91 protein-coding genes, 11 tRNA genes and 2 pseudogenes (2 of these 104 running past the window's edge) are annotated in these 115343 nt (G+C 61.3%); 81 read left to right on the top strand and 23 right to left on the bottom strand.

What is annotated here, in order from left to right; translation table 11 throughout:
• Both ACE4QZ_RS19180 and ACE4QZ_RS19175 read right to left on the bottom strand, forming a co-directional pair.
• A protein-coding gene (locus ACE4QZ_RS19180; RefSeq protein WP_410480123.1) for an RHS repeat domain-containing protein crosses the window boundary here: on the bottom strand, nt 1–3326 show its 5' portion. Its footprint begins 1846 nt before the window's first position; the window shows 3326 of its 5172 coding nt (coding positions 1–3326); the start codon lies at nt 3324–3326; the stop codon falls past the left edge of the window.
• Between the two features lie 4 nt (nt 3327–3330).
• On the bottom strand, nt 3331–3738 hold the full coding sequence (locus tag ACE4QZ_RS19175; RefSeq protein ID WP_028696973.1) for a hypothetical protein: 408 nt from the start codon (nt 3736–3738) through the stop codon (nt 3331–3333).
• Nucleotides 3739–4095: 357 nt separating this feature from the next.
• Between ACE4QZ_RS19175 and ACE4QZ_RS19170 the strand changes: the two genes are divergently transcribed.
• The 7 genes and pseudogenes from ACE4QZ_RS19170 to ACE4QZ_RS19140 all read left to right on the top strand — a co-directional run bounded on the left by ACE4QZ_RS19170 (nt 4096) and on the right by ACE4QZ_RS19140 (nt 21451).
• Nucleotides 4096–5904, top strand: a complete 1809-nt coding sequence (locus tag ACE4QZ_RS19170; protein WP_028696972.1) for a hypothetical protein — start codon at nt 4096–4098, stop codon at nt 5902–5904.
• Between the two features lie 275 nt (nt 5905–6179).
• The gene (locus ACE4QZ_RS19165; RefSeq protein ID WP_223271148.1) at nt 6180–8522 is read left to right on the top strand and encodes a hypothetical protein; all 2343 of its coding nucleotides are present in this window, start codon (nt 6180–6182) and stop codon (nt 8520–8522) included.
• A gap of 2 nt (nt 8523–8524) precedes the next feature.
• Nucleotides 8525–11356, top strand: coding sequence for a hypothetical protein (locus ACE4QZ_RS19160; RefSeq protein WP_392504541.1), 2832 nt, complete (start codon nt 8525–8527; stop codon nt 11354–11356).
• 54 nt (nt 11357–11410) lie between these two features.
• Entirely contained in the window at nt 11411–15256 is a 3846-nt protein-coding gene (locus ACE4QZ_RS19155; RefSeq protein WP_410480122.1) for an RHS repeat domain-containing protein, read from the top strand.
• Between the two features lie 301 nt (nt 15257–15557).
• Nucleotides 15558–17567: a hypothetical protein gene (locus tag ACE4QZ_RS19150; RefSeq protein ID WP_410480121.1), complete on the top strand. Its 2010-nt coding sequence runs from the start codon at nt 15558–15560 to the stop codon at nt 17565–17567.
• 160 nt (nt 17568–17727) lie between these two features.
• Nucleotides 17728–19922, top strand: a pseudogene (locus ACE4QZ_RS19145) (autotransporter outer membrane beta-barrel domain-containing protein).
• 71 nt (nt 19923–19993) lie between these two features.
• A complete protein-coding gene (locus ACE4QZ_RS19140; RefSeq protein WP_410480120.1) occupies nt 19994–21451 on the top strand; it encodes a hypothetical protein in 1458 nt (485 codons plus the stop codon).
• 14 nt (nt 21452–21465) lie between these two features.
• Here the strand turns inward: ACE4QZ_RS19140 and ACE4QZ_RS19135 are convergent, their stop codons facing one another.
• The 4 genes from ACE4QZ_RS19135 to ACE4QZ_RS19120 all read right to left on the bottom strand — a co-directional run bounded on the left by ACE4QZ_RS19135 (nt 21466) and on the right by ACE4QZ_RS19120 (nt 25895).
• The gene (locus tag ACE4QZ_RS19135) at nt 21466–22203 is read right to left on the bottom strand and encodes a molecular chaperone (protein WP_021784799.1); all 738 of its coding nucleotides are present in this window, start codon (nt 22201–22203) and stop codon (nt 21466–21468) included.
• A 55-nt stretch (nt 22204–22258) separates the two neighbouring features.
• On the bottom strand, nt 22259–22801 hold the full coding sequence (locus ACE4QZ_RS19130) for a fimbrial protein (protein ID WP_021784800.1): 543 nt from the start codon (nt 22799–22801) through the stop codon (nt 22259–22261).
• A 162-nt stretch (nt 22802–22963) separates the two neighbouring features.
• Nucleotides 22964–23368, bottom strand: a complete 405-nt coding sequence (locus ACE4QZ_RS19125) for a PA2817 family protein (protein WP_021784801.1) — start codon at nt 23366–23368, stop codon at nt 22964–22966.
• Between the two features lie 79 nt (nt 23369–23447).
• Entirely contained in the window at nt 23448–25895 is a 2448-nt protein-coding gene (locus ACE4QZ_RS19120; RefSeq protein ID WP_084852366.1) for an acyl-CoA dehydrogenase, read from the bottom strand.
• A 379-nt stretch (nt 25896–26274) separates the two neighbouring features.
• Here ACE4QZ_RS19120 and ACE4QZ_RS19115 point away from each other — a divergent pair, with 379 nt between their 5' ends.
• The 3 genes from ACE4QZ_RS19115 (at nt 26275) to ACE4QZ_RS19105 (ending at nt 28740) form a co-directional block, all read left to right on the top strand.
• Entirely contained in the window at nt 26275–26898 is a 624-nt protein-coding gene (locus tag ACE4QZ_RS19115) for a glutathione S-transferase (protein WP_021784803.1), read from the top strand.
• A 133-nt stretch (nt 26899–27031) separates the two neighbouring features.
• Nucleotides 27032–27964 (top strand): ABC transporter ATP-binding protein, encoded by a 933-nt coding sequence (locus tag ACE4QZ_RS19110; protein ID WP_019752231.1) that lies wholly within the window; start codon nt 27032–27034, stop codon nt 27962–27964.
• Complete coding sequence (locus ACE4QZ_RS19105) at nt 27961–28740, top strand: ABC transporter permease (protein ID WP_003247128.1); 780 nt, start codon at nt 27961–27963, stop codon at nt 28738–28740. The genes ACE4QZ_RS19110 and ACE4QZ_RS19105 overlap by 4 nt, the downstream gene beginning before the upstream one ends.
• Here ACE4QZ_RS19105 and ACE4QZ_RS19100 read toward each other — a convergent pair.
• Nucleotides 28624–29256 carry a DUF2062 domain-containing protein gene (locus ACE4QZ_RS19100; RefSeq protein WP_143514802.1) on the bottom strand — a complete coding sequence of 211 codons (633 nt, stop codon included), beginning with the start codon at nt 29254–29256 and terminating at the stop codon, nt 28624–28626. The two genes, ACE4QZ_RS19105 and ACE4QZ_RS19100, sit on opposite strands and share 117 nt — an antisense overlap.
• A 142-nt stretch (nt 29257–29398) precedes the next feature.
• On the opposite strand from ACE4QZ_RS19100, the gene ACE4QZ_RS19095 reads away from it, so the two are divergent.
• The 9 genes from ACE4QZ_RS19095 to murB all read left to right on the top strand — a co-directional run bounded on the left by ACE4QZ_RS19095 (nt 29399) and on the right by murB (nt 38366).
• Complete coding sequence (locus ACE4QZ_RS19095; protein WP_331245272.1) at nt 29399–31612, top strand: DNA internalization-related competence protein ComEC/Rec2; 2214 nt, start codon at nt 29399–29401, stop codon at nt 31610–31612.
• Between the two features lie 676 nt (nt 31613–32288).
• Nucleotides 32289–33284, top strand: a complete 996-nt coding sequence (locus tag ACE4QZ_RS19090) for an IS110 family transposase (RefSeq protein ID WP_410480109.1) — start codon at nt 32289–32291, stop codon at nt 33282–33284.
• 543 nt (nt 33285–33827) lie between these two features.
• A complete protein-coding gene (locus ACE4QZ_RS19085) occupies nt 33828–34463 on the top strand; it encodes a MotA/TolQ/ExbB proton channel family protein (RefSeq protein ID WP_031322710.1) in 636 nt (211 codons plus the stop codon).
• Nucleotides 34460–34894, top strand: a complete 435-nt coding sequence (locus ACE4QZ_RS19080; RefSeq protein WP_021784971.1) for an ExbD/TolR family protein — start codon at nt 34460–34462, stop codon at nt 34892–34894. Before ACE4QZ_RS19085 ends, ACE4QZ_RS19080 begins: the two co-directional genes overlap by 4 nt.
• Nucleotides 34894–35895, top strand: a complete 1002-nt coding sequence (lpxK, locus tag ACE4QZ_RS19075; RefSeq protein ID WP_021784972.1) for a tetraacyldisaccharide 4'-kinase — start codon at nt 34894–34896, stop codon at nt 35893–35895. Before ACE4QZ_RS19080 ends, lpxK begins: the two co-directional genes overlap by 1 nt.
• A 44-nt stretch (nt 35896–35939) precedes the next feature.
• On the top strand, nt 35940–36125 hold the full coding sequence (locus ACE4QZ_RS19070) for a Trm112 family protein (RefSeq protein ID WP_003247142.1): 186 nt from the start codon (nt 35940–35942) through the stop codon (nt 36123–36125).
• On the top strand, nt 36122–36886 hold the full coding sequence (gene kdsB / locus ACE4QZ_RS19065; RefSeq protein ID WP_021784973.1) for a 3-deoxy-manno-octulosonate cytidylyltransferase: 765 nt from the start codon (nt 36122–36124) through the stop codon (nt 36884–36886). Before ACE4QZ_RS19070 ends, kdsB begins: the two co-directional genes overlap by 4 nt.
• Nucleotides 36886–37350: a low molecular weight protein-tyrosine-phosphatase gene (locus ACE4QZ_RS19060; RefSeq protein ID WP_019752229.1), complete on the top strand. Its 465-nt coding sequence runs from the start codon at nt 36886–36888 to the stop codon at nt 37348–37350. Before kdsB ends, ACE4QZ_RS19060 begins: the two co-directional genes overlap by 1 nt.
• Nucleotides 37347–38366: a UDP-N-acetylmuramate dehydrogenase gene (murB, locus tag ACE4QZ_RS19055; protein WP_021784974.1), complete on the top strand. Its 1020-nt coding sequence runs from the start codon at nt 37347–37349 to the stop codon at nt 38364–38366. Before ACE4QZ_RS19060 ends, murB begins: the two co-directional genes overlap by 4 nt.
• A 117-nt stretch (nt 38367–38483) precedes the next feature.
• Here murB and rne read toward each other — a convergent pair whose 3' ends face one another.
• The gene (gene rne, locus ACE4QZ_RS19050) at nt 38484–41774 is read right to left on the bottom strand and encodes a ribonuclease E (protein WP_410480119.1); all 3291 of its coding nucleotides are present in this window, start codon (nt 41772–41774) and stop codon (nt 38484–38486) included.
• A gap of 797 nt (nt 41775–42571) precedes the next feature.
• On the opposite strand from rne, the gene rluC reads away from it, so the two are divergent.
• Genes rluC through ACE4QZ_RS19035 form a run of 3 tightly spaced genes read left to right on the top strand, consistent with a single transcriptional unit; the run spans nt 42572 to nt 45202 of the window.
• Nucleotides 42572–43528, top strand: a complete 957-nt coding sequence (gene rluC / locus ACE4QZ_RS19045) for a 23S rRNA pseudouridine(955/2504/2580) synthase RluC (protein ID WP_031322712.1) — start codon at nt 42572–42574, stop codon at nt 43526–43528.
• A 3-nt stretch (nt 43529–43531) separates the two neighbouring features.
• Nucleotides 43532–44206 (top strand): HAD family hydrolase, encoded by a 675-nt coding sequence (locus ACE4QZ_RS19040; protein WP_021784977.1) that lies wholly within the window; start codon nt 43532–43534, stop codon nt 44204–44206.
• Nucleotides 44207–44212: 6 nt separating this feature from the next.
• On the top strand, nt 44213–45202 hold the full coding sequence (locus ACE4QZ_RS19035; RefSeq protein WP_021784978.1) for a S49 family peptidase: 990 nt from the start codon (nt 44213–44215) through the stop codon (nt 45200–45202).
• A 711-nt stretch (nt 45203–45913) separates the two neighbouring features.
• Here the strand turns inward: ACE4QZ_RS19035 and ACE4QZ_RS19030 are convergent.
• Nucleotides 45914–46492, bottom strand: coding sequence for a Maf family protein (locus tag ACE4QZ_RS19030; RefSeq protein WP_101195962.1), 579 nt, complete (start codon nt 46490–46492; stop codon nt 45914–45916).
• Between the two features lie 96 nt (nt 46493–46588).
• On the opposite strand from ACE4QZ_RS19030, the gene ACE4QZ_RS19025 reads away from it, so the two are divergent.
• From ACE4QZ_RS19025 to ACE4QZ_RS18950, 16 genes are all read left to right on the top strand, one after another.
• A complete protein-coding gene (locus tag ACE4QZ_RS19025) occupies nt 46589–47116 on the top strand; it encodes a YceD family protein (RefSeq protein WP_010952934.1) in 528 nt (175 codons plus the stop codon).
• A 13-nt stretch (nt 47117–47129) separates the two neighbouring features.
• A complete protein-coding gene (rpmF, locus tag ACE4QZ_RS19020; protein ID WP_003247154.1) occupies nt 47130–47312 on the top strand; it encodes a 50S ribosomal protein L32 in 183 nt (60 codons plus the stop codon).
• 3 nt (nt 47313–47315) lie between these two features.
• The gene (gene plsX, locus ACE4QZ_RS19015) at nt 47316–48326 is read left to right on the top strand and encodes a phosphate acyltransferase PlsX (RefSeq protein WP_021784981.1); all 1011 of its coding nucleotides are present in this window, start codon (nt 47316–47318) and stop codon (nt 48324–48326) included.
• A 127-nt stretch (nt 48327–48453) separates the two neighbouring features.
• Nucleotides 48454–49392: an ACP S-malonyltransferase gene (fabD, locus tag ACE4QZ_RS19010; protein WP_021784982.1), complete on the top strand. Its 939-nt coding sequence runs from the start codon at nt 48454–48456 to the stop codon at nt 49390–49392.
• Between the two features lie 15 nt (nt 49393–49407).
• Complete coding sequence (fabG, locus tag ACE4QZ_RS19005) at nt 49408–50148, top strand: 3-oxoacyl-ACP reductase FabG (RefSeq protein WP_003247160.1); 741 nt, start codon at nt 49408–49410, stop codon at nt 50146–50148.
• A gap of 203 nt (nt 50149–50351) precedes the next feature.
• Nucleotides 50352–50588 carry an acyl carrier protein gene (gene acpP / locus ACE4QZ_RS19000; protein ID WP_021784983.1) on the top strand — a complete coding sequence of 79 codons (237 nt, stop codon included), beginning with the start codon at nt 50352–50354 and terminating at the stop codon, nt 50586–50588.
• A gap of 186 nt (nt 50589–50774) precedes the next feature.
• A complete protein-coding gene (fabF, locus tag ACE4QZ_RS18995) occupies nt 50775–52019 on the top strand; it encodes a beta-ketoacyl-ACP synthase II (RefSeq protein WP_410480118.1) in 1245 nt (414 codons plus the stop codon).
• Nucleotides 52019–52834 (top strand): aminodeoxychorismate lyase, encoded by an 816-nt coding sequence (pabC, locus tag ACE4QZ_RS18990; protein WP_021784985.1) that lies wholly within the window; start codon nt 52019–52021, stop codon nt 52832–52834. The genes fabF and pabC overlap by 1 nt, the downstream gene beginning before the upstream one ends.
• Nucleotides 52835–52838: 4 nt before the next feature.
• On the top strand, nt 52839–54059 hold the full coding sequence (gene mltG / locus ACE4QZ_RS18985; RefSeq protein WP_021784986.1) for an endolytic transglycosylase MltG: 1221 nt from the start codon (nt 52839–52841) through the stop codon (nt 54057–54059).
• 9 nt (nt 54060–54068) lie between these two features.
• On the top strand, nt 54069–54701 hold the full coding sequence (tmk, locus tag ACE4QZ_RS18980; protein WP_021784987.1) for a dTMP kinase: 633 nt from the start codon (nt 54069–54071) through the stop codon (nt 54699–54701).
• Nucleotides 54694–55680 (top strand): DNA polymerase III subunit delta', encoded by a 987-nt coding sequence (locus ACE4QZ_RS18975; protein WP_021784988.1) that lies wholly within the window; start codon nt 54694–54696, stop codon nt 55678–55680. The genes tmk and ACE4QZ_RS18975 overlap by 8 nt, the downstream gene beginning before the upstream one ends.
• Nucleotides 55681–55710: 30 nt before the next feature.
• On the top strand, nt 55711–56493 hold the full coding sequence (locus ACE4QZ_RS18970) for a TatD family hydrolase (RefSeq protein WP_021784989.1): 783 nt from the start codon (nt 55711–55713) through the stop codon (nt 56491–56493).
• Nucleotides 56494–56975: 482 nt separating this feature from the next.
• Nucleotides 56976–57611: a TetR/AcrR family transcriptional regulator gene (locus tag ACE4QZ_RS18965; protein ID WP_021784990.1), complete on the top strand. Its 636-nt coding sequence runs from the start codon at nt 56976–56978 to the stop codon at nt 57609–57611.
• Nucleotides 57612–57868: 257 nt separating this feature from the next.
• Complete coding sequence (locus ACE4QZ_RS18960; RefSeq protein WP_021784991.1) at nt 57869–58837, top strand: GTP 3',8-cyclase MoaA; 969 nt, start codon at nt 57869–57871, stop codon at nt 58835–58837.
• Between the two features lie 66 nt (nt 58838–58903).
• Nucleotides 58904–59509, top strand: a complete 606-nt coding sequence (locus tag ACE4QZ_RS18955) for a DUF4823 domain-containing protein (RefSeq protein ID WP_021784992.1) — start codon at nt 58904–58906, stop codon at nt 59507–59509.
• 10 nt (nt 59510–59519) lie between these two features.
• Entirely contained in the window at nt 59520–60080 is a 561-nt protein-coding gene (locus ACE4QZ_RS18950; protein ID WP_021784993.1) for a DUF1285 domain-containing protein, read from the top strand.
• Nucleotides 60081–60430: 350 nt separating this feature from the next.
• Here the strand turns inward: ACE4QZ_RS18950 and ACE4QZ_RS18945 are convergent.
• Both ACE4QZ_RS18945 and ACE4QZ_RS18940 read right to left on the bottom strand, forming a co-directional pair.
• A tRNA-Asn gene (locus ACE4QZ_RS18945) sits at nt 60431–60506 on the bottom strand.
• 62 nt (nt 60507–60568) lie between these two features.
• Nucleotides 60569–61765, bottom strand: a complete 1197-nt coding sequence (locus ACE4QZ_RS18940; protein ID WP_021784994.1) for an amino acid aminotransferase — start codon at nt 61763–61765, stop codon at nt 60569–60571.
• A 284-nt stretch (nt 61766–62049) separates the two neighbouring features.
• Between ACE4QZ_RS18940 and uvrB the strand changes: the two genes are divergently transcribed.
• A complete protein-coding gene (gene uvrB / locus ACE4QZ_RS18935; protein WP_021784995.1) occupies nt 62050–64065 on the top strand; it encodes an excinuclease ABC subunit UvrB in 2016 nt (671 codons plus the stop codon).
• 127 nt (nt 64066–64192) lie between these two features.
• Here the strand turns inward: uvrB and ACE4QZ_RS18930 are convergent, their stop codons facing one another.
• Together ACE4QZ_RS18930 and ACE4QZ_RS18925 are read right to left on the bottom strand one after the other, a co-directional pair.
• A complete protein-coding gene (locus ACE4QZ_RS18930) occupies nt 64193–65683 on the bottom strand; it encodes an MDR family MFS transporter (RefSeq protein ID WP_172402858.1) in 1491 nt (496 codons plus the stop codon).
• 49 nt (nt 65684–65732) lie between these two features.
• Nucleotides 65733–66788 (bottom strand): HlyD family secretion protein, encoded by a 1056-nt coding sequence (locus ACE4QZ_RS18925; protein WP_021784996.1) that lies wholly within the window; start codon nt 66786–66788, stop codon nt 65733–65735.
• Between the two features lie 143 nt (nt 66789–66931).
• Here ACE4QZ_RS18925 and gltX point away from each other — a divergent pair, with 143 nt between their 5' ends.
• The 8 genes and pseudogenes from gltX to ACE4QZ_RS18885 all read left to right on the top strand — a co-directional run.
• Complete coding sequence (gene gltX, locus ACE4QZ_RS18920) at nt 66932–68413, top strand: glutamate--tRNA ligase (protein ID WP_010952995.1); 1482 nt, start codon at nt 66932–66934, stop codon at nt 68411–68413.
• 280 nt (nt 68414–68693) lie between these two features.
• Nucleotides 68694–68769, top strand: a tRNA-Ala gene (locus tag ACE4QZ_RS18915).
• Between the two features lie 72 nt (nt 68770–68841).
• Nucleotides 68842–68917, top strand: a tRNA-Glu gene (locus ACE4QZ_RS18910).
• A 51-nt stretch (nt 68918–68968) separates the two neighbouring features.
• Nucleotides 68969–69044: transfer RNA gene (locus ACE4QZ_RS18905), tRNA-Ala, on the top strand.
• A 42-nt stretch (nt 69045–69086) separates the two neighbouring features.
• Nucleotides 69087–69162 (top strand) — tRNA-Glu (locus ACE4QZ_RS18900).
• A 61-nt stretch (nt 69163–69223) separates the two neighbouring features.
• Nucleotides 69224–69299: transfer RNA gene (locus ACE4QZ_RS18895), tRNA-Ala, on the top strand.
• Nucleotides 69300–69341: 42 nt separating this feature from the next.
• Nucleotides 69342–69417: transfer RNA gene (locus tag ACE4QZ_RS18890), tRNA-Glu, on the top strand.
• A 92-nt stretch (nt 69418–69509) separates the two neighbouring features.
• Nucleotides 69510–69722 (top strand): annotated as a pseudogene (locus ACE4QZ_RS18885) (transposase domain-containing protein); the annotation flags it as partial.
• 23 nt (nt 69723–69745) lie between these two features.
• Here the strand turns inward: ACE4QZ_RS18885 and ACE4QZ_RS18880 are convergent.
• Together ACE4QZ_RS18880 and ACE4QZ_RS18875 are read right to left on the bottom strand one after the other, a co-directional pair.
• Nucleotides 69746–70354 (bottom strand): GAD-like domain-containing protein, encoded by a 609-nt coding sequence (locus tag ACE4QZ_RS18880; RefSeq protein WP_021784999.1) that lies wholly within the window; start codon nt 70352–70354, stop codon nt 69746–69748.
• Nucleotides 70355–70365: 11 nt separating this feature from the next.
• Nucleotides 70366–71706 (bottom strand): DUF6861 domain-containing protein, encoded by a 1341-nt coding sequence (locus tag ACE4QZ_RS18875; RefSeq protein WP_031322717.1) that lies wholly within the window; start codon nt 71704–71706, stop codon nt 70366–70368.
• Between the two features lie 288 nt (nt 71707–71994).
• On the opposite strand from ACE4QZ_RS18875, the gene ACE4QZ_RS18870 reads away from it, so the two are divergent.
• The 5 genes from ACE4QZ_RS18870 to ACE4QZ_RS18850 all read left to right on the top strand — a co-directional run bounded on the left by ACE4QZ_RS18870 (nt 71995) and on the right by ACE4QZ_RS18850 (nt 75619).
• Complete coding sequence (locus tag ACE4QZ_RS18870; RefSeq protein ID WP_021784933.1) at nt 71995–72534, top strand: TetR/AcrR family transcriptional regulator; 540 nt, start codon at nt 71995–71997, stop codon at nt 72532–72534.
• A gap of 15 nt (nt 72535–72549) precedes the next feature.
• Nucleotides 72550–73428: an alpha/beta fold hydrolase gene (locus ACE4QZ_RS18865; protein ID WP_101195968.1), complete on the top strand. Its 879-nt coding sequence runs from the start codon at nt 72550–72552 to the stop codon at nt 73426–73428.
• A gap of 101 nt (nt 73429–73529) precedes the next feature.
• Nucleotides 73530–73964, top strand: coding sequence for an acyl-CoA thioesterase (locus tag ACE4QZ_RS18860; RefSeq protein WP_003247186.1), 435 nt, complete (start codon nt 73530–73532; stop codon nt 73962–73964).
• 51 nt (nt 73965–74015) lie between these two features.
• Nucleotides 74016–74987, top strand: a complete 972-nt coding sequence (locus ACE4QZ_RS18855) for a tRNA dihydrouridine synthase (RefSeq protein WP_101195969.1) — start codon at nt 74016–74018, stop codon at nt 74985–74987.
• Nucleotides 74988–75175: 188 nt separating this feature from the next.
• Entirely contained in the window at nt 75176–75619 is a 444-nt protein-coding gene (locus tag ACE4QZ_RS18850; protein ID WP_019437397.1) for an Hsp20 family protein, read from the top strand.
• 89 nt (nt 75620–75708) lie between these two features.
• Here ACE4QZ_RS18850 and ACE4QZ_RS18845 read toward each other — a convergent pair whose 3' ends face one another.
• Together ACE4QZ_RS18845 and ACE4QZ_RS18840 are read right to left on the bottom strand one after the other, a co-directional pair.
• Nucleotides 75709–79005 (bottom strand): bifunctional diguanylate cyclase/phosphodiesterase, encoded by a 3297-nt coding sequence (locus tag ACE4QZ_RS18845; protein WP_103443904.1) that lies wholly within the window; start codon nt 79003–79005, stop codon nt 75709–75711.
• Nucleotides 79006–79066: 61 nt separating this feature from the next.
• Nucleotides 79067–79945, bottom strand: coding sequence for a LysR family transcriptional regulator (locus ACE4QZ_RS18840; RefSeq protein ID WP_021784929.1), 879 nt, complete (start codon nt 79943–79945; stop codon nt 79067–79069).
• 131 nt (nt 79946–80076) lie between these two features.
• Between ACE4QZ_RS18840 and leuC the strand changes: the two genes are divergently transcribed.
• The 21 genes from leuC to ACE4QZ_RS18735 all read left to right on the top strand — a co-directional run bounded on the left by leuC (nt 80077) and on the right by ACE4QZ_RS18735 (nt 100598).
• A complete protein-coding gene (gene leuC, locus ACE4QZ_RS18835) occupies nt 80077–81510 on the top strand; it encodes a 3-isopropylmalate dehydratase large subunit (RefSeq protein ID WP_103443905.1) in 1434 nt (477 codons plus the stop codon).
• Nucleotides 81507–82151, top strand: a complete 645-nt coding sequence (gene leuD, locus ACE4QZ_RS18830) for a 3-isopropylmalate dehydratase small subunit (RefSeq protein WP_003247192.1) — start codon at nt 81507–81509, stop codon at nt 82149–82151. Before leuC ends, leuD begins: the two co-directional genes overlap by 4 nt.
• 147 nt (nt 82152–82298) lie before the next feature.
• The gene (locus ACE4QZ_RS18825; protein WP_103462821.1) at nt 82299–83063 is read left to right on the top strand and encodes a class I SAM-dependent methyltransferase; all 765 of its coding nucleotides are present in this window, start codon (nt 82299–82301) and stop codon (nt 83061–83063) included.
• Nucleotides 83064–83117: 54 nt separating this feature from the next.
• Nucleotides 83118–84200 carry a 3-isopropylmalate dehydrogenase gene (gene leuB, locus ACE4QZ_RS18820; protein ID WP_003247194.1) on the top strand — a complete coding sequence of 361 codons (1083 nt, stop codon included), beginning with the start codon at nt 83118–83120 and terminating at the stop codon, nt 84198–84200.
• Nucleotides 84201–84263: 63 nt separating this feature from the next.
• Complete coding sequence (gene asd, locus ACE4QZ_RS18815; protein WP_021784927.1) at nt 84264–85376, top strand: aspartate-semialdehyde dehydrogenase; 1113 nt, start codon at nt 84264–84266, stop codon at nt 85374–85376.
• A gap of 497 nt (nt 85377–85873) precedes the next feature.
• Nucleotides 85874–86878 (top strand): aspartate-semialdehyde dehydrogenase, encoded by a 1005-nt coding sequence (locus ACE4QZ_RS18810; protein WP_021784485.1) that lies wholly within the window; start codon nt 85874–85876, stop codon nt 86876–86878.
• 71 nt (nt 86879–86949) lie between these two features.
• Nucleotides 86950–89670 (top strand): FimV/HubP family polar landmark protein, encoded by a 2721-nt coding sequence (locus ACE4QZ_RS18805; protein ID WP_338443844.1) that lies wholly within the window; start codon nt 86950–86952, stop codon nt 89668–89670.
• Between the two features lie 194 nt (nt 89671–89864).
• The gene (gene truA / locus ACE4QZ_RS18800; protein ID WP_021784487.1) at nt 89865–90725 is read left to right on the top strand and encodes a tRNA pseudouridine(38-40) synthase TruA; all 861 of its coding nucleotides are present in this window, start codon (nt 89865–89867) and stop codon (nt 90723–90725) included.
• Between the two features lie 61 nt (nt 90726–90786).
• On the top strand, nt 90787–91407 hold the full coding sequence (locus ACE4QZ_RS18795; protein WP_021784488.1) for a phosphoribosylanthranilate isomerase: 621 nt from the start codon (nt 90787–90789) through the stop codon (nt 91405–91407).
• 223 nt (nt 91408–91630) lie between these two features.
• Nucleotides 91631–92524, top strand: a complete 894-nt coding sequence (gene accD / locus ACE4QZ_RS18790; protein WP_021784489.1) for an acetyl-CoA carboxylase, carboxyltransferase subunit beta — start codon at nt 91631–91633, stop codon at nt 92522–92524.
• Complete coding sequence (gene folC, locus ACE4QZ_RS18785; protein ID WP_410480117.1) at nt 92524–93831, top strand: bifunctional tetrahydrofolate synthase/dihydrofolate synthase; 1308 nt, start codon at nt 92524–92526, stop codon at nt 93829–93831. Before accD ends, folC begins: the two co-directional genes overlap by 1 nt.
• A complete protein-coding gene (locus ACE4QZ_RS18780) occupies nt 93815–94459 on the top strand; it encodes an SPOR domain-containing protein (RefSeq protein ID WP_103443909.1) in 645 nt (214 codons plus the stop codon). The genes folC and ACE4QZ_RS18780 overlap by 17 nt, the downstream gene beginning before the upstream one ends.
• A gap of 196 nt (nt 94460–94655) precedes the next feature.
• Nucleotides 94656–95213 (top strand): CvpA family protein, encoded by a 558-nt coding sequence (locus ACE4QZ_RS18775; protein ID WP_021784492.1) that lies wholly within the window; start codon nt 94656–94658, stop codon nt 95211–95213.
• A 42-nt stretch (nt 95214–95255) separates the two neighbouring features.
• Complete coding sequence (gene purF, locus ACE4QZ_RS18770; RefSeq protein ID WP_004574897.1) at nt 95256–96761, top strand: amidophosphoribosyltransferase; 1506 nt, start codon at nt 95256–95258, stop codon at nt 96759–96761.
• Nucleotides 96762–96777: 16 nt separating this feature from the next.
• Complete coding sequence (locus ACE4QZ_RS18765; RefSeq protein WP_021784493.1) at nt 96778–97989, top strand: O-succinylhomoserine sulfhydrylase; 1212 nt, start codon at nt 96778–96780, stop codon at nt 97987–97989.
• On the top strand, nt 97986–98759 hold the full coding sequence (locus ACE4QZ_RS18760) for an SDR family oxidoreductase (protein ID WP_410480116.1): 774 nt from the start codon (nt 97986–97988) through the stop codon (nt 98757–98759). The genes ACE4QZ_RS18765 and ACE4QZ_RS18760 overlap by 4 nt, the downstream gene beginning before the upstream one ends.
• Nucleotides 98760–98978: 219 nt before the next feature.
• A tRNA-Val gene (locus tag ACE4QZ_RS18755) sits at nt 98979–99054 on the top strand.
• 65 nt (nt 99055–99119) lie between these two features.
• A tRNA-Asp gene (locus ACE4QZ_RS18750) sits at nt 99120–99196 on the top strand.
• Nucleotides 99197–99295: 99 nt separating this feature from the next.
• Nucleotides 99296–99372: transfer RNA gene (locus ACE4QZ_RS18745), tRNA-Asp, on the top strand.
• Nucleotides 99373–99514: 142 nt separating this feature from the next.
• A tRNA-Asp gene (locus ACE4QZ_RS18740) sits at nt 99515–99591 on the top strand.
• 200 nt (nt 99592–99791) lie between these two features.
• Complete coding sequence (locus ACE4QZ_RS18735) at nt 99792–100598, top strand: DUF2242 domain-containing protein (protein WP_021784494.1); 807 nt, start codon at nt 99792–99794, stop codon at nt 100596–100598.
• 290 nt (nt 100599–100888) lie between these two features.
• Here the strand turns inward: ACE4QZ_RS18735 and ACE4QZ_RS18730 are convergent, their stop codons facing one another.
• From ACE4QZ_RS18730 to ACE4QZ_RS18715, 4 genes are all read right to left on the bottom strand, one after another.
• Nucleotides 100889–101929 carry an AraC family transcriptional regulator gene (locus ACE4QZ_RS18730; protein WP_028698028.1) on the bottom strand — a complete coding sequence of 347 codons (1041 nt, stop codon included), beginning with the start codon at nt 101927–101929 and terminating at the stop codon, nt 100889–100891.
• Between the two features lie 4 nt (nt 101930–101933).
• A complete protein-coding gene (locus ACE4QZ_RS18725) occupies nt 101934–103052 on the bottom strand; it encodes a nitrilase-related carbon-nitrogen hydrolase (RefSeq protein ID WP_021784076.1) in 1119 nt (372 codons plus the stop codon).
• A 189-nt stretch (nt 103053–103241) separates the two neighbouring features.
• Nucleotides 103242–104885 carry a TULIP family P47-like protein gene (locus tag ACE4QZ_RS18720; RefSeq protein WP_021784075.1) on the bottom strand — a complete coding sequence of 548 codons (1644 nt, stop codon included), beginning with the start codon at nt 104883–104885 and terminating at the stop codon, nt 103242–103244.
• Nucleotides 104886–104910: 25 nt separating this feature from the next.
• Entirely contained in the window at nt 104911–106143 is a 1233-nt protein-coding gene (locus ACE4QZ_RS18715; RefSeq protein WP_021784074.1) for a TULIP family P47-like protein, read from the bottom strand.
• A 325-nt stretch (nt 106144–106468) separates the two neighbouring features.
• Between ACE4QZ_RS18715 and ACE4QZ_RS18710 the strand changes: the two genes are divergently transcribed.
• Nucleotides 106469–108505, top strand: coding sequence for an NADPH-dependent 2,4-dienoyl-CoA reductase (locus tag ACE4QZ_RS18710; protein ID WP_103443913.1), 2037 nt, complete (start codon nt 106469–106471; stop codon nt 108503–108505).
• A gap of 154 nt (nt 108506–108659) precedes the next feature.
• Nucleotides 108660–109553: a 1-aminocyclopropane-1-carboxylate deaminase/D-cysteine desulfhydrase gene (locus tag ACE4QZ_RS18705; protein WP_410480115.1), complete on the top strand. Its 894-nt coding sequence runs from the start codon at nt 108660–108662 to the stop codon at nt 109551–109553.
• Here the strand turns inward: ACE4QZ_RS18705 and ACE4QZ_RS18700 are convergent.
• Together ACE4QZ_RS18700 and ACE4QZ_RS18695 are read right to left on the bottom strand one after the other, a co-directional pair.
• Nucleotides 109544–110089 (bottom strand): cytochrome b, encoded by a 546-nt coding sequence (locus ACE4QZ_RS18700; protein ID WP_010953021.1) that lies wholly within the window; start codon nt 110087–110089, stop codon nt 109544–109546. The genes ACE4QZ_RS18705 and ACE4QZ_RS18700 overlap by 10 nt on opposite strands.
• Before the next feature lie 223 nt (nt 110090–110312).
• The gene (locus ACE4QZ_RS18695) at nt 110313–111335 is read right to left on the bottom strand and encodes a DUF1853 family protein (RefSeq protein ID WP_021784070.1); all 1023 of its coding nucleotides are present in this window, start codon (nt 111333–111335) and stop codon (nt 110313–110315) included.
• Between ACE4QZ_RS18695 and ACE4QZ_RS18690 the strand changes: the two genes are divergently transcribed.
• The 6 genes in view from ACE4QZ_RS18690 to pepN are tightly spaced (at most 13 nt apart) and all read left to right on the top strand, a layout consistent with a single transcriptional unit that may run on beyond the window.
• Nucleotides 111334–112224, top strand: coding sequence for an NAD(+) kinase (locus tag ACE4QZ_RS18690; protein ID WP_003247220.1), 891 nt, complete (start codon nt 111334–111336; stop codon nt 112222–112224). The genes ACE4QZ_RS18695 and ACE4QZ_RS18690 overlap by 2 nt on opposite strands.
• The gene (locus ACE4QZ_RS18685) at nt 112224–113195 is read left to right on the top strand and encodes a metallophosphoesterase (protein ID WP_021784069.1); all 972 of its coding nucleotides are present in this window, start codon (nt 112224–112226) and stop codon (nt 113193–113195) included. The genes ACE4QZ_RS18690 and ACE4QZ_RS18685 overlap by 1 nt, the downstream gene beginning before the upstream one ends.
• Nucleotides 113192–114079 (top strand): rhomboid family intramembrane serine protease, encoded by an 888-nt coding sequence (locus tag ACE4QZ_RS18680; RefSeq protein ID WP_021784068.1) that lies wholly within the window; start codon nt 113192–113194, stop codon nt 114077–114079. Before ACE4QZ_RS18685 ends, ACE4QZ_RS18680 begins: the two co-directional genes overlap by 4 nt.
• 13 nt (nt 114080–114092) lie before the next feature.
• Nucleotides 114093–114353 (top strand): YeaC family protein, encoded by a 261-nt coding sequence (locus tag ACE4QZ_RS18675; RefSeq protein ID WP_003247224.1) that lies wholly within the window; start codon nt 114093–114095, stop codon nt 114351–114353.
• Nucleotides 114350–115180, top strand: coding sequence for a DUF2797 domain-containing protein (locus ACE4QZ_RS18670; protein WP_410480114.1), 831 nt, complete (start codon nt 114350–114352; stop codon nt 115178–115180). Before ACE4QZ_RS18675 ends, ACE4QZ_RS18670 begins: the two co-directional genes overlap by 4 nt.
• 13 nt (nt 115181–115193) lie before the next feature.
• On the top strand, nt 115194–115343 hold the 5' end (the start) of the coding sequence (pepN, locus tag ACE4QZ_RS18665; protein ID WP_021784066.1) for an aminopeptidase N. Its footprint extends 2508 nt past the window's final position; the window shows 150 of its 2658 coding nt (coding positions 1–150); the start codon lies at nt 115194–115196; its stop codon lies beyond the right edge, outside the window.

Raw genomic sequence — 115343 nt, 5'->3', positions numbered from 1 at the left:
GTCAGCGTGCGTGTTTTCTCACGGCCCAGGGCATCGTATGTCTGGGTGCACAGCACGCAGCGATCGGCATTCCCGCCGTCACGGGTTTCGGTGCTGCACAGCAAACCCTGGCTGTTGTACTTGAGAACACTGTGCAGCGCCCCTTGGCTGATGCTGTTTACGCGGCCCTCGGCGTCATAACCGTATTCGCACTCGTGGCCATCGGAGTGCTTGCGAGTGCGTATCCTGCCTTGAAGGGAGTGTTTGTAGTCACTGTGGTGTTGCTCTTTGCCCCCGACCATCCAGGTGTCTTTAGCCAGGTAGCCCTCCTGGGTGTATTCATACCCGTGTCGGCCATTGCCGTTGTCGGCGCTCGATATCTGCGCGGTGGTCTTGTCGTAGCCGAAGATGGCCTGCGTAGTGGAATGCCGTTGCCCTGACACTTCGATACTGGCATCCAGCATGGTGGGTTGTTCAGTCAGCTGCGGCAGGTAATTGTATTGGATGACGCGCTTGCGGTTCTTGTCTTGTGCGTAAGCCGTACGCTTGTCGATCAGCAAGGTCTGCGTCACGTAGTCGTAGTCCTCGATCCGTGGGCCGATCTTCACCTGTTTCAGCCTGCCCAGGCCATCGTAGCTGCGGCTGAATACCGTTTCGGCGGTGTCGCTGCCCGCTTTTTGCACTTCCAGCCTGGTGGTGAGTTCCTCCACGCTGTACCCGACGAAGCTACGCAGCAGCGCGCTACCGTTCGGGCGCACGGTTTTGTACATGCGTCCCCAGACGTCATAGCTGAATTTGCGGATGCGGGGTACTGCCTTGCTGCCCGGTGTGGTGGAGCTGAAAGTGTCCTGGGTGCAGCGGCCAAACCCATCGTAGACGTAGTCCGTGCGGCCGACTTGCACCGGTGGTTGACCTGGCTCTTCGATCTGGCGGTACTCGTAGGATGGTTTGTTGAAGGCATTCAGCTGGCTGACCCGCACATTCTGCCTGACGCCCGGTTGGTCCCGGGTTTCAATCCACTCGGTGACCAGATCGCCGCCTACGCCGAACGGTGTGGAGTCCGTGAACTCCGTGACGCCATCCGAGCGGAATACCTGGCTGCGTGCACCCCAGCCGTCGTAGCCATAGTCATAGGTCGTGGTGACGTCGGGCTGTTGCGGGGCCTGCGCACCTGCATCGACAGGTGGGTAGTCGTAGAGCGTCTCGCGGATGAGGCGGCCTGCCGAGTCATAGCGTGACGTCGATAGCGTGCGCGTCAGGCGCGTTGCTGGGTCGCCAGCAACGATGACCTCGCGCTCTTCCCTGATCGGCCGGTTCAGGCCGTCGTAGACCACCCGTGTGATCACCCCTTTGGCGTCAGTGACTTGGTCATAGGAGCGTTTTCGTCCCTCATCGATGAAGAATCGGTAGGCGTAGCTACGGGTGGCCTGGTAAACGCTGTCGGGCGCCGTAGTGTGCTCTATCAGGCGGTTCAGCATGTCGTAGCGGAAGCGGCTCACCACGCCATTGAGATCTTCATCTTCGACCAACTGGCCACTAATGATCGACTGCGCGGCGCGGGTCGTCGTTTCGAGCGTGCCGCCGGGTGCTTTGTAGGTTTCTTTGGTCTGCAGCCAGGTAGGATTACCGTCGAGATCATTGGTGATCTCATAGCGCCAGGCGGTACTGGCCGAGAAACCGTTCATGCTGAACTCATGCTTGTCGGTGCGGCCATGCAAGAGTGGATTTTCAGGCATGTTCAGGTAGTAGCGGTGATTACTGTGCAGCAGGTGTTCTGTTTCTGCTTTCTGCCCGCCAGCGCGTGCCTCGATCTTGACCTCGAAGGTGTCCTCGTTCTCCAGTGCCAGCCAGTGGTTGGGCAGTTGCTGGGATGTGGCCTGGGCCAGAGCGGGTAGTTTGACGTACCGATAGCGGTTGCGCTTGATCGGAGCAGCATCCAGTGAGCTGTCGGCCACGGGCGCCGGGTAGACCGTTTCACATTTCAGGTTGCGCACAAAGCCTTCTGGGTCTTCCGGGCAGCCTTCGCATCCATTGGAGTAGTACTCGCGTACCGTGCGTATGCCGTTGGCCTGGATCTCCTCGGTCAGGTTGCCAAAGGTGTCGTACAGGGTCACCAGGGTTTCATCGCGGCGCTTGTTGGAGTTGCCGTCCAGCGTCCAGGACTTGGTCACTTGGTGGGGCAACTGGAAATGGTTGGGCTGAGCCTTGAAGTTCAGATTGTCTACTTCGTGGTACTTGGTCGTGACGGTTTCGATGCAACCCTGTTGTTGGGTGACCTGTTCGGTCAGGAGATGAAAGCGGTTGAAGGTGCGTGTGACCGTTCGCAGCACTTGGTCGCCCAGGTAGTGGTGTGATGTGGACTGGTAGCGGAAGGTGGGATCAGAGGAGTCGTAGAGAATGTCTAGACCCGTGTCGGACCAGCTGACACCGGCACCATTGCCCAGGAAGTTGTTGTTGCTGAACTCGTAGGTGTTTTTCAGGTAAGTGGTATCGTCCAGTGGGTCGGGCTGAAGGATGTGTTCGGTGGCGTAGGGCAGGTATTTGTCTTTCACACCTGGAAACGCATGGCCGTCCACCTTGTACTTAACCGTTTCGATGCCACCGACGGGGCTTTCCAGGCGGGTCAGGTAGTACAGGCTATCGTTATCATAGGGGACGTAGTCAAACTGCCAGGCTGCTTTGTCCGGGCCCGGCAGGGACACACTTGTCAGGTGACCACCTTGCAGCCCCAAGGTAAACCGGGCATGAGCCTCGGTGCCCGGGTTTATATCTATAAGTACCTCGGCGTTGCCGGTGTAATCAATGCGCAGTAACACGCGCTTGCTGTCATCGCTGATCGATGTCAGGTGCGGCGTGGTCTTGTCTGGTGCGTAGTGCAGGTTGATGCCATGCCCTGACGGCGCCAGTACCCGTACCGGCACTGCCCAATCATAGTTGGCGTCGCGTGGTTCGAGGATTTCGGTCAGGCCCGACTTGTGCGCAATGCGAAAGCGTTTCTGTTCGCCCTCGCTGATATCGCTGAAGTGAAAACTTTCCAGCTTACGCTCCGCGATGACGGCAGCCTCCCCAGGACCATTGTTGTCGACCTTGAATCTTTCACCGCTGTGCAGGTTGAGCATGCCGCAGGAGACGGTAAAGCGTGTCAGTTTCAGGCTCCAGCCAGTACCGAACCCCGTCTTCTCGTTGTTCATCGGGTTGAAATTAAGCTGCAACGGCAGGTCGGGACCGCACAGGTTATTGGCGTTAAGTGTTGGCAGGTCGATGCTTAACGCATATTGGCCGGTGCGCGGGTCGACACTGCCTTGAACGAAACTTGAAAAGTTGAAGGCGTTGGAATGCACGGACATGACATTATTCTCGCGAAGTGGATGGGAGGCCAGGTTTTTTCGAAAGGGTGACCTCAATTTTTTTTAGTGTGTCGTTGCTCGCTGTACCGGTTTTTCCCATGACCACCACGCCCATCCCTTCCTTGATGAAGGCGTTGTTATCGTAAGTTCTCGCGTAATAGTAAATATCGTTCGGCTCCAGGCCGGCCGGGTGGTGAGTGGTCTTGAGTTTTAGTGACCAGTCATTGCCAGTCAATGTAATGACCGAGGCGGAAGGTATATCGGCGAATTGGATTTTGCGTGGCTTGGAAAGCGTTATGTTGAGTGTGAATGTTTCGCCATACTTTTCTGGGATGATTAATTCGTTAAAGGCTTGGTCCGGGTCGGTAACCATTATAACGCCCGACTGGAGGGGGGCACTTTCAGTGTTCATGCTGGTCGTCTCATGTCAGCGTGTGGATCGGGTGTGCCGCAGCTGGAGTGCCCGCGACATCCATGAGCGAAAGTGATGCGCATAGGCCTCACGTATTCGCATACAGGCTAGGGGGGCTTTCTCTGGCGCGCACCTAGCAGTTTTACCAGTTGTTCGACCGATCCGAGCAGGGCTATAACTTTGCTGAAATATGTTGCTGGCAGACGAGGCCCAAGTGTTCCAGGGCGTAGCGTTCAGCTGGCACTCCTACAGTCGCCCATGCGATGGCGTCGACGTATTCGTCCTGTTCAAATTGGCAGGTTGATCAGCGATTGCGACGTTTCAGCGTAAAGGGTAATTAACCTGAGGTCGCTTGACATGAGTGGGCTGAAAGCTGCACCCGAGAAGCCGCATATCCCTGATTTGAATGAACGTGATGAGATAGATCTGGATAAATTGGGTGCCGATGCATTGGTCGTGCGTATTAAGTACACGGGTATGGATGACGCAGATACTGTAAGCCCACGCTGGATAGGGGCTAACCCGGGCGGTGATGCCTTCGATGATACAGGCGCGGGGTACCCGGTCGACCCGATAGATGGGGTCGAGGTAAAGATCGATAACGCAACTATCCGAGGCGCCGCTGGCGGATGGGCATTTCTGTCCTACACCGTATTCCCATCCGGCGGCAACCCGCTGGAGTCACTTCGGCAGTTTTGCTATGTGGGGGTGCGCCCGCAAGAGGGAGGCGAGACGCTAGCGGTGCTACAGGCGCTGCCCTCGCACGGCTTGGTCATTCAGCCCCGCAAGCTCCCCGTCGGTGGTGTGGTGACCGTGCTTGTCGCTCCCTACCAGGCCATGCAGCCGGGAGACAAAGTCCATCTCAAGGTGGTCGGCTACGACGAAGATGGGGATAAAGATGATGATTGGTCCAGGACGCTGGTAGTCGATGAAGACCATTTCGGCAAGAAAGCCCTCTCGGCCACCGTTCCCAAAAACTTTTTCAGCTTACTGGAAAAGGGCCATGCAGAGGGCTCTTACAGCATTGAATTGGTGAACGGCAGCAAGCTCGATTCGCCTGTCCAACGCTGGGAAATCGACTCGGGCGCGACTTTGCCCCAGCCCCTCGAAAAACCTGCCATCGATGGGCATGCGGAGGGCGAACCGCTGGAGCCGGCGAAGCTCCGCTCGGGCGTGACGATCCGGGTTCCGGTGTACCCTTCGATGGCGCCGTCTGACCGCGTTGTCATGCATTGGCGCAGCCCGGTGGGGGACCTGATCCAGTCGGTGCGTGTCGATCCCAGCACCATGGAGGCGGCCTCGATCCCTTTTCAGGTTTCTGGCGAAACCTTGGCGTCCAATGGGGGCACGACGGTGTGGTTGAGCTACCAATATGGCCGACCGGGCGAGAGCCTGAGTTCGAGCGAGTTGCAGGTAGAGATACTGCCAATGCGAGAGGCGCTGGTGGCGCCTGATATCAGGGGTGCCAACCCGGATGCAACGCCAGATTGGGGAACGATGGAGGCGCTGTCTGGTATTGACGGCGTATATGTTGTAGTGCCCACCGGCGTTGTCGCGCCTGGAGAACGCGTGCAGGTGCATTGGATGGGGCATTCCGAATGGGGCCAATACGTGGCCAAGGAGCCTGCGAGCACAGCCGACCCGCTGCGTTTTCTCATCCCGGCGCAGTATGTTGTGGCGAATATGGCGCGGGGTAACAAGGACGAATCCAGGCGTTTCAAGGTGTTTTACCGGGTGATCAACGAAGCCGATGAAGCTGATTATTTCGACTCGGTGGCCTACCACCTGCGAGTAGCGCCACTGCCACATGAACAGTTGCCGCAGATTATCTGCAAGGGTGTCGTTGGTAAAGAGCTGCCGCTCTCGAAAGTGCCTGAAGACGGTGCCGAGCTAGAGCTGGGAACTTGGCACTTCATTGCTGAAAAGCAACTACTGACCTTGTCGATCGTCGGCGTGACGGCAGAGGGCGAGCAGGAATACGTGTTTCACGATGCTATCGAAGTCTCCTCAGGGGAAGTCGAGGCCGGGGTGAAGGCGAAGTTACCCAAGGACATATTGAAGCGGCTCATCGTGGATCAGGGATTCACGTTGTATCCACGGCTCAGCTATGACGGTGGAATTTACTATACGCCCTTTCGTGTTAATAGCTTGACGTTAGTCGACTAGTTCCAGGTTGTCGCGCATCAAGTGCTGGCGTTTTGTTTCCAGCGATGACGGGCGCTGAGTGATTTTAAGTGAAGTGCTGTCAGCAGGTTGTTTTGTTGTAACGCTGTGCGGGCACACTGCTGTGCAGTCTGTGATGCACCTTTCTTGTTTCTAGAGTTCAGAGGGTTAAATAAATGCCTAGGCCTACACTTGCTCAATATTTGAAATTCCTTGGAGAAAAGCCCCAGACGAAAGATTGGGGGGCTATACTGGTTTATGATCGTTTTAAGACCAACATGCTGTTGACCCAGGAGCACATTGAACGTTTCGACGGTAGCCATTGGCTAAAACCTATCAACCTGCGTGATCTAACTGAGACGGGTAGTTATATTGATCTGGCGGAGCTTACCTTCAGCAAACCCAGCTTGACCTTCGTCAACTCGAGCATTAGTAGCTCTGATGCGCGGTTGAGCATGCGTATGGTTGGCGGCACCATCAAGCATCTGCGCGAAAAGTCAGGCAGTGATACCTTGGAAGTGGTAAGCATCGCTCGGGTCGACCCACTGACCGCCCCGTCCGTGCGTATGAACATCTCTCTCAAAGAGAGCAACGGGGGCAACATTAATGACAAGGGCCGGGTAACACTGAACCTGGCCGAGGGTACAGCCTATACGTTCGAAGTTTCTGCATGGAAGGACTTGAACGATAAGGTGGGTAGCGCTATTCGGAAAGAGTTTCAAGGGAGGGAGGTGGAAGAGCAAGTATGGGAACTGAACACGCTCGCGCCAGTGGAAGGTGAATTGAAGCCGACTTCTTTCTCGGTTCGAACGCACTCACTGGCCAAGGCCGGCCAGGCGCTCGCGAGTACTGATCCGGCCGAACTTGAAGAGGGCGCGGTACTGGTTGGCGTGGCCTTCCATGGTGAGGCGGTCGGTGATTGGCCTGCGGGCGATGAAGGTTTTCCGTATTTACTGCCATTGCCAGCGCCGGGCAGTGAACACGACTCTTACACGTTAAACTTGATCATAAGTAATGACAGCTGGGTCAAGCATGTGCTCTCCAAGCTGTGGAGAAGTGTGCCCGAGATCACGGACCCGGAACCGGTGTTCGTACAAGAGGGTGCTTTCTGTGTAGGAATTGACTTTAGTTCCACGGTCAATTTCAGTTACCCAGGTGATCGCGAGGATTTTGACGAAGATAGCTGGGTGCGCTGGCAGCGTTATGACGCATTTGCTTTGACAGAGAATGACAAAAGTTTAAGGTTTCGCTTGGTCGCAAACAACAAAATTATTTTTCAGTGGGCTCCGGTTGCAGACGTTACATTCGAGGCTTATTTCCTTTGGACCGAGGTTTGGTGGACCGCTGAGCGGCGTGCGCGGTACAAGCTTTTGTGCACGAAAGAGTTTGATATTGACCTTGCAAATGATGGTAGAGTGATTTTCAAAGCCGGTTCTGAGACGTCGAAGGTCGTTGATATCGAGAATCTGGATGGTTATAACTGGGGGATCGGTCCATTTGAAAAATATATCATACAGGACACCGCCCCAGTCGTGTTGGAAAGCGTAGTTGCGAGTTTCAAGACGATCTGGACGGCTGTGAATAACGCATCGGTTTCGCTGGACGTTTTGCGTTTGAATGGGTTGTTGTTCCGTAGCAATCAGGTCGCTGAACCCCAGCTTGTGCGAACCCCGGGCGACCTGTCGTTGCTGGGTACCCTGGCACCGAAGTTCACCGCCTTTGCCATTGAACCTCTAGAGGCATCGATTGGGGCCGGTACAAGTCAGGACTTCGCCCTGACGACACCACCCAACGGCCCAGTTACCTGGACTGTCAAGCCCGTGCCAGGCTCAGAGGGTGAAATAGGCTCTATCAAGGATGGCACCTATACCGCGCCGACGCGGGACAAGATCACAGGTGCCTCGAAGCAGGTCATCGTCGAGGCCCAATCAGGCGACAGTATCAGTCGGGCATTGGTGACAGTCGTCGCTAGAAAAGTCTCGGCCTATCCGCTTCTACAGGTCGCCCATTATTCGCCGGAGCCTCCGACGAAACCCCGCACTTACCTGCTGATAGGTGGCAGCTTGGATGAACAGTTGCAGTGGAGCATGGGGGGCGGTGCCAAAGGCGCCTTGCGTGAGCCAAACGCCGACGACGATAACCTTGAGATTCCCCCGGGTGCGAACGCGCGCATTTATGAGGCACCGACCCATCAACCGGGTGCTGCGAACACGATTGGGCGCGTGTTGCAACTGGACACTGTGCGGGTATCCGCTGGGGGGGAGACGGACGTCTTCGATATCCTCATAGCGTGGTTCCCTGTCACTGGCGTGCTCAAGGCTACGCAGCCGGAAGAAGGAAAGCTGGCGCTGGAGCTTTGGACTCCAGGGGGAATGATGGACCCTGAGCTAATCCCGCCTGATGCGGTCGATTGGTACACGGTAAGGGGGGCGGGCAATATTGATGAAAAAACGGGTGTTTATACAATCAACGAAAAGGACAGCGATTACGTCATTCTTGCAGCGATTGAAAAGACTAGGCCCAATACCTGGGATTACGTCGTGCTTCCATTACCCTACGACCCGGATTACATCGAGAAGCTGAAGCAAGTCAAGCAAAACACCGGTGCGAAGGGGGCTTGATCATGGCTAGCAATTCAAAGGATGACCTGCTCGCAGAACTGAGCAAGGGTGACGCCATGCACGGCTGGGGTGCGATGCTCTCGATCGGCCGCGACCGTTTCAACCAACTGTTGCAGGATCGCTTTGTCGAGGCATTCGCGACCCAGGACTTTATCGTGCCGTTCAGCGGCGAATATTACGCGGATAACAACACCGAGAAGGTTGTTTTCGCGAACATCATGTTCGGCCCGCCCCAGGTGTCGTTCAGAGCGGCCAGTGGTCGGTCGGCACGGGTCAAGCTGAGCATGGAACTGATCGCCGGCAGGTGTAGCATGATTGCCGAGTACCCAGGCGAGCCTGGCTTCTTGAGGCGCAGCCATGTGCTGCAGCCGGGCATGGGCTTTCGATTCGAAGTGACCGTCGATTTGCAGGTAGTGCGGTCACGTAATGCCGACAAGGGCCAATTGGTCATCGATTGGAGTACGGTCTCCGACCCGGTCTGTAACCTGGCGCCAACCCCAAACGCCGAAAGCACCATGGGCGCATATTTGCTGCGGCAGCTGGGGCCGCAGTTGCGCAACTGGGCATTGCCGGTGGTAACGATCGAATTCCACTTTGGCTATAACGCAATGTCCGTGGTGGATTTCACTGTCGTGGCGCAAAAGGCCCCTGAAGGGGGGGGCAGCGGCTCATCGCCTGCGGACGATGGGGCCGTGGTGTTGCTCATGCAGTTAAGGGGTGCGCTGAAGTGGGGCTATGCGCCTGCCGGGTGGCTCTACCTACTGCCGGCGAGCGGTGCCGGCAAGGACAACTACGGTGCTTCGCTGCTGGTAAGCAAGGCTTGGGCCCCCCTGATGGCCAAGTTCGCCACCGACGTGTTGTCGCAGGTGGTCTTGCCGCAGAAACATGAGATTGCGATGTCCGAAGAGTACAAGAAGCATGACACCATCCTGTTTGGCGATATTACGCCTAGCAAGGACGCGCGTATTCTGCAGCCGGCGCTAAGTAGTCTAGGGGCTTCCAGGGACAAGCAATTCACCCTGACGGGCACGGCGCCCAGTGAATGGTCGGTGCGTAATCTCACTTATCCGCGTGCGTGCGGTGACATGGTGGCCGGGCGTTATACCGCTTCGGCCATCGACAAATTTGCCAGTGACTCGCAAGTTGTCGTAGTGACGGCCAAGCTGACCAACTCGCCCGACAGTGAAGTACGTACGGCATTAGTGGTCGAGTCCAGCGAGGCCTTGGCGATTTCACCCAAGGTAGTGCTCTGGAACAAAGGCGATCCTGCGCTCACGCTGACGGCGTCACATGGCGAGGGCATATCCTGGGCGCTCGAGGATGGCACCACTGACGGCTTTGAAGCGATTCCGGGAGACCCCCGCAGTGTCAGGTATACGCCGAGCGCCAAAGACGAAAAGGAGCCAGTGGAGCTGTTGCGTATAAAGGTGTCGCGCGGCGCCGACAGCGGCTATGCAACGGTGGTGATGATCAAATACTCCATGATGCTCCAGCTCGAGCCGTTCCATGTCACCCAAATGCCACCCAGCGGGACCCAGGACTTCGCTCTTCTCGATTATAAGGCGGACTCATGGTTGCTCTTCGGTAAAGGTACGCTTAAGGACGGTGTCTACACCGCGCCGGGGGCTGAGCCAGGCGGGCCGGGTGAAGTCAGCGTCGTTGTCGGCGTTGCCTACGGGCTTGGGGGGCTTGCCGTGATCGAGCACGGGCGTAACAGTGTGCAACAAATGGCCACACTGCAGGAGCGTTGGAAAGCGCTCAACAGATTTGAAGTTTTGCGTAATAACAGCAATCGTAACAAGGTCTGGGCCAATGGTTTGCAGCAGGTTGGCATCGACGTCGTTATCGAAACCAAAAGTTTCGAGGGGGCTGACGGGACTGTATGGGACCCGGTGAGCGATCAGGAATTATCGACGCTGGAGCTGCTATACGAGGACGGCAGCCCAGTCTACGTCTTGCCGGCTGGTGCTGATGGGTTGGACCCTGATGAGCTGCCTGAGGAGGCAGCTGACCAGAAATGGGCAGTTACCAAGCGTCGCAATGTTCGCTACGACTACTTTCCAGTTAGCGCGGTTCAGGCTGAGCAAGACTCATTGCTAGCGCCTATCGACGCACGGCGTACCGTGACCTTCTTTGTGAACGCCCTGGAGGCTGAGGTCAGGAAGTTCAAGGCCAAATTCCAGGATCATAACAACGGCTGGCATTACTCTGACCTCGTGGAGGAGGGCCCGGGGGTGCTCGAGCTGCAAGGGGTGCAAGTTTCCCCGCCCAATATTGATGATTACAAATTTGAGCCAAAGCGGGTGTATACCCACGATGGTAGTAATCACTCAAACGGCGACTTCTTCAACTATTGGCATTACACCACCGATTACTGGGTACTCAGAGCTCCCGGGCTCGAGTTTGTCAGGGCCCGTCTGGCGCATGCTTCGATGATGAAGTGGGAAAGCGAACTGATCGACGAAACCTACTGCAGCTACACAGGGTTTGCGTTCATTCCCCGTCGTGATACGGATTCCGTATCGCCACTGAGCGGCATCACGTATGGGGCTGAACTCGAGTTGCTGGTGCATGAGGAAAAGGTGAAGTTTGAGGGCCTGGATTATGAGTTCAAAGGCCATGAATCCGTCAGTGCTGGCACCCTGCTGTTGAGCCTGGACCGGGTACCGAACTTGAAATACTGGGTTGACACCGAACATACCGAGTATCGCAAGGTATTGGACAGACCACTGGTCGTAACGCTCACCGACAACTACGGCAATGCCCACCGCTTGAGAATTACCTTCAAGGGCGGTGTGGACAGCCGCAATCAGTTTGTCCTTGAGGGGCAGTAAAGCCAAGTCGCCCGTTCGCGGGCGACGCACCCCATTATCGAGTGAGTATTTACCATGACGACCCAATCCATCGTCCATTCCAATGCTTTCAACTTCCTCAGCTTCGTGCAGGGTGGCGTTGACCCGCGAACCGGGCAATACACACTGGCGATCCAGTTACCCGAACTGCCCGCCAACGACCTTAACGGCCCCAGCCTGCCGCTGCGGCTGTCCTACAACCCGATGAGCAAAGGGGATCCGGGGTTCGGAGGCGGTTGGAGCTTGAACCTGAGCCAATTCACGAACCGTGGGATGCTCAACCTGCATTCCGGTGAAAGCTTCAAAGTGGACGACAACGGTCCGGGTGAGCAGGCCGTGGTGCTAGAGCGCAAAATCGACAGCTTTCATTTTGAAAATGTCAGCGAAGGCGAGCAAAAGCGCTATCGCGTGGCGCACAAGACCGGTTTGATCGAGCTGCTTGAGCCACAGGCTCCCGATTACACCGTGTCCTTGCCCGTGCGGGTGCTGGCAGAGACAGGTCACGGCATCACCCTGGGCTACACGCCTGTGGACGGTGCGCCCTGCCTGGAATGGATCGTTGACGACACCAACAGGACCTTGCTGAAAATCGACTATTCCACCAGCGATGTGCTGATCGACTTGAACCCCGGGACCAAAGCCTTCGCACGTTACACCTTGGTACGCGACGGCGATGAACTGAAACAAGTCGTGTTACCCACCCCGGACAAGGCACGCTGGGAATTCGACTATCATCCGTTGCAAACTGAGTCGTGGGGCATTTTGCGTTTGTTGACCCATGTGCGGACCCCGCTCGGTGGCAGCGAAGCCATCGAATACAAGTACGATGGTCATGACTTGCCTGGCGGGAGGACGCTACCGTACGTAACGCGCCATGTCGTGAGCCCAGGCTTTGAACAGGACGATGTCGAAACACGCTATGCCTTCAGCAGCAACAATTATCTAGGTAATGGCGCCGGCGTCAGTTGGGAGGACAATGGCTTCGACAACTTGTACAAGTTCACCGGGAACGATTTTCTCTATACCTCGACGACAAGCCACTATATGAACAAGGTTGCGGTGCGCGTGGTCGAGCGCAGTTTCAACCGCTTCCATTTAATAACCAAACAGGTCACTACCCAGGAAGCCTGTGTCAATACCGTTACCACCACCTATCATGAGCTCGATAATTTAGAGTTCTCGGCACAACCGAATAATTTCCAGTTACCCAAGACCGTGACAACCGCCTGGCGGCTGGCAGGAAACTCAAACGCTTACCGGGAGCAGACAGTCACCACTGGCTATGACCCATACGGCAACCTGATACTGGAGCAGCAACCCAATGGTGTGACAACGCACAGCACCTATTACCCAGCGGCCGCCGAGGAAGGCTACCCCGGTGATCCAGAAGGCTTTGTCCGGTGGCTGAGATCGCGCACGGTGGAGCCCGCCGCCGAAGGCGATGCCGGAGCAGAAACACTGCGTAGCGACTATACCTACGTCAAATTGTCCGCCCTCGACGCTGATGCCAGGGGCAAGTTGCTTCAGCATACTGAAGCACTGGTGCGAGTGCAGGGCGCCAAGCTGTTGCGCCATACCCAGAATGAATATGCAGACAGCGTTGGCGGTACGTGGCATCGTGGCCTGGTGCGAGGGCGCCAGATCAAGGCATTGCGTCATGGCCAGTCCAGGCTCGCGACCCCACGCGACGATAAGTTGCAACATGGCCGGCCTGTCAGTGAAACGCTGAAGCTGAACGGCAAGGTTACCCATACAACCTATAACTACACCCGGGTTGAGGTAGACCAGCATCCCGCTGTGCAAACCGTGGCGACTCTGAACGGCTTCGACCATGGGCATTATCTGCCAGGTACGGGCAAGCGTCACGCGCAAAAAGTCACCACTTTGCGGCATTCGGTGTTGATCGGTGAACCGCTGCTCCATTATGACGAAAACTATGAGAGCAACGATGTGCAGATCGCTTATACCTATGACGAGCTGCGACGCGTAACAAGCGAAACCGTTGCGCCGGGTACCGAGTACACGGCGAAACGCGAGTACAGCTACCACCTGTCGTCCAATGGCAGCCAGGCTCTGCAGGTCATGGTAGACGTCAAGGGTGTTACGACCTGGAGCTATGTCGATGGCCTGAACCGCGAAGTTCGGCGGATGCGCCAGGATCCCGACTATGCGCTTACGCCAGCAGCCCAGGAAGCGCAGCGTCAGACCTATAGTGCAACGTACGATGCCCTGGGCAACCTGGTTGAAGAGGTTGAGCATGAGTGGCTGGCGCTGGAAGACCTGCCGCTGACCACCCGTTACGAGTACGACGCCTGGGGGCAGCGTTGCTGTGAGGTTGGGCCGGATGGTGTGCGCAACCATGAACAAACCGACCCGATCGGCACGCAAGAATCAGCAGGGCCGATCATCACGCAGTGGCGTGAATCGGGGGATGGTAAGGTGCGCACTGGCAAGACCGTGACATGGCAGAATCTGTTCGACAAGCCGGTGCGTGTCGAGCGCTTGCGCCTTGATGGCAAACGGGAAAGCTTGCACCAGTATTTTTATGACGGCCTGGGCCGGACCTCTCGGGAAATCGATGGCCGTCAAGCGCAAACTGCCTTTGCCTACGATGAATTCGATCGACTGCTCGTGCATACCTTGGCCGATAACTCGCAGGTGGTGCGTGAGTATGCGCCGCATAGCCACGAAGACCTGCCGGTGCTGATCAAAGTGTTGGAAACCGTTGGTGGGGTAGTGGAGGAGCATGTATTGGGCGAACAGGCCTTTGACGGCCTGAACCGTATGGTGGCGTCTGTTACCGGTGGTCGTCGGCGCTTGATGGAATATGCCCCGGGCATGCGCCAGCCGGAGTCAGTGATTTCCCCCCGTGGCGAGCATATTGTTTACAAGTATGTGCCACAGGTAGGTGAAGAGCCTTGGCAAAGGACCCTGGTTAACACCGAGGTGAATGCGGAATACGACTACGACACAAAAAATGCTCGGCTGCTCGGATGCAAGGAAAATGGTGATGAGCTTTCGCGAGACTATTACAGTACCGGTCACCTGCGTTCGGAAACGCGTAGCCAGGGGGGTGGGGAACCGCTTCGCATGCAGTACGTCCACAGCCTTGGCGGTCGCCTGTTGAGTTACACGGATGTATTAGGAGGTGTTCAATCACACCGTTACAACGCATTGGGCCAGCTCGAGGAAACCAGCCTGGGTACACTGGTCAGCCGCTTCTACTATGACGCACTGGGCCGTATCGAGTCCTACATGACGGAAACGAAGGAACCCGACGGTACTGTGCGTAGCCTGACAACTACCTTGGGCTACGATGAGTTCGAGCGCGAGACATCCCGCATTTTTGATTTTGGCGACACGCAGCAGACGTTGACCCAAACCTACGATGCAGTTGATGCAATCGTGACTAAAACGCTTAGTGAGGGCGAGGGCACGCCGGTGCTGCGCGAAGAAAGCTACGTCTATGACGAGCGAGGCCGGTTGACCGACTACGAGTGTCAGGGTGAAGACGCCTATGTACCCGTAGACCCATATGGCAACAAGATCCAGCTGCAGCGCTTCGATATGGACGCACTGGATAACATCACCCGAGTGCGCACCCTGTTCGAGGAAGGCATGATCGATGCCCGTTATCATTTCGACAACCCTTGGGACCCCGCGCAACTGACGGGCATCACCATCAATGGGCTTGAAGATGAGCCGCGAATCATTGAGTTGGAATACGATGCCGATGGCAACCTGATACTGGATGAGGAGGGGCGTCAACTTGAATATGATGGGTTAGGGCGTTTGCAGCGTGTCAAGCTGGCGTCCGGTTCGGGTGGGGCTACCTATGGTTACGATGCGCTGGATCGGTTGGCGATGCAGGATGTACTGTGACCCTTTATCGAGGGGCTACCTGGCTTTGCAGGGGTAATGTCAAGTGGGCCCACCCCGTGGGTGAAAGGTCTTGCGCCTGCGCATAATGCTGCTTGCTTAAGCAGTTGAACCCAATCTGGGCTTTATGGAAAATCCGATACCAGCCCTCTGGTATCGGATTTTCACGTTTGAAAAAAGCATCTTTATAGAGGCGTCAACTGACATTTTTGTCAGTTGCCGATGGGGGATTTACGCTTTTTAATGGGTTCACCTGAGTTTGGTTGGTTTGTCGTTTTTCAACTTCTATCCAGCGGGTGAGGCTATGAACAAGCAAGTAAGCAAGTGGGCGGCGGCAGAACAAGCCCGTCAAAGCGTTCGCGGGGCCAGGGCCCGGGCAGTCGAGGTCGCGCCGCTCGATCCGCCAACTATCAAGGAATCGCTGTTGGCGGACCCAGCAGATAATACTGTGAAGAACAGCGTCTTGCTGAATCCAGCTGAAAACCTGATTATCGATCTGCAAGCTTGGGATACGTTTGCGCCGCCGGATTCTGGCCTGTTTGACACATTATATGTTTATCATACTGCGGCTACGGGTGGGCCAGAGGAAATGTTCAACCGGGAATTCAATGCCGATGATAAGCCTGGTTTTCCTTTTGCATTCACAGTTCCCAAAGCGAAGATAGAGTTGTGGGGGGAGGGTGAACACAAATTCAGTTGTGAAGTTCAGCCGTACAATGGTGGAGACAGGATAAAATCTGATGGTGAACTCAGCCTGATATTTGACCGTGTGCCTCCCTATGGCCAGGCACTGCCAGCACCCTTTACGCCAATTGCGGATGTGACGGATGCCAATATCGATAGCGTGGATTTGGCCTTCCCAGAATATGACGATTATAAGGCAGGCGATACCGTACATGTGTATTGGCTGAAAAGCGTGCCTGACGATCTATCCGAATTTAAACCTGTTGTGAGTGTGCCTGTGCAAGCGCCACCACAAGCGTTGCGAGTGCCTAAGAAGGCCATCGAAGACATGGGTGACGGCGGCGTCTATGCACTCTACCTGTTGGTGGACAAGGCAGGGAACATCAGCAAGCTCTCGCAGTATCTCCCGGTAGGGGTGGCTATCGGGCCCTTGCCCACCGGGTTGCAGGACCCTGTAGTGCCGTTAGCGCCTTCTGGTGATGGTTTGATTGACCAAGAGGATGTTTTCACCGGTGTTAGCGTGCAGATCCCTGAATTTTCAAACTTCAAGCCCACGGATGAGCTTGAAGTGACATGGGGGACGCTCAAGCTCGGCTGGCAACCGATCGGCAACGCTCCCCGCTTCCCCTTGGTCGTCAACCTGACGTCGCTGCAAGTGTGGGAGCAGTATGGTAGTTCAAGCAGCGGCGATGTGCAGACGCCCGTCAGCTATGAGCTGCGACGAGGGGCGGTCTCGGCAGGTAGCAAATCCATTGATGTGAACGTCAACCTCGAACGCATTGGGCCGGTTGACCCAAATCCGGACCCAGAATGGCCAGGGCCCGTCAACCCGAAGCTGGGGCCGGTCACGGTAACTGGTGCAATCTCAGGTAAAGCCAACGAACTGACCCCGGCCGATGAAACGCATCCTGCATCGTTGACGTTTTTGCTTGATGCTGCATTCAAAGAGGGCGACAACATTACCTTCTATTGGGGGGGGCAACATATTGCTGATGCGGATTATCCTGTAGAAAATGGAGACCCCGGCTCGAATATTACGTGTGAAATTCCCTGGGAATATATCGAGGCAGGCAAGAACGGTACCGTACCGGTTCATTATGAGATCACGCGCACTGGCATTCCTAATAAAACGGCTTCACCCTCTACGGATGTGTTAGTCAATGCCATCGTTTTGCGCCCCGAAGCACCTGCTTTCTTAGGCGGAAATACCGAAGCGCCAGTAGGCTGGCTGGGGTGTAAGTCGTTGTTCGATCCAAACGACCCCACTGACACCGTCCCATCTATTCGGGTTCAAGTGCCTGATCTTGCTCAGTATGGCTTGACAGAGAGTGATACGGTGACAATGCACTGGACGGCGGTGCATGGGTACTCTGGCGACACAAAAATCCCGGGTATCGACAAGACAGAAGATATAGCCCTGACTGGCGGTAAGTTGAATGGATTCGTATGGCGGATCGAGCCATATGATAAGCACATTTTACCCATTCCTAACTACAGCACAACCATCAGGGAAGGGCGTGGTCGTGTAACGTATAGCTTCACCTTGGAGGGTAAGCCGTACACCTCACTTACCTTGGAACAAATTGTCTCCATGCACCAGCTTGGGGCTGCCTGCCCACTTAGGCAATGAGCAGTAAAAGGGCGGCGATAGAGCGCGCCATCGCCGTCCTTTCTGAAGTTGACGAAAGGGTTGTAGGGTTTTCCTACAGAATTTTCGGACTGTGTTTAGTAACTTTTCTGCCATAGCCGTTTGGCAGAAACATTAACTGACACAACTGAGGTCATTGCTGATGGGGATTGTGCAAAAACAACGCGGGGGGCCGTTGGTGCCGGCCAAGGTGGTCATGTCTGCGCTTATGATGCTAAGCCCAATTGCCCAAGCGTTGACGACCGTGGATGGCGACCTGACCATCGATGCGAATACACCACTCGATAACTATCAACTAAACCCAGGGGCCAGGCTTGACGCCAACGGTGCATCCACCCAGCACATCGATATTTTTGGCGGTGCGCACCTGGAGATGAGCGGCAGCACGGTGGATGCGCAACTGGACGATGGCATCGCCCTGCGGGGCGGTTCGAGCGCAAACGTAACTGCCAATTCGCGGGTGGTCAGCGCCCGCTACGGCCTGCGCTTGCAGCGCGACAACAGCCTGGGTGGCTCAACGGCCACCGTCAGTGACAGTTATGTCGAAGGCGCCAGGGGGGGGCGCTGATATCGGCCGAGTCGACCCTTGTACTGCACAACAGCACACTGGTCGGTACCGGTACGGCCGCAGCTGCGGACATGTTTGACAACGCAACGCTCAGCGCGGAAGGCAGCCGTTTGCAGGGTGCACGGAATGGCTTGCGGATATTGTCTGCGCAGGCACAGCCTGGCACTGCGACGGTGAGCCTGGTGGGGTCGCACGTAGAGGGGCAGGACGGCTCTGCGATTGTGGTCGGCAACCCCGCGCTTGGCCCGGCTGAGGCCGATATCCTCGTAGCCGGAGGAAGCACCTTGCAAGGCAGCAACGGCGCGCTGCTGGAAGTTACGGGCAGTTCCACGGCACGCATGACGGTGGACAACAGCCAACTGGTGGGTGACGTGCGTGTCGAAGAGGGCTCCAGTGCCTCGCTGACGCTGGACAACCACGCCAGCCTGACAGGCCGACTGGAGAACGTCGCAGGCCTGACCCTGAGCAACCAGGCGCGCTGGAACATGGTCGAGGACAGCAAGGTCGGCAGCTTGGCCCTTGAGGGTGGCAGTGTCAGGTTTGGTGAGCCGGGCCAGTATCAGCGCTTGAGCGTGGGGACGCTGGCTGGCAGTGGCAACTTCATCATGGACGCCGACTTCAGTACCGGCGATAGCGATTACCTTGAAATCACCGGTACCGCCACCGGCAGCCATACCTTGCTGGTTGGCAGCAGTGGTGCCGACCCTGTGTCTGAGAACCAACTGCACCTGGTGCATGCCGCTGCAGGCGATGCGCAGTTTTCCTTGCTCAACGGCCCAGTCGACGTGGGCACGTTCTCCTACGAACTGGTGCAGCGTGGCAACGACTGGTTCCTCGACGGTGCGAGCAAGGTCATCAGCCCCGGTACCGCTTCGGTGCTGGCCCTGTTCAACACCGCGCCGACCGTATGGTATGGCGAGCTCACCACCTTGCGGAGCCGCATGGGCGAACTGCGCCTGGACCAAGGCAAGGCGGGTGGCTGGGTCAGGGCATATGGCAACAAGTACAACGTTTCCGATGCAGCGGGCAGTGCATACCAGCAGGTACAGCAGGGCTTCTCGTTAGGTGCTGATATGCCGCTGCCGCTTGGGGATGGCCAGTGGCTTCTGGGTGTGATGGCAGGGCATAGCAATTCGGACTTGAACCTGACGCGTGGCGCGTCTGCCGACGTCAAGAGTTATTACCTGGGGCTGTATGCCACCTGGCTCGATGCCCAGAGCGGTTACTATCTGGATGGGGTGGTCAAGCTCAACCGCTTTGACAACTCGTCGGATATCACATTGAGCGATGGCAAGCGCAGCAAAGGTGATTACGACAACTTCGGTGTGGGTGCATCCCTGGAGTTCGGTCGCCATCTGGAGCTGGGCAATGACTACTTCATCGAGCCCTATACGCAATGGTCAATGGTCACCATCCAAGGCAAGCACTATGACCTGGATAACGGAATGCAGGCGCGCGGCGACGTCACCCGCTCGCTGCTCGGCAAGGCCGGGGCCACCGTTGGGCGTACCTTCGACCTAGGTGCCGGGCGCAAGGTGCAACCCTACCTGCGCGCTGCCTACGCACATGAGTTCGTCGACGACAACCAGGTCAACGTCAACGACAACCGGTTTGACAATGATCTGTCGGGCTCGCGCGGCGAGCTGGGGCTGGGGGTTGCCGTTAGCATGACCGATCGCCTGCAACTGCACGCCGACTTCGATTACGCCAACGGTGAAAAGATCGAGCAGCCCTGGGGTGCCAACGTCGGGCTTCACTACAGCTGGTAGGGCTATTGCAACCGGGGAGGTATCGAACCTCCCCTTTTTGTGCCCGCCTGCACTGGATGGAGATGCAGAGTATGCAACGGTCTACACAGGGTACTTACGTTCCGGTTCCGGTCCCGCTCGATCCGCCGACGGCGCCGGATGCGCTACCCGACATTCCCGGCGGGCAGCACAATTTGCTGCCGGTTGCGGTGTTGGGTCGCCCACTGCGCATCGACATCCCGATTTGGGAATACTCGCGTCCAACTCCCGAACGCCCGGAATGGATCATCCTGTACTGGAACGGTTCAGAGGTCGAGAAAAAGACCTGGTACGACGACATACCGCCAGATGAGCTCTATGTGGATGTCCCGGTGCAGTTCCTCGAGCACGGGGTGGCGGCCGTCACCTATTTGGCCCACGGCTTCAATGGGGAGGAGGTCGGATCCATGCCTCTGTCTCTGACCATCGACGAGGTGGCGCCAGTGCTGGGTGACAACCAAGGGAGCCTGGTGTTCGATGAGGAAGTGCTCAGGGACGGCGTGACCGCGCGCTACCTCGAGAACAACGTCCTGCAGGCGCTGGTGCCGAGATATCAAACCCCCGCAGTGGCTGACACGCTGATCGTTTACTGGGATCGTGAGCCGTTTGCCAATGAAGAGGTCGATCGGTATGAACTGATGGACCCTAGCCGGCCGATAAGCATCGTATTTTCCAAGGAAATGATACTGGCGCGCGGTGATGGCAAGCGCTATGTCCATTACAAGGTCTGTGACCGTGCCGGTAACCTGAGCGCTGGTTCACAGCCAGTCACGCTGGAGGTGGCTGCCACGCCGATACCGCGAAGTTTGCCGCCGGTGTTGATCGACCAGGCAGAGGGCTGGGGGGCACAACAGACGCTGACGCTCAATGACTTTTACCCGCCGTTACTGGTTGAGGTCCCGGCGAGTGCGGTTATCTACCCGGATGAAACCCTCACGGTGGTGTGGGGAGCGCCGGGCACAGCGGGGTACTTTACGACCAGCACGCCGTACAACGGGCAAGAGCGTTTCTTCGAAATACCCACCCAGTACGTTTTGGCGCAAAGCACGCATACCGTTACGGTGCTATACCGCGTGAGTGACAACGCCAATGCGCTCGATTCCGACGCACTTGCTCTGGACGTGAAAGCGCGCTCGGAGCGGTTGCCCCAACCCGAGTTGGATGGGGCCAATGCCGATGGGTTCAGCCTGGGCAAGGCGCCAGCCAATGTGCCGATCCGGCTGGGCACTTGGCCTTTGATTGCCGAGGGGCAGCAGGTCAGCATTCAGCTGACCGGGGTCTTGCCTGGTGGCAGCGACGCGCCAGCGTATGACGTGCTGTTTGCGCATGCGTTATCTGCTACCGAGGCCGACGAGGGAATTGGCATGCGCGATGATGTGACGGTACCTAAAACCCACCTGGCCACCCTATGGATCGGTCATAATTTTACTATCACGGCGTCCGTAAGCTTCGATGAGGGCGCGACTTGGGTAGCGTTTCGTCCCGTGCTCAACCTGCCACTGCGCGATTGATGGAAAGTGTTGGATCACGGCCTTGCAACCGGGCTGGAGACCTCTGCAGTTATGCCACTGTAGTCACTGATCGTGGTGAACTTCACCTGTAGCCCATCGGTGACTGTCATGGTGTTCAGCGCATAGGCCTGCGTGCCCAGGGGCAAGGCCATGGCCTTGGCGTTGATGGTTTCACTCGCGCCATTGCCACTTACCACCAGGCGGCTGAAGGTGAAGTGATAAGGCGACGGGTTATCGACGACCAGATGCGGTTTTCCATCTATTTGTTGCACCGACCAGGCCAGGTCTTTCAACCGGTCTTGCGGGCGGCCTTTGAGCTCACTGGGACGATAGAACAGCTTGATGCGCGTGCGCAGGGCGATGTTGAGGATGTTCTCTCCGTCATTGGTCGCTGCCTGCGGTATTTCCTGCAGGTTGAAATAGAACACGGACTCACGATCACGGGGGAGATCGTTAGGCAGGGCATTGATTTGCACCGTCTGTTCGCCACCGGGGTCGAGGCGGAACAGGTTAGGGGCAGCGATCAGGGGGACGGCAGTGGTTGCGTCGTCGGCTTGGGTGTTTACCCAGGCCTGCGCCGCGTACGGCCTGTTGGAGGGGTTGGCGACGATGACCGAGGAGCTGCGTTTGGCGCTGTCGTGCACCACTCGCGTGTGGCTGATGGTGAGTGCCGCTTGTGCGCCGGGGAGAATGGCTGTGAGCAGCGCCAGGCAGCTGCATGAGGTGATCAGAAGTCGAGAAAGGGGTGACATGGTGTTTGACCGGGCAGGAATGGTGGACTCCAGGTGCGGGCACCTGGAGTAGGTATCAAGGCATGTCTACCGTGAAGGCGACTTCAGCTTGTGCTACGCCGTCGGTGATAACTGCTGCATCCGCGTAAGACTCGTACGAGGCGTAGAACACCATCTCCGTTGGGCGATCTACGTATAGATCGTATTCGATGGAATCACTGTCGGGTGCAATTTTGGCTTTCAGCCTGTCTTTGATCGCGACGCCCACGCCCGTGGCACCGTTGACGCCATAAAGGTCGGTGCCGACTATGCCGTGCAAGGGGGTATATTTCACGGTTGCGGTCTCGGATGGTGGAATTATGCAGGCCGAAGTCGGTGTTATCTTCAGCGCGAATGCCTTGTCAGGCGTGGAGGTGCCAGGGGTGTGGAAGTAGCCTTTCGTGAAGTTACCCAGCGATACCTCGGGGATAACGCTGGCGCCTGGGGCGACGACTTCAATCGGGCAGGTACCGCCGCCGTAGATGGTACCGTAGAAGCTGATCTGGCCTGTTTCATCGTCGAGAGCGAATGCGCTGCTGCTGGCCATCGCCATGGCGAGCATGAGCAAAGTTTTTTTCATTGGCAGTTCCTTGATGTTGTCGTGTTGACTAGGGGACGCTCCCTTGCGTCGGCTTCGAGCCGAAGGGGGAGCGGCCAACAGCATAGGGGGGGAGGCCAATGGTTGAATGTAGGATTAAGTGGCAGCTGGGTACGGATTTTTAGGGCGGCAGCGCACGTGTGTTCAGGACTTTTTTACGGCTTCCAGCAGAGCCTGCTTTTGTGCATGCCAGTCAAACCGCAGGCCGTCCCGTTCCGCTTCATAGCGCAGATCTTCCAGGTTCTGGTAGAGCTGCAGCTCTTCGTCCGGCATGAAGTGCAGGCAGTCGCCACCGAAGAACCACAGCAGGTCGCGCGGCACCAGGTGGGCGATTTGCGGATAGCGCTGAATCACCTGGCATATCAGGTCTTGGCCCAGATATTGGCTTTCCAGCGGGTTTTGCGGCAACAGGGTCAGCAGCTCGTCGAAGCGGTCGAGGAACAGGGTGTGGCTTTCCTCCGGTACCTGCTCGGCTTCACCCAGGGCCACCAATATGGTGCGCAGGTGGTTCAGCAGTTGCAGGTGGTATTCCACGTGGGGGGTGGCCATTGGGGTGGTCCTCGGAATGGTTGAAACGGGGCGCGGAGTATACGCCGGTTGGGGAAGGGGCCGCAAAACGGCCCCTGTCTCAGCGTACCTTGCCTTGCTCCGGCAGCAGCTGTGCCTTGTCGAAGGCATCCACGTCGATCACGGCACGGCGCGCTTGTTCGGCCGCGTGCAGGCGTTGCGCCTGATCAGGCTGAAGTACACCACTGTCGACTGCCGCATCGATCACCGACTGCCCGGGCGCCGGTCGTACCTTGCCTTCCTTGATTGCCTGATGCAGCGCGTTGTGCAGCGGCGTCGACGCCTCCAGCAGGTCGCAGGCTCGTTGCAGGGCTGCCACCGGGTCGCCGTTGGCTTGCGGCCTGAAGCAACCGGCAAGCAGCTCTTCCAGCGCAGGGTCGCCTTTGCTGCGCCCTATCAGCGCTGCCACCTCGGCGTCCAGTTCATCGCTCGGCCCGGTGTGACGGCGGCCAAAGGGGAACACCAGCACCCGTAGCGCGCAGCCGACGAAGCGGTTGGGGAAGTTGTCGAGCAACCGGTCCAGGGCGTGCTCCGCCTGGCCCAGGCTTTCTTCCATGGCCCAGCGCAGCAGGGGCTGCATGTGCTCGGGCGAACCGAGATCGTGGTAGCGCTTGAGTGCGGCACTGGACAGGTACAGGTAGCTGAGTACATCGCCCAGCCGCGCACTCAGGCGCTCCCGGCGCTTGAGCGCCCCGCCCAGCAGCATCATCGACAGGTCGGCCAGCAGGGCAAAGGCGGCGGCCTGGCGGTTGAGGGCTCGGAAATACCCCTGACTCAGCGTGTCCCCCGGTACTTTCTCGAAAACCCCCAACCCCAGGTTGAACACCAGAGTGCTGGCCGCGTTGCCGGCGGCGAACAGGATGTGTTTCATCAGCAGGTCATCGAATTCCTGAAGTGCCTGATCGTGGTCTTCACGCCCGGCCAACGCCATCTCCTTGAGCACGAACGGGTGGCAGCGAATGGCGCCCTGGCCGAAGATCATCAGGTTGCGCGAAAGGATGTTGGCGCCTTCAACCGTGATGAAGATCGGCGCCCCTTGCCAGTTGCGGCCCAGGTAGTTGTTCGGGCCCATGATGATGCCCTTGCCACCGTGCACGTCCATGGCGTGCTGGATGCATTCGCGGCCACGCTCGGTGAGGTGGTACTTGAGGATCGCCGACAGCACCGAGGGTTTCTCGCCAAGATCCACGGCCTTCGCGGTCAGCAGGCGGGCACTGTCCATCAGCCAGGCGTTGCCGCCAATGCGTGCCAGCGATTCCTGGATACCTTCGAAGGCCGCCAGTGGCACGTTGAATTGCTCGCGGATATTGGCGTACTGGCCGGTCACCAGGCTGGTGTACTTGGCAGCCCCTGTACCCACGGCAGGCAGTGAGATGGAGCGACCTACCGACAGGCAGTTCATCAGCATCATCCAGCCTTTGCCAAGCATCGCTTGGCCGCCAATGAGGAAGTCCAGCGGGACGAACACGTCCTTGCCGCTGTTGGGGCCATTCATGAACGCGGCGCCCAGTGGCAGGTGGCGTTTACCGATTTCCACCCCGGGGGTATCGGTGGGGATCAGTGCCAGGCTGATGCCCAGTTCTTCCTCATCGCCCAGCAGGTGGTCCGGGTCGTAGGCCTTGAATGCCAGGCCCAGCAGGGTGGCGACCGGGCCGAGGGTGATGTAGCGCTTTTCCCAGTTCAGGCGCAGGCCGATCACTTCTTCGCCTTGCCACTGGCCTTTGCAGATGATGCCGGTGTCGGGCATGGCGCCAGCGTCGGAGCCGGCCAGCGGGCCGGTGAGGGCGAAGCAGGGGATTTCCTCGCCTCGGGCCAGGCGCGGCAGGTAGTGGTTGCGTTGTTCGTCGGTGCCGTAGTGCAGCAGCAGTTCGGCAGGGCCGAGGGAGTTGGGCACCATCACCGTGGAGGCCAGATCACCGCTGCGGGTGGCCAGTTTCATCGCCACCTGGGAGTGGGCATAGGCGGAGAAGCCCTTGCCGCCGTATTCCTTGGGGATGATCAGGGCGAAAAAGCCATGCTGCTTGATATGTGCCCAGGCTTCGGGCGGCAAGTCCAGGTCCTGGCCGATCTGCCAGTCGCTGACCATGGCGCACAGTGCTTCGGTCGGGCCATCAATGAAGGCTTGCTCTTCTTCAGTCAGCTTCGGTGCCGGGTAGGCCAGCAAGGTGCGCCAGTCTGGGCGACCACTGAACAGTTCGCCATCCCACCACACGGTGCCGGCGTCGATGGCCTCGCGCTCAGTCTGCGACATGGGCGGCAGGGTACGCTGGAACCAGCGGAATACCGGGGCGGTAAACACTTTGCGTCGCCACTGCGGGAGCACAACCAGGGCGATCTTCAGGGCCAGCACCACCCAGATCAGCGCCAGCAGCCAGCCGGGGGCGCTGCTGAAAATGCCCATCAACAGCACATAGGCCGCCATGACGCCGAGTATCTGCAAAGGCGCCAGGCGCCGGTGCGTGAGGTACGCCGCGCCGATTACCAGCACCACCAACCACAACAGCAACATAATCGGTCCTCCTTGGAACCTAGGGCTTGAGCCGTCCCAGACAGCTTAGACGCAATGCTGTGAACGGCATGTTCAGAACAGTGACAGGGTGTGGCGGTGGGAGTTTCAGTTCATTTGTTCGCCTGTACCGGCCTTTTCGCGGGTGAACCCGCTCCTACAGCGGAACGTGGCGATGCCAGCGGTTGGCGAATGCGGGGGCGGCCGCGACGGTGAATGACCGGCAGGCTCGGCCTATGTGCGGGTAAAACCCACGCAGGAATACCAGTGACGTGAAGACGGTGGCGAGCCTGTAGGAGCGGGCTTGCCCGCGAAGAGGCCAGTACAGGCGGCGAAGGTCTGGAGTAGACTGTGCCACCTCCGCATTCAAAAGGATGTTGCCATGCTGAAGATCTGGGGCCGCAAGAATTCGAGCAATGTGCGCAAGGCACTGTGGATCGCCCACGAACTGGGCCTGGACTTCGAGTCCATCGACGCCGGTGGCGCCTTCGGCGTGGTCAACGAGCCGCACTACCGTGCCCGAAACCCCAACGGTCTGGTGCCGATGCTCGAAGACGGCGACCTGACCTTGTGGGAGTCCAACACCATCGTCCGCTACCTGTGCGCGGAGTACGGCACTGAGCAGGGCTGGTATCAGGCAGACCCACGCCAACGCGCCCTGGCCGACAAATGGATGGACTGGACCACATCGTCCTTCGCTACCCCATTCCGGCCCCTGTTCTGGGGCCTGCTGCGCACGCCGGAAGACCAGCGCGACTGGGTGGCGATCAACGCCGCGCACAAGCAGTGCGCGCAATTACTGGCCATTGCCGACGAAACCCTGGCCAATCAGCCGTACCTGTCCGGTGACCAGATCGGCATGGGCGACATCCCACTGGGTAGCTTCATCTATGCCTGGTTCGAAATGCCCATCGAGCGCCCCGACATGTACCACCTTCAGACCTGGTATGAGCGCCTGAAGCAACGCCCGGCCTACCAGGCCGCAGTGATGACTGCGCTCACTTGAACCCGCTTCGATAGTCATTATCAATAGATGTGACTGTACTTGTGCAGCCTGGCCTTGCACCATGGCTGCACGCACTGCGCCAGTGACTTTACCTGGCGTGTCCTGCACCTTTTTCTTCGGTAAGTGACCCGCTATGAGTTCTGCCCTGTCCATCCGACAGCTGACCAAGACCTACGGCAATGGCTTTCAGGCCCTCAAAGGCATCGACCTCGATGTTGCCGAAGGCGACTTCTTCGCCTTGCTCGGCCCCAACGGTGCCGGCAAATCCACCACCATTGGCATTCTCTCGACCCTGGTGAACAAGACCAGCGGCACAGTGAGCGTGTTCGGTCACGACCTGGACCGCGAGCCCTCCGCGCTCAAGCGTTGCCTGGGCGTGGTGCCGCAAGAGTTCAACTTCAACCAGTTCGAGAAGACCTTCGACATCGTCGTGACCCAGGCCGGGTATTACGGCATCCCGCCCAAGCTGGCCAAGGAGCGTGCCGAGCAGTACCTGACCCAGCTGGGCCTGTGGGACAAACGTGATGTGCAGTCGCGTTCGTTGTCTGGCGGCATGAAGCGGCGCCTGATGATTGCCCGCGCATTGATCCACGAACCGCGTCTGCTGATCCTGGACGAACCCACCGCCGGGGTGGATATCGAGCTGCGCCGCTCGATGTGGAGCTTCCTCACCGAGCTGAACCAGAAGGGCATCACCATCATCCTCACCACGCACTACCTGGAAGAGGCTGAACAGCTGTGCCGTAACATCGGCATCATCGACCATGGCACCATCGTCGAGAACACCAGCATGCGCCAGTTGCTGGGCAAGCTGCATGTCGAAACCTTCGTGCTCGACCTCAAGCAGGACCTGGCCGCGGCGCCGGTACTGCAGGGCTACCCGTGCCGGCTGCTGACCCCGCATACCCTGGAAGTGCAGGTGGACAAGGACATCGGCATCACCGCGCTGTTCGGCCAGCTGGCGCTGCAGAACATCGAGGTGCAGAGCCTGCGCAACAAGACCAACCGACTTGAGGAGCTGTTCGTGTCCCTGGTGGAAAAAAACCTGTCGAAGGTGGCCGTATGAGTGTGGAACTGCGCACCAACTGGGTCGCCCTGAACACCATCGTCTACCGCGAAGTGCGGCGCTTCCTGCGCATCTGGCCGCAAACGTTGCTGCCGCCAGCGATCACCATGGTGCTGTACTTCGTCATCTTCGGTAACCTGATTGGCCGGCAGATCGGCGATATGGGTGGCTTCACCTACATGCAGTACATCGTGCCGGGGCTGATCATGATGTCGGTGATCACCAACTCCTATGGCAACGTGGTGTCGAGCTTTTTCGGCAGCAAGTTCCAGCGCTCGATCGAAGAACTGATGGTGTCGCCGGTGTCGCCGCACACCATTCTCGTCGGCTATGTGCTGGGTGGGGTGCTGCGTGGTTTGGCGGTGGGTGTGATCGTGACCATTTTGTCGATGTTCTTCACCGACCTGCAGGTGCACCACCTGGGCGTGACCGTGGTGGTTGTGCTGCTGACGGCCACCATCTTTTCGCTGCTTGGCTTCGTCAACGCCGTGTTTGCGCGTAACTTCGACGATATTTCGATCATCCCGACCTTCGTGCTGACGCCGTTGACCTACCTGGGCGGAGTGTTCTACTCGATCAACCTGCTGCCGCCGTTCTGGCAGACCGTGTCGTTGGCCAACCCGGTGCTGCACATGGTCAACTCGTTCCGCTACGGCATTCTAGGGGTGTCGGATATCAGCATTGGCACGGCGATCACCTTCATGCTGGTGGCCACTGCGGTGCTCTACGTTGTTTGCGTTCGCTTGCTGGTCAGCGGCCGTGGCATGCGGGCCTGAAGCCTTGCACCGGCATTGGCGACGACGCCACTGCCGGCCCACCCATGAGCGCCAGTAGAGCATGGTGGTGAAGTAGCCAAGGATGCCCAGCACCACCCCGCACACCACCGAGCCCAGCAGGAACGGCTGCCACAGCGTGGCCAGTTGGTCGGTGATCCACTCGAAGGTCAGCTCGTCGGGCAGGGAGCGCGGCGGGATCTGCATCAGCCAGGCACCGGCCATGTAGGTCACGAAGAACACCGGTGGCATGGTCAGCGGGTTGGTCAGCCACACCAGGCTGATGGCAATCGGCAGGTTGCCGCGCACCGGGATTGCCAGGGCTGCGGCCAGCAGCATCTGCATGGGAACGGGAATAAGCGCCGCGAACAGGCCCACACCCATGGCCCTCGCCACCGAATGGCGGTTCAGGTGCCAGAGGTTGGGGTCATGCAGCAACTTGCCGAAAAAGCGTAAGGACTTGTGTTCCCGAATGCTGGTCGGGTCCGGCATGTAGCGTTTGAAAAGTCGGCGCGGCATGTAGGCTCCCGGAGCGTTGACCCTGGCAGTATGCCCTCAATCCTGCTCAGCCTCGTTTAGAGTTTGTGACAATTGTTGAGCGAGCTTTGCCAGCGATTGGGCTATGCCTCAGGAAGTGATTTCACTTCTGGAGCTCTACTTCATGCGCACAGGGATGTTTGCGCTCGCGCTCGGGCTGTTGTGCCTGGGCTTTCTTCCCGCATTGCCATCGGTCGGATGGTTGATAACCCTGGCAGCCTGCGCTGTCGGCAGCCTGTTTACCCGCGTATGGCCGTTGGGTTGGTTTCTGCTGGGCTTGTGTTGGGCGTGCGGGTCCGCTCAGCGGGCCCTTGATGATCGTCTGGCGGCCGGCCTGGATGGCCGCACCTTGTGGCTGGAGGGGCGGGTAGTCGGCTTGCCGGCCCGCACTGCACAAGGCGTGCGTTTCGAGCTGGAAGCGGCCCGTTCGCGGCGGGCCGAACTGCCTCAGCGTTTGCAACTGAGCTGGTTCGATGGGCCGCCGCTGCGGGCGGGCGAGCAGTGGCGGCTGGCGGTGACCTTGCAGCGCCCGGCCGGTCTGCTGAACCCGCATGGGCCTGACCGGGAAGCACAGTTGCTGGCGCGACGGGTGGGGGCTACGGGTACGGTAAAGGCGGGGCAGTTGCTGGCGCCAGTAACCGGTGGTTGGCGCGATGCGTTACGTCAGCGTTTGCTGATGGTCGAAGCCAATGGCCGGCAGGCAGCGCTGGTGGCACTGGTGCTTGGCGATGGTGCGGGCATGGCCCGGGAGGACTGGCAGACGTTGCAGGCCACCGGCACGGTGCACCTGCTGGTGATTTCCGGCCAGCACATCGGCCTGGTCGCCGGTTTGCTCTATGGCCTGGTTGCCGGACTGGCGCGTTGGGGCCTGTGGCCGGCAAGGTTACCGTGGTTACCTTGGGCCTGCGGCTTGGCCATGGCCGCAGCGCTGGCCTACGGCTGGTTGGCCGGTGCTGGCGTACCGGTGCAGCGTGCTTGCCTGATGCTGGCCGTGGTGCTGCTCTGGCGTCTGCGCTTTCGTCACCTTGGCGCTTTCTTTCCGTTGCTGCTTGCGCTGGTCGCCGTGCTCGTCTTCGAGCCGTTGGCGGCGTTGTTGCCTGGGTTCTGGCTGTCGTTCGCCGCCGTGGCCACGCTTATCTATTGCTTCAACGCCCGTTTGGGTGGTTGGCGGCCCTGGCAGGCCTGGACGCGTGCGCAATGGGTGATCGCCATTGGCTTGCTGCCGGTGTTGCTGGCCACGGGGTTGCCGGTGAGCCTGAGTGCGCCGCTGGCCAATCTTGTCGCGGTGCCATGGGTCAGCCTGGCGGTGTTGCCGTTGGCGTTGCTGGGTACAGTGCTGCTGCCGCTGGGTGGGGTAGGGGACGCGCTGCTGTGGCTGGCGGGTGGCCTGCTGGAATGGCTGTTCCGGTTGCTGGCGTTGGTGGCGCAGCAGCATCCGGCGTGGGTGCCCCCGGTGCTGCCAGGGTGGGCCTGGCTACTGGTGGTGCTGGGTGCGCTGCTGGTGCTGCTGCCCCGTGGCGTGCCTTTGCGTGGGTTGGGTGGGGTCATGTTGCTGGCACTGTGGGTGCCCAGGGAGCCAGTGCCGTTCGGCCAGGTCGAGGTCTGGCAATTGGATGTCGGTCAGGGGCTGGCGGTGCTGCTGCAGACTAGGCATCACACCCTGCTCTACGATGCCGGTCCGGCCCGGGGAGAGAGCGACCTGGGGGAGCGGGTGGTGCTGCCGACTCTGCGCAAGCTGGGGGTGGGTAGCCTCGACCTGATGGTGATCAGTCATGCACATGCTGACCATGCTGGCGGTGCTGCGGCAATACAACGTGGTCTGCCGGTCAGGCGGGCAATTGGTGGGGAAGCGCTGGATGACGTGCAATTGCAGCCTTGCGTCAGTGGCGAGCAATGGGACTGGGATGGCGTGCGTTTTTCGCTGTGGCGCTGGGCGGACGGGCAGAGCAGCAATGACCGTTCTTGTGTGTTGTTGATAGAGGCGCAGGGCGAGCGTCTGCTGCTGGCGGGGGATATGGAAGCTGCGGCCGAACGGGCCTGGTTGGCAGAGACTGAAGCGCCGCGTATCGACTGGCTGCAGGCGCCGCATCATGGCAGCCGCAGCTCGTCCACCGAGGCGTTCATTCGGGCAACCGCAGCGCGGGGGGTATTGATTTCGCGAGGGCGCAACAACAGCTTCGGGCACCCGCATGTGCAGGTGATGGAGCGTTATCAGCGGCATGGGTTGGCGGTGCATGACACGGCGGTGGAGGGCGCGTTGCGGTTGGTGTTGGGGCGGCAGGGAGAAGTTGAGTTCGTTCGGGGGCAGCGGCGGTTTTGGCGGGCTCAACTGGATTAGGGGGGTTAGGTGTTAGGTGTACGTCGTTACAGGTTTAGCGGCCATGAGGTCGAGCGCCGCCCGCGCGGCGCATCGCGAGCTGCGCTCGCTCCTACGTTTGTTTCGGGCCAGTAACGCCTGCGGCAGACGCGCGCGACCGTTTTGTTTGTTCGGCGCAATATCGCGCCAAGCGCCAAGGCGTTCGCGCGCAAATCCCACAGGAATGATTGGCCCGAAACAAACGTAGGAGCGAGCGCAGCTCGCGATGCGCCGCGCGGGCGGCGCTCGGTCTCCCAGGCGACGCACCTCTACCGCCATACCCTCAAGGCCACACCGGCTGGCATGACGTTGCGCAATGGCCGGGTGTGTTTGCCGTGGGTTTTAGGGGTGGCAGAAATCGAGCGCCGCCCGCGCGGCGCATCGCGAGCTGCGCTCGCTCCTTGTATGTTGTCCTTAGCCTGGCGGGAGAGGTTATTCTCGCCAGGCTGAAGAAGCACTTCCGGGGAGGCCGATCGCTCCTAAAGGCAGGGATTGCCCCTGACCTTGTACGTAGAGAGGCCCCCCGCCTCATTGCCCACTGCGAAGAGTATCGAGAAGCCGACAAGTCGGACTTCGCATTACAAGGTTGCAGCAGCATGAAGTTCGAGGTCGGGGAACCGGAGGCCATTGTTACCTAATTCGCTGGGGAGAGGGAAGAATGAGTGTCTGTGTTGGCCTCGATATCGGCTCACGCACTTCGATCGTCGGGGTACGTAAAGATGGGCGTCCGGCCGGACAGTGGGATATCGCTCAAACCCCTGCAGGCCGTAAGGCTGCGGTGAAAAAGCTGCTGGCACTCAAGCCCAAGTCGATCGTGATGGAGGCGACCGGAATCTATTACCTAGACTTGGCTCTTGAGCTACATGCGGCTGACCTCCCTGTTTCAGTGATCAACCCCAAGAGCTTTCACAATTTCGCCAAACTGATGCTGGCGAATAGCAAGACCGATGCAATAGATGCTCAGTTGCTGTCCGAGTACGGCGAGCGTATGACACCGCGCTTGTGGACGCCTCCAAGCCCTGTGCAGCTTGAGCTGAGGGCTCTGGGCCGGCACATCAACCGTTTGGTGGGACACCGTACCAGGGCGAAGAACGAACTCCATGCGCTGCAGGCGACCTCTACGACCGTGTCGATGCTGATCGAAGATCAAGAAGAAGCCATTGCTTCACTGGATAATCGAATTGAACGCTTTCGTAAGGCTGGCCGCGAGATGGTCGCCCAGTGTCCGACGCTTACTCGGCAGTACAAGCAGCTGCTCGCAGGCCCAGGAATAGGAGAAGTCTCAGCACTTGCTGCATTGGCTGAGCTGACCACCCTTCCTCAAATGCTCAAGTCCTCGCAGGTAGCTCGTCACGCGGGGCTGGATGTTCGGCAGACACAGTCGGGGACGAGCATTGACAAGCCCGGTCGGCTCGGCAAAAGCGGGAATGCTTATCTGCGGGCAGCCATGTACATGCCTGCCTTGACCGCAGTGCGCTGCGACCCTTATGCGAAGGCTTTTTACGAATCCCTGGTCAGTAGGGGCAAGAAAAAAATGCAGGCTATCGCTGCTGTCATGCGCAAGTATCTGACAGGCATCTGGGCATGCATGCGTGGGGATGTGCCATTTGATACGGTGAAGCTTTTCAGCTCTGAACACCTCGGAAAAGCTTGACCGCCAACAGAGTATCTACGTTTGTTTCTGGCCAGTGACGCCTGTGACAGGCGCGCGCGACCGCCTTGTTTGTACGACGCAATATCGTGCCAAGCGCCAAGGCGTTCGCGCGCAAATCCCACAGGAATGATTGGCCCGAAACAAACGTAGGAGCGAGCGCAGCTCGCGATGCGCCGCGCGGGCGGCGCTCGGTCTCCCAGGCGACGCACCTCTACCGCCATACCCTCAAGGCCACACCGCCTGGCATGACGTTGCGCAATGGCCGGGTGTGTTTGCCGTCGGTTTTAGGGGGTGGCAGAAATCGAGCGCCGCCCGCGCGGCGCTCGATCTCCCAGGCGACGCACCTCTACTGCCATACAGGCGGCGCTCGATCTCCCAGGCGACGCACCTCTACCGCCATACAGGCGGCGCTCGATCTCACGGCCGCTGAACCTGTAACGGCAAGCACCCGTCAGCCCCACCCCCAATTCCCTGACCTCCGGCAGATGAGCCCCCGGCGCGCCTATGGTAGAGTGGCGGCCTTTTTCCGAAGGGGCGTTTATTGTGTGGGAATTGGTCAAGTCCGGTGGTTGGATGATGCTGCCGATCATTCTGAGCTCCATCGCTGCCATGGCTATCGTCGTCGAACGGCTGTGGACCTTGCGCGCCAGTCGCGTCACCCCGCCGCACCTGCTGGGCCAGGTGTGGATTTGGATCAAGGACAAGCAACTGACCAGTGACAAGCTCAAGGCCCTGCGTGCCGATTCGCCACTGGGGGAAATCCTCGCGGCGGGCCTGGCCAATTCGCGTCACGGTCGGGAAATCATGAAAGAGTGCATCGAGGAGGCCGCCTCGCGCGTCATCCACGAACTGGAACGCTACATCAGTACCCTCGGCACCATCGCCGCCATGGCGCCTCTGCTGGGCCTGCTGGGCACCGTGCTGGGTATGATCGACATTTTCAGCGCCTTCATGGGCTCGCAGATGACTGCCAACGCCGCCGTACTGGCCAGTGGTATCTCCAAGGCCCTGGTCACCACTGCGGCTGGCCTGATGGTCGGTATCCCGGCGGTGTTCTTCCACCGCTTCCTGCTGCGTCGTATCGATGAACTGGTGATCGGCATGGAGCAGGAGGCGATCAAGCTGGTGGAAGTGATCCAGGGCGACCGTGAAGTGGAAGTGGCCGGAGGCAAGGGGTGAAGTTCCGGCGCAATCGCCAGCGGGAGAACGTCGACATCAACCTGGCGTCGCTGATCGACGTGGTGTTCGTCCTGCTGCTGTTCTTCGTGGTCACCACCACTTTCACGCGCGAGACCCAACTGCGCGTCGAGCTGCCCGAGGCCACCAGCGCCGAGCGGGCGCCGGCTGACCAGGGCAAGCTGGTGGAAATCACCATCAGCGCCGAAGGCGTGTACTCGGTGAACAACCACCTGCTACCCAAAAGCGACCTGGCCACCCTGAGCGAGGCCATAGAGCGCGAGTCGGGCGGCGACAACACGCTGCCGCTGGCCATCAGCGCCGACGGCAAGACCCCGCACCAGGCGGTGGTCACCGCAATGGATGCTGCCGGCAAGCTCGGTTTCAGCCAGTTGCGCATGACCACCGTCGAGGCGGCCCAGGGGACGCCTTGATGGCTTTCACCGACCGCTTGCTCGCCGCCTGGTACGCCGGGCATCCGTCGCTGGCGCTGCTGCGACCGCTGGAGGCCTTGTATCGCCGCGTGGTCACGCGCAAGCGCGCGCGTTTTCTAAGGGGTGACAGTGCCAGCTACCGGGCACCGGTACCGGTCATTGTGGTGGGCAATATCACCGTCGGTGGCACCGGCAAGACGCCAATGATCCTCTGGCTGATCGAGCACTGTCGCCAGCAAGGGCTGAAGGTGGGCGTGGTCAGCCGTGGCTATGGTGCCAAGCCTCCACGGCTGCCGTGGCGGGTGCAGGCCGATCAGCCGGCCGGTCAGGCGGGCGACGAGCCGCTGCTGATCGTGCAACGCACCGGCGTGCCACTGATGATCGACCCCGATCGTGCCCAGGCCGTGCAGGCATTGCTGGCCAGCGAACCCCTCGACTTGATCCTGTGCGACGACGGTATGCAGCATTACCGCCTGGCCCGTGACCTGGAACTGGTGCTGATCGACGCTGCCCGCGGCCTGGGCAATGGCCGCTGCCTGCCGGCGGGGCCGTTGCGTGAGCCGGCCGAGCGCTTGCGTGAGGCTGACGCGGTGCTGTTCAACGGCGCCAGCGAAGACCGCACCGATGGTTTCGGTTTCCGCCTGCAGCCGTCCGCCCTGGTCAACCTGCGCAGTGGCGAGCGCCGTCCGCTCGACTATTTCCCCGCCGGCCAGCGCTTGCATGCGGTAGCCGGTATCGGCAACCCGCAACGTTTCTTCAACACCCTGCTGGGGCTAAACTGGCAGCCGGTGCCGCATCCCTTTGCCGACCATGCGCAGTTCAGTGCCCGGAGCCTGGCTTTCAGCCCGCCACTGCCGCTGGTCATGACCGAGAAGGATGCGGTGAAATGCCGGGCCTTTGCCGCGGACGACTGGTGGTACCTGGCCGTCGAAGCGCAGCCTACGCCGGCTTTCAGCGCCTGGTTCGACAACCAGCTGCAACGCTTGTTGCGCCAACCCTGAGCCCGTTTTCAATTTCCGGCCACCTGGCCTAAAGGAAGCCTCCAATGGACACCAAACTGCTCGATATCCTCGCCTGCCCGATTACCAAGGGCCCGCTCAAGCTGAGCGCCGACAAGACCGAGCTGATCAGCAAAGGCGCTGGCCTGGCCTACCCGATTCGCGACGGTATCCCGGTCATGCTGGAAAGCGAGGCGCGCACCCTGACCGACGACGAGCGCCTTGACAAATGAGCCTGGATTTTACGGTAGTGATTCCCGCCCGGCTGCGCTCCACGCGCCTGCCAGGCAAACCGCTGCTGCTGATTGCTGGCAAGCCGATGGTGCAGCATGTGTGGGAGCAAGCCCGCAAGAGCGGTGCCAGCCGTGTAGTCATCGCCACCGACGACACCAGCATCCTCGAAGCCTGCCAGGCCTTCGGCGCCGAAGTGCTGATGACCCGTGCCGATCATGAGTCCGGCACCGACCGGCTGGCCGAAGTGGCTGCCCACCTTGGCTTGCCGGCTGATGCCATCGTGGTCAACGTGCAGGGTGATGAGCCGCTGATCCCGCCGGTGATCATCGACCAGGTGGCGGCCAACCTGGCTGCACATCCGGAAGCCGGCATCGCCACCCTGGCCGAGCCTATCCATGAGCCGGAAACCGTGTTCAACCCTAACGCGGTCAAGGTGGTGAGTGACAAGAACGGCCTGGCTCTGACGTTCAGCCGGGCGCCGCTGCCCTGGGCCCGCGATACCTTTGCCAAGGGCCGCGACGTGCTGCCGCATGGTGTGCCATATCGCCGCCATATTGGCATGTATGCCTACCGTGTCGGCTTCCTGCAGCACTTCGTCAGCTGGGGCCCATGCTGGCTTGAGCAGGCCGAAGCGCTGGAGCAGCTGCGTGCCCTGTGGCACGGCGTGCGCATTCACATCGAGGACGCCATCGAGGCGCCTGCCGTGGGTGTAGATACCCCTGAGGATCTGGAGCGCGTACGGCGCTTGCTGGAGGCCTGATGCGCGTCCTGTTTGTTTGCCTGGGCAACATCTGCCGCTCGCCCACTGCCGAAGGCGTGCTTCGCCATCAGTTGCACGCCGCGGGGCTCGCCGACAAGGTGCAGGTAGCTTCTGCGGGTACCGGTGACTGGCATGTCGGCAAAGCGCCAGACAGCCGCACCTGCAAGGCGGCTCTGGCACGCGGTTACGATTTGTCTCAACAACGCGCCCAGCAGGTCAAGGCATCGCACTTCGCCGAGTACGACCTGGTGTTGGCCATGGATGAGCACAACCTGCGCGATCTGCGCGCCCTGCGTCCGTCCACGGCGGTGGGCGAACTCGACCTGTTCTTGCGCCGTTACGGAGCAGCACTGGATGAGGTGCCAGACCCGTACTACGGTGGCGCCGACGGCTTCGAGCAGGTGCTGGATCTGGTGGAAGCGGCTTGCCAGTCGCTGGTGCTGGAAATCAAGGGGCGTCTATGACAGTGCAGTGGCAGGAGCAGGTATCGCTCAAGCCTTACAATACCTTCGGCATTGACGTGAAGGCGCGCTATTTCAGCCAGGTGCAGGACGACCAGCAGGTGCGTCAGGCACTGAGCCAGGCACACCAGAAGGGCCTGCCGGTATTTGTGATCGGTGGTGGCAGCAACCTGCTGCTGACCCGCGATATCGATGCTCTGGTGCTGCACATGGCCAGCCGCGGTCGGCGTGTGCTCAGTGACGATGGCGAGCGTATCGTGGTCGAGGCCGAGGCCGGTGAGCCATGGCACGCGTTTGTGCAGTGGACGCTGGCGCAGGGCTATTGCGGGCTGGAGAACCTCAGCCTGATCCCTGGCACCGTGGGTGCCGCGCCGATGCAGAACGTGGGCGCTTACGGGGTGGAAATCAAGGACGTATTCAACGGGCTGACAGCCCTGGATCGTGAGACTGGCGAGCTGCATGACTTCAGTTTGGCGGAATGTGCTTTCGGCTATCGCGACAGCCTTTTCAAGCGCAACCCCGGCCGCTGGTTGATCTTGCGTGTGCGCTTTGCCTTGACCCGCACCCTGCACGCTCAACTGGACTACGGTCCGGTGCGCCAACGCCTGTCTGAGCAGGGTGAGAGCGAGCTGACCGCGCAAGCGATCAGTGATGCAATCTGCAGCATTCGCCGCGAGAAGCTGCCAGACCCGGCAGAGCTTGGCAATGCCGGGAGCTTCTTCAAGAACCCGGTGGTGACGGCTGATCTGGTCGAGCGTATTCGTGCGCAGTATCCGGGGGTTGTGGCATATCCCCAGGCTGATGGTCAGGTGAAGCTGGCGGCGGGCTGGTTGATCGAGCAGGCGGGCTGGAAGGGCCATCGTGAGGGTGATGCTGGCGTGCATCGCTTGCAGTCGCTGGTGCTGGTCAACTATGGGCAGGCGAGCGGGGCGCAGATGCATGCGCTGGCGCGGCAGATCCAGGCGGATATCCTCGAGCGGTTTGGGGTTGAGCTGGAGATGGAGCCTAATCTTTACTGATTGGCTGCCTGTGAACCTCCCGTAGGAGCGGGTTTACCCGCGAAGAGGCCGGGACAGCAAGCCAAAAAAAGCCCCGCCAGTGCGAACTGGCGGGGCTTTTTCATTCAGCTTTGGCTATCAGCCGTGATGAGGTTTGTGCTCATCGGCGGATTCCAAGGCTGGTTCCTGGGAGGCTGCAGCAGCTTCCTGTGCGGCTTTGGCAGCAGCCTCGGCCTCACGCTTGCGGCGACGCACTTCACGTGGGTCGTTCGGTGCGCGGCCGTTGGCCAGCATGACAGTGGCAGGTTCGGCCGCTGCAGGTGCAGGTTCGGCCGCCACTTCTGGCTGGGCTTCGACAACCGGGGCAGGCTGCACGGCAACCGGGGTGACTTCGACCATGGCCGGGGCCTGTTCGCTCTCGCCGCCTTCCACCGCAGGGGCTTCTACTGGGGTTTGAGTGGCCACGGGTTCTGCAACCACGGCCGGCTCAACAGCAGGAGTATTTTCAGCAACAGGCTGCGGGGCAGTTTCGACCACAGGCTCGGCAGTTGCCTCGGCTACGGTCACTGGCTCGGTGACCGGCTGCTCTACCGCTGGGGCCACGGCTGCTTCTTCAGCTTTGGCGACTGCTTCGACGGGCTCAGCCGGCTGGGCGGCTTCGCTGCTGTCGGTTTCTGCAACAGCAGCGACTTCGGCGGTGGCACGTTCTGCCTGCTGGTTGGCCTGGGCTTCTGCGTCGGAGCTGATGTTGCTGCTGGCAACAGCGGCAGTCACGGCAAGGCCGGCGGCCAGTTCGGCACTCAGCTCGGTGGCCTGGTGCTGTTGTGGCTGCTCTTCGCTGCCTTCTTCTTCACTGCCGTCGATCAGCTCGCCATTGGCGTTGCGCTGACGCTCACGACGGTTGCTGCGACGACGCTGGCCACGGGAGCGGCGGCGCGGGCGCTCGCCATCGGTGCCTTCCTGCTCGTCTTGCAGCAGCTCTTCGCTTGGCAGTTGCTCTTCGGCCAGTTCGGCAGCCTGTTCGGTTGCTTCTTCGGCAGCGCGTGGTTGGCGCTCTTCGCGTGGTGGGCGCGGGGCACGTTCTTCGCGAGGGGCGCGCTCTTCACGTGGAGCACGTTCTTCACGAGGTGCGCGTTCTTCACGTGGAGCACGTTCTTCACGAGGTGCGCGCTCTTCGCGTGGAGCACGTTCTTCACGAGGGGCGCGCTCTTCGCGTGGAGCACGTTCTTCACGAGGGGCGCGCTCTTCGCGTGGAGCACGTTCTTCGCGTGGAGCACGTTCTTCGCGAGGGGCACGCTCTTCACGAGGTGCGCGCTCTTCGCGTGGAGCACGCTCTTCACGCGGCTGGCGCTCTTCACGTTCGGCTGGCGGGGTAGCGTCCAGCGGCTCGCGCAGTTCGCGAACGCGCTCTTCGCCGCGGTTGCTACGGCGGTCTTCGCGTGGCCGGCGTGGAGCACGTTCTTCACGCGGTGCACGTTCTTCGCGTGGGGCGCGCTCCTCACGCGGTGCACGCTCTTCACGTGGGGCGCGTTCCTCGCGCGGTGCACGCTCGGCACGCTCTTCACGCGGCTTGCGTTCTTCGTCGCGGCGGCCGTTGCGGTTGCGGCTTTGCTGGCGGCCGTTGCGGCGCTCTTCGTTGCGCGGGCTGCGTTCGGCAGCCGGTTTTTCGGCGGCGGGAACCACTGGCGCGGCGGCAGGCTCGTCCTTGCCGGCGAACAGGCTGACCAGCGACTTCACCAGGCCCTTGAACAGGCTTGGCTCCGGAGCGCTCGGGGCAGGGGCGACCGGGGCGGCAGGCTGGGACTCTTCAGCGGTGGCCGGTACCGGTGCGTTGGCGCGGGCCGGGGCCGTCTTCACTGCGGCTTCCTGGCGTACCAGGGTGCGAGTGGCGGTCGGCTGCGGCGCTTCTTCGGCTTCGGCGGCGGCGATTTCGTAGCTGGACTGGTTGTTCAGCACTTCAGGGTTGTCGTCGCGCAGGCGCTGGACTTCGAAGTGCGGGGTCTCCAGGTGGTCGTTCGGCAGGATGATGATGCGCGCACGGGTGCGCAGCTCGATCTTGGTGATCGAATTGCGCTTTTCGTTCAGCAGGAAGGCGGCCACCGGGATCGGCACTTGGGCACGTACTTCGGCGGTGCGGTCCTTCAGGGCTTCTTCTTCGATCAGGCGCAGGATGGCCAGCGACAGCGACTCGACATCACGGATGATGCCGGTGCCGGAGCAGCGTGGGCAGACGATGCCGCTGCTTTCGCCCAGCGATGGGCGCAGACGCTGGCGGGACATTTCCAGCAGGCCGAAGCGTGAGATGCGGCCTACCTGCACGCGGGCGCGGTCGGCTTCCAGGCATTCGCGAACGCGCTCTTCAACGGCGCGCTGGTTCTTCGCCGGGGTCATGTCGATGAAGTCGATGACGATCAGGCCGCCGATGTCACGCAGGCGCAGCTGGCGGGCGATTTCCTCGGCCGCTTCCAGGTTGGTCTGCAGGGCGGTTTCTTCGATGTCGCTGCCTTTGGTGGCGCGCGCCGAGTTGATGTCGATGGACACCAGGGCTTCGGTCGGGTCGATCACGATCGAGCCACCGGACGGCAGGTCAACCACGCGCTGGAAGGCCGTCTCGATCTGGCTTTCGATCTGGAAGCGGTTGAACAGCGGCACGCTGTCTTCGTACAGCTTGACCTTGCTGGCGTACTGCGGCATCACCTGGCGGATGAAGGTCAGCGCTTCTTCCTGGGCTTCGATGCTGTCGATCAGCACTTCGCCGATGTCCTGGCGCAGGTAGTCGCGAATGGCGCGGATGATGACGTTGCTTTCCTGATAGATCAGGAATGGCGCGGCGCGGTCTAGGGACGCTTCCTTGATGGCGGTCCACAGTTGCAGCAGGTAGTCCAGGTCCCACTGCATTTCTTCGCTGCTGCGGCCAAGGCCGGCAGTGCGCACGATCAGGCCCATGTCGCCCGGCACGGTCAGGCCGTTCAGCGCTTCGCGCAGTTCGTTGCGCTCTTCGCCTTCGATGCGGCGGGAGATGCCACCGGCACGTGGGTTGTTGGGCATCAGCACCAGGTAGCGGCCGGCCAGGCTGATGAAGGTAGTGAGGGCGGCGCCTTTGTTGCCGCGCTCTTCCTTCTCGACCTGGACAATGACTTCCTGGCCTTCGCTGAGCACTTCCTTGATGTTGACCCGGCCTTCTGGGGCCTTCTTGAAGTACTCGCGGGAGATTTCTTTCAGCGGCAGGAAGCCGTGACGTTCGGAACCGAAGTCGACGAAGGCGGCTTCGAGGCTGGGTTCGATGCGGGTGATCTTGCCTTTGTAGATGTTGGCCTTTTTCTGCTCGCGCGCGCCGGACTCGATGTCCAGATCGTAGAGACGTTGGCCGTCCACCAGGGCTACACGCAACTCTTCGGGTTGAGTCGCGTTAATCAGCATTCTTTTCATGTTGTACCGTCGGTTTCCGGGCTGCCGGAAACGGCGTTCGGCACACACGACGTCTCATGGTCGGTGCCAAGGTGCGCAAAGGGTGGCCGGGCCACCCCCGTGTCGAGCGACGTTCGGCACCAGCCGGTTGCCCAGCCTGCCGTTGTCGCGACGACGCGTCCTGTTTGCTGCGGTGCCAACAAGGCCCCGGTGGCTTCGAATAGGTATCCGAATCAACCAAGCGGGCCTTGTGCACTCAGTCAGGAGGAGGAATCAACCGTCAGCCGTGGACGCCCGGTGGGCATCTGTTCAGGACCTTATCCGCTCACCAGCCGTCAGTGGGCTGGTGGCCGGACGCGGTGCTACACGGTCCGAGGGCTGTGCATCTCCACCCTGCACGTATCCCTGATAATTCGGGTGCTGCCGCGCGCTGAATCCGCAACGGGTTGCATTTTTCGCCAGCGCTGGTTCTGCGCTGGCGCCATTCATGTCCAAGGCAGGTATTTCCGAAGCATTCGCCGGGCGTTGCGTGGAAGCGACTCGCGGGCAGAGGTGCAGCGAAAAGAATCGGGTAAGCAGGTGAAACACCGCACTTGTCGTTTTTTTTCGGTCTTCTCTACACGGCGCTGGTGGCGATTCCAGGCATTTCGGTAAACTGGCGAAAACCCCGTAGGACGGCCTCGCGTCCTGGAGAATTGCGAAGGTCAGGGACCGGCAAAGAGCCTGGTGCCGCTGGCCTGCCGCTTTTGGCGGCGTTCGCGACTATAGCAGCAATGATTAAGTGCTTCAATTCCATAAAAAATTGTTATGATCCCGCAATGACGACCAATACCCCTCCGACTTCCGGCGTTCAGCTGATCGAAGTCGCGCCGGAGCTTGCCGGCCAACGCATCGATAATTTCCTCATCACGGCCCTCAAGGGCGTGCCCAAGACACTGGTCTACCGCATCCTGCGCAAGGGTGAGGTGAGGGTCAACAAGGGCCGCGTCAAGCCGGAGTACAAAATCCAGGCCGGCGACATCGTACGGGTGCCGCCCGTTCGCCTGCCGGAGCGAGACGAGCCGGCACCGGTGGCCCAAGGCCTGCTGCAGCGCCTGGAAGCCGCCATTGTCTACGAAGACAAGGCGCTTATCGTGATGAACAAGCCGGCCGGCATCGCCGTGCATGGCGGCAGTGGCCTGAGCTTCGGGGTGATCGAGGCGCTGCGCCAGTTGCGCCCCGACGCCAAGGAGCTGGAGCTGGTGCACCGCCTGGATCGCGACACGTCTGGCCTGTTGATGATTGCTAAGAAGCGCAGCATGCTGCGCCACCTGCATGCCGCCCTGCGCGGCGATGGTGTCGACAAGCGCTACATGGCGCTGGTGCGCGGCCACTGGCCAACCTCGAAAAAGCAGGTCAACGCGCCGTTGCTCAAGAGCAACCTGCGTTCTGGCGAGCGCATGGTCGAAGTGAACGAGGAAGGCAAGGAGGCGCTCACCCTGTTTCGCGTGCTGCGCCGCTTTGGTGACTTTGCCACCATTGTCGAGGCGCGCCCGATCACCGGTCGTACCCATCAGATCCGCGTGCATACCCTGCATGCCGGGCACATGATCGCTGGCGACAGCAAATACGGCGACGAAGATTTCAGTCGCGAAATTCGTGAGCTGGGTGGCAAGCGCCTGTTCCTGCATGCCTATGCGTTGACCGTGCCGCTACCAGACGGTGGCGAGTTGAAGCTCGAGGCGCCTGTGGATGAGGTTTGGGCGAAAACCATTGAACGGCTGAGTGCGTCCTGATCCATGAAAAAGGGCTATGAGCTACTGATCTTCGACTGGGATGGCACTCTGGCCGATTCCATTGGGCGTATCGTCCAGGCCATGAATGTTGCCGCCGAGCGTGCCGGCGAGGCGCAGAGCAGCGACGCTGCGGTCAAGGGTATCATCGGTCTGGCCTTGGACGAGGCGATCCATACCTTGTACCCACACCTGTCGCCCGCAGGGGTTGCCAGCTTCCGTCAGCACTATGCCGATGTCTACGTTGCGCTGGATCAGCAGCCTTCGCCGCTGTTCGATGGCGTGGTCGAGTCGCTGGATGCCTTTCGTGCCGAGGGTTACCGCCTGGCGGTGGCCACCGGCAAGGCCCGTCGCGGGCTGGATCGGGTGCTCAAGGCCAATGGTTGGGAGCAGTTCTTCGATATCACCCGCGCCGCTGACGAGACCCGGGGCAAGCCGCACCCGCTGATGCTTGAGGAAATCCTCGGCCATTGTGGTGTCGAACCGGCGCGTGCGCTGATGGTCGGAGATTCGGCATTCGACCTGCAAATGGCCAGCAATGCCGGCATGCATTCGGTGGCGGTTGGCTATGGTGCCATGTCGCTGCAGGCGCTGGCCGAGTTTGGTCCGCAGGTATGCATCGATCACTTTTCCCAGTTGCGCGAGTGGCTGGGTGGTTCCGCAATTCCACTTCCAAGGTAGGTAAGCATGGCAGACGAATGGAAAGCCCCCGAGGCCGAGCGCGAGGAGCGCGAAGAGCGCAACAGCTGGAAGCTGCTGGAAAAGACCTTGCTGGCCAGCGTGCAGGAGCAGCGACGGTCACGGCGCTGGGGGATCTTCTTCAAACTGCTGACCTTCGTCTACTTGTTCGGCATTCTGGCGTTGTTCTCGCCGCTGATGGACATGGACAAGGCTGCTTCGCGCAGTGCCAGCCATACCGCGCTGGTCGAGGTGCGCGGGGTGATTGCCGATCAGGAGGCTGCCAGCGCCGACAACATCGTCAAGAGCTTGCGAGAGGCGTTCAGGGACGACAAGACCAAGGCTGTGGTGATGCGCATCAACAGCCCGGGTGGCAGCCCGGTGCAAGCGGGTTACGTGTATGACGAAATCCGTCGCCTGCGTGCTGAGTATCCTGCCATCAAGCTGTATGCGGTCATCACTGATCTTGGTGCTTCCGGTGCCTATTACATCGCCAGTGCGGCGGACGAGATCTATGCCGACAAGGCCAGCCTGGTGGGCTCCATTGGCGTGACGGCGGCCGGTTATGGCTTTGTCGGCACCATGGAGAAGCTGGGGGTCGAGCGGCGTGCCTACACTTCGGGTGAGCACAAGGCGTTCCTTGATCCTTTTTCGCCGGAAAAACCAGAAGAGACCCGGTTCTGGCAGGGTGTGCTGGATACCACGCACCAGCAGTTCATCGCCATGGTCAAGCAGGGGCGGGGTGAGCGCCTGAAGGATAAGGAGCACCCGGAGTTGTTCAGTGGCCTGATCTGGTCGGGTGAGCAGGCCAAGGCGTTGGGGCTTGTGGATGGCCTGGGCAGTGCCAGCTATGTGGCGCGTGAGATCGTGGGTGAGAAAGAGTTGGTGGACTTCACCGTTCAGGAGTCGCCGTTCGATCGCTTCTCCAAGCGCGTGGGGGCCAGCGTGGCTGAGCACCTGGCGATGTGGATGGGGTTCCAGGGGCCGCAGTTGCGCTGAGGGCTCGTCGCGCGGTGTTTGTCGCGCGATTCGCGGGGTTTGTGAGGTCGAGCGCCGCCCGCGCGGCGCATCGCGAGCTGCGCTCGCTCCTGCGTTTGTTTCAGGCCAATCATTCCTGTGCCATTTGCACGCGAACGCCTTGGCGCATGACGCAATATCACCTCGCACAAACAAGGCGGTCGCGCGCGCCTGTAACAGGCGTTACTGGCCCGAAACAAACGTAGGAGCGAGCGTAGCTCGCGATGCGCCGCGCGGGCGGCGCTCGACCTCGCTGACAACAAAAAAACTCAAGCCAGGCTAAGGTATCTCCACCCCTTCCATTCCTGTGTCATTTGCGCGCGAACGCCTTGGCGCATGACGCAATATCGCGTCGCACAAACAAGGCGGTCGCGCGCGCCTGTAACAGGCGTTACTGGCCTGAAACAAACGTAGGAGCGAGCGCAGCTCGCGATGCGCCGCGCGGGCGGCGCTCGATCGCGCTGACAACAAAAAACTCAAGCCAGGCTAAGGTATCTCCACCCCTTCCATTCCTGTGCCATTTGCACGCGAACGCCTTGGCGCATGACGCAATATCGCGTCGCACAAACAAGGCGGTCGCGCGCGCCTGTAACAGGCGTTACTGGCCTGAAACAAACGTAGGCGCGAGCGTAGCTCGCGATGCGCCGCGCGGGCGGCGCTCGACCTCGCTGACAACAAAAAACTCAAGCCAGGCTAAGGTATCTCCACCCCTTCCTTCATCAGCATATCCACCAGCCGAATCAACGGCAGCCCGATCAGGCTGGTCGCATCGCACCCGTGCGTGCCCTGGAACAAGCTAACCCCCAGCCCCTCCGCCTTGAAGCTGCCAGCGCAATCCAGCGGTTGTTCCGCTGCCACATAACGCTCGACCCGCTCCCTGCTCAACTCGCGCAGCGTCACCGTAAACGGCACGCAATCCACCTGGCAGTGCCCGGTTGAGCTGTTGAGCAGCGCCAGCCCGGTCAGAAAGCTCACCTGTTGCCCGCTGCACTCCAGCAGTTGCTCGCAGGCGCGCTCGAACGTGTGCGGCTTGCCCAGCACCTGCTCACCCAATACTGCAACCTGGTCCGAGCCGATAATCAGGTGCCCAGGGTAGCTGTCTGCCAGTGCCTCGGCCTTTTGCCTGGCCAGCCGGCGTACCAGCTCCACGGGCGGCTCGCCATCCAGGCGTTGCTCGTCTATATCGGGGCTTGCCCAGGTGAAGGGCAGGTGCAGGCGTGCGAGCAGTTCGCGGCGATAGGCAGAGCTGGAAGCCAGTAACAAAGGAAGCATGGTAGACTCCGGGTTCGGTTGAACCAATTCTATCACGCACGATGCCGCCTAATTTCCTTTGACAGGGGCGGGGGGCATCCCTAGAATGCTGCGCCTATGTTGAATGACCCGATTCCACCTCACGTTGACCCGCGCAAATTAGCCGATCGTGGCGTAACCCTTAACGGTTCGCTGCAACTCGCTGATTTGGAAAGACTCTGCGACCCGCTTTCCGACAATGTCGGTACGGTGCAGGCGAAGTTCGATTTTGAACGAGATGAACAGCACGTGGTGGTTATCCACAGCGAGCTGGACGTCGAAGTCAAGATGGTTTGCCAGCGTTGTCTTGAGCTGGTCACCCTGCCGATCCACAGCGAATGTACTTACGCAGTGGTGAAGGAGGGTGCGAATACCCAGTCGTTGCCGAAAGGCTATGACGTGCTGGAACTGGGCGAAGATCCTTTGGATCTGCAGGCATTGGTCGAGGAGGAGCTTTTGCTCGCCTTGCCAATCGTGCCTGCTCATCATCCGGAAGAATGCCAGCAGCCGGCGGGCGCAGACGAGCCCGAATCGAGCAAGGACGAGGTATCGCGGTCCAACCCGTTCAGTGTTTTGGCGCAGTTAAAGCGTGACCCAAACGTTTAGGAGTTAATCAATTATGGCTGTTCAGCAGAACAAAAAATCCCGCTCTGCCCGTGACATGCGCCGTTCGCACGACGCCCTGTCGGAAAACGCGCTGTCGGTAGAGAAAACCACCGGTGAAGTTCACCTGCGTCACCACGTTTCGCCAGAAGGCGTATACCGTGGTCGCAAAGTGGTCGACAAGGGCGCTGACGAGTAATCCTTGTCCGCTCAGGTCATCGCGATCGACGCAATGGGCGGGGACTTCGGTCCCCGCAGCATTGTCCAGGCTAGCATTGCCTGCCTTTCGGCTACCCCCTCGCTGCACCTGACCCTCGTCGGTCAACCCTCCCTCCTTGAAGATCTCGTCAGTGGCCTGCCAGCTGCGGATCGTGCGCGCCTGCAGATTGTCGCCGCCAGTGAGGTGGTCGGCATGGACGAGCGGCCATCCCAGGCGTTGCGCGGCAAGCCGGATTCGTCGATGCGCATCGCCCTCGAACTGGTACGCGACGGAAAAGCCCAGGCCTGCGTCAGTGCCGGCAATACCGGGGCGCTGATGGCGTTGTCGCGCTTTGTGCTCAAGACTCTGCCGGGTATCGACCGGCCGGCCATGGTGGCGGCGATCCCGACCCAGACGGGTTACTGCCAACTGCTCGATCTGGGCGCCAATGTCGACTGCAGTGCCGAAAACCTCTACCAGTTCGCTGTAATGGGCTCTGTGGCTGCCCAGGCTCTGGGTGTGCACCGGCCAAGGGTCGCGCTGTTGAATATCGGTACCGAGGACATCAAGGGTAACCAGCAGGTCAAGCTGGCTGCCACGCTGTTGCAGAATGCCCGCGGCCTCAACTATGTCGGTTTCGTCGAAGGGGATGGCCTGTACCGGGGTGAGGCAGACGTGGTGGTGTGCGACGGTTTTGTCGGCAACATACTGCTCAAGTCCAGCGAAGGCCTGGCGACGATGATCGGTGCGCGCATCGAAAAACTGTTCAAGGGCGGTGCTTTTGCCCGTGTTGCCGGGGCTGTTGCCATGCCGCTGCTCAAGCGTCTGCAAGCTGACCTGGCGCCGGCGCGGCATAATGGGGCGAGCTTTCTGGGGCTGCAGGGTATCGTCATCAAGAGCCATGGTTCGGCGGGCGTGCAGGGGTTTCAGAGTGCCATCCAGCGGGCGCTGATCGAAATTCAGGAAAACCTGCCGCAGCGGCTGCATGGCCGCCTTGAAGACCTGTTGCCTTAGGCATTTCGCCGATGAAGTGCTTAAATGTGACCGCTTGGTCTGTGTTTCCATCCAAGTTTTCAGATTCCGCGCCTGGCCTCGGGCCTGGCGCACACTATCCGACGACAAGATCATAAGGGCTTGTTCAATGTCTGCATCCCTCGCATTCGTCTTTCCCGGTCAAGGTTCCCAATCGCTGGGCATGCTCGCCGAGCTCGGCGCCGAGAAGCCAGTGATCATCGAAACCTTCAAGGAAGCGTCCGAAGCGCTCGGCTACGACCTGTGGAAGCTGGTCCAGGACGGCCCGGAAGAGCAACTTAACCAGACCGACAAGACCCAGCCGGCGATCCTCACCGCGTCCATCGCGTTGTGGCGCCTGTGGCTGGAAGAGGGCGGTGCCAAGCCTGCCTTCGTTTCCGGTCACAGCCTGGGCGAATACAGCGCTCTGGTCGCCGCCGGCAGCATCAGCCTGAAAGACGCCGTTCGCCTGGTCGAGCGCCGCGGTCAGCTGATGCAGGAAGCCGTACCGGCCGGTCACGGCGCCATGGCTGCCATTCTCGGCCTGGACGATGCTGTGGTCGTGGAAATCTGCGCCGAAGCCGCTGAGGATGAAGTGGTCAGTGCCGTGAACTTCAACTCGCCTGGTCAGGTGGTCATCGCCGGCAACAAGGCTGCGGTAGATCGCGCCATGGAACTGTGCAAGGCCAAAGGTGCCAAGCGCGCCCTGCCGCTGGCGGTCAGCGTCCCGTCGCACTGTGCCCTGATGAAGCCGGCCGCCGAGCGCTTTGCCGATTCGGTCAATGCCATTGACTGGAAGGCCCCGCAGATTCCGGTGGTGCAGAACGTCACTGCCGCCGTCGCCGCCGACCTCGATGCCCTCAAGCACGACCTGCTGGCACAGCTGTACCAGCCGGTACGCTGGGTCGAGTGTGTGCAGACCCTGGCCGCCAACGGTGCGGTCAACCTGGTCGAGTGTGGCCCGGGCAAGGTACTGGCTGGCCTTAACAAGCGTTGCGCCGACGGCGTGACCACCTACAACCTCAACACCCCTGACGCCGTTGCTGCCACCCGTGCGGCACTGGCCTGATTTGGAGAAGCTTGCATGAGCCTGCAAGGTAAAGTTGCACTGGTTACCGGCGCCAGCCGTGGCATTGGCCAGGCCATCGCCCTAGAGCTGGGCCGCCAGGGCGCGACCGTGATCGGTACCGCCACTTCGGCGTCCGGCGCCGAGCGTATCGCTGCCACCCTGAAAGAGCACGGCATCACCGGCACCGGCATGGAGCTGAACGTGACCAGCGCCGAATCGGTTGAAGCCGTACTGGCCGCCATTGGCGAGCAGTTCGGCGCGCCGGCCATCCTGGTCAACAACGCCGGTATCACCCGCGACAACCTCATGCTGCGCATGAAAGACGACGAGTGGTTCGATGTCATCGACACCAACCTGAACAGCCTCTACCGTCTGTCCAAGGGCGTGCTGCGTGGCATGACCAAGGCACGTTGGGGTCGTATTATCAGCATCGGCTCGGTCGTCGGTGCCATGGGTAACGCAGGTCAGGCCAACTACGCGGCTGCCAAGGCCGGTCTGGAAGGTTTCAGCCGCGCCCTCGCGCGTGAAGTGGGTTCGCGTGGTATCACCGTCAACTCGGTGACCCCAGGCTTCATCGATACCGACATGACTCGCGAGCTGCCGGAAGCTCAGCGCGAAGCCCTGCAGACCCAGATTCCGCTGGGCCGCTTGGGCCAGGCTGACGAAATTGCCAAGGTGGTTTCGTTCCTGGCGTCCGACGGCGCAGCCTACGTGACTGGCGCTACCGTGCCGGTTAACGGCGGGATGTACATGTAATACTGCAACTCAATGTGACGGGTTTCGTAAAAAAAGAGTCATACTGCGAGCCTAAAATCCGTTATAAAGCTGCAACCAGATTCCAGGCAGCGGGTGGGGTGACTAGCCTGAAGGTGCGTTTCGCTTGAAAAGCGAACGTCTTTCTATAAAATTAGCCACCGGCCAGCTGCCTGACATATATCCATTAGGAGTGAAAACTAGGTATGAGCACCATCGAAGAACGCGTCAAGAAAATCGTCGCCGAGCAACTGGGCGTCAAGGAAGAAGAAGTGACTAACTCCAAGTCCTTCGTCGATGACCTGGGTGCCGATTCGCTTGACACCGTTGAACTGGTGATGGCTCTGGAAGAGGAATTCGAGACCGAAATCCCTGACGAAGAAGCCGAGAAGATCACTACCGTTCAAGCTGCTATCGACTACGTCCTGGCCCACCAGGCCTAAGACGCTACAGTCGACGCTACTTGTCGGGGAAAACCGCACTGCCTTCGCCGGCGTGCGGTTTTTTCTTTGCGAGCGCCTCGCGTTTTCAGGCTGCTTCGTTCACCGCGCACCAAGAGTCTGTTGCCATTGCATTCCAGTGCTTGAATGCAATGGCAAGAGACTCTGTTATTAGAAAAGGAGAGTACTGTGTCGCGTAGACGCGTCGTGGTCACCGGTATGGGTATGCTGTCGCCACTGGGTACCGATGTACCGAGCACCTGGCAGGGCATTCTGGCTGGCCGCAGTGGCATTGGTCCGATCGAACACACGGACCTGTCTGCCTACTCCACCCGTTTTGGCGGCTCGGTGAAAGGCTTCGAGGTTGAGCAGTACCTGTCGGCCAAAGAGGCCCGCAAACTCGATCTGTTCATCCAGTACGGCCTGGCGGCCGGTTTCCAGGCGGTGCGTAGTGCCGGCCTGGAGGTTACCGACGCCAACCGCGAGCGTATTGGCGTGGCCATGGGCTCGGGTATCGGTGGCCTGACCAACATCGAGGAAACCAGCCGCACCCTGCACGATTCGGGGCCGCGCCGCATTTCGCCGTTCTTCGTGCCGGGTTCGATCATCAACATGATCTCCGGTTTCCTGTCGATCCACCTGGGCCTGCAGGGGCCGAACTACGCTATCGCCACTGCTTGCACCACCGGCACCCATTGCATTGGCATGGCCGCACGCAATATCGCCTACGGTGAAGCTGACGTGATGATCGCCGGTGGCGCCGAGATGGCCGCTTGTGGTCTGGGCATGGGCGGTTTTGGTGCTTCGCGCGCGCTGTCTACTCGCAATGACGAGCCAAGCCGGGCCAGCCGCCCGTGGGACAAGGGCCGTGACGGCTTTGTGTTGTCCGACGGTGCTGGTGCCCTGGTGCTCGAGGAGCTGGAGCACGCCCAGGCCCGCGGTGCGACTATCTATGCCGAGCTGATTGGCTTTGGCATGAGCGGTGACGCCTACCACATGACTTCGCCGCCTGACTCTGGCGAAGGCGCTGCCCGCTGCATGACCAACGCCTTGCGCGATGCCGGTATCCAGCCGGAAGAAGTCAGCTACATCAACGCCCACGGCACTTCTACCCCGGCGGGCGATGTGGCGGAAGTGGCGGCGATCAAGCGCGTGTTCGGCGAGCATGCCTACAAGCTGGCGGTCAGCTCGACCAAGTCGATGACGGGTCACTTGCTGGGCGCCGCGGGCGCGGTGGAGGCGATCTTCAGCGTGCTGGCAATCAATAGCCAGATGGCCCCGCCGACCATCAACCTGGACGAGCCGGACGAGGGTTGTGACCTGGACTTCGTTCCCCATCAGGCGCGCAGCATGCCGATCGACGTGGTGCTGTCCAACTCGTTCGGCTTTGGCGGCACCAACGGCTCGCTGGTATTCCGCCGGTTTGCCGGCTGATGCACAGCTGGATCGACGGCCAGCCTGCGACTGCACTCAACCTGCAGAACCGCGGCCTGGCCTACGGCGATGGCCTGTTCGAAACCATCGCTGTGCGAGGCGCCCGGCCCAGCTTGCTGGACGGCCACCTCGCACGCCTGGCGCTGGGCTGCCAGCGCCTGGCAATCAACGCCGACCTGGCGCTGGTGCGCGACGAGTTGCTGCGCTACGCCAGCCAGTTGGGCGAGGGTGTCGCCAAACTCATCCTTACTCGTGGCGACAGTCAGCGAGGCTATGCACCGGCGGTCGATGCTGCGCCGCGGCGTATCCTGCAAGGCAGCCCATTACCCCGCTATCCTGCCGAGCATGCCGAGCATGGCGTGCGGTTGTTCCCTTGCCAGACCCGGCTTGGGGAACAACCACTGCTGGCCGGCCTCAAACACCTCAACCGCCTGGAGCAGGTGCTGGCCCGTGCCGAATGGCAGGACAACGACCATGCCGAAGGCCTGATGCGTGACGCGCAGGGCAGGGTGATCGAAGGGGTATACAGCAATCTGTTTCTGGTGCGTGATGGTGTGCTGCTTACCGCCGACCTTAGCCGTTGTGGGGTGGCGGGCGTGATGCGTGCCGCACTGCTGGAACAGGCCCCACTGCTGGGTATTGCGGTACAAGTCTGCGACCTGTCGTTCGACGCGATGGAGCAAGCTGATGAAGTATTTGTTTGCAATAGCGTTTACGGCATTTGGCCTGTGCGTGGCGTAGCCGCGCTAAACTGGTCGCCGGGCCCGCTCACTCGTAAACTGCAGGCCGTTGCCCGTACGTTACTGGAAACCTGAATTCGTGAGACGTAAATTCCTGCTGTTGCTGGAAATGGGCTTGATCCTTGCCGGCCTGGCGTTTGGCTGGTCGGCCTGGAAGGTCAACTCGGTCCTGGAGCAGCCCTTGCACGTCACGCAGGAACGCCTGCTGGATGTGCCCAATGGCACTAACCCAAACCGCATGTTCTACAGCATGCAACGAGAAGGGTTGCTCGACGACGCCGTCTGGTTGCGTTTGTACTGGCGCTTCAACATGGCCGGCACCCCCCTGCACACCGGCGAGTATCGTCTTACCCCAGGCATGACCGTCGAGCAGTTGTTCGACGCCTGGCGCCGTGCCGACGTGGTGCAGTACAACCTCACCCTGGTCGAAGGCTGGACCTTCCGCCAGGTGCGCGCGGCCGTGGCCAAGCATGAAAAGATCAAGCATACACTCGATGGCTTGTCGGATGCCGAGGTCATGGACAAGCTCGGCCATACCGGCGTATTCCCCGAAGGCCGCTTCTTCCCCGACACTTACCGCTTCGTGCGGGGTATGACCGATGTCGAGTTGCTGCAGCAGGCCTACATGCGCCTGGACGAAGTGCTGGCCAAGGAGTGGGCTGAGCGTTCCACCGACCTGCCGTATCGTGACCCCTACCAGGCGCTGATCATGGCCTCCCTGGTAGAAAAGGAAACCGGCATTCCGCAGGAGCGCGGGCAGATCGCCGGTGTGTTCGTGCGGCGCATGCGTCTGGGTATGATGCTGCAGACCGACCCGACGGTTATCTATGGCATGGGTGAACGCTACAACGGCAAGATCACCCGCGCTGACCTGCGCGAGCCTACGCCCTACAACACCTACACCATGACCGGCCTGCCGCCGACACCGATCGCGATGGTCGGCCGCGAAGCGATTCATGCGGCGCTCAACCCGTCCAATGGCACCAGCCTTTACTTCGTCGCCCGTGGCGATGGCAGCCATGTGTTTTCCGACGACCTCGACGGCCACAACTCGGCGGTGCGCGAGTTCCAGCTCAAGCGCCGGTCGGACTACCGCTCCAGCCCCGCGCCGCAGCGAGAGGCAAAGCCAGCTGACGATGATGCTGAACAGGCGTCGGGCGCCGATGACGCGCAGCGCCCTGAGCCCCCGGCTGCGGACGAGCCTGCTGCGCAGCCAGCCCCCGATGAAGCGCCCGCGCAGGATGCCCCTGCCGGCGGTGCGCAAGCGGCCGAGCGGCCGACGCCTGACGAACAACATTAAGGACTGCCTGTGAGCGGCTTGTTTATTACTTTGGAAGGCCCCGAAGGTGCGGGCAAGAGCACCAACCGCGACTATCTGGCCGCGCGCCTGCGCGAGCACGGCCTGGACGTGGTGCTGACCCGTGAGCCAGGCGGCACGCCGCTGGCGGAAAGGGTGCGTGAACTGTTACTGGCCCCGAGCGACGAAGCCATGGCGGCCGACACCGAGCTGCTGCTGGTGTTCGCCGCTCGCGCCCAGCACCTGGCGCAGGTGATCCGCCCGGCGCTGGCCCGTGGGGCTGTGGTGCTGTGTGACCGTTTCACGGACGCTACCTATGCCTATCAGGGCGGCGGTCGTGGCTTGTCGGTCGAGCGTATCGCTACCCTGGAGCAATTCGTCCAGGGCGACCTGCGCCCGGACCTGACCCTGGTCTTCGACCTGCCGGTAGAAGTGGGCCTTGCCCGAGCCGCTGCCCGTGGCCGCCTGGACCGATTCGAGCAGGAAGGGCAGGCCTTCTTCGAAGCGGTGCGCCAGGCGTACCTGCAGCGCGCCCAGGGCGCGCCACAGCGCTACAGCTTGCTTGATGCGGCACAATCCCTGGAGGCTGTGCAGCGTGACATCGACGCACTGCTGCCAGGCATTTTGGGGCGTTGCCGTGGCTGAGGCCTACCCCTGGCAGCAGGCGCTGTGGCAGCAACTGGCCGGGCGTAGCCGGCACGCCCACGCCTATTTGCTGCATGGGCCGCAGGGTATTGGCAAGCGGGCCCTGGCCGAGCGCCTGATGGCGCGCCTGTTGTGCCAGCAGCCGCAGGGTCTGGACGCTTGTGGGGCGTGTAAGTCGTGCCTGTTGCTCAAGGCCGGCAGCCACCCGGACAACTTCGTCCTCGAACCGGAAGAGGCTGACAAGCCGATCAAGGTCGACCAGGTGCGTGAGCTGGTGGCTTTTGTGGTGCAGACCGCGCAGCTGGGCGGGCGCAAGGTGGTGTTGATCGAGCCGGTGGAGGCGATGAATGTCAATGCCTCCAACGCCCTGCTTAAAAGCCTTGAAGAACCTTCCGGTGATACCGTGTTGTTGCTGGTTACGCACCAGCCCAGCCGTCTGTTGCCGACGATCAAGAGCCGCTGCCAGCAGGTCGCCTGTCCGCAGCCCAGCCTGGCCCAGAGCCAGGCATGGCTGGCCGGCGCGTTACCCGACTGCGACGAGGTCGAGCGCGATGAACTGCTGACGCTGGCCGCGGGTTCGCCATTGATGGCGGTCAGCTTGCAGGCGCAGGGTGTGCGCGAGCAACGTGCGCTGGTTACCGACGGGGTGAAGAAGTTGCTCAAGCAGCAGCAATCGCCCAGTCAGCTGGCCGATGCCTGGAGCAGTGTGCCGTTGTTACTGCTGTTCGACTGGTTTTGCGATTGGTCGCACCTGATCCTGCGCTACCAGTTGACCCAGGACGAGGAAGGGTTAGGCTTGGCCGATATGCGCAAGGTCGTGCAGTACCTGGCCCAGAAGAGCCGACAGGCCAAGGTGCTGGAGGTGCAGGCATGGATCCTCGAGCAGCGCCAGAAGGTGCTGGGCAAGGCCAACCTCAACCGTGCCTTGCTGCTTGAATCGCTGCTGGCTCACTGGCTGCAACTGCCGGGTGCCCGCTGATCTCCCATTTTTCATGTGTGCCGTTATCCCATGCTCGTAGACTCCCATTGCCACCTCGACCGTCTTGACCTCAGTGCCCACCAGGGCTCCCTGGATGCTGCCCTGCAGGCGGCGCGTGAGCGTGGGGTCGGGCATTTCCTGTGCATTGGCGTCAGTGCCGAGAATGCGGGGGCAGTGAAGGCGCTGAGCGAGCAGTACGCTGACGTCGACTGCTCGGTGGGCGTGCACCCGCTGGACCTGGCCCCTGGTGAAACCCCGGCGTTGGAATGGTTATTGCGCGAATTGGCCCACCCGCATGTGGTGGCGATTGGTGAAACCGGGCTGGATTACCACTACGAGCCGGAGGCTGCCGAGTTGCAGCAGGCTTCGTTCCGCCTGCACCTGGAGGCCTCGAGGCAGACCGGCAAGCCGGTGATCGTGCATACCCGGGCGGCGCGCGCCGATACCCTGGCGCTGCTGCGTGAGGCCAACCTGCCGCAGGCTGGTGTGCTGCACTGCTTTACCGAAGACTGGGACATGGCCAAGGCGGCGCTGGACCTGGGTTATTACATTTCGCTGTCTGGAATCGTGACCTTCCGCAATGCCGAGGCGTTGCGTGAGGTGGCGCGGCAGGTGCCTGTCGATCGCTTGCTGGTGGAGACCGATTCACCCTATCTGGCACCGATTCCGCACCGGGGCAAGCCGAACTTGCCGCAGTATGTGCGGGAGGTGGCGGAGTATGTGGCTTCCCTGCGTGGGGCCAGTTATGAGCAGTTGGCCGAGCAGACTACCGCCAACTTCAAGCGTCTGTTCCCGTTGGCGCGTGTGGATTGATTCACCGGGGTTAGAGATTGCGTGAGGGTTACGAGGTGCCTGCCACAGCCCTTGCAGCGCCTATGAGATCGAGCGCCGCCCGCGCGGCGCTCGATCTCACGGGCGCTGAAACTCTTGCGGCACGCACCTGACAGCCGTCACACCATCCTCCCCACAAAAACACAAAAAAAACCCGGGTTCTGGGGGAGGAATCCGGGTTAAGACCATTAGGAGTAAAACAAAGGTACGCGGTCCCTGAGCACCTTTATCGGCGCGCCACTGGGGGGGATGCGCCGCGCCAACACTTCAAGTATTGGTCAGGTTTGGCGCAGTGCCAGTGCATATTGGACGTTTTTTAAACAGATTTGGAATACGCCAACGTTTCATTCCTCCCGCAGCGCATGGCTGTATGTATCGTGAAACACAGACATGTGTGGATGATCCGTGCAATTTCCCGCAAGTTAGGCATAATAAACCGCTTCGATTGTCATCCAGTCCTTCCCATGCAGAAAGAACCTCGTAAGGTCCGTGAGTTTCGCCGTCGCGAACAGGAAATCCTCGATACCGCGCTCAAGCTGTTTCTCGAGCAAGGTGAAGACAGCGTCACTGTCGAGATGATCGCCGACGCCGTGGGCATCGGCAAAGGCACGATCTACAAGCACTTCAAGTCCAAGGCGGAGATCTACCTTCGCCTGATGCTCGACTACGAGCGTGACCTGAACGAGCTGTTGCACTCGGCCGACGTCGACCGTGACAAGGAAGCGCTGTCGCGCGCCTACTTCGAGTTCCGCATGCGCGACCCGCAACGCTACCGGCTGTTCGACCGCCTTGAGGAAAAGGTGGTCAAGGGCAATCAGGTGCCGGAAATGGTCGAGCAGTTGCACAGCATCCGTGCCTCCAACTTCGACCGCCTGACCCTGCTGATCAAGGGCCGAATCAGCGAAGGCAAGCTCGAAGACGTGCCGCCGTATTTCCACTACTGCGCTGCCTGGGCGCTGGTGCACGGCGCTGTGGCGCTGTACCACTCGCCGTTCTGGAGCAATGTGCTGGAGGACCAGGAAGGTTTCTTCCAGTTCCTGATGGATATTGGTGTGCGGATGGGCAACAAGCGCAAGCGCGACCCGGAACCCTCGAACTGAGCATTGCACAAAACTGCGTGTGCCCTGTGGCAGCGGGCACGCCCGCGAACACCCGCGCAGCCGGTGCCAGCCACCGCGTTTGATTCTTCGCGGGTACGCCCGCTGCCACAAGTACTGCATCGTGGGTTCTCTGCGCGGCAGCGCAGCCTGCAGCGTTCGGCTATCGCTTGAACATTCGGCATTGTTCATTGGGGGTTGCAAAAACCTGATTTATGAGTCAGGTTTTGCCAGCCCCTTCATCCATGCCGGAGTCACTCATGATCGTCGATCGTCAAGGCAGGCGCTTTCGCAACCTGCGCGTCAGCCTGACGGCTGCCTGCAACTACGCCTGTACCTACTGCGTACCTGACGGCAAGCGGCTGGTGGCGGCGCAGGACGAGCTGTCGGCGGATGCCCTGGCCCGTGGCGTGGCCTATCTGATCGAAGCTGCCGGCATCGAGCGCCTGCGCATAACTGGCGGTGAGCCATTGGTTAGCCCGCGTCTGGATGCCTTTCTGGCTACCGTGGCCAAACTAGACCTTGACGACATCTCGCTGACCACCAATGGCCAGTTGCTGGCGCGCAAGTTGCCGCAACTGCAGGCGGCCGGGATTCGTCGGCTGAACGTTTCCCTCGATACCCTCGACCCGCTGGCTTTCCGCCAGATTGCTCGTGGCGGCGACCTGGGCGCTGTGCTGGACGGAATGGAGCGGGCGAGCGCCCTGGGCATGCGAATCAAGGTCAACATGGTGCCGATGCGAGGGAAAAACCTCGATCAGGTACTGCCGCTGCTGGACTACTGCCTCGCGCGCGGCTTCGAGCTGCGCTTCATCGAACTGATGCGCATGGGCCATCTTGCCCATGATCGCAACGCCTTCCTCCAACAGTTTGTCGGCCTCGACCAACTGCTTGCGCTGATCGGCGGCCAACATACCTACGCCCAGGTGGATGCGCCGCTGGACGCCACTGCCATGCGTTACCACATCCCTGGCAGGGGCCACTTCGGCGTCATAGCCAACGAAAGCGTGCCGTTTTGCCGTACTTGCTCGCGGCTGCGCCTGTCTTCCACGGGCTGGCTGCATGGCTGCCTGTCGTCTGGTAACCGGCACTTCGTCGGCGACCTGCTGGAAAAGCCGCGTCATCAGGCGTTGCCGGCCTTGCAGCGGTTGTTGGTCAAGGCATTGGCAGACAAGCAGGACCTGGCCTTTTCCGGCGGCGTGACGGTCATGAAAGTGATCGGTGGCTGAAGCTGGCGCAAAAGCTGCATCCGCCGGCTATTCGCCGGTTTTTCGTCGCCGGCCACTGGAGGAAAGATGCGTAGCCTGGTCTTGCTGCTAGCGCTGATGGCGCTGGGCGGCTGCATGAATGTCAGTGATATGGGCGAGGGCGTCCGCTATCACATGAGCGATGCCGGTTTGCTGGACCACAGCGAAACCCGTCGCACCTTGTCGATCCGCCTGCAGCCTGATTCATTCATCTTCATCGGCCAAGGTGCGTTCGTGCCGCCGGGCAAGGGGCCGGCGCCTCGGCAGAATGCAGTGGCTCAGCAGGCGTTCAAGAGTTTCGTCGAATACTTCCCGATGGTGCGTCGCGCCCAGGGGCCGCTGGGCCTGGAAGAGGCCATTGCCCAGGCGCGCTCGGTAGGCGCCGACTACCTGCTGTACACCCGCTTCGCTCGTACCGACGATCGCATCGGCAATGGTGACGAGTGGTATGACGAGCAGGCCGTCGACCGTCTGGGCTGGGACACTGGCGTGGTGCAGATGATGCTGATCGAAACCAATACCCGCTACCTGATCGACACCGCACGCATCAAGAGCCGTGGCGGTTTGTTGACGTTCCACGACAACACCCCGGAGGATTTGCTTGGCGCGCCGATGCGCGAGTACGCTCGTAGCCTCTTGGGCATGAGTGAATGAGGCAAGCGTGATGAGTGACTCCGGCAAGGCCAATGACCTTCTGGCGCAGATCCCCAAGGCCAAGGGGCTGCCGCCGGTGCACCTGTGGAACCCGGATTTCTGTGGTGACATCGACATGCGCATCGCCCGCGACGGCACCTGGTATTACCTGGGTACGCCTATCGGGCGAAAGCCGATGGTGCGGCTGTTCTCGACCATCATTCGCCGCGATGGCGATGACTATTTCCTGATCACCCCGGTAGAGAAGGTCGGCATTCGTGTCGACGATGCGCCGTTCGTGGCCGTGCTGCTGGAAGTGCAGGGGGAAGGCGAACAACAGGTGCTGCGCTTTACCAGCAATGTCGAGGACCAGGTCGAGGCCGGTCCGGATAACCCTCTGCGGGTGGTGATCGACCCGGTGACGCAGGAGCCATCACCGTATGTGCTGATGCGCAGCAACCTGGAGGCGCTGATACATCGCAATGTATTTTACCAACTGGTGGAGCTGGCGGTACCGCGTGTGATCGAGGGGGAGGAATGGTTGGGCGTATGGAGCCAGGGTCAGTTTTACCCGATTGGGCGTAGTCGTTGAGGGCTCTGGGGCTGGATGGTGCATGTCTTGGGTTTTGTGCTGCCCGGCAGATCGAGCGCCGCCCGCGCGGCGCATCGCGAGCTGCGCTCGCTCCTACGTTTGTTTCGGGCCAGTAACGTCTGTTACAGGCGCGCGCGACCGCCTTGTTTGTACGACGTGATATTGCGCCATGCGCCAAGGCGTCCGCGCGCAAATGGCACAGGAATGATTGGCCAGAAACAAACGTAGGAGCGAGCACAGCTCGCGATGCGCCGCGCGGGCGGCGCTCGATCTACCAGGCGCCGACATACTTCCGGTGAACAACGAAAAAGCCCCCGGTTGCTTACGCAACACGGGGGCTTTTCAATGTTTGGCTCCGCGACCTGGACTCGAACCAGGGACCCAATGATTAACAGTCATTTGCTCTACCGACTGAGCTATCGCGGAATCTGCGCGTATCTTACTGATTGCCCGGGAGAAGTCAACCCACCCCCAGGCAAAACAATGAGTTACAGCACTTCCACGATAGCTTTGGTCACCACGTGGATGTTGCTCTGGTTCAGCGCGGCCACCGCGATACGGCCGGTGTCCAGGGCATAGATGCCGAAGTCGTTCTTCAGGCGGGCAACCTGTTCAACGGTCAGGCCCGAGTAGGAGAACATGCCGACCTGGCGGCCAACGAAGCTGAAGTCGCGGTTGGCACCGTATTCGGCCAGCAGCGATACCATCTGCTTGCGCATGCCGTGGATACGCTCGCGCATTTCGGCCAGTTCGGTTTCCCACATCTGGCGCAGTTCTGCGCTGTTCAGCACGGTGGCAACAATGGTTGCGCCGTGGGTTGGCGGGTTGGAGTAGGTGGTGCGGATCACGCGCTTGACCTGCGACAGCACGCGGGTGCTCTCGTCCTTGGAGGCGGTCACGATCGACAGTGCGCCGACGCGCTCGCCGTACAGCGAGAACGATTTGGAGAACGAGCTGGAAACAAAGAACTCCAGGCCCGACTCTGCGAACAGGCGCACGGCGAAGGCGTCTTCGGCGATACCGTCACCAAAGCCCTGGTAGGCCATGTCGAGGAACGGCACGTGGCCCTTGGCCTTGACCACTTCCAGAACGTTCTTCCAGTCGTCCAGGTTCAGGTCGACGCCCGTCGGGTTGTGGCAGCAGGCGTGCAGCACCACGATCGAGCCGGACGGCAGGGCGTTGAGGTCTTCGAGCATGCCAGCGCGGTTGACGTCGTTGGTCGGCGCATCGTAGTAGCGGTAGTTCTGCACCGGGAAGCCGGCCGATTCGAACAGCGCACGGTGGTTTTCCCAGCTCGGGTCGCTGATGGCAACCACGGCGTCTGGCGAGATGCGCTTGAGAAAGTCGGCGCCGATCTTCAGCGCGCCGGTACCACCGACGGCCTGCACGGTGACCACGCGGCCAGCGGCCAGCAGTGGCGACTCGGCGCCGAACAGCAGCTTCTGCACAGCCTGGTCGTAGGTGGCGATGCCGTCGATCGGCAGGTAGCCGCGCGAAGCGTGCTGGGCGGCACGCTGGGTTTCGGCTTCGATCACGGCGCGCAGCAGCGGAATGCGGCCTTCCTCATTGCAATACACGCCTACGCCCAGGTTGACCTTGTCGGTACGTGGGTCGGCGTTGAATGCTTCGTTGAGGCCCAGAATAGGGTCGCGGGGTGCCAGCTCGACAGCGGAAAACAGGCTCATTGTTACCTTGGCTCTGATTGGAGTGTGATAGGGCGTACACGCTCCAGCCGAATGCACTGAAGCGGTGCACAAACGGGGAGTCAGTATAGTGATACCGACCGGTCACCGCGACACTCTGGCACAGCTTTTAGGGCTATTTGCGCAAATATTTTTCGACCATTGGTCCAATTGCCGTGTCCACCGTTGCACAGGCCCACACCTGTGCCTTGAAAGCGCCCCCGAACGGGCGCATTTGGGTATAGACTACTGGCTAAATTTACAGCTGCTGCACCGTGAGGTCCTTCATGTCCGAGTTCCAGCTCGTCACACGTTTCCAGCCGGCCGGCGACCAGCCCGAGGCTATCCGCCAGTTGGTTGAAGGCATCGAGGCGGGGCTGTCGCACCAGACGCTGCTCGGGGTGACTGGCTCGGGCAAGACCTTCAGCATTGCCAACGTCATCCAGCAGGTGCAGCGCCCGACGCTGGTGCTGGCGCCCAACAAGACGCTGGCCGCCCAGTTGTACGGGGAGTTCAAGGCATTCTTCCCCAACAATGCGGTGGAGTACTTCGTTTCCTATTACGACTACTACCAGCCGGAAGCCTATGTGCCGTCGTCAGACACCTTCATCGAGAAGGACGCCTCGATCAACGACCACATCGAGCAGATGCGTCTGTCGGCGACCAAGGCGCTGCTGGAACGGCGTGACGCGATCATCGTGACCACTGTGTCGTGCATCTACGGCCTGGGCAGCCCCGAGACCTACCTGAAAATGGTCCTGCACGTGGACCGTGGCGACAAGCTCGACCAGCGCGCGCTGCTGCGCCGCCTGGCCGACCTGCAGTACACCCGCAACGAAATGGACTTTGCCCGCGCCACCTTCCGGGTACGCGGCGACGTAATCGACATCTTCCCGGCCGAATCGGATCTGGAAGCCATCCGCATCGAGCTGTTCGACGATGAAGTGGAGAACATCGCCGCTTTCGATCCGTTGACCGGTGAGGTTTTCCGCAAGCTGCCACGTTTCACCTTCTACCCCAAGAGCCACTACGTCACCCCGCGGGAAACCCTGCTGGAAGCAGTGGAGGGCATCAAGGAAGAGCTGAAAGATCGCCTGGAATACCTGCACAAGGCCAACAAGCTGGTCGAAGCGCAGCGTTTGGAGCAACGCACCCGCTTCGATCTGGAGATGATCCTCGAGCTGGGCTATTGCAACGGCATCGAAAACTACTCGCGTTACCTGTCCGGGCGCCCGGCCGGGGCGCCGCCGCCCACCCTGTACGATTACCTGCCGCCCGATGCGCTGCTGGTGATCGACGAATCCCACGTCAGCGTCCCGCAGGTGGGCGCCATGTACAAGGGCGACCGTTCACGCAAGGAAACCCTGGTCGAGTACGGCTTCCGCATGCCTTCGGCGCTGGACAATCGGCCGATGCGTTTCGACGAGTGGGAGGATGTCAGCCCGCAGACCATTTTTGTTTCGGCCACCCCAGGCCCCTACGAGGCCGAGCATGCCGGGCGCGTGGTGGAGCAGGTGGTGCGCCCGACCGGGCTGGTCGACCCGCAGGTAGAGGTACGCCCTGCGCTGACCCAGGTCGACGACCTGCTGTCCGAGATCCGCAAGCGTGTTGCGGCAGGCGAGCGTGTGCTGGCGACAACGCTGACCAAGCGCATGGCCGAGGACCTCAGCGATTACCTGGCCGACCACGACGTACGGGTACGCTACCTGCACTCGGACATTGATACGGTGGAGCGGGTAGAGATTATCCGCGACCTGCGCCTGGGCACCTTCGACGTACTGGTGGGCATCAACCTGCTGCGCGAGGGCCTGGACATGCCCGAGGTGTCGCTGGTGGCCATCCTCGATGCAGACAAGGAAGGTTTTCTGCGTTCCGAGCGTTCCCTGATCCAGACCATTGGCCGCGCTGCACGTAACCTCAATGGCCGAGCCATCCTGTATGCCGATAACGTCACCGGCTCCATGCAGCGGGCCATTGATGAAACCGAGCGCCGCCGCGAGAAGCAGATCGCCTTCAACGAAGCCAACGGCATCGTGCCCAAGGGGGTGGTCAAGGACATCGCCGACATCATGGAAGGCGCCACCGTGCCCGGTGCGCGCAGCAAGAAGCGCAAGGGCATGGCCAAGGCGGCAGAGGAGAGCGCCCGTTACGAGGCCGAACTACGTACGCCGGGCGAGATCACCAAGCGCATCAAGCAGCTGGAAGAGAAAATGATGCAGTTCGCCCGCGACCTGGAGTTCGAGGCGGCGGCGCAGTTGCGTGACGAGATTGCGCAGCTGCGGGAGCGGTTGATCAGCAGCTGAAGCCGGGCGCGGGCCCTGTGGGAGCGGGCGTGCCCGCGAAGAATTCAATGCGGTGGCTGGCACCGGCTGCGCCGGTGTTCGCGGGCATGCCCGCTCCCACAGGGACCGCATCTAATCTGTAATAGCCTCAGTGGGCCTCCCCAGCCTTCAGCCCCTCCGGCAACTTGCGGGTCAGCAACACCGCCACCATGCTCACCGCCAACCCGATCCCGACAAAGTGGAAGGCATCGTTGTAAGCCATGATCAGTGCCTGCTGGTGGGTAATCTCGCTAAGTTTGCCCAGCGCCGCATTGTCATTGCCCAAGCGCTCCGCCAGTTGCGCCAGCCGCTCAGCCACCTGTGGGTTGCTCGGCACCACCGATTCGCGCAGGTAGTCGAAGTACACCTTGGTGCGCGCATCCAGCAGGGTGGCCAGCAAGGCAATACCAATCGCGCCACCGAGGTTACGCAGAATATTGAACAGGCTCGACGCGGACCCTGCATCCTGTTGTTGGATATACGCGGTGGCAATCAGCGAGATGGTCACCATGATCATCGGTTGGCCCAGGGCGCGGATGATCTGGATATGGTTGAACTGCGGCCCGGCAAAGTCCGGGTTGAGCACCCCCGAACCGAAACTGGCAGCGCCGAACAGGCAAAACCCCAGCGCGCATAGTACCTTGGGCGATATCACCTTCATCAGTTGCGGCACCAGCGGGATCAGGAACAGCTGCGGAATACCCATCCACATGATCACCTCGCCAATCTGCAACGCGTTGTAACCCTGTACCTGCGCCAGGTACAGCGGTAGCAGATAGATCGACCCGTACAGGCCCACGCCCATGCCCAGGCTGGCGATGCTCGACAGGCCAAAGTTGCGGTTGCCAAGAATGCGCAGGTTGATCAGTGGATGTGGCTTGGAAAACTGCAGGATGACGAAGGTGATCAGGCTGACCAGGGCAACGCTGCCCAGGCCGACGATCAGGTGCGACTCCAGCCAGTCCTTGCGATGGCCTTCCTCAAGAAACACCTGTAGGCAGCCCAACCCAAGTCCGAGCGTGACGATCCCGGCGTAATCGGTACTTTTCAGCAGCTCCCAGTGCGCCTCCTTCTTCTCAAGCCCGTATAACAAGCCGGCGATCATTAGCAGGCCCGGCGGGATATTGATGTAGAAGATGTACTCCCAGCCCCAGTTCTCGGTCAGCCAGCCGCCCAGGGTGGGGCCGATGGAGGGGGCGAAAGTGGCGGTCATGGCGAACATCGCCATGCCTTTGGCGCGGTGGTGCTCGGGCAGCTTGATCAGGGTCAGGGTAAAGGCCAGCGGTATCAGCGCGCCGCCAGTGAAGCCCTGCAAGGCACGGAACAGGATCATGCTCTCCAGGTTCCAGGCCATCGAGCATAGCAGCGACGACAGCAGGAAGCCGCCGGATACCCACACTGCCAGGCGCCGCGCCGACAGCAGCTGCACCAGCCAGGCTGTTAGCGGGATCATGATGATTTCCGCTACCAGGTACGAGGTGGAAATCCATGAGCCTTCTTCCAGCGTCGCCGACAGTGCGCCCTGGATGTCCTTCAACGAGGAGTTGGTGATCTGGATGTCCAGCACTGCCATGAAGGCACCGAGCATCACGCTCATCACCGCGATCCAGTCGCGCCGGGTTGGCTCCGCCGTGGGGCGCAGCAGTTGGTCACCGGCCATTGTGGTCTTGGTCTTCACTGCGCAGGTCGACAGTGGCGGTCACCGACATGCCGGGGCGAATACGCCCATGCAACGGGTTGTCGGCGCGGAACGTGAGTTTTACCGGGATGCGCTGCACAACTTTGGTGAAGTTGCCGGTGGCGTTGTCCGGTGGCAGCAGGCTGAACTGCGCACCGGACGCGGCGAACAGGCTGTCCACCCGGCCTTCGATCGGTGTGTCGGGGTAACTGTCGAACACCAGCTCCGCGCGCTGGCCGGGGTGCATGCGGCCGATCTGGGTTTCCTTGAAGTTGGCCTGCACCCAGATGTCTTCATCCGGCACGATCGACAGCAGGTAGGCGCCAGCCTGCACCACCTGGCCATCGCGCGCACTGCGCTGGCCGATGGTGCCGCTGATCGGTGCATGGATTTCGCAGCGGGTCAGGTTCAGCTCGGCCTGGGCCAGGTCGGTGCGGGCATTGGCGATTTGCGCATCGAGGCGCTTGAGTTCGGCGTTCAGGGTCGTGACCTGCTGGCGCTGGCTTTGCAGGTCGGCGCGTGCCTTGTCGACCTGGGAACCGGCGACATGGCTGTCCGCCGACAGGGAAGTGACCCGCTCCTCAGAGACAAAACCCGGCTTGCGCAGTTTCTCGGCGCGGCTCAGGTCCAGCCGTGAACGGTCGAAAGTGGCCTGGGTAGCCGCCAGCTGGGCCTGGCCGGCGGCAATCAGGCTGCCTTGCTGGGTGAGGCGGCTTTGCGCTTGCGCGTACTCGGCTTCGCGGGTGGCCAGGGCGGCGCGGGCGCGTTCGACCGCCAGCTCGAAGTCGGCGGGCTCCAGGCGCACCAGCAGGTCGCCCTTGTTGACGTGCTGGTTGTCCGCGACCGGGACTGTTTCGATGCGTGCACCGAGCTGGCTGGAGATACGGGTGATCTCGCCCTGCACGTAAGCGTTGTCGGTGCTTTCGTAGAAGCGGCCCTTGAAGTACCAGTGGGCCAGGAAGGCAAGGGCAATGATGGCCACCAGGGTGAAGAAGATCGTCAGGCGGCGTTTGAGTTGGGCAGGCATGGGGACTATCGTTCCAGAAATGTAAACAAATTTAACAGCGGCACAGGGCCTGTCGACAAGTGACGTTCGCGCCATTGCTGGAGCCCGGTGCCCGCCTCCTGCTAACATCCCGCCTTTGTTTCATCTTTCGTTCGAGACTCTCCATGACCACCGTACGCACGCGTATCGCGCCATCGCCTACCGGCGACCCCCATGTCGGCACTGCCTACATCGCCCTGTTCAACTACTGCTTTGCCAAGCAGCACGGCGGTGAGTTCATCTTGCGCATTGAAGACACCGACCAGCTGCGCTCCACGCGTGAGTCGGAGCAACAGATCTTCGACGCCCTGCGCTGGCTTGGCATCGAATGGAACGAAGGCCCGGATGTCGGCGGCCCGCATGGCCCTTACCGGCAGAGCGAGCGTGGCGAAATCTACGCCAAGTACGCCAAGGAACTGGTAGACGCCGGCCACGCCTTCTACTGCTTCTGCACCGCCGAAGAGCTGGAGCAGATGCGTGCCGAGCAGCAGGCCCGCGGCGAAACCCCGCGTTACGATGGCCGTGCGTTGCTGATGAGCGCCGAAGAAGTACAGCGCCGCCTGGACGCTGGCGAGCCGCACGTGATCCGCATGAAGGTGCCGAGCGAAGGTATCTGCGTGGTGCCGGACATGCTGCGTGGCGATGTCGAGATCCCGTGGGACCGCATGGACATGCAGGTGCTGATGAAGAACGACGGCCTGCCGACGTACTTCCTGGCCAACGTGGTCGACGACCACCTGATGGGCATCACCCACGTGCTGCGTGGTGAAGAGTGGCTGCCATCGGCGCCCAAGCTGATCAAGCTGTACGAGTACTTCGGTTGGGAGCAGCCCAAGCTGTGCTACATGCCGCTGCTGCGCAACCCGGACAAATCCAAACTGTCCAAGCGCAAGAACCCGACCTCGGTCACCTTCTATGAGCGCATGGGCTTCATGCCTGAAGCGATGCTCAACTATCTTGGCCGCATGGGCTGGTCGATGCCTGACGAGCGCGAGAAGTTCTCGCTGGCCGAAATGGTCGAGCACTTCGACCTGTCGCGTATCTCGCTGGGCGGCCCGATCTTTGACATCGAGAAGCTGTCCTGGCTCAACGGCCAGTGGCTGCGCGAGCTGCCGGTAGAGGAATTCGCCGCACGCCTGCAGAAATGGGCGTTCAACAGCGACTACATGATGAAGATTGCCCCGCACGTGCAGGGCCGGGTAGAAACCTTCAGCCAGGTTGCCCCGTTGGGCGGGTTCTTCTTCGAAGGCGCGCTCAAGCTGGACGCCAAGCTGTTCGAAAGCAAGAAACTGTCGGCCGACCAGGTACGCCAGGTGATCCAGCTGATCCTGTGGAAGCTTGAAAGCCTGCGCCAGTGGGAAAAAGAGCGCATCACCGGTTGCATCCAGGCCGTGGTCGAGGCGCTGGAGCTGAAGCTGCGTGACGCCATGCCGCTGATGTTCGCCGCCATCACCGGCCAGGCCAGCTCGGTTTCGGTGCTGGACGCCATGGAAATCCTCGGTCCCGACCTGACCCGCTACCGCCTGCGCCAGGCCCTGGACCTGCTGGGTGGGGTGTCGAAGAAAGAAAACAAAGAGTGGGAAAAGCTGTTGGCTTCCATTGCCTGATTCAGCTTTGCACCTAACCTGTGGGAGCGGGCGTGCCCGCGAATGCAATGGTAAATTCAATACCGCATTTGCGGGCACGCCCGCTCCCACAGGCCAACTAAGCCCCAAAAAACCGGGGCAGGGCGGTAAGTGATTGTTATCTGTGAAAAAATTTTTGAATATTTTTGAAAATTAGTTTGACAGTCCTGCAATCCGATCTTAATATGCGCCCCGTCCACAGCGATGAACGAAAACGAAACGCCAGGCACCCAGCCAGCGATTCAGTTCAAAGCGACATTGTGGGGCTATAGCTCAGCTGGGAGAGCGCCTGCATGGCATGCAGGAGGTCAGCGGTTCGATCCCGCTTAGCTCCACCAAATTCCGCTTAGCAGCCAAGGCTGATAAGCAAGACCGGGTCCAGCAACCGGGTCTTGAAGGTAAGAAGGTTCGTCCCCTTCGTCTAGTGGCCTAGGACACCGCCCTTTCACGGCGGTAACAGGGGTTCGAGTCCCCTAGGGGACGCCAGTTTTACACAAGCGATGTTGGTATGTCGCTGGGCCGCGAGGCTAGAAATCCGGGGCTATAGCTCAGCTGGGAGAGCGCCTGCATGGCATGCAGGAGGTCAGCGGTTCGATCCCGCTTAGCTCCACCAATTTTGCCGCGGTTCGCGTTAGCGGATCGGCACGAAGGTTACGTCCCCTTCGTCTAGTGGCCTAGGACACCGCCCTTTCACGGCGGTAACAGGGGTTCGAGTCCCCTAGGGGACGCCACTTTTCCTGCGTTTTGCAGGGCTTTAAAAGGCTCGTCGATTATTGATGAGCCTTTTGTTTCGGGGCTATAGCTCAGCTGGGAGAGCGCCTGCATGGCATGCAGGAGGTCAGCGGTTCGATCCCGCTTAGCTCCACCATTTCTGCCAGGGTTCACGCAAGTGGATCTTCGCGAAGGTTACGTCCCCTTCGTCTAGTGGCCTAGGACACCGCCCTTTCACGGCGGTAACAGGGGTTCGAGTCCCCTAGGGGACGCCACGTTTACCCGCGTTTTGCGGGACTTTAAAGGCTCATTCGCTTATTGAATGGGCCTTTTGTTTTTCCCTTCCAGTAATTTTTCCCCGACAAGCGTACGGCCGTGGGCACTCGGACGCTCGAACTGGCTGTTTGCCGGGTCGCTGCGCAGCGGCAAGCGGGCGGCTGCAATCATGAGCCTGATCCAGTCAGCGCGCATGAATGGGCACGATCCGTACGCCTATCTCAAAGACGTTCTGATGCGGCTGCCGACGCAGCGGGCCAGTGAAATCGATCAATTGCTGCCGCATAAGCGGCAACTAGCTTAGATACTTCAGGCGGCAAGCATGCCTTAAAAACTATATGGCTCAAGCTCTGCGAGCTGAGACAGCAGAATTAAATGCTCCACTGCTTTTAGTTTCTCAACATGATCAAGGGATGCCGACCCACCAAGCATTAACGCTGGAACAAAACCATACATCTCATCATGGCGAAGAGTGCCGAGCTTTTTTCTTGCCGCCTTGAACAAATCTTCCACATCGTTAGAGTCCACTTTTCTGGACACGATAAAGTCTTGAAGCTTACGATCCATTTGCTCGGGGGTGGGTTCAAAGTCATGAATTACGCATCGCGAAAAGACGCTGGTTATCTTCAGTGAAAATCCCGTTTTCTCGCCCCATAGATAGAGATCGCCGAACGCTCCACGGGCAATTAGGTGGTAAGTGTCGCGTTTTTCAAATTCTGTTCCCTCAAGCCACGAAGCCACCACTCCTTCGTATTCTTGCGGGTTCACTATCCAAAAAATTCCATCACCGTATCCGCACCAGCCGTGCTCAGCCCAATATTCCAGAAGCTGATTGGGTAGTTTACCCCTATAACGCTCGATACTCGAAGCTGGCACTTCCTGACGATCAACCGGGCTACCAAACTTTTCTAGGAATCTAGCAAATACCTTGTCCACGGATGCCTCCTTCAGCACTTGTGTAATTTCACGTTGAGGAAAGTTGAATCCCGCAAGGATTCAGGTACCTTCTCAGCAGCTGCTTTAAGGTTTTGAATTTTTGGTCTCCACTGAGGCCCAATGCTGGAGTTAACCTGTCGGTCACCGAAGTCGCCAATGATATCCTTGCCACCAGCACTCAGATCGGGGTTGTGCAGCCCAGCAAGGTTTGCCATCGTTTCCTTGGCTTTTTTTATTGCAGCTTCCTCCGCTTCGAGTACATCCAAGTCTGGAAAATCATTCAGAAAACGCTCTTCCAATTGATCTTGTAGATCCTTGCGTGCCTTTTTGGCAGCCGCAGGGCTTCGTTTCACCGGATTAGCAATATTCTTCAAATACTCATCAACAGTAAGCCGATTCAACCCGTTCTCTTGCCCCTGCAACTGCCGCTCGAACTCGCCAATTTTGGAGGCAGGCATTTTATCTGCCTTGAAGCATTCAACCTCATGCAGCGGCATGGTGTTCGACTTACCCTTGGCGGGCTCTTTGTCTCTTCTCTCTGAGTGGTTTGGAGGTGACTTCTGGCTCGCCAGCGGCCCCCTGAGCGGCTCCGCCTTTTGCAGGTCAGGTCTGCGCTTCAACGCATCTTCATGCTCGACCATCCACTGGCCAATTCTTGCCCCTTTTGGACTGGCACGCATCTCTAATGCTAGCCTGCCAGCGTTACCTCGACCACGAGTCAAGTATTCGACAATGGCGCCCAGTAACAGAATGACGACTTCAACGTGGCCTAGCGCCATGTTATGGGCAGCGCTTCGAATTGCTAGGGGATCATCCTGGCTGAAGGGAGTTAAACCATCATCACCTCGTGTTCCTTCCCATGCAGTTTTAATTCCTGTCAGATAATAACTGCCAATGCGCGGCAAGCCTTCGACGAAAAATTCTGCAATAGACTGCAGGCCAAGTATCGCCAGTATCCAGCTGCTAGCCTGCAAACCCATTGCAGCCCCCGCAGCCCCCATCGGAACAGCGCCAGCACCTCCAAAGAATGCACCCACACCGGCGCCGATAGCACCTCCGGTCAAGGTGCTACCAGCGACGATCATTGCCATCTGCGTGACAACATCAATGAGGTCTTTGAGGATGCTGGAAATGTCGAGATCGGCGAAACGTTGGCGAAGTAGCTCACTCGCTTGCCACTCAGCCTGATGAAGCGCAGAGCGGACGCTTGCAACGCGGCGGATATTGAGGCTCAGGGAAGGGACAGGTTCACCCCAGTGGTTTCGATATCGGGCACCATTTTGATAGCCCATTTCCCGCCTTATCCGATCTTCAATCTGCTGCCACGACGGCACAATATGCGATAAAAACACCCGATGTCTCCCTGACAATTTGAGTGCTTGAGGGGGCAACAGCCCGCTTTTTGGTCTGGATAGGATACTGGCAAATGGTATAGCGACATCGCCTAGAAGAGTACCTTAAGGATGTGCTGACGCAAAAGGCCGATGAGATCGTAAACTTTTCCGCATCGGGAGGTGGATGGCAAATCTACGCAAGATGTGTTCTACGTACGGTTACCGACAAGCGTCGCAGATTCTGCTTGCAAAAAAATATGATGAGGATAATATTTCGATCATCATATTTTGTTTGGTGCGTGCCAGATGAGCGACAAGAAGAGCAGAACCCGCGAACGCATTCTGGAAGCTGCGCGCAGTGCGCTGATCCAGCACGGCCCGGCCGAGCCCAGCGTCAGCCAGGTAATGGGTGCGGCAGGCCTGACCGTCGGTGGCTTCTATGCGCACTTCGACAGCAAGGACGAGCTGATGCTCGAAGCGTTCCGCCAATTGTTGGGTGAGCGCCGAGCCTTGCTCGCCCAGATCGACCCCAATCTCGATGGCGCCGGTCGGCGAGCGCTGGCTGGCGCCTTCTACCTCTCGCGCAAGCACCGGGACTGCGAAGTGCATGCATGCCCGCTGCCTAATGCGTTGGGCGAAATGCAGCGCCTGCCGGAGGTTTTCCGCGAGGTGCTGGCCGAGCACATCGAGTTGATGACTGCAGCGATGGTCGACCGCCCTGAGGATGCCGACAAAGCGCTGGCCGACCTGGCCCTGATGGTGGGAGGGCTGGCGCTGGCCCGGGCCCTGGGGGCCAGTGATCTGTCTGACCGTATTTTACGCGCCGCCAAATCGGCGGTGCTTTAACACTGGAGCATGGCGATGACCACCCTGAGCTGGATTCGCGGTGTCAATGGCACCCTGGGCCGCCTGGCCCCCGAGCATGTCGCGGGCAAGATGCGCCGAGCCTTCATGACCCCGCGCAACCTGCCGCCGCGGGATTGGGAGCTGCCTGTGTTGGCCAGCGCCGAGCGAATTGCACTGCGCTTCGGCCTGTCTGCCTTGCGCTGGGGTCAAGGGCCGACCGTGCTGCTGATGCACGGTTGGGAGGGGCGCCCGACGCAGTTTGCCGCCCTGATCGAAACCTTGGTTCAGGCGGGGCATACGGTGGTGTCGCTGGAAGGGCCTGGGCATGGCCGTTCGCCAGGCGAGCAAGCGAACGTGGTGCTGTTTGCCCGGGCGTTGCTGGAAGCTGCTGCTGAGTTGCCGCCGCTGCGTGCAGTCATTGGCCATTCCATGGGTGGGGCGAGCGTGCTGCTGGCTTTACAGATGGGCCTGCGCGCAGAGGCGGCTGTCAGCATTGCGGCCCCGGCGCAATTGTTGAGTGTATTACGTGGTTTCGCCCATCGTCTGGGGCTGCCAGCACGGGCGCGGGCAGCGTTCATTCGCCAGGTTGAGCGCGATGTGGGCATGCAGATTGCGCGGTTGGATGTCGCTGGTTACCAGCTGGAGCTGCCGGGGCTCGTGGTGCATGCCACCGATGATGCTCTCGTGCCCCCAGATGAGGCACATGTCATCCACAAGGCCTGGTTCGACAGCCGTCTGATGCTGCTGGAAGAGGGGGGGCACCAGCGGGTGCTGGCCGATCCGCGGCTGAGTGAAGCCGTGCTCGAACTGCTGGCACGGGTTGATGCGGTCAGTGCAGGAGCCGCTTCAGCCGTGAACACCGGCATCGCCGGTGCCATCCGCCGCGCTGTTTGATTCGCGGGCAAGCCCTCTATAACAGCCGCGTCAGGCTCACAGGGGCTGGACATTGTCCTGCAGATCGCTGCTAAATCGCCTTTTGCGCCAAGGAAGCGAAAATGAGCTGGGACCTGGCAACACCCTTCGTCATCGACCTGCGCGTGGGCAGCGAGGACATCGACGGCCTTGGCCACGCCAACAATGCGGTCTACGTTACCTGGCTTGAGCGTTGCGCCTGGCGCCATTCCCAGCGCCTGGGGCTGGACCTGGCCGAATACCGGCGCCTTGACCGGGCGATGGCCGTGGTGCGCCACGAAATCGACTACCTGGCCGCTGCCTATGAGGACGACGAGCTGCAACTGGCCACCTGGATCATTGACTGGGACCAGCGCCTGCGCATGACCCGGCGTTTTCAGCTCAAGCGCCCCCGCGATGGTGTGACGCTGCTGCGCGCGCAAACCACATTTGCCTGCATCGAGCTGTCCAGCGGCAAGCCCAGGCGCATGCCGGCGGAATTCGTCGAGGGTTACGGCCCGGCGCTGATCGGTGCCTGAGCCGCCGGCAATTTTTGTTAAACTGCCGGCTTTTTCCGCTGAGACACCGACATGCAAATTGCCCTGGCCCCCATGGAGGGGCTGGTCGACAACATCCTGCGCGACGTATTGACCCGCGTGGGCGGTATCGACTGGTGCGTCACCGAGTTCATTCGCGTGTGCGACCGTCTGTTGCCGGCGTCCTCGTTCCACAAGTTGGCGCCTGAGTTGCGCCAAGGCGCGCGCACGGCTGCCGGTGTGCCCATGCGTGTGCAATTGCTGGGTTCGGACCCGGTATGCCTGGCGGAAAACGCCGCACTGGCTTGCGAGCTTGGGGCGCCGGTGATCGACCTGAACTTCGGTTGCCCGGCAAAGACGGTGAACAAGTCGCGCGGTGGTGCGGTACTGCTCAAAGAGCCGGAGTTGCTGCACGCCATTGTGCGTGAAGTGCGGCGTGCAGTACCGGCGAATATCCCGGTGACCTCGAAGATGCGCCTGGGCTTCGACAGCCCCGACGGTGCACTGGAGTGCGCCACGGCGTTGGCCGAAGGTGGTTCGGCACACCTGGTGGTGCACGCACGGACCAAGGTTGAGGGTTACAAGCCGCCAGCGCATTGGGAGTGGGTGGCGCGGGTACAGGATGTGGTCAAGGTGCCGGTGTTTGCCAATGGCGAAATCTGGACGGTCGATGACTGGCGGCGTTGCCGCGAGGTCAGTGGTGCCGAAGACATCATGCTCGGCCGCGGCCTGGTATCGCGCCCGGACCTGGGCCTGCAGATTGCAGCGGCGCGGGACGGGCGCGACTATCAGCCGATGAGCTGGGATGACTTGCTGCCACTGTTGCGTGAGTTCTGGCGCCAGGCTCAGGCTAAATTGTCGCCGCGTTATGCACCGGGGCGAATGAAACAGTGGCTGGCGATGCTGACTCGCAGTTACCCCGAAGCGGTGGTGTTGTTTGCCGAGTTGCGCCGGGAAGATGACTGCGCGCGGATCAGCCGGTTGCTGGGGGTTGAGACTCAAGCCCTGGAGGCTTGCGTCGCCTGAGCAGGCCTCTTCGCGGGTACTGCACCTGTACGATTCACCCGCGAAGGCGCCGTCAGGCCCCATGCAAAAAATCAGATTTTTTCTATTTGCCCCTTGAAAGCATTTCCCTCGGCCATATCTTTTGAGTACGCGATGCCGAAGCCGGGTCGCGTAATGACTTACTTGCTGAATCTCAGGAGTTTATGACCATGACTACTGCTTTCTCTCTTGCTCCACTGTTCCGTCATTCCGTTGGTTTCGACCGTTTCAACGACCTGTTCGAATCAGCGGCACGTAACGAGGCCGGTAGCAGCTACCCGCCCTATAACGTGGAAAAGCATGGCGATGACCACTACCGCATCGTGGTTGCTGCAGCCGGTTTCCAGGAAGAGGACCTCGACCTGCAGGTCGAAAAAGGTGTCCTGACCGTGACCGGTGGCAAGCGCGACAATAGCGCCGCTGAAGTGACCTACCTGCACCAGGGTATCGCACAACGCGCCTTCAAGCTGTCGTTCCGCCTGGCTGATCATATCGAAGTGAAGGCCGCCGGACTGGCCAATGGCCTGCTCAGCATCGACCTGCTGCGCATCGTGCCAGAAGAAGCCAAGGCCAAACGCATCCCGATCAATGGCGAGAAACCAGCGCTGAACTGATCGCGCTGCAATGAAGAAGGGCACCCCCCCAGGGGTGCCCTTTTTCGTGCGTCCTCATGCGGTCTCGTGCAGGGCGTACATTCAGGCCATCAGTAATCTGCCGGCGCCTCCAGCAATATCTGACGGAACTCGGACAGCGGCAATGGCCGGCTGTGCAGATAGCCCTGGTACAGATGGCATCCCAGTCGCTCAAGAAACGCCAGCTGTTCGGTCAGCTCTACCCCTTCGGCAATCACCGCCAGGTCCAGACTGCGGGCCATGGCGACAATGGCGCGGACAATTTCTGCGTCGTTGGGGTCGTCCGGTGCATCGCGTACGAAGCTCTGGTCGATTTTCAGCGCATCCACTGGCAGGCGTTTCAGGTAAGTCAGCGAGGAGTAGCCGGTGCCGAAGTCATCCATGGCGAAACTCACCCCGTAGCCCTTCAGCTCGCGCATCTTGCTGATGGTGTCTTCCAGGTTCTGGATGACGATGCCTTCTGTGATTTCCAGCGTCAGCATCTGCCGCGGCAGGCGGTAATCGTCCAGGCTGCGCAGCACCCGCCCGACAAAGTCGTTCTGACGGAACTGTCGCGGGCTTATGTTCACGCACAGGCTGAAATCATCAGCGTCGATCAACCCGTCGGTGAGCATGCGGGCGCAGGCGTCGCAGGCTTCGTCGAGAATCCAGCTGCCAACTTCAAGGATCAAGCCGCTTTCTTCCAGTACCTGGATGAACTGCGAGGGCGGTTGCTGGCCCAGTTGCGGGTGGTGCCAGCGCAGCAGTACTTCGGCACCGACGATGCGGTTGTCGCGGGCATCCACCTGTGGCTGGAAGTGCAGCGCCAGTTCGCCACGGGCCAAGGCCAGGCGCAGGTCGTTTTCCATGCGCAGGCGCTCACTGGCGGCCTTCTGCATGGTGGTGTGGAACAGCTGGGTGGTGTTGCGACCGGAGTCCTTGGCCCGGTACAGGGCGATATCGGCACGCTTGAGCAGGTCGGCCGGTGTGGTGCCGTGGTCGGGGATCAGCGCCACGCCGATGCTGGGCGTTACCTGCAGGCGCTGGCCATCCAGTGACATTGGCTCGGCCAGCAGTTCGCGCAGGGTGTCGGCCAGCTCGCGTACTTTCTCTTCCACGTGTTCGCGGCTCCCTTCCAGGCCGCTGAGCAGCACGACGAATTCGTCGCCCCCCAGACGTGCCACGGTGTCCTCCAGGCGCACGCTGGCTTCCAGACGGGCAGTGATGATCTTCAGCACGGTGTCGCCCACCGGGTGGCCCAGCGAGTCGTTGATGTGCTTGAAGTGGTCAAGGTCGAGGAACAGCAGGGCGCCGCGCAGGTTATGGCGCTTGAGCAGGGCGATCTGCTGGCTCAGGCGGTCCATCAGCAAGGCGCGGTTGGGCAGGTTGGTCAGCGGGTCGTGATAGGCCAGGTGGCGTATCTGCGCCTGGGCGTTCTTCAACTGGCTCACGTCACGGGCGGTCAGCAGCAGGCAGTCCACTTCGTTGAGGGTGATCGGTTCCACCGAAACCTCGACCGTGAGGATATCGCCACGCTTGTTGCGCCCGAGCATCTCGCGGTGGTGTACCCGGCCGCGCTCGCGCAGTTCGGCAAGTAATGCACTACGTTGCTTGTCGTCGGCCCAGATGCCGATCTCGTACACCGTGTGGCCGACCACTTCGGCAGTGCTGTAGCCGGTCAGGCGGCAGAAGCCGTCGTTGACTTCCAGGTAGCGGCCGCTGTGGCGTTCGGTGATGGTGATGGCGTCGGGGCTGGAGTGAAAGGCCTTGGCGAACTTCTCCTCGCTGGACTTCAGCGCTGCTTCGGCGCGTTGTTGCTGGGTGATGTCGCGCAGGGTGGTAACGCTGCAGGGCTGGTCGTCGACGGTGATCAGGCGGCTGGAAATCACGCAGGTCAGGGGCGCGCCATTGCGGTGGTTGAGTACCACGGCGACGTTGCTCAAGGCCTGTTCGCGGATCACCTGCTCGATGCGCCGCGCGCGCTCGATGGACTCGGCCCACAGGCCGATCTCCTCTGCGGTACGCCCAAGCACCTGCTCGCTGCTCCAGCCGAAGGTCTGGGTGAACGCCGGATTGATCTCGATGAACTGGCCGGTGTCCTGGCGGGTGACGCAGATCGGGTCGGGGCTGACCTGGAACAGGCTGGCAAACTTCTCTTCCGAGGCGCTCAGGCGCTGTTCGCGTTCCACCTGGTCGGTGATGTCGAGCAAGGTTCCCGCCATGCGCAAGGGGATGCCCTGGTCGTCGCGGTACAGCCGCGCGCGGCTTTCTATGTAGCGTGAAGCGCCGTTTTCCAGCTGCACCCTGTAGGTGATCTGATAGTTGCCGGCAGGCCCTTCGCGCAGGCTACGGTAGGCCTGTCGCATCGAGTTGCGCTCTTGCTCCGGCACACCCTCGAAGAATGCATCGAACGATTCATGAAAGGGGATGGGCGGCAAGCCATGCAACTGCGCGGCGCGGGCCGAGCCGTAGAGCATGCCGCTTGGGATGTGCCAGTCCCAGGTGCCCAGTTGCGCTGAGTCCAGGGCCAGGTCCAGGCGCTCCTGGCTGTCCTTCAGGGCCTGCTCGGCGCGCTTGCGTTCGGTGGTGTCGACGAATGTACTGATCAGGAAGGTCACGCCTTCCAGTTCGATGCCCTGGGTGCACAGGATGCCGTCATGCACCTTGCCGCTGGATGCGCGGAATTGCACCTCCATGATCAGCGGGCCGCCGTTGGCGCGGGTCGAATCGATTATCTGGTGGCGCTGTTCGGGGTTGACCCACAGGCCCAGTTCCAGGCTGGTCTTGCCGATCACCTGGCTGCCGGGCCAGCCGAACATGTCTTCGAAGTGCTGGTTGACCTCGAAGATCATGCCATCGTGGCGGCGGGTCAGCAAAATGGCGTTGGGGCTCAGGTGGAACAGCGTGGCGAAGCGCTTTTCCGAATTGATCAGCGCCGTTTCCCGCTCGCGCTGGCGGGTTATCTCGCGGATCACACCGATCATCTGCGGCCGGCCGTGCAGGTCGTGGGTCAGGCTACCGTTGATCTCCAGCCAGTGCAGGCTGCCATCCGGCCAGCGGATACGGTGGCGCATGGCCTGCTCCACTGGCTCGCCGTTGACCACCGCCTGGAACACCTGGCGCGTACGGGCGCGGTCTTCCTCGGGCAGCAGGTCGAGGTAATCGATGTCGGCAGGCAGTGGCTGCTGTGGGTCGAAACCGAACAGGGCCTGGGTGCCCCGCGACCAACTGACCCTGCCGCTTTCGATATCCCATAGCCAGGCGCCCAGGCGTGCGCCGTTGAGCGCTGCCAGCAGTTGCGGGGCGTTCTGCCAGGCCTGCTCGGACTCTTGGGGATCAGCTGCAGGTATGCGCGGCAGGCGCAAAAAGCGGTTTGCTGATTTGGGCATCGGTACCAGACCTGTGGCGTATGACGTGTCCTTGGAATCGAAATGGCTGGCTGACAGCCGGTCAGGTGGGCTCTGAGTGGCTGTCGAGCAGGGCCATGAATGCCCTGGCCGCATTCGATAGCGTACGCTCCGTGTGCAGAATGTAGCCTAGCTGGCGCGAAAGCTGTATGCCGGGCAAAGCGATGGGTGCAACCTGTTCGTCGAGCATGGTACGTGGCAGCACGCTCCAGGCCAGGCCGATCGACACCATCATCTTGATGGTTTCCAGGTAGTTGGTGCTCATGGCGATGTTCGGCATCAGCCCCTGGCTTTCGAACAGGCGCTGGACAATATGGTGGGTAAAGGTATTGCCGCCGGGGAATACCGCCGGGTGGCGGGCGACGTCAGCCAGGCTGACCGCCTGGTTGCTGGCCAGCGGGTGCTCGGGGGCGGCGACGAAGTCCAGGGCGTCGTCCCACACTGGCACGGCCTTGATCAAGTGGTGTGGCTCGGGCGCCAGGGTGATCACGGCGATTTCGGCTCGGCCATGCAAAATCTCGTCGTAGGCCTGTTCCGAATCCATGAACTGAATATCCAGTGCCACTGCCGGGTACTGGCGGGTGAAAACCCGTAGTAGCGGGGGCAGGCGGTGCAGGCCGATGTGGTGGCTGGTGGCCAGGGTCAGACGACCGCTCACGGCCCCGGTCAGATTGGTCAGCGCCCGTCGGGTATCATCAAGGACGTTGAGGATCTGGTAGGCCCGCGGCAGCAGGGCGCGCCCGGCTTCGGTGAGGGTTACCTCGCGGCCCAGGCGGTCGAACAGGCGCACGTCCAGTTGCTGCTCCAGGCCGGCGATGCGTTTGCTGATGGCCGGCTGGGTCAGGAACAGGCGCTCGGCTGCGCCGGAAAAGCTACCGGTTTCGGCAATGGCGATGAAGGCGCTGAGGTTGGCCAGGTCCATGGTGTGGTATTCCTTTGGGTTATCCAAAGCATAAAAATTATGAATTTGAGTTATTCAATCTAACCCCATAGCATCGTCCGTACAAGCCAAGGGGTCTTTGGCATAGAAAGACGCTGATGAGGAACAGTCTGATGGCTGGCAAAACGCTCTACGACAAACTCTGGGAAGCCCATGAGGTCAAGCGCCGTGATGACGGCTCGTCCTTGATCTACATCGACCGCCACATCATCCACGAAGTGACGTCGCCCCAGGCCTTCGAAGGCCTGCGCCTGGCCAACCGCAAACCGTGGCGTATCGACGCCAACATCGCCACGCCGGACCACAACGTGCCGACCACCCCAGAGCGCAAGGGTGGTATCGAGGCGATCGTCGACCAGGTGTCGCGCCTGCAAGTGAAAACCCTCGACGAGAACTGTGACGAATACGGCATCGTCGAATTCAAGATGAACGACGAGCGCCAGGGCATCGTCCACGTCATCAGTCCGGAGCAGGGCGCCACCTTGCCAGGCATGACCGTGGTCTGCGGCGACTCGCACACTTCCACCCACGGCGCCTTCGGTGCCCTGGCCCACGGCATCGGCACCTCTGAGGTCGAGCACGTGCTCGCCACCCAGTGCCTGGTCGCCAAGAAGATGAAAAACATGCTTGTGCGCGTGGAAGGCCAGTTGCCGGCTGGCGTTACCGCCAAGGATATCGTGCTGGCCGTGATCGGCAAGATCGGCACCGCCGGTGGCAACGGTCACGCCATGGAATTCGCCGGCAGTGCCATTCGCGAATTGTCGATGGAAGGCCGCATGACCATCTGCAACATGTCCATCGAAGCCGGTGCCCGCGTGGGCCTGGTGGCGACCGATGCCACCACCGTTGCCTACGTCGAAGGCCGCCCGTACGCGCCGAAGGGCGAGCAGTGGAAGCAAGCGGTCGAATCGTGGAAAGACCTGGTGTCGGATGACGACGCCGTATTCGACACCGTGGTGGAACTGGATGCCAGCCAGATCAAGCCACAGGTCAGCTGGGGCACTTCGCCCGAAATGGTTCTGGCTGTCGACCAGCGTGTGCCAGACCCGGCAGCCGAAGCCGACCTGGTCAAGCGTGGTTCGATCGAGCGTGCCTTGAAGTACATGGGGCTGACCGCCAACCAGGCGATCACCGATATCAAGCTCGACCGTGTGTTTATCGGCTCGTGCACCAACTCGCGAATCGAGGACCTGCGCGCAGCGGCGGAAATCGCCAGGGGCCGCAAGGTGGCCGCAAGCGTCAAGCAAGCCATCGTGGTACCGGGCTCGGGGCTGGTCAAAGCCCAGGCCGAGCGTGAAGGCCTGGACAAGATCTTCCTCGAAGCCGGTTTTGAATGGCGTGAACCAGGCTGCTCGATGTGCCTGGCGATGAACCCGGACCGCCTGGAAAGCGGCGAGCACTGCGCGTCCACCTCCAACCGCAACTTCGAAGGCCGTCAGGGCGCCGGTGGCCGTACCCATCTGGTCAGTCCGGCCATGGCCGCCGCTGCCGCGGTAGCCGGCCACTTCATTGATGTCCGCGAGTTGATCCAAGGGAGCGCAGCATGAAAGCCTTTACCCAGCACACTGGCCTTGTCGCACCGTTGGACCGTGCCAACGTCGATACCGACCAGATCATCCCCAAGCAGTTCTTGAAGTCGATCAAGCGCACCGGCTTTGGCCCGAACCTGTTCGACGAGTGGCGTTACCTGGACGTGGGTCAGCCCTACCAGGACAACAGCAAGCGCCCGGTCAACGAGGAATTCGTGCTCAACCACGCGCGCTACCAGGGTGCCAGCGTGTTGCTGGCGCGGGAAAACTTTGGTTGCGGCTCCAGCCGTGAGCATGCCCCTTGGGCGCTGGATGAGTACGGCTTCCGCAGCATCATTGCGCCGAGCTTTGCCGACATTTTCTTCAACAACAGCTTCAAGAACGGCTTGCTGCCGATCATTCTCAGCGATGAGGAAGTCGACGAGCTGTTCAAGCAGGTCGAAGCCAACCCGGGCTACCAGCTGACCATTGACCTGCAGGCGCAGGCGGTGACCCGCCCGGATGGCAAGGTGCTGCACTTCGAGATCGATGCGTTCCGCAAGCACTGCCTGCTCAACGGCCTGGACGATATCGGCCTGACCCTGCAGGACAGCGATGCGATCAAGGCCTTCGAAGCCAAGCACCGTGCCAGCCAGCCTTGGCTGTTCCGTGATGCCTGAAGTTCGTAGGTGAAAGTGCCGGCCTCTTCGCGGGTAAACCCGCTCCCACAGGGATATCACCTGCCCTGAGGGCCATGAAGGTCCTGTGGGAGCGGGCATGCCCGCGAAAGGGCCGGCACAGGCAACAAAACTCTAAAGGAACGAGACATGACCAGCACCCAGCACACCGATGTGGTCCAACGCCAGTTCGGCGAACAGGCCAGCGCCTACCTCAGCAGCGCCGTGCACGCCCAAGGCAGTGAATTCGCCCTGCTGCAGGCTGAGCTGGCAGGGCAGGCCCATGCCCGCGTGCTGGACCTGGGCTGCGGTGCCGGTCATGTCAGCTTCCACGTCGCCCCGCTGGTTAACGAAGTGGTCGCCTACGACCTCTCTCAATCCATGCTCGACGTGGTCGCCAGCGCCGCCGCCGAACGCGGCCTGGGCAATATCATTACCGAACGCGGCGCTGCCGAACGCCTGCCGTTCGCCGATGCATCGTTCGACTTCGTCTTCAGCCGTTATTCGGCCCACCACTGGAGCGACCTGGGCCTGGCTCTGCGCGAAGTGCGCCGGGTCCTCAAGCCAGGGGGTGTGGCGGCGTTCATCGACGTGATGTCGCCGGGCAGCCCGCTGCTCGACACTTACCTGCAAACGGTCGAAGTGCTGCGCGACACCAGCCATGTGCGCGACTATTCCGCCGCCGAGTGGCAGCGGCAGGTCAGCGAGGCCGGCCTGCGCGTGCGCAGCCACACCCGCCAACCGCTGCGCCTGGAGTGGAGCACCTGGGTTGAGCGCATGCGCACCCCCGAGCCGATGCGCGCGGCCATCCGCCAGTTGCAGCAAGCCATGGGCGAAGAAGTACGGCAGTATTACCAGATCGAGGCCGACGGCTCATTCAGCACGGATGTGCTGGTGTTGTGGGCCGAGCGTTAAGCACTTTTCGGTGGGGCCCGCTTGGTCGCACCGCGTGAATGGATAGAGGAAAGCATGAGCAAGCAGATTCTGATTCTCCCAGGTGACGGTATCGGCCCGGAAATCATGGCCGAAGCGGTCAAGGTACTGGAGCTGGCCAACGACAAGTTCCAGCTCGGCTTCAGCCTGGCGCACGACGTGATTGGTGGCGCGGCCATCGACAAGCACGGTGTGCCGCTGGCCGACGAAACCCTGGAGCGTGCGCGCAAGGCCGATGCGGTGCTGCTGGGGGCTGTGGGCGGGCCGAAGTGGGACAAGATCGAGCGAGACATTCGCCCGGAGCGCGGCCTGCTGAAGATCCGCTCGCAACTGGGCCTGTTCGCCAACCTGCGCCCGGCCATCCTTTACCCGCAACTGGCCGATGCCTCGTCGCTGAAGCCGGAAATCGTGTCGGGCCTGGACATTCTCATCGTCCGTGAGCTGACCGGCGGCATCTACTTCGGTGCCCCGCGCGGCCAGCGCGAGCTGGAGGGCGGCGAACGCCAGGCCTACGACACCCTGCCGTACAGCGAAAGCGAAGTGCGCCGCATTGCCCGTGTCGGCTTCGACATGGCCCGCGTGCGCGGCAAGAAACTGTGCTCGGTGGACAAGGCCAACGTTCTGGCCTCCAGCCAGCTGTGGCGTGAAGTGGTCGAAGACGTGGCCAAGGACTACCCGGACGTGGAACTGAGCCACATGTACGTCGACAACGCTGCCATGCAGCTGGTGCGTGCACCCAAGCAGTTCGACGTGATGGTGACCGACAACATGTTCGGTGACATTCTGTCGGATGAAGCTTCCATGTTGACCGGTTCCATCGGCATGCTGCCTTCGGCGTCTCTGGATGCCGACAACAAGGGCATGTACGAGCCGTGCCACGGCTCGGCACCGGACATCGCAGGCCTTGGCATCGCCAACCCATTGGCGACCATCCTGTCGGTCTCGATGATGTTGCGTTACAGCTTCAATCAGTCGGCTGCCGCCGAGGCGATCGAGAAGGCCGTGAGCCTGGTTCTGGACCAGGGTCTGCGCACCGGCGACATCTTCTCGGAAGGCTGCCGCAAAGTTGGTACGCAGGAAATGGGCGACGCAGTAGTCGCAGCGCTGCGGAATCTGTAATCTCTCTGGCCCGCCCCCCAAAATTCCCGGTGGCGGCCCACTTTTAGCAAAGGTGTAGTTGCGATGAAACGTGTAGGTCTGATCGGTTGGCGCGGTATGGTCGGTTCCGTGCTCATGCAGCGGATGCTGGAGGAGCAGGATTTCGACCTTATCGAGCCGGTGTTCTTCACTACCTCCAATGTTGGTGGCCAGGGTCCGAACGTGGGCAAGGATACAGCGCCCCTCAAGGACGCTTATTCGATTGAAGAACTCAAGACCCTCGACGTGATCCTGACCTGCCAGGGCGGCGACTACACCAACGAGGTCTTCCCCAAGCTGCGTGAAGCCGGCTGGCAGGGTTACTGGATCGACGCTGCTTCGTCCCTGCGCATGCAGGATGACGCGGTGATCATCCTTGACCCGGTCAACCGCAAGGTCATCGACCAGCAACTGGACGCCGGCACCAAGAACTACATCGGTGGCAACTGCACCGTCAGCCTGATGCTGATGGGCCTGGGTGGTCTGTTCGAGGCCGGTCTGGTCGAGTGGATGAGCGCCATGACCTACCAGGCGGCTTCGGGTGCCGGTGCGCAGAACATGCGCGAGCTGATCAAGCAGATGGGCGCTACCCACGCGGCAGTGGCCGATGACCTGGCCAACCCGGCCAGCGCCATCCTCGATATCGACCGCAAGGTTGCCGAGACCATGCGCAGTGAAGCGTTCCCGACCGAGAACTTCGGCGTGCCGCTGGCGGGCAGCCTGATCCCGTGGATCGACAAGGAACTGCCGAACGGTCAGAGCCGCGAAGAGTGGAAGGCCCAGGCCGAAACCAACAAGATCCTCGGCCGCTTCAAGAGCCCGATCCCGGTCGACGGCATCTGCGTGCGCATCGGCGCCATGCGCTGCCACAGCCAGGCGCTGACCATCAAGCTGAACAAGGACGTGCCGATCGCCGACATCGAAGGCATGATCAGCCAGCACAACCCTTGGGTGAAGCTGGTGCCGAACCAGCGTGAAATCAGCATGCAGGAGCTGAGCCCGACCAAGGTCACCGGCACCCTGAACATCCCGGTTGGCCGCCTGCGCAAGCTGAACATGGGGTCGCAGTACCTGGGCGCGTTCACCGTGGGTGACCAGCTGCTGTGGGGCGCCGCCGAACCGCTGCGCCGCATGTTGCGGATTCTGCTGGAGCGTTGATCGTTCTGTTTTGACCAAAAACCCGCGCTGGCAACGGCGCGGTTTTTTTGTATCCGGGGGTAAGGTTTGCAGCGCGTGCGAGATCGAGCGCCGCCCGCGCGGCGCATCGCGAGCTGCGCTCGCTCCTACGTTTGTTTCTGGCCAATCATTCCTGTGCCATTTGCGCGCGAACGCCTTGGCGCATGGCGCATTATCACGTCGTACAAACAAGGCGGTCGCGCGCGCCTGTAACAGGCGTGACTGGCCCGAAACAAACGTAGGAGCGAGCGCAGCTCGCGATGCGCCGCGCGGGCGGCGCTCGATCTCACAAACACTGCAAATGCCACGTCATCCCCCCGTCATCCCCCGTCATCCCCCGTCATCCCCGTCATCCCTCACGCCCCCCGCACGCCCCTCATAGCGGACCCTTGCCCGACGAAGATGCGGCCAGCACAGACAAAACCCTACAATCCGAGTAAAGTGCCGCCCCCGCCGTTTTCAGCAAAAGGATCCCTTCCATGACACACCCTTTGGATATCGCCGTCGTCGGCGCCACCGGCAGCGTCGGTGAAGCCTTGGTACAGATCCTCGAAGAGCTGGCATTCCCGGTTGCTACCTTGCATCTGCTGGCCAGCATGGAATCGGCGGGCAGCAGCGTGATGTTCGCTGGCAAGAAACTGAAGGTGCGCGAAGTCGACAGCTTCGACTTCGCCCAGGTCAAGCTGGCCTTCTTCGCCACCGGGGCCGCCGTCAGCCGCAGCTTTGCCGGCAAGGCGCTGCAGGCGGGCTGCACGGTGATCGATCTGTCCGGTGGCCTGGATGATGCCTTGGCCCTGGTGCCGGAAGCCAACGCCGAACGCCTGGCCAGCCTGTCGTTGCCAGCGCGCATTGTCAGCCCATGCTCGGCCGCAGTAGCCCTGGCCGTCGCGCTGGCGCCGCTCAAGGGCCTGCTCGACATCGAGCGGGTACAGGTGATGGCCGCGCTGGCGGTATCTGCGCAAGGCCGTGAAGCGGTCAGCGAGCTGGCCCGGCAAACCGCCGAACTGCTCAATGCCCGCCCGCTGGAGCCGCGCTTCTTCGACCGCCAGGTGGCATTCAACCTGCTGGCCCAGGTCGGTGCGGCCGATGAGCAGGGCCATACCGCGCTGGAGCGCCGCCTGGTCAGTGAACTGCGCGTGCTGCTGGGCTTGCCTGATCTGAAGATTTCCGTGAGCTGTGTTCAAGTCCCGGTGTTTTTCGGCGATAGCTTCAGTGTGGCCGTGCAGAGCCGTCGTCCGGTCGATCTGGAAGCGGTCAACCAGGCTCTGGACGCGGCTGACAGCGTGGAACGGGTGGAAAACGATGATTATCCGACCCCGGTAGGTGACGCAGTAGGCCAAGACGTGGTCTATGTTGGACGTGTACGTCACGGTGTTGATGAAGACCAGCAACTCAACCTTTGGCTGACCACCGACAACGTGCGCAAAGGCGCCGCGCTCAATGCCGTGCAAGTGGCGCAATTGTTGATTAAACACATGCCGTAAAAGATACTGGTGAGCACTTTTGTCCTGCTCCGCATGCAGGTTTCGGGACGATTCATACAAGGGAAGAGGTCATGCTTCGAATTCGCAAACTGGTTCTGGCCATGGCTGCAGCATCCGCGCTGTCGTCTGGCATGGCGAATGCGCTGGGCCTGGGGGAGCTGACCCTGAAGTCGGCACAGAATCAGCCGCTGGACGCCGAGATCGAATTGCTCGACGTGCGCGACCTCAAAGCCACCGAAGTGGCGCCGAGCCTGGCGCCACCGGAAGAGTTCAGCAAGGCCGGGGTGGCGTTTCCGACCTACCTCGAAGACCTGACCTTCACTCCGGTGATCAACCCAAACGGCAAAAGTGTGCTGCGCGTGACGTCAAGTCAGCCGCTGCCAGGGCCGGTGGTCAAGTTCCTGGTGCAGGTGATGTGGCCGCAGGGTCGCTTGCTGCGTGACTATAGCGTGCTGCTCGACCAGGCCAAGGCACAGGGCGAGAAACCTGCAGCGGGCAATGTCACACCGGCCATGACCGGTGCCAGCAGCTACACCACCCAGCGTCGCGACACCTTGTGGCAGATTGCCGCGCGTAATACCCAGGGTGGTTCGATCCAGCAAACCATGATCGCTATCCAGGCTTTGAACCCGGACGCCTTCATCGGCAACAACATCAACCAGTTGAAGGTTGGCCAGGTACTGCGCCTGCCCGATCAGCAGCAGATCCAGAGTATCGCCCAGGGCGAGGCGAACCGCGAGGTGGCCGAGCAGTATGCCGCCTGGCGTGAAGGCCGTCGCCTGGGCCCGCGTGCCCGCCAGCTGGATGCCACCCGTCGTGGCGCCGCCGAGGCTGCACCGTCGCGTATCGCCCAGGGCGACAACCTGCGCCTGGTCAGCCCGGGCAATCAGGCCGATGCCGGCCAGGCCAAGGCATTGAGTGACAAACTGGCCATGGCCCAGGAAAGCCTGGACACCAGCCGTCGCGACAACGAAGAACTGAAAAGCCGCATGGCGGACCTGCAGAGCCAGCTGGACAAGCTGCAGCGCCTGATCGAGTTGAAGAACAGCCAGCTGGCACGTCTGGAAGGCCAGGGCGCAGCCGCGTCGACAGCGGCTGCCGCTACCCCGGACCAGCCAGCGGTCCAGCCGGCGCCTGCTGCTGCCGATGCCGCATCCAAGCCTGTGCCGGCCGCTCAGCCTGTACCCGCCAGCCAGCCGAAAGGTGCGCTCGACGCGGTCCTGGGCAACCCGTGGCTTTTGGGGATAATTGCCGGTTCCAGCATCCTGGTGCTGGCACTGCTGCTGTGGCTGCTGGCGCGCAAGCGCAAAGCCCAGCAAGAAGCTGAGAAGCACCTGCGCATGGCGCGGGCGCTGGAAGAAGAGCAGGGCACAGGTTTCGACAGCGATACCGAGAGCTTCGACGGCGTCGAAGCCACGGAGCCTGGCGTAACCCTGTCGCCGGCTGTGGTCGCCGCTTCGGCTGCTGCTGCCGTCGCTGCGGAAAAAGTGGCGGAACCGGCTGCCGAGGCAGAGCCCGAGCCTGAACCGCAAGCAGACCCGCACGCCGCACTGCTGGCACAAGTCGACCAATGCCTGTCCGAAGGCCGCCTGAATCGTGCCGCCGACCTGCTGGAGCCCGCCGTGGCCGCCGCACCGGAGCGTGACGACCTGCGTCTTAAACTGATGGACGTGTACGCCCGTCAGGGTGACCAGAGCGCGTTTGCCGAACAGGAGCGCCAGTTGCCGGCCAGCGAGCAGAACGTTGCCGAAGTCGCCGGGCTGAAAGAGCGTTATCCAGCCATGCTTGGCCTGGGCGCGGCGGCGCTGGCTGCCGAAATGGATGAGCAATACGTGCAAGAGTTGTTGCACGATGAGCCCGAGGCGCCGGTGGTTGCTGATGTGGTGCCTGACGAGGTATCTGGGTTCGAACCGCAAGTGGAGGCTGAGCCAGAGGCTGTCGGGCAAGCAGAGCCTGACGCAGAGCTGGATGCCTTCGATGAAGTGCCAGCGCTCGATGTATCCGGCCTGGATGGGCAGGATCTGGACAGCGCCTTCGACCTGAGCCTGGATGACGAGCTGGCCGATGAAGACCCGCTGGCCGCATCCGTGCTGGATGAGCCGGTGGCGCAGGGGGGCGTACCCGACGAGCTGGTAATCGCTGAACCTGTGCTGGATGAGCCCGTACAGGAAGAAGCTCAGCCAGAAGAACCACCGTTTGCCGTGGATGCCGAGCTGCAAGCCGACGCCGACGCTGATTTCGAAGCCATGCTGGCGCAAGCCGAGCCTCAGCCTGCCGTGGACCTGTCTGATTTCGACCTCGACATCAGTGAGCCTGTGGCTCCAGCCACTCCGGATACGGTGGAGCAAGGTCCGGTCGATGTCGCCGCCGAACTGGCTGCCTTCGACAGCGAGCCTGAGTTTGACCCGGTCTCCGAGTTTGACCTGCCGTCGGACTTCGACTTGTCCCTGTCGCTGGACGACGATTCGCCGGCAGCCAAGAGCTTCGCCTCGGAGCTTGACGACGTCAACGCCGAGCTCGACAAGCTGTCGCAGAGCCTCGAAACGCCTTCGTTGGAGCCGCACTTCACCAGCGAAGACGCGGTTGCGCAGCCAGAGCCCGAGCCATTGGACGACCTGGACTTCGACTTCTTCTCCGGCAGTGACGAAGTCGCCACCAAGCTCGACCTGGCCCGTGCCTACATTGACATGGGCGATAGCCAGGGCGCGCGCGACATCCTTGATGAAGTGGTCAAGGATGGCGACGACAGCCAGCGCCAGGAAGCCGAGGACATGCTCTCCCGGCTGGTTTGATGCAAGCAGGGCAGGCCTCTTCGCGGGCTTGCCCGCTCCTACAGGGGCCCCACGAATTTTCGACCTTGTGAGTGAGCTGTGGGGGCGGGCGCGCCCGCCACGAGGCCCGCAAATGCAGTGCGCATCCACCGGCAGCCCTACAAGGCTGCCGTTGTCGTTATAATCCCCGCCATTCCGTACACCCCACAGGTTTCATGCTCTTGGACATCATCGACACCGCTACCGCCGAATCCGCGGCCGAAGGCTACTCCCGCATCGCCCTGGGCGTGGAATACAAAGGTGCGCGCTACCGCGGCTGGCAGCGCCAGGCCAGCGGCGTGCCGAGTGTCCAGCAAGCCCTGGAGCAAGCGCTGTCCAAGGTCGCCAACGAGCCGATTTCGGTGATTTGCGCCGGGCGTACCGACGCCGGCGTTCACGGCTGCGGGCAGGTCGTGCACTTCGATACCCGTGCCGTGCGTGACGAGCGCGCCTGGACCATGGGCACCAACTTCAACCTGCCGCACGACATCAGCGTGGTCTGGTCGCGGCCAATGCCGGCCGACTTTCATGCCCGCTTCAAGGCCTGCGCCCGGCGCTACCGCTACGTGATCTACAACGACCCGATTCGCCCGGCGCACCTGGCCGAGGAAGTGACCTGGAACCACCGCCCGCTGGACGTCGATCGCATGGCCGAGGCCGCGCAGTTCCTGCTCGGTACCCATGACTTCAGCGCCTTCCGCGCCAGCCAGTGTCAGGCCAAATCACCCATCAAGCACATCTATCACCTGCGTGTTACCCGCCATGGTCAGATGATCGTGCTGGACGTGCGTGCCACCGCCTTCCTGCACCACATGGTGCGTAACATTGCCGGTGTGCTGATGGCCATCGGCGCCGGCGAGCGTCCGGTTTCCTGGGCCCGCGAAGTGCTGGAAGGGCGCAACCGCCGCGAAGGTGGGGTAACGGCCCACCCATACGGGCTTTACCTGGTGCAGGTGGAGTACCCCGAAGCGTTTGCGTTGCCCAAGCGTTACATCGGCCCACACTTTTTGAGTGGTTACGAGGCGTTGGCAGACTGACGGGCGAAAAGCCATTTGCTAACATCCGCCCTTTCGCCGCAACAATCAGGGTTCGTGTTCCATGAGCAATGTTCGCAGCAAGATCTGCGGGATTACCCGCATCGAAGACGCACTGGCCGCTGCCGAAGCGGGTGCCGATGCCATCGGCTTCGTCTTCTATGCCAAGAGCCCGCGGGCAGTGGACGTGCGCCAGGCGCGGGCGATCATCGCCGAGTTGCCGCCATTCGTGACCACGGTCGGGTTGTTCGTCAATGCCTCGCGCTGCGAGCTGAACGAGATCCTCGAAGTGGTTCCGCTGGACCTGCTACAGTTTCACGGCGATGAAACCCCGCAGGACTGTGAAGGTTACCACCGCCCCTGGATCAAGGCCCTGCGTGTGCGCCCCGGCGACGACCTTGAGGCCGCCTGCCGGCTTTACGCGGGTGCCCGCGGCATTTTGCTGGACACCTATGTGCCGGGCGTACCCGGGGGAACCGGTGAGGCGTTCGACTGGTCATTGGTGCCGGCGCGTCTTGGCAAGCCGATCATCCTCGCGGGTGGGCTGTCGGCCGATAACGTTGGCCAGGCCATTGCACAGGTAAAGCCTTACGCGGTGGATGTCAGCGGTGGCGTCGAGCAGGCCAAGGGCATCAAGGATGCGGCGAAGATCGAGGCCTTCATGAAGGCGGTGAAACAGGCTTGATGGCAGATGTGACGGCTGGCTGCGCGCCATCGTCCATAGCTTTCGCAGCCCTGCTGGGCCGCCGCCAGTACCAATGGCGGCAAGAAAATACATTAGCGGTGGAGTGGCGCGCTGGAAGCCCCGGCGGCCGGTCCACCATCGTTTCATAAAAGATTTTGAGCTCAAGGGCAGGGCAGGGACGGTGATGCTGTCCCCCCGCCTGCCAATACTGGAGAAAGAAAGCATGAGCAACTGGTTAGTCGACAAACTGATCCCTTCGATCATGCGTTCCGAGGTGAAGAAGAGCTCGGTGCCCGAGGGCCTGTGGCACAAGTGCCCGTCCTGCGAGGCCGTGCTGTATCGTCCGGAGCTGGAAAAGTCCCTGGATGTCTGCACCAAGTGCAATCACCACATGCGTATCGGCGCACGTGCGCGCATCGACATTTTCCTTGACGCTGAAGGCCGGGCTGAACTGGGCGCTGACCTGGAGCCGGTCGACCGCCTGAAGTTCCGTGATGGCAAGAAGTACAAGGACCGCCTGACCGCTGCGCAGAAGCAGACCGGCGAAAAGGACGCGCTGATCTCCATGAGCGGCACCCTGATGGGCATGCCGATCGTGGTTAGCGCCTTCGAGTTCTCGTTCATGGGCGGCTCCATGGGTGCCATCGTCGGCGAGCGCTTCGTACGCGCGGCCAACTATGCCCTGGAAAACCGCTGCCCAATGGTTTGCTTCTCCGCTTCGGGCGGTGCGCGCATGCAGGAAGCGCTGATCTCGCTGATGCAGATGGCCAAGACCTCGGCCGTGCTGGCGCGCCTGCGTGAAGAAGGCATCCCGTTCATCTCGGTCCTGACCGACCCGGTGTATGGTGGTGTTTCCGCCAGCTTGGCGATGCTAGGTGACGTCATCGTCGGTGAGCCAAAGGCCCTGATCGGCTTCGCCGGCCCACGCGTGATCGAGCAGACCGTACGCGAGAAGCTGCCTGAAGGCTTCCAGCGCAGCGAGTTCCTGCTGGAGCACGGCGCCATCGACCTGATCATCTCCCGTGGCGAATTGCGCCCGCGTCTGGCCCGCCTGCTGGCGCAGATGACCGGTCAGCAAACCCCGGAAGAAGCGCGTGAGGCGGCTGCCGTCGCGTGATGAAACAACGATCCCTGGGCGAATGGCTCGCCTACCTCGAGCAATTGCACCCCTCGGCCATCGACATGGGCCTGGAGCGGTCGCAGAAGGTGCTTGCCCGCTTGTCGCTGGGCAAGCTGGCGCCGCGCGTGGTGACGGTAACCGGCACCAACGGCAAGGGTTCGACCTGTGCCTTCGTGGCTTCGTTGCTGCGTGCCCAGGGGCTCAAGGTCGGTGTATACAGTTCGCCGCACCTGTTGCGTTACAACGAGCGGGTGATGATCGATGGCCAGGAGGCCAGCGATGAGCGCCTGTGCGAAGCCTTCGCCGCCGTCGAGGCGGCACGGGGCGATATTTCCCTGACCTACTTCGAGATGGGTACGTTGGCCGCGTTCTGGTTGTTCTACCAGTCGCAGCTGGATGCCGTGGTGCTCGAGGTGGGCCTTGGTGGCCGCCTGGATACCGTGAACGTAGTGGATGCCGACTTCGCCCTGGTGACCAGCATCGGTGTCGACCATGTTGATTACCTGGGGGATACCCGCGAGCTGGTGGCCTTCGAGAAGGCTGGCATCTTCCGCCCGGGCAAGCCGGCCTTGTGCGGCGACCTGGATCCGCCCAAGCCGTTGCTGGACAAGGCCGCCGAACTGGCTGCGCCACTGTTCCTGCGCGGTCGGGAATTCGACCTGGCCAGCACCGATGGCTGCTGGAGCTGGCGCGGTACTGCGGCTGATGGCGCGCAGGTAGAGCTGCATGACCTGCCTTTGCTTGACCTGCCCATGGAAAACGCCACGCTGGCCCTGCAGGCTTACCTGCTGATGGGGCTGCCGTGGGATCCGGCGCAGGTTCGCCAGGCGCTGCTGGATACCCGTATCACTGGGCGTCTCGACCTCCGTAATTTGAACTGGCACGGCAAGCCGGTAGCGTTGCTGCTGGATGTCGGGCATAACCCGCATGCGGCGCAGTACCTGGCCAGGCGCCTGGCGGCCCGGCCGCTGAAGGGGCGTCGCCTCGCGGTATTTGGCCTGCTCGCCGACAAGGATCTGGAGGGCGTTATCGCGCCGCTGCAGGGCCTCATCGACGACTGGGCGGTGGCGCCGCTGGATACCCCGCGCAGTCGCCCGGCCGCAGAGCTGGTCACGTACTTGGCGAACCTCGGTGCCGCGGTGAAGTCTTATGCCAGCGTCGACGCAGCCCTTGAAGGGCAATGTGCGCAGGCGACGGCGGATGATCAGATCCTGCTGTTCGGTTCGTTTTTCTGTGTCGCCCAGGCGCTGGAATGGCTGGAGCGGCACGCCCAGGAGGGTGGAATAGATGGCTGTGCTGGATAAAGGGATGAAACAGCGCATGGTGGGTGCGCTGGTGCTGGTGGCGCTGGCGGTTATCTTCCTGCCGATGCTGTTTACCCGCGAGGACGAGATGCGCCAGGTGCACGTCGAAGCCCCGCAGGCACCGGCCATGCCCAGCCTGCCGGAAGTGAAGGTGGAGCCGGTTGCCGTACCGGAGCCGCAGGTTATTCCGGAGGCGCCGCAGCAGGCGCCCGTGGTGATCGACGAGTCGACTGCCCCGGCCAGTACACCGAGCCAGCCAATTACCCCGTCGCCGCAGACCCAGGCGCAGGTTCAGCCGCCCAAGCCGCAGGCGCCCGCGCCCAAGGTAGAGGCCAAAGCTGCTGCAACACCAGCGCCTGCCGCACCATCGAAGATCGACGTCAATGGCCTGCCAGTCAGTTGGTCGATCCAGCTGGCCAGTCTGTCCAACCGCGCCGGTGCCGAAAAGCTGCAGCAAACCTTGCGTAGCCAAGGTTATAACGCCTATATCCGTACAGCGGGTGGCATGAACCGTGTGTACGTGGGGCCGTTGATCGAGCGCGCCGAGGCCGAGCGCGTGCGCGACGCGGTCAACCGTCAGAACAGCCTCAAGGGCTTTGTGGTGCGCTTCCAGCCCGAGCGCAGCTGATTCCCCGGGGCGGCGATGCCGCCCATTTGCGAGTGGGCCCGCTCTTACAGGTACCGCGTCGCTGCAAGGCGCACACAGAACCTGTGGGAGCGGTCTTGGCTGCGAATCGCCCAGCACCAATCCAGCTGACATTCCGCTTACTCCCGGCCCGCCGCTCTGGTAAAATGCGCCGCCTCAAACGTCTGCAGGCAGCACCGTGGCATTTACCTTGGTTGATTGGGCGATCATCGCGATCATCGCCGTCTCCACATTGATCAGTCTCAAGCGCGGCTTCGTCAAGGAGGCCTTGTCCTTGCTCATCTGGATCATTGCCGGTGCGGTTGCCTGGATGTTCGGCGGTTCGCTCTCGGTGTATCTTGAGAGCTATATCCAGACGCCATCGATGCGCGTCATCGCTGGCTGCGCCATTCTTTTCGTCGCCACCTTGCTGGTGGGGGCCATGGTCAACTTCCTTGTCGGTGAGCTGATCCGCGTGACCGGGCTGTCCGGCACCGATCGTTTCCTGGGCATGGCCTTCGGCGCAGCGCGCGGGGCCTTGCTGGTAGTGGTGGCCATAGGCCTGATCAGCCTGGGGCCGGTTCAACAAGATACCTGGTGGCAGGAATCACGCCTGATACCACAGTTTCTCTTGGTCGCCGACTGGTCGAAAAACCTGATTCTGGGTTTCACCGACCAATGGACGCCCAGTGGCCTGATCAGCACTCCGGCTGATCTTCCGTTCAAGGAACAGTTGCTCGGGCCGTCCAAGCCCTGAGCACTATTCACTCAAGTTTCATCAAAGTAGGGGTTGCGTCGCATGTGTGGCATCGTCGGTATCGTCGGTAAGTCGAACGTCAATCAGGCGCTGTATGACGCGCTTACGGTCCTCCAGCACCGCGGCCAGGACGCTGCCGGTATCGTGACCAGCCATGACGGCCGGTTGTTCCTGCGCAAGGATAATGGCCTGGTGCGCGACGTGTTCCAGCAGCGCCACATGCAGCGCCTGGTAGGCAACATCGGCATTGGCCACGTGCGCTACCCGACTGCGGGCAGCTCGACCTCGGCCGAGGCCCAGCCGTTCTACGTCAACTCGCCTTACGGCATCACCCTGGCTCACAACGGCAACCTGACCAACGTCGAGCAGTTGGCCAAGGAGATCTACGAGTCCGACCTGCGTCACGTCAACACCAACTCCGACTCGGAAGTGCTGCTGAACGTGTTCGCCCATGAGCTGGCGGTGCGCGGCAAGCTGCAGCCGACCGAAGAAGACGTGTTCGCTGCGGTCTCCCATGTGCACAGCCGCTGCGTTGGCGGTTACGCCGTGGTGGCCATGATCACCGGCTACGGCATCGTCGGTTTCCGCGACCCCCATGGCATTCGCCCGGTGGTGTTCGGCCAGCGTCACACCGACGAAGGCGTGGAATACATGATCGCCTCGGAAAGCGTTGCCCTGGACGTGCTCGGCTTCACCCTGATCCGCGACCTGGCACCGGGCGAAGCGGTGTACATCACCGAAGAAGGCCAGTTGTTCACCAAGCAGTGCGCCGAAGCGCCAAAGTTGCAGCCGTGCATCTTCGAGCACGTCTACCTGGCTCGCCCGGACTCGATCATCGATGGGGTCTCGGTGTACAAGGCGCGTCTGCGCATGGGTGAAAAGCTGGCCGACAAGATCATGCGCGAGCGCCCCGATCATGATATCGACGTGGTCATCCCGATCCCGGATACCAGCCGTACCGCCGCGCTGGAACTGGCCAACCGGCTGGGCGTCAAGTTCCGCGAAGGTTTCGTCAAGAACCGTTACATCGGCCGTACCTTCATCATGCCCGGCCAGGCTGCGCGCAAGAAGTCGGTGCGTCAGAAGCTCAACGCTATCGAGCTGGAGTTCCGCGGTAAGAATGTGATGCTGGTGGACGACTCGATCGTGCGCGGCACCACCTGCAAGCAGATCATCCAGATGGCCCGCGAAGCCGGCGCCAAGAATGTCTACTTCTGCTCCGCGGCTCCTGCAGTACGCTACCCCAACGTCTACGGCATCGACATGCCGAGTGTTCACGAACTGATCGCCCACAACCGCACCACCGAACAGGTGGGTGAGTTGATCGGCGCCGATTGGCTGGTCTATCAGGACCTGCCAGACCTGATCGACTCGGTCGGCGGCGGCAAGATCAAGATCGAGCAGTTCGATTGCGCGGTGTTCAACGGTGAGTACGTCACTGGCGATATCGACGAAGCCTACCTCGACCGCATCGAGCAGGCCCGTAACGACTTGGCCAAGGTCAAGAACCAGGCCGTCAGCGCGATCATCGACCTTTACAACAACTGATTTTGGGAGCGACGGCATGACGGATCAATGGGATGCCGGGCGACTGGACAGTGACCTCGAGGGTGTCGGTTTCGACACCCTGGCGGTGCGCGCTGGTCAGAACCGTACCCCGGAAGGCGAGCACAGCGAAGCGCTGTTCCTGACCTCCAGCTATGTGTTCCGCACGGCAGCCGATGCTGCTGCGCGTTTTGCCGGTGAAACACCGGGCAACGTCTACTCGCGCTACACCAACCCGTCGGTGCGTGCCTTCGAGGAGCGCCTGGCGGCCATGGAAGGGGCCGAGCAGGCCGTGGGTACGTCCACCGGCATGGCGGCGCTCCTGGCCGTGGTCATGTCGCTGTGCAGCGCCGGTGACCATGTGCTGGTGTCGCAGAGCGTATTCGGCTCCACCATCAGCCTGTTCGAGAAGTACTTCAAACGCTTTGGCGTACAAGTGGACTACGTGCCACTGGTCGACCTCACCGGCTGGGAAAAGGCCATCAAGGCCAACACCAAACTGCTGATCGTCGAATCGCCCTCCAATCCGCTGGCCGAGTTGGTCGATATCACTGCGCTCAGCGAAATCGCCCATGCACATGGTGCCATGCTGGTGGTGGACAACTGTTTCAGTACCCCGGCGTTGCAGCAGCCGCTGAAGCTGGGTGCCGACATTGTGTTCCACTCGGCCACCAAGTTCATCGACGGCCAGGGCCGCTGCATGGGCGGTGTGGTTGCCGGCCGTACCGAGCAAATGAAGGAAGTGGTCGGTTTCCTGCGTACCGCAGGTCCAACCCTCAGCCCGTTCAACGCCTGGATCTTCACCAAGGGCTTGGAAACGCTGCGCCTGCGTATGCGTGCACACTGCGAAAGCGCTCAGGCCCTGGCCGAATGGCTGGAGCAGCAGGACGGCGTGGAGAAGGTGCATTACGCCGGCCTGCCCAGCCACCCGCAGCACGAACTGGCCAAGCGCCAGATGAGCGGTTTTGGTGCAGTGGTCAGCTTTGAGGTCAAGGGTGGCAAAGAGGGCGCGTGGCGTTTCATCGACGCTACCCGAGTGATTTCCATCACGACCAATCTGGGTGACAGCAAAACCACCATCGCTCATCCGGCGACCACCTCACACGGTCGTCTGTCGCCGCAGGAGCGTGAAGCGGCGGGTATCCGCGACAGCCTGATCCGCGTTGCCGTGGGCCTGGAAGACGTGGCCGACCTGCAGGCTGACCTGGCGCGCGGGCTGGCAGCATTGTGATCGAAATCAGCGGCAGCACCCCGGGCCACAATGGCCGGGTAGCCTTGGTCACAGGTGCCGCCCGCGGCATCGGTCTGGGCATTGCCGCATGGCTGATCTGCGAAGGCTGGCAAGTGGTGCTGAGTGATCTGGACCGCCAGCGTGGTACCAAGGCTGCCAAGGCGTTGAGCGACAACGCCTGGTTCATCACCATGGACGTTGCCGACGAGGCCCAGGTCAGTGCCGGAGTGTCCGAAGTGCTCGGGCAGTTCGGCCGGCTGGACGCGCTGGTGTGCAATGCGGCCATTGCCAACCCGCACAACCAGACGCTGGAAAGCCTGAGCCTGGCCCAGTGGAATCGGGTGCTGGCGGTCAACCTCAGCGGCCCCATGCTGCTGGCCAAGCATTGTGCGCCGTACCTGCGTGCGCACAATGGGGCGATCGTCAACCTGACCTCTACCCGTGCTCGGCAGTCCGAACCGGACACCGAGGCTTATGCGGCAAGCAAGGGCGGCCTGGTGGCCTTGACCCATGCCCTGGCCATGAGCCTGGGCCCGGAGATTCGTGTCAATGCGGTGAGCCCGGGCTGGATCGATGCCCGTGATCCGTCGCAGCGCCGTGCCGAGCCGTTGAGTGAAGCTGACCATGCCCAGCACCCAACGGGCAGGGTGGGGACCGTGGAAGATGTAGCGGCCATGGTTGCCTGGTTGCTGTCACGCCAGGCGGCATTTGTCACCGGCCAGGAGTTTGTGGTCGATGGCGGCATGACCCGCAAGATGATCTATAGCTGAGTACCTTGTTTAAACTGCGCCGGCCTTTTTGCGGGTAAACCCGCTTCTACAACGGTTAATGTCCGACTGTAGGAGCGGGTTTACCCGCGAAGAGGCCGGCACAGGCAATAACCTCACGTTGCCTTTTTGAAAAAAATTCAATGGGGCTATTGACTTAGCTTCGTCACCTGCGTAAATTTCGCGGCCTCAGCGAAGCAAACGCAACAAGCAACATCGCGAGGGTGATTAGCTCAGCCGGGAGAGCATCTGCCTTACAAGCAGAGGGTCGGCGGTTCGATCCCGTCATCACCCACCACTTCCTGAGATGTTCCTGGAGTATCGGATTCGCAAGAAGCCGATAGCCAGAGAGGAACGCACTGCGCAGCGGTAGTTCAGTCGGTTAGAATACCGGCCTGTCACGCCGGGGGTCGCGGGTTCGAGTCCCGTCCGCTGCGCCATTTTTCAGTAACAGATGGGTGCCTTGCACCGGTCTGAGGCCACAAGGCAAACACCTTGGGCTGATCCCAGTTTCAATCGGGCGCAAGCCTGAACGATACGCAGCGGTAGTTCAGTCGGTTAGAATACCGGCCTGTCACGCCGGGGGTCGCGGGTTCGAGTCCCGTCCGCTGCGCCATCTTCGTTTCAAGGTCCCTAGAACGCCTTGAAGCAAACACAAGAGAAGCGATCACGTTATCGCTTTTTTTGTGCCTGCCCTGAGGCCATTGTGTCGGAAAGGGTAGACCCAGTTTTCAATCGGGCGAAAGCCTGAATGATACGCAGCGGTAGTTCAGTCGGTTAGAATACCGGCCTGTCACGCCGGGGGTCGCGGGTTCGAGTCCCGTCCGCTGCGCCATCTTCGCTTCAAGGCCCCATGAACGCCTTGAAGCAACGTTAAAGCGACCTTCGGGTCGCTTTTTTCGTTGGTGCACCTGGCAAATGCCGGCCTTTACCCGGTTCTACACCAAGCTTACAGATTCTTCACCGACCAGTGGTTCCTGTGCCTGCCTGCTGTGTTGCACAATAGGCACTTCCCTCACATACCCGGAATTCGCAATGACCAGATCTTCCGTCTTTGGTGCGCTCGGGCTGGCCCTGGTGCTGGCGGGCGTGACCGGTTGTTCCTCGAAAAAAGCGGCCGTCTATGAGCACGAGAACTTCGATGACTCGGGCACCTTCTCGCGCAGCTTTCCGGTGAGCGATGCCGGCTCTTGCGAGGCCGCCCGGCGTGCTTTGCTCAGCCAGGGGTATATCATCACCAGCAGCGGCGCCAACCAGGTGGTGGGTAACAAGAGCTTTCAGCAAAACAGCGAGAACCACCTGCAGATCAGCTTCAATGTCACCTGTGCACCGGACGTGAGCGACGACCAGCACTCGACCATGTTCGCCAACGCCCTGCAGGACCGCTATGCGCTGAAAAAGTCCAACACCTCCGCCAGCCTGGGCGTGGGAGTGCTGGGTTCGGTGTCGATGCCGATCGGCTCCAGTGACGACTCGATGGTCAAGGTAGCTAGCGAGACGGTGACCGCGGCGCAGTTCTATGACCGCTATTTTGCCTTGGTCGAGAGTTACCTGCCCAAGCCGAAGAAGGTCGAAAAGGCCAAGGTCGAGGCGCCCAAGGTGGAAAAGCCGGCGGTGGACCTGGGGCTGCCGGAGCAGGCTGCGGCGAACCCGGTGGCGCCGGCTCCTGCGCCTGTGGCTGAGACTGCGCCAGCGGCCGTTGCCCCGACCACTGAGGCAGTGGTGGCTCCGGTGGTGGATGACAGCCAGGGTTCACAACCGGTGGCTCCACCGGTGGAGGCTGCGCCGATTCAGGTGCAGCAGGATGCCCAGTCGGCGGAGGTCGCAGCCCCCTCCCTTTGATTGGTCGCCTGAACCGGCCCTTTTGCCGGCAGCCCGCGAAAGGGCCGGTTCAGGCTGTAAACATCCCCTGTTACAGACGCCCCGCGATAACCTCCTGAACACCTGCTACGTTTACCTCTCATAAGCTTGTCATCATCCCTTCATCCCACCTGCTTAGGCTGAAGGCGATACCTACAAAGGCATAATGAGCAAAGAGGACGCAGGGCAATGGATGAATACCAGGAAGAACTACTCGAAACCCAGGCTTACGAACTGGACACCCCGGAACCGGCCGACGACGCCACCGAACTCTAGCCCGGCTGCCGCTGGCTGCGGCGGAACTCCCCCGGCGTGAGGCCCGTCCAGCGCTTGAATGCGCGCTGGAAGGCCTCGGCCGAAGCAAACCCCAACAGATAGGCAATCTCGCCAAAGGCCAGCGCCGTGTCACGGATGTAGGTCTCGGCCAGGTCGCGCCGGGTTTCGTTGAGCAGGTCGCGAAAGCGCGTGCCTTCCTCGGCGAGCTTGCGGCGCAAGGTCCAGCTTGGCAGCTGCAAGTGCAGCGCCACTTCCTCCAGGTCCGGTTCACGGCCGCCATTGAGCAGCGGGCCCAGCAGGTGAGTAATGCGCTCACCCAGGCTGCGCACCCGCGTGCGCTGCAGCAACTCTGCTTCGCACAGCTGCAACAGGTGCTGCCAGGTACTCGGGCAATGCCCGGGGTTGGCCAGTTGCAAGGTGGCGCGGCTCAGGCGCAGCTGATTGCCGTCCGCGGCGAACTGCACAGGTGTGCTGCAGAGTGGTTGATAGCGCGCGGCATAGGAGGGCGCGGCAAACTCGATGTCCAGGCGTTCGGCCTGCACCGGGGTGCCGGCAAGGTCGGCCAATTGGGCCAGCCACCCGGCCAGCAGTGAGTCGACCACAAAGCGGTTGTAGTCGTTATATGGGCTGATGGAGTAGAAACGCAGCCAGGCGCCCTGGTCATCTTCCTGAAAGCTGGAATGGCCACGGTAGTTGGCCGCGTAAAGCGGCTCGAAACGCAGCAGGGTGCGCGCGGCCTCGCCGAGAGTGGGGGCCTGGGCCGCAGTGACCCCGGCCAGACCTGTATGTGCCAACCGGCTCAGGCGCCCTATGCGCAGACCTAAAGCGGCCTCACCGCTCATTTCGATAGCGGCGTGGCCCAGGTGCATGTAGCGGGGGATGGACAGGCGTGCGCCGGCCTCGCTCAGCCGTGTCGCATCCAGGCCGTAGCGGCGCAGCAAAGGTTCAGGGTCGTGGCCCAGTTCGCGCAGGGCTTCGCTCAAAGGCTGGACAAAACCAACCGACAGCTCGCCCAGGCGCACGCGGGGGCGGGCCATGGGCTTACAGCCACACATTCAGCAGGCGAGCACCCGGGCTGGGTGGGGCGGCGAGCAACGCTCCCGACTGGTGAGCAAAGCCCTGGCCATCGCTGCCCTGTTCCCAGAACTGCCCGCGCATGAACACGCTCATGCTGCTGATGCCGGCTCCAGCCACTTCGGTCAGGCGTTGCCAGGCCGCCTGTTCACTGACTTCGCCGCGCTGCAGTGCCAACCCGGCGCTGGCATCCTGGTGGCGATTTCCTCGCCAGGGTGCTTGCCAGCTGCCCTTGCCACTGAGAAACGCCGGGTTGGCGACCAGTTGTACGGCTTGTTCAGTCAGTTGCTGGTGGTTGTCCGGGTACCAGCTGTCACTGCCCACCAGCACCCCCAGGCGCCCGGCCGGGGTCTGCACGACCTGCAGCGGGTGCTGGCGGCCGTCGTGGATGTAGCGGCGCATTTCACTGTCGGGATATTGTTGACGCTGCGGCTCGCCCAGCAGCGAGCCATCGCCGGCAAACACCACACTGCTGTTGAACAGTGGGCCACGGCCGGCATGCAGCACGCCCTGTTTCACATAGGGTTCGGGCAGCACGATCGAACCGGCCACCAGGGTGACGCCAAATTCCTTTGCCAGGCCGCCAAACAGTTGCTGGTAGTCTGTGGCCATTTGCTCGGCCTTCATGCGCAAGTGCGCATCGGCACGCCAGTCGTCGCCCTCAGCGCCAAGAACCGCGAGGCCGTAGCGAAGCGGGTTGCTCAGTTCCAGCCATTGCAGGGCCTCGCGGCTGTGGCTGACCTGGTACAGCTCGTTCTTCTCACCGCGCGCCCACAGCCAGGTACCGATATGCTCCGGCAGCACCACCACGGTGCGCGGCCCCACCAGCCCCTGGGCACGGGCTTGCTCCAGATAAGCGGCGAGCTTGCGGTGCAAGCGTTGCAAGTTCTGATAGTCGCCTGGGAACAGCAGTGGTTCGACACCGAGCAAGTTGCCGTGCTCGCCCGGTACGCCATGGTTAAGCGCCAGTTCGATGCGCAGGTCGGACAGGTAGTGGCCTTCCGGGCGCTGTTGGGTCCAGAAACCGTAGCCGCAGACGGCGGCGATCATCACCAGCGCCAGGGCGCTTGCCAGGAGTTTTCGCATCAAGCGTGGGTATTCGCTAAAAGTGGAGTGGCCATGCGGAGCGATGAAGCCGCAATCTCGCGCCTTTTGATCGGTTTGAGTAGCGCACTGCATTGAACCATGCACAATCGACTTTTGATCATACCAAAGGAATGGCGATGGGCGTGCAACGAACCCCGGGCATTGAGGCCCGGGGTTGTGTAGGCAAGGTCAGGCGGCCAGCGTCGCGAGGGCGAGGCGTTTGTCCTGGATGCAGAACTTCTCGAGCAACTTGAGCGAGCCGCCGAATATCAGCGCACCGGAGTAGGTGATGTCGGTCAGGACAAAGGCATCCGGTTCACTGAAGGGCCATTTGACCTGGTTCGCCGCCACTTTGACCATGGGCGCTATGGACGGAATGTTGTTGGTTACCCCACCCGCCACCACGCGCTCGATGATCACGTGGATGACGATGCTGACAATGGCCACCACCAACGCTGCGATGATGCCGACGATCAACGCCATCACCTTGCCGCCCACACCACCAGCCACCGCAGTGGCCACGGCGGCAATCGCGCCTAGGATGGCTTCGGTGACGACCACCCAGGTGGCGATGTCTGTCGTGTTTTGGACATCCGGGTCTCCGACCATGGCATATACCATCACCTGTTCGCCCTTGTCGTTGACGCCCAGTTGTAGCGTCTGCTTGGTGACGATGCGGGTATAGGCCACGATACCAGGTGAGATGTCGGTGCGTACCTTGCATTCGGTACGGATATAGGACTCGTCGAAGTTGATATCGAACTTTTCGGCCACGGGATGATAGGTGATGGCCCCAAACTTGACGCTGTCGAGCTTCAGGTCGTTGGCAGTGATGGATGTGCCCGCCGCATCCAGGGTGAAGTTGGCCTCGGTGGTACCCTCGAAGATGAACGGCAATGCCGCCAGCAACTGGTACTTGACGAAGATCTCCCGGCTGATGAGGAAGTTGGCATTGTTGTCCGCAGCCAGCATCACGGCAGGCAACTGGTTCGGCAACCCCGTGGAGTCACGCTCGTTGGTCATGGCCAGCACCCCGAAGATGCTGCTTTCCTCACTGTTCTTGTCGGTATAGGCATAGCTCATGGAGGTGGCCCGCAGCCATTTGAATTCCTCGCTTTCCTTGCCCATGTTGTTGATCAGTACGGTACTGAACAGGGTGTCGAACTTCTTCAGGTTCTCGGGCTGGTTCAGCCAGTCTTCGAGTACGCCGCGCATCACGCTCTGGTCAATGCCGCTCAAGACGTTGTTCGGGTCCCTCAGGGCAATCACCGCAGCGATCGGGTCATCCGGGTCCGTTGCCTGGGTGTTGACTTGCAGTTCATACGTGCCGTCTGAAGCCGATATTGGATTGGGCGCCGGGAAGTAGCTGAGCTTGACGTAGACATCCGCAGACATCCCCTGGACCTGGTAGGTTTTGCCGTTGAGGCCTTTGTATGTCCCTGAGCCGAAGGGGATGCGTACCTTGACGTTGCGTCCGTCGCCGCCGGTGGTAATCGACCAGGCGTCGAAGTCTGCCTTGAGCGAGAAGCTGTCGACCCCTGCGTCGATGTTGGCGGGGTAGGTTTTTTCCAGGGCGATGCGCTGGTTGAGCGCAGAGACCCGGCAGATGCTCACGGTATCCCAGCCATTGGTCGTGACCGTACTGGCCAGCGTTCCGGCATTGGTCAGTAGCTGCGCGGCGCGCAAGGTGTCTTCGGAACTGTGTACAAGCGCCGCGTTGCGGTACAGCGGCGATTCGCGCAGGGTCTGGCGCGCGGTTTCATTGAGGTGATCGAGGCGTAGCGAGATGGGCTGGGCAAACCCGGCCAGCATGACCTTGCTTTCATTGCTCATGATACGGCTCCTTGTGTTGGTGGGGTCACACGTAGTTGATGACAAGGGCCTCGGCGAGGTAGCTCGACGAAGCGGTATGCGTGTCGTTGCTCCAGGACACGCAATCGATGGTGTCGGCCTTGACCGAGCCGCCACGCGCGGCGATGGCGCTGATCAGGTCATCGGAGATCACAGCAGTGACGATGTGGGTGATCAGGCTGACGATGGGCGAGAGCCAGGCCAGGTACCAGGGAATATGCACTTCCTTTCTGAAGTCGGACGACTGCTTGACGAAGGTGATGGTGTTGCCATCGAGCACCAGCTTCATCCTCAGCCAGCCGTTCCACTTCATGTCGATGCCTGCGTGCAGGTCGCAGTCGCCCTGATAGTCGACGGTGATGAAGTCACCGAGCATTCGTGCAGGGTTGCAGCCGGCGAAGACAACGGGGGTGTACCAGATCGCCCCTGATTTGATGGCCTTCATACGCAAGGTCGGTATGTTGACCATTTGCGTATTGTCGACACGATAGTCCTGCGCCGTGGCGCCCTGGTAAAGCTGAAGCAGCCCGGGCAGTACCAGGTGCTCCAGTACCAGGCGTGGAGACAGCACGTAGCTCGACTGCCCACCCTGGCTGATGCCTGACACATCGATATCCAGTGGCAGCTCACTGATGTCGCGCTCGGTACATACGGCCATGATCGCCAGGAAGCCCGAATCGAGGTAGGCATAGGTGCATTTGCGTGGTCTGGCCCATTCCGGGGCGGTGGCTTTGCTGAAGTTGATGGTCGCGAAGGTGTGGGTGAACTGTAGGGGATGCTCGACCAGGTAGTTGCAGATACAGTCCAGCACCACGGTGGCGAAAGGGCCTAGCGAGCCGTCGGGGTCTTGCAGGGTGATGCCGCGTAGCCAGCCACCTTCGTTGTCCTGCAGGGGTTGAGTGGCTCCGGCCTTGCGCAGGAAGGCCGACTTCAACTGCATCTGGCCGTCGCCTTGTGGCAACAGCGACAGGGTGACCTCGATGATGGCAACCGCGCCGGCCAGCGAGCGGCTGGTGCCACTGGCCTCGAAAAAGCCTGAGCGTATAGGCATGCGCAGGCGCAGCAAGCGACCGCCGCCACCGTTGACGACCGACCAGCAGTCGAACACCCCGTGGCAGGCGTAGCCTTCATCCGAGGTATAGGAAAATTCGTGGTCGAGGCTGTTCCAGCTGGCTGCCAGGTCACTGTTCACGCTGTCCTGGCGAACGATGCTGATGGTGTCCCATCCTTTTGTCAGCATGAGCGAACCCTCCGGGCGCACTGATAGGCGCCGCGTTCCATGGGTGGATGATCAAACGTGCTTGAAGAGTCTGGCAGAGCCGCGTTGTCTGGCAAATGCGCGGGGAGACTGTTTGGCGATCAAGCCAGGCGAACCTTATAGCGCTGAAGATCTGGAGCCTTCCCGACAGGTGCTGACTTTGCTGTTCATAATGATCATTAACTTGTCATTTTTGATCATTGAGGCAATTCAAACGGCTGTTTAATGTCGCAGGCAGACAAACGACGGGGCCCGCCACCCAGTGAGGTGCCCGCATTCCGTGATCACGCCATCAGGGGACCTTTCCATGGCCGCCGACCGCTACCCGCACCTGCTTGCCCCGCTGGACCTGGGCTTTACCACCTTGCGCAACCGCACCCTGATGGGCTCGATGCACACCGGCCTCGAAGAGCGCCCCGGCGGCTTCGAGCGCATGGCTGCATACTTTGCCGAGCGCGCCCGCGGTGGCGTTGGCCTGATGGTCACTGGCGGCATTGCGCCCAATGATGAAGGCGGGGTGTATTCCGGTGCGGCAAAGCTCAGCACCGAGGAAGAGGCCGACAAGCACCGCATCGTCACCGAGGCGGTGCACGCTGCCGGTGGCAAGATCTGCCTGCAGATCCTGCATGCCGGGCGCTACGCCTACAGCCCACGACAGGTGGCTCCTAGCGCGATCCAGGCGCCGATCAACCCGTTCAAGCCCAAGGCGCTGGACGAGGCGGGTATCGAGAAGCAGATTGCCGACTTCGTCAATTGTGCCGTGCTGGCCCAGCGTGCCGGTTACGACGGTGTCGAGATCATGGGTTCGGAAGGCTACTTCATCAACCAGTTCCTGGCCGCCCACACCAACCACCGCACCGACCGCTGGGGCGGCAGTTATGAAAACCGCATGCGCCTGGCAGTGGAAATCGTCAGCCGGGTGCGTGGCGCGGTAGGGCCGAACTTCATCATCATCTTCCGCCTGTCGATGCTCGACCTGGTCGAGGGTGGCAGCACCTGGGACGAAATCGAGCTGCTGGCCAAGGCCATCGAGCAGGCCGGCGCTACCTTGATCAACACCGGAATCGGTTGGCACGAGGCGCGTATTCCGACCATCGCCACCAAAGTGCCGCGTGCGGCCTTCAGCAAAGTCACCGCCAAGTTGCGGGGCGTGGTGAGCATTCCGCTGATCACCACCAACCGCATCAACACCCCGGAAGTGGCCGAGGCGGTGCTGGCCGAGGGCGATGCGGACATGGTCTCGATGGCCCGACCGTTTCTCGCCGACCCAGACTTCGTCAACAAGGCCGCTGCCGGTCGCGCGGATGAAATCAACACCTGCATCGGCTGCAACCAGGCCTGCCTGGACCACACCTTCGGCGGCAAACTGACCAGTTGCCTGGTCAACCCGCGTGCCTGCCACGAGACCGAACTCAACTACCTGCCTGTACGTGCGGTGAAGCGCATTGCCGTAGTAGGCGCCGGCCCGGCTGGCCTGGCGGCGGCCACCGTGGCGGCCGAGCGGGGCCACGCGGTGACCCTGTTTGACGCCGCCAGTGAGATTGGTGGCCAGTTCAACGTCGCCAAGCGGGTGCCGGGCAAGGAAGAATTCTTTGAAACGCTGCGTTACTTCCGCAACAAGGTCAAAAGCACGGGCGTCGACCTGCGCCTGAATACCCGCGTGGATGTGCAGGCACTGGTGGGCGGCGGCTTTGATGAAATCATCCTGGCTACCGGCATCGCCCCGCGTACCCCGGCGATTGCGGGCGTGGAGCATGCCAAGGTGCTCAGCTACCTGGACGTGCTGCTCGAGCGCAAGCCGGTGGGCAAGTCGGTGGCCGTGATTGGCGCGGGAGGTATCGGCTTCGATGTGTCCGAGTACCTGGTGCATCAGGGCGTGGCCACCAGTCAGGACCGAGGGGCATTCTGGAAAGAGTGGGGCATCGACACCCAGCTTCAGGCGCGAGGTGGTGTGGCCGGGATCAAGGCCGAGCCGCACGCCCCGGCACGGCAGGTGTACCTGCTGCAGCGCAAGAAATCCAAGGTGGGTGACGGGCTCGGCAAGACGACCGGCTGGATTCACCGCACCGGGTTGAAAAACAAAGGGGTGCAGATGCTCAACAGCGTCGAGTATCTGGCTATCGACGATGCCGGCCTGCACATTCGTGTGGACGGCGGCGAGGCGCAGGTGCTGGCGGTGGACAATGTGGTGATCTGTGCCGGGCAAGATCCGCTGCGCGAGCTGCAGGAAGGGCTGGAGGCGGCGGGGCAGTCGGTGCACCTGATTGGTGGCGCGGATGTGGCGGCCGAGCTGGATGCCAAGCGAGCGATCAACCAAGGCTCGCGGTTGGCGGCTGAGCTCTGAGGTCGTTGGGACTGCGTGAACCCGACACCTGCACGTGTGGGAGCGGGCATGCCCGCGAAATAGGCGACGCGGTGGATGGCACCGCCTTTGTCGGTGTTCGCGAGCGAACCCGCTCCTGCAAGCGCTTCCGGGCTTTCCCTGTAAACTGCGATCCATGCATGTATTCGACCTTCCCCAAGCCCCGCTGCAATTTCTGGACTTACCCTGGCTGAATCAAGCCCAGGTCCAGGCCGCCATTCTGCGCCTGGACCTGATCGACCCGCTGATCAGCGGCAACAAGTGGTTCAAACTACGCCACCACCTTCAACAGGCCGGCGCCAGCAATGCCCCGGGCCTGATCAGCCTCGGCGGCAACCATTCCAACCACCTGCACGCCTTGGCCGCTGCCGGCAAGCGTTTCGGCTTCGCCACCGTCGGCCTGTTACGCGGCCATGCCCAGGACACGCCAACCGTGCGTGACCTGCAGGCGCTGGGCATGGAACTGCATTGGCTAGGCTACGGCGGCTACCGTGCACGCAACGAACCCGGTTTCTGGGAACCTTGGCAAGCACGCTATCCAGGCTGGCACTGCATCCCCGAAGGGGGCGGCGGGCTGGCCGGTGCGCAGGGCTGCGCACTGATCATGCAGCAGGCGCGCGCGCAGATCGCGGGATTGGGCTGGTCAGACCATGACGCCTGGTGGCTGGCTGCTGGAACGGGGACTACCTTGGCCGGCCTTGTACTGGCCGAGGCGGGTGCACATGCCGTACATGGTGCGCTGGCAGTGCCCAGGGATCATGGGGTGCCAGAGACGGTGGCAGCACTGGCCGGCACGCACGGCTACCAGCTACACGACGCCTGCCGTGGAGGTTTCGGAAAATTCGACGATGAGCTACTGACCTTCATCGCCGACTGCGAGCGGCGCACTGGCGTGCCGCTCGAAGCCCTCTATACCGGCAAGGCTCTGCTGGCCTTGCGTGATCAGGTTGCTGCCGGGCAGTTCAAGCCCGGCAGCCGCCTGATCTTCGTGCACACGGGTGGCCTGCAGGGCCGACGCGGTTACTTGTAGGGCAGCATGCGCAACAACGTGTTGTCGCGTTGCACATAGTGGTGGTAAAGCCCGGCCAGTGCATGCAGGCCGATCAGCCAGTAGCCCCAGCTGCCAATACGCTCATGCCAGCCTTTGATGAACTTGGCCTGGTCCGGGTTCGGGCCGATCAGATGTGGCAGCTCCAGGCCGAAGAACGGCACCGGTTTGTCGGCGGCGCTGAGGATCAACCAACCGGCCAGCGGCAGACCGATCATCATCAGGTAAAGCGCTAGGTGCATCAGGTGCGCCAGGCCGGTCTGCCAGGCTGGTGGTTTTGGCACGATGGGCGGAGTCGGACGGCTCAGGCGCATGGCCAGACGCAGCCAGACCAGCACGAACACGCTCAGCCCCAGCATGAAGTGCAGGTCCTTCATCAGGTTGCGTTCGGCGCTGTCCTTGGGAAACAGCCCACGCAGTTCGATAAGGGCATAGACGGCAGCCAGCAGCACCAGCATCAGCCAATGCAGGGCGATGGACAGGCGTGCGTAATGGGTTGTAGGGGGGGATGAAACCATGATCGGTCCTCGTCATCAGGTCGGGAAGGCGCTCTTGCTGGCGCTCAGGTGCCATTGTAATGGTTGCCAGAAACGAATCTTTGCGCTGGGTCTGTGAAAATTGTGTTGCCAGCCACCGCCCCTTCGCGGGCACGCCCGCTCCCACAGGTACTGCACAGGCTTCAAAGACTGTGCAGTGCCTGTGGGAGCGGGCGTGCCCGCGAAGGGGCCGGACCAGGCGACATCAGTTACCGGGCAGATACGGCCAGTCATCAGCCACCAGAAACACCCGCTCCACCTCCTGCCAGGCGCCATCGGGCTCCTGCTCCAGTCGCACCAGCAACTGCGCCGGTGCCTGCTGCTCCAGCATATGCAACCAGGCTGCAAACTGCTCCGCCAGCCAGCATTCGCCTGCCTCGAACCGCGCAGGTGCCAGCCAGGCATGCCGTTGCAGCGGCTGCCACCGTTCACCTTCAGCCAGCACCCAGTCCTGCCGTCGCACCCAGCGCCCGTGCAAATGCTGCGGGTTGGCGCCGGTGGGTGGCTTGGCATGGCCCGGCCACGGGTAGAAAAGATAGCCGCCCAGCCACACATGTGCCTGTACCTGCTCAATCCCCAGCTTGGCCAGCATCTCGCGGCTCTGCGCCCCCTTGGACATGGGCAACTGGTGCCCCGCCAGGTGTGCAAGCTTGGTCCCCAGCCGATCATGGCAACCAGGCCCCAGCCAGGCATGCGGGTCGTGCCCGGCGTCTTCCGGGCCCAGGTACAGCTTGATCGCCAGTTCCAGGTGGTGCACGCCGTCGCGGTCGCGCAGCACCACGTCGAGCTCGCCCAAGGTGCGCCCGCCGTCGCGAATCGCCAGGTTGGCGGCCAGCAGTTCGATGCCTGGCGCCTGGCTCAGGGCAAATTGCCACAGGCGTTCGTAGTAATGTCCCAGGCGCCGGCTGCCCAATTGCGCCAGCCACTCGCGCAACGGTCGGTCATCGGCATCCAGGGCCCGCAACCACTGTTCAAGGCGTTGCGGCTGCTGCGCCCACAGGCTGCCCGCCAGCGGGTGTCGCTGGGGGCAGGGCGGGGCGCTGAGCAGGGGCGGCGACAACAGGGCCCATGCCAGGTCACGCACGGTGGAGTGCTGCAATTGTCGGGGCAGGTCGTGGAGCTGGGCGAATGGCGTCATCCTGCGAGCATAGCCGGTTTGCCGCTGCCCGGTGGTTTCGCCCATAATCGGCGCATCGTCACCCGCCGCAGAGCCTCGCAGGAGCCCCATGGAGCAATTTCGCAATATCGGTATCATCGGTCGCCTTGGCAGCTCGCAGGTGCTCGACACCATTCGCCGACTTAAAAAATTCCTCCTCGATCGCCACCTGCACGTGATCCTCGAGGACACCATTGCCGAAGTGCTGCCCGGCCATGGTTTGCAAACATCCACCCGCAAGCTGCTGGGCGAGGTCTGCGACCTGGTCATCGTGGTCGGCGGCGACGGCAGCCTGCTGGGCGCAGCCCGCGCGCTGGCCCGGCACAACATTCCGGTGCTGGGTATCAACCGTGGCAACCTGGGTTTTCTCACCGACATCCGCCCCGACGAGCTGGAACAGAAGGTCGCCGAAGTGCTCGACGGCCACTACCTGGTGGAAAACCGCTTCCTGCTGCAGGCCGAGGTGCGCCGCCACCACGAGGCCATCGGCCAGGGCGATGCGCTGAACGACGTGGTGCTGCACCCGGGCAAGTCCACGCGCATGATCGAGTTCGAGATCTACATCGATGGCCAGTTCGTCTGCAGCCAGAAGGCCGATGGCCTGATCGTCGCCACCCCCACCGGCTCCACTGCCTATGCGCTGTCGGCCGGTGGCCCGATCATGCACCCCAAGCTCGATGCCATCGTCATCGTGCCGATGTATCCGCACACCTTGTCGGGCCGGCCGATCGTGGTCGACGGCAACAGCGAGCTGAAGATCGTGGTGTCCAAGGACCTGCAGATCTACCCACAGGTGTCCTGTGACGGCCAGAACCACTTCACCTGTGCCCCCGGCGACACCATCACGGTCAGCAAGAAGCCGCAGAAACTGCGCCTGATCCACCCGCTGGACCACAATTACTACGAGGTCTGCCGCACCAAGCTGGGTTGGGGCAGCCGCCTGGGGAGCAGTGACGACTGATGCTCGATCCGGCGCGAAGTTTTGACATCATCGGCGACGTGCACGGCTGTGCGCTGACCCTTGAACGCCTGCTCGACGCCCTCGGATACAAGCGCGTGGCCGGCGTGTGGCGCCACCCGCGACGTCAGGTGCTGTTCCTTGGCGATATCGTCGACCGCGGGCCACGCATTCGTGAGGCGCTGTACATCGTCCACGACATGGTCGAAGCCGGCCAGGCGTTCTGCATCATGGGCAACCACGAATACAACGCCCTGGGCTGGGTCACCCCGGCGCTGCCAGGCAGCGGCAAGGCCTATGTACGCGAACACACGCCGCGGCATGCCCGGCTGATTGACGAAACCCTGACCCAGTTTGCCCAGCACCCTGGCGACTGGCACGATTTCGTCAACTGGTTCTACCAGCTGCCGCTGTTCGTTGACGCCGGCCGTTTCCGTCTGGTGCACGCCTGCTGGGACCCGCGGCTGATCGAGCCGCTGCGCCAGCAATACCCCGACGGACGCATCGATGAACACTTCATCCAGGCCTCGGCCGTGAGTGGCAGTTTTGCCGACACCGTGTGCAACCGCCTGTTGCGCGGTACCGACATGCGCCTGCCGGACGGGCTGACGCTGACCGGCGGCGACGGCCTGACCCGCGCGTTCTTCCGCACCAAGTTCTGGGAAGAAGACCCGAAAACCTACGGTGACATCGTGTTCCAGCCCGATGCCTTGCCCGAAGACGTGGCCAGCACCCCGCTCAGCCACAGCCAGAAGAACGCCTTGTTGCGTTATGACGAAGACCAGCCGATGCTGTTCGTCGGGCATTACTGGCGCAGCGGCCGCCCGGCACCGATCCGCGCCAACCTGGCCTGCCTGGACTACAGCGCCGTGCTCTACGGCAAGCTGGTCGCCTACCGGCTGGATGATGAAACCCGTATCGACCCACACAAGTTCGTCTGGGTCGACGTCGACCGCCCACAGGCCAACCAATGAACATTATCGAAGTGATGCGCCTGCCGCTGTCGGTCGACCTCAGCGGCTTCGTCCACCTGTTGCAGCGCTTGCAGGTGCCGCACCGGGTAAGCGAGGAGGGCGATGCCCAGGTCCTCTGGGCTCCCGACACCCTGGCCGAAGATGTGCTGCAGCTCTACCAGCGCTACCCGGACGGCAACGCCGACCTGCCGGCCAGCGCCGACCTTGTAGGGGCGGGTTCACCCGCGAATGCCCCCACACAGCCTTCCCTGGCGGCCCAGGCCAAGGCCTGCAAAATCACCACCCTCACTTTGCTGCTGTGCTTCATCGTCGCCGGCCTTACGGGGCTTGGTGACAACTTCACCACCATCAGCTGGTTCACCTTCCTCGACTTCCGTGTCCAGGGCGACTACCTGTACTTCACCTCGCTGGCGCAAACCCTCGACCAAGGCCAGTGGTGGCGACTGGTGTCGCCCATGCTGCTGCACTTCGGCGTGCTGCACCTGGCCATGAACAGCCTGTGGTACTGGGAACTGGGCAAACGCATCGAACTGCGCCAGGGCCCGTGGGCGTTGCTGGGCCTGACCCTGCTGTTCAGCCTGGTGTCCAACCTGGCCCAGCACTACACCAGCGGGCCGAGCCTGTTTGGCGGCCTGTCCGGCGTGCTGTACGGCCTGCTCGGGCATATCTGGCTGTACCAGTGGCTGGCGCCCGACCGTTACTTCAACCTGCCCAAGGGCGTGCTGGTGATGATGCTGATCTGGCTGGTGGTGTGCCTGACCGGCGTGGTCGGCACCCTCGGCCTTGGCCAGATCGCCAATGCCGCCCACGTCGGCGGGCTGCTCATCGGATGCCTGACCGGGCTCTTGGGTGGGGCGCTGGCCCGGCGTAAACTGTCGGCTTGAATCAGGAGACACTATGTCCACTTTCGCGCAAATGATTGAAAACATCACCCCGGAAATCTACCAGAGCCTGAAACTGGCGGTGGAAATCGGCAAATGGTCGGATGGCCGCAAGCTCACGGCCGAGCAGAAAGAACTGTCGCTGCAGGCGGTCATCGCCTGGGAGATGAAGAACCTGCCCGAGGACCAGCGCACTGGCTACATGGGCCCACAGGAATGCGCGTCGAAGTCCGCGCCCATCGCCAACATTCTGTTCAAGTCGGACTCGGTACATTGATCGAACTCGCTCGTGGCTCGTTGAGCAAAATGGGCGTCAGCCTGCAGGCACCGGTGGTGCAGTACAGCTTCCGCCTGGATGACATGCAGGTGCCGGTCAACCCGATGATCGGCCAGCGCCTGCGCCTGGAATACCTCGGCGCCATTCATTGCAGCCATTGCGGCAAGCGCACCAAGACCAGCTTCAGCCAGGGTTACTGCTACCCGTGCATGACCAAGCTGGCCCAGTGCGATGTGTGCATCATGGCCCCGGAAAAATGCCACTACGACGCCGGCACCTGCCGGGAGCCGTCGTGGGGGGAACAGTTCTGCATGGCCGACCACATCGTGTACCTGGCCAATTCGTCTGGGATCAAGGTCGGCATCACCCGTGCCACCCAACTGCCCACCCGCTGGCTCGACCAGGGTGCCAGCCAGGCGTTGCCGATCATGCGCGTGGCCACTCGGCAGCAATCGGGCCTGGTCGAAGACGTGTTGCGCAGCCAGGTGCCGGACCGTACCAACTGGCGTGCGCTGCTCAAGGGCGATGCCGAGGTGCTCGACCTGCCGGCCATCCGCGAGCAGGTCTTCGAAGCCTGCGCCGACGGCCTGCGCGAGTTGCAGGGGCGTTTCGGCCTGCAGGCTATCCAACCGCTGCCGGACGCAGAGGTGGTGCAGATGAACTACCCGGTCGAGGCATACCCCAAGAAGATTGTCAGCTTCAACCTCGACAAGGACCCGGTGGCCGAGGGCACGCTGCTGGGCATCAAGGGCCAGTACCTGATCTTCGACACCGGTGTGATCAATATTCGCAAGTACACGGCCTACCAGTTGGCCGTGCTCCAGTAAAAAGGACCTGCACATGCGTACCGAACAACCGCAAGTGATCTACCTCAAGGATTACCAGGCGCCGGAGTACCTGATCGACGAGACGCACCTGACCTTCGAGCTGTTCGAGGACCACACACTGGTTCACGCGCAACTGGTCATGCGCCGCAACCCGGCACGCGGT

The sequence above is a fragment of the Pseudomonas sp. DCA-1 genome, from assembly GCF_046523955.1.
In the GTDB taxonomy this organism is placed as follows: domain Bacteria; phylum Pseudomonadota; class Gammaproteobacteria; order Pseudomonadales; family Pseudomonadaceae; genus Aquipseudomonas; species Aquipseudomonas putida_Y.
The sequence above is the reverse complement of the archived record's forward strand: the minus strand, read 5'-3'. Positions and strand labels throughout refer to the sequence as shown.

What these genes read in the sequence shown, in the direction of transcription:
- ACE4QZ_RS19175 (WP_028696973.1), bottom strand. Translation starts at nt 3,738, where the DNA reads ATGAACACTGAAAGTGCCCCCCTCCAGTCGGGCGTTATAATGGTTACC.
- ACE4QZ_RS19170 (WP_028696972.1), top strand. Translation starts at nt 4,096, where the DNA reads ATGAGTGGGCTGAAAGCTGCACCCGAGAAGCCGCATATCCCTGATTTG.
- ACE4QZ_RS19165 (WP_223271148.1), top strand. Translation starts at nt 6,180, where the DNA reads ATGCTGTTGACCCAGGAGCACATTGAACGTTTCGACGGTAGCCATTGG.
- ACE4QZ_RS19160 (WP_392504541.1), top strand. Translation starts at nt 8,525, where the DNA reads ATGGCTAGCAATTCAAAGGATGACCTGCTCGCAGAACTGAGCAAGGGT.
- ACE4QZ_RS19155 (WP_410480122.1), top strand. Translation starts at nt 11,411, where the DNA reads ATGACGACCCAATCCATCGTCCATTCCAATGCTTTCAACTTCCTCAGC.
- ACE4QZ_RS19150 (WP_410480121.1), top strand. Translation starts at nt 15,558, where the DNA reads ATGAACAAGCAAGTAAGCAAGTGGGCGGCGGCAGAACAAGCCCGTCAA.
- ACE4QZ_RS19140 (WP_410480120.1), top strand. Translation starts at nt 19,994, where the DNA reads ATGCAACGGTCTACACAGGGTACTTACGTTCCGGTTCCGGTCCCGCTC.
- ACE4QZ_RS19135 (WP_021784799.1), bottom strand. Translation starts at nt 22,203, where the DNA reads ATGTCACCCCTTTCTCGACTTCTGATCACCTCATGCAGCTGCCTGGCG.
- ACE4QZ_RS19130 (WP_021784800.1), bottom strand. Translation starts at nt 22,801, where the DNA reads ATGAAAAAAACTTTGCTCATGCTCGCCATGGCGATGGCCAGCAGCAGC.
- ACE4QZ_RS19125 (WP_021784801.1), bottom strand. Translation starts at nt 23,368, where the DNA reads ATGGCCACCCCCCACGTGGAATACCACCTGCAACTGCTGAACCACCTG.
- ACE4QZ_RS19120 (WP_084852366.1), bottom strand. Translation starts at nt 25,895, where the DNA reads ATGTTGCTGTTGTGGTTGGTGGTGCTGGTAATCGGCGCGGCGTACCTC.
- ACE4QZ_RS19115 (WP_021784803.1), top strand. Translation starts at nt 26,275, where the DNA reads ATGCTGAAGATCTGGGGCCGCAAGAATTCGAGCAATGTGCGCAAGGCA.
- ACE4QZ_RS19110 (WP_019752231.1), top strand. Translation starts at nt 27,032, where the DNA reads ATGAGTTCTGCCCTGTCCATCCGACAGCTGACCAAGACCTACGGCAAT.
- ACE4QZ_RS19105 (WP_003247128.1), top strand. Translation starts at nt 27,961, where the DNA reads ATGAGTGTGGAACTGCGCACCAACTGGGTCGCCCTGAACACCATCGTC.
- ACE4QZ_RS19100 (WP_143514802.1), bottom strand. Translation starts at nt 29,256, where the DNA reads ATGCCGCGCCGACTTTTCAAACGCTACATGCCGGACCCGACCAGCATT.
- ACE4QZ_RS19095 (WP_331245272.1), top strand. Translation starts at nt 29,399, where the DNA reads ATGCGCACAGGGATGTTTGCGCTCGCGCTCGGGCTGTTGTGCCTGGGC.
- ACE4QZ_RS19090 (WP_410480109.1), top strand. Translation starts at nt 32,289, where the DNA reads ATGAGTGTCTGTGTTGGCCTCGATATCGGCTCACGCACTTCGATCGTC.
- lpxK (WP_021784972.1), top strand. Translation starts at nt 34,894, where the DNA reads ATGGCTTTCACCGACCGCTTGCTCGCCGCCTGGTACGCCGGGCATCCG.
- ACE4QZ_RS19070 (WP_003247142.1), top strand. Translation starts at nt 35,940, where the DNA reads ATGGACACCAAACTGCTCGATATCCTCGCCTGCCCGATTACCAAGGGC.
- kdsB (WP_021784973.1), top strand. Translation starts at nt 36,122, where the DNA reads ATGAGCCTGGATTTTACGGTAGTGATTCCCGCCCGGCTGCGCTCCACG.
- ACE4QZ_RS19060 (WP_019752229.1), top strand. Translation starts at nt 36,886, where the DNA reads ATGCGCGTCCTGTTTGTTTGCCTGGGCAACATCTGCCGCTCGCCCACT.
- murB (WP_021784974.1), top strand. Translation starts at nt 37,347, where the DNA reads ATGACAGTGCAGTGGCAGGAGCAGGTATCGCTCAAGCCTTACAATACC.
- rne (WP_410480119.1), bottom strand. Translation starts at nt 41,774, where the DNA reads ATGAAAAGAATGCTGATTAACGCGACTCAACCCGAAGAGTTGCGTGTA.
- rluC (WP_031322712.1), top strand. Translation starts at nt 42,572, where the DNA reads ATGACGACCAATACCCCTCCGACTTCCGGCGTTCAGCTGATCGAAGTC.
- ACE4QZ_RS19040 (WP_021784977.1), top strand. Translation starts at nt 43,532, where the DNA reads ATGAAAAAGGGCTATGAGCTACTGATCTTCGACTGGGATGGCACTCTG.
- ACE4QZ_RS19035 (WP_021784978.1), top strand. Translation starts at nt 44,213, where the DNA reads ATGGCAGACGAATGGAAAGCCCCCGAGGCCGAGCGCGAGGAGCGCGAA.
- ACE4QZ_RS19030 (WP_101195962.1), bottom strand. Translation starts at nt 46,492, where the DNA reads ATGCTTCCTTTGTTACTGGCTTCCAGCTCTGCCTATCGCCGCGAACTG.
- ACE4QZ_RS19025 (WP_010952934.1), top strand. Translation starts at nt 46,589, where the DNA reads ATGTTGAATGACCCGATTCCACCTCACGTTGACCCGCGCAAATTAGCC.
- rpmF (WP_003247154.1), top strand. Translation starts at nt 47,130, where the DNA reads ATGGCTGTTCAGCAGAACAAAAAATCCCGCTCTGCCCGTGACATGCGC.
- fabD (WP_021784982.1), top strand. Translation starts at nt 48,454, where the DNA reads ATGTCTGCATCCCTCGCATTCGTCTTTCCCGGTCAAGGTTCCCAATCG.
- fabG (WP_003247160.1), top strand. Translation starts at nt 49,408, where the DNA reads ATGAGCCTGCAAGGTAAAGTTGCACTGGTTACCGGCGCCAGCCGTGGC.
- acpP (WP_021784983.1), top strand. Translation starts at nt 50,352, where the DNA reads ATGAGCACCATCGAAGAACGCGTCAAGAAAATCGTCGCCGAGCAACTG.
- pabC (WP_021784985.1), top strand. Translation starts at nt 52,019, where the DNA reads ATGCACAGCTGGATCGACGGCCAGCCTGCGACTGCACTCAACCTGCAG.
- ACE4QZ_RS18970 (WP_021784989.1), top strand. Translation starts at nt 55,711, where the DNA reads ATGCTCGTAGACTCCCATTGCCACCTCGACCGTCTTGACCTCAGTGCC.
- ACE4QZ_RS18965 (WP_021784990.1), top strand. Translation starts at nt 56,976, where the DNA reads ATGCAGAAAGAACCTCGTAAGGTCCGTGAGTTTCGCCGTCGCGAACAG.
- ACE4QZ_RS18960 (WP_021784991.1), top strand. Translation starts at nt 57,869, where the DNA reads ATGATCGTCGATCGTCAAGGCAGGCGCTTTCGCAACCTGCGCGTCAGC.
- ACE4QZ_RS18955 (WP_021784992.1), top strand. Translation starts at nt 58,904, where the DNA reads ATGCGTAGCCTGGTCTTGCTGCTAGCGCTGATGGCGCTGGGCGGCTGC.
- ACE4QZ_RS18950 (WP_021784993.1), top strand. Translation starts at nt 59,520, where the DNA reads ATGAGTGACTCCGGCAAGGCCAATGACCTTCTGGCGCAGATCCCCAAG.
- ACE4QZ_RS18940 (WP_021784994.1), bottom strand. Translation starts at nt 61,765, where the DNA reads ATGAGCCTGTTTTCCGCTGTCGAGCTGGCACCCCGCGACCCTATTCTG.
- uvrB (WP_021784995.1), top strand. Translation starts at nt 62,050, where the DNA reads ATGTCCGAGTTCCAGCTCGTCACACGTTTCCAGCCGGCCGGCGACCAG.
- ACE4QZ_RS18925 (WP_021784996.1), bottom strand. Translation starts at nt 66,788, where the DNA reads ATGCCTGCCCAACTCAAACGCCGCCTGACGATCTTCTTCACCCTGGTG.
- gltX (WP_010952995.1), top strand. Translation starts at nt 66,932, where the DNA reads ATGACCACCGTACGCACGCGTATCGCGCCATCGCCTACCGGCGACCCC.
- ACE4QZ_RS18870 (WP_021784933.1), top strand. Translation starts at nt 71,995, where the DNA reads ATGAGCGACAAGAAGAGCAGAACCCGCGAACGCATTCTGGAAGCTGCG.
- ACE4QZ_RS18865 (WP_101195968.1), top strand. Translation starts at nt 72,550, where the DNA reads ATGACCACCCTGAGCTGGATTCGCGGTGTCAATGGCACCCTGGGCCGC.
- ACE4QZ_RS18860 (WP_003247186.1), top strand. Translation starts at nt 73,530, where the DNA reads ATGAGCTGGGACCTGGCAACACCCTTCGTCATCGACCTGCGCGTGGGC.
- ACE4QZ_RS18855 (WP_101195969.1), top strand. Translation starts at nt 74,016, where the DNA reads ATGCAAATTGCCCTGGCCCCCATGGAGGGGCTGGTCGACAACATCCTG.
- ACE4QZ_RS18850 (WP_019437397.1), top strand. Translation starts at nt 75,176, where the DNA reads ATGACTACTGCTTTCTCTCTTGCTCCACTGTTCCGTCATTCCGTTGGT.
- ACE4QZ_RS18845 (WP_103443904.1), bottom strand. Translation starts at nt 79,005, where the DNA reads ATGCCCAAATCAGCAAACCGCTTTTTGCGCCTGCCGCGCATACCTGCA.
- ACE4QZ_RS18840 (WP_021784929.1), bottom strand. Translation starts at nt 79,945, where the DNA reads ATGGACCTGGCCAACCTCAGCGCCTTCATCGCCATTGCCGAAACCGGT.
- leuC (WP_103443905.1), top strand. Translation starts at nt 80,077, where the DNA reads ATGGCTGGCAAAACGCTCTACGACAAACTCTGGGAAGCCCATGAGGTC.
- leuD (WP_003247192.1), top strand. Translation starts at nt 81,507, where the DNA reads ATGAAAGCCTTTACCCAGCACACTGGCCTTGTCGCACCGTTGGACCGT.
- ACE4QZ_RS18825 (WP_103462821.1), top strand. Translation starts at nt 82,299, where the DNA reads ATGACCAGCACCCAGCACACCGATGTGGTCCAACGCCAGTTCGGCGAA.
- leuB (WP_003247194.1), top strand. Translation starts at nt 83,118, where the DNA reads ATGAGCAAGCAGATTCTGATTCTCCCAGGTGACGGTATCGGCCCGGAA.
- asd (WP_021784927.1), top strand. Translation starts at nt 84,264, where the DNA reads ATGAAACGTGTAGGTCTGATCGGTTGGCGCGGTATGGTCGGTTCCGTG.
- ACE4QZ_RS18810 (WP_021784485.1), top strand. Translation starts at nt 85,874, where the DNA reads ATGACACACCCTTTGGATATCGCCGTCGTCGGCGCCACCGGCAGCGTC.
- ACE4QZ_RS18805 (WP_338443844.1), top strand. Translation starts at nt 86,950, where the DNA reads ATGCTTCGAATTCGCAAACTGGTTCTGGCCATGGCTGCAGCATCCGCG.
- truA (WP_021784487.1), top strand. Translation starts at nt 89,865, where the DNA reads ATGCTCTTGGACATCATCGACACCGCTACCGCCGAATCCGCGGCCGAA.
- ACE4QZ_RS18795 (WP_021784488.1), top strand. Translation starts at nt 90,787, where the DNA reads ATGAGCAATGTTCGCAGCAAGATCTGCGGGATTACCCGCATCGAAGAC.
- accD (WP_021784489.1), top strand. Translation starts at nt 91,631, where the DNA reads ATGAGCAACTGGTTAGTCGACAAACTGATCCCTTCGATCATGCGTTCC.
- folC (WP_410480117.1), top strand. Translation starts at nt 92,524, where the DNA reads ATGAAACAACGATCCCTGGGCGAATGGCTCGCCTACCTCGAGCAATTG.
- ACE4QZ_RS18780 (WP_103443909.1), top strand. Translation starts at nt 93,815, where the DNA reads ATGGCTGTGCTGGATAAAGGGATGAAACAGCGCATGGTGGGTGCGCTG.
- purF (WP_004574897.1), top strand. Translation starts at nt 95,256, where the DNA reads ATGTGTGGCATCGTCGGTATCGTCGGTAAGTCGAACGTCAATCAGGCG.
- ACE4QZ_RS18765 (WP_021784493.1), top strand. Translation starts at nt 96,778, where the DNA reads ATGACGGATCAATGGGATGCCGGGCGACTGGACAGTGACCTCGAGGGT.
- ACE4QZ_RS18735 (WP_021784494.1), top strand. Translation starts at nt 99,792, where the DNA reads ATGACCAGATCTTCCGTCTTTGGTGCGCTCGGGCTGGCCCTGGTGCTG.
- ACE4QZ_RS18730 (WP_028698028.1), bottom strand. Translation starts at nt 101,929, where the DNA reads ATGGCCCGCCCCCGCGTGCGCCTGGGCGAGCTGTCGGTTGGTTTTGTC.
- ACE4QZ_RS18725 (WP_021784076.1), bottom strand. Translation starts at nt 103,052, where the DNA reads ATGCGAAAACTCCTGGCAAGCGCCCTGGCGCTGGTGATGATCGCCGCC.
- ACE4QZ_RS18720 (WP_021784075.1), bottom strand. Translation starts at nt 104,885, where the DNA reads ATGAGCAATGAAAGCAAGGTCATGCTGGCCGGGTTTGCCCAGCCCATC.
- ACE4QZ_RS18715 (WP_021784074.1), bottom strand. Translation starts at nt 106,143, where the DNA reads ATGCTGACAAAAGGATGGGACACCATCAGCATCGTTCGCCAGGACAGC.
- ACE4QZ_RS18710 (WP_103443913.1), top strand. Translation starts at nt 106,469, where the DNA reads ATGGCCGCCGACCGCTACCCGCACCTGCTTGCCCCGCTGGACCTGGGC.
- ACE4QZ_RS18705 (WP_410480115.1), top strand. Translation starts at nt 108,660, where the DNA reads ATGCATGTATTCGACCTTCCCCAAGCCCCGCTGCAATTTCTGGACTTA.
- ACE4QZ_RS18700 (WP_010953021.1), bottom strand. Translation starts at nt 110,089, where the DNA reads ATGGTTTCATCCCCCCCTACAACCCATTACGCACGCCTGTCCATCGCC.
- ACE4QZ_RS18690 (WP_003247220.1), top strand. Translation starts at nt 111,334, where the DNA reads ATGGAGCAATTTCGCAATATCGGTATCATCGGTCGCCTTGGCAGCTCG.
- ACE4QZ_RS18695 (WP_021784070.1), bottom strand. Translation starts at nt 111,335, where the DNA reads ATGGGGCTCCTGCGAGGCTCTGCGGCGGGTGACGATGCGCCGATTATG.
- ACE4QZ_RS18685 (WP_021784069.1), top strand. Translation starts at nt 112,224, where the DNA reads ATGCTCGATCCGGCGCGAAGTTTTGACATCATCGGCGACGTGCACGGC.
- ACE4QZ_RS18680 (WP_021784068.1), top strand. Translation starts at nt 113,192, where the DNA reads ATGAACATTATCGAAGTGATGCGCCTGCCGCTGTCGGTCGACCTCAGC.
- ACE4QZ_RS18675 (WP_003247224.1), top strand. Translation starts at nt 114,093, where the DNA reads ATGTCCACTTTCGCGCAAATGATTGAAAACATCACCCCGGAAATCTAC.